Here is a 104,791-nt window from a genome sequence, read left to right on the forward strand (position 1 = left end):
AAATAACAAGCCTAGTGACGATGGCGGAGAGGTCACACCCGTTCCCATCCCGAACACGGAAGTTAAGCTCTCCAGCGCCGATGGTAGTTGGGGCTAACGCCCCTGCAAGAGTAGGACGTTGCTAGGCTTTATATTAAACATATTCCGCAATAGCTCAGCGACGAGCATTTCTCCTCTGAGCAAACAGCGAGTTGCCTCGACGCATTGTGCTTCTTCGAATGTCTTGAAGAGGAAGAGGCAGTAGAAAAATACGAATAATGATTCGTTAGTTTTTGTGTTTATCCACTATTCCGCAATAGCTCAGCGGTAGAGCAACCGGCTGTTAACCGGTAGGTCGTAGGTTCGAATCCTACTTGCGGAGCCATGCTTCCATAGCTCAGTTGGTAGAGCACTTCCATGGTAAGGAAGAGGTCACCGGTTCAAGCCCGGTTGGAAGCTTGTGTTTATTATTTTTGGCCCGTTGGTCAAGTGGTTAAGACACCGCCCTTTCACGGCGGTAACACGGGTTCGAATCCCGTACGGGTCACTTTTAGGAGGATTAGCTCAGCTGGGAGAGCACTTGCCTTACAAGCAAGGGGTCGGCGGTTCGATCCCGTCATCCTCCATCATTATTTCAATGAAAACTAGTATAGGTGACGCCGGCTTAGCTCAATTGGTAGAGACGAGCGAAGCATCGGTGAAATGACTACGAGTTGCCTCGACGCATTGGACATCTTGGAATGTCTTGGAGAGGAAGAGGCACAAAACCTATCCTTTTCTGGTTCGATTTCTATCTATTATGCCGGCTTAGCTCAATTGGTAGAGCAACTGACTTGTAATCAGTAGGTTGCGGGTTCAAGTCCTGCAGCCGGCACCATGATGGTCGTGGAGGGGTAGCGAAGTGGCCAAACGCGGCGGACTGTAAATCCGCTCCCTGTGGGTTCGGCGGTTCGAATCCGTCCCCCTCCACCATTCATACATAATGATGGATTGTGAAGTTATTTCGATTTGATGGAATAGCTTTTTGTATTGTTGAGTGCTCGATCATTTGTTCCAAAAAGCTTTATGAAATTTGACGTTTCATCAACATATTGGGCTATAGCCAAGCGGTAAGGCAACGGACTTTGACTCCGTGATGCGCTGGTTCGAATCCAGCTAGCCCAGCCATTGTTTTCTTAATGAGCCATTAGCTCAGCAGGTAGAGCATCTGACTTTTAATCAGAGGGTCGGAGGTTCGAGTCCTCCATGGCTCATTTTTTTATTGCGGAAGTAGTTCAGTGGTAGAACACCACCTTGCCAAGGTGGGGGTCGCGGGTTCGAGTCCCGTCTTCCGCTTATCAACATGAATCCTTTTAACGTGGGGCCTTAGCTCAGCTGGGAGAGCGCCTGCTTTGCACGCAGGAGGTCATCGGTTCGATCCCGATAGGCTCCATCATAAAAACTCCTTAAATCGACGAGATTTAAGGAGTTTTTATTTTTTTAAAAAGTAAAGGCCCAGCGACGGCAGGTTGAATCACTTTATTGAGCATCCGCGCAAGATCAAGCTTGGTTCGAGCCTTCCTCAACATGGCTTGTGCCATCTTCGCCGATCGGCGGGCGTTTTTCTTATTAATAATCGAATAAATATTCAAAAAAGTGTCAAGTTGAGTCAACGTTCAGTTATTAGATACAATAATAAATAGAATAAGGATGAAGGAGAGAGACAGCATGAAAAAAATCTCAATCATTGGTGTTCCAATGGATTTAGGACAGACTCGGCGCGGAGTAGATATGGGACCCAGCGCGATCCGATATGCTGGCGTTGTAGAAAGACTCGAACGCCTCAGCTATGACATTGAAGACTTGGGGGATATTTCAATCGGCAAACCTGAACGAATAGATGAGGAAGGAATCAAATCAAATTTGCGAAATTTGAAAGCGGTTGCTGAAGCAAATGAAAAGCTTGCTCAAGCCGTTGATGAAGTAATTAAAAAAGGACATTTTCCGCTTGTATTAGGCGGCGATCATAGCATTGCTATTGGCACCTTAGCAGGTGTCGCAAAACATTATAAAAATTTAGGGGTTATTTGGTACGATGCCCATGGTGATTTAAACACAGCTGAAACCTCTCCATCGGGTAACATTCATGGGATGCCGCTTGCGGCCAGCCTTGGATTCGGCCATCAGGCTCTAACCGCCATTGGCGGATATAGCCCGAAGGTAAAGCCAGAAAATATTGTATTGATTGGTGCAAGGGCGCTTGATGAAGGCGAAAAGCAATTTATTCGCGAAAAGGGAATTAGAGTATATACAATGCATGAAGTTGATCGTTTGGGCATGACGAAAGTAATGGAGGAAACGATTGCTTATTTAAAAGAGCGGACAGATGGCGTCCATTTATCGTTAGATTTAGATGGTTTAGATCCACATGATGCTCCGGGAGTAGGTACTCCTGTTATCGGCGGTCTGACGTATCGTGAAAGCCATTTAGCTATGGAAATGCTGGCTGAAGCACAATTGATTACTTCCGCTGAATTTGTAGAAGTAAACCCAATTTTAGATGAGAGAAATAAAACAGCATCTGTCGCCGTTGCGCTCATGGGATCGCTGTTTGGAGAAAAACTAGTGTAGGCAAGACGAGAGATGCAGACGGAAAAATCCGTCTGCTGTTTTTTTTTGTAAATATGTTAAAATAGATAGTGCGTCCAAAAGAGAAACTTTTTTCGTTTTACGAACGTATACAATTAATAGCCGCATGAGCGGGGGTATTATTGATTATGGAGATGTTTGTCAAAAAGCATATTAAAGCGATCCAAAAAGGAGACCAAAATGCCTATGCCGAGATTGTCGAGCTTTACAAAGACAAGGTCTATCGGCTATGCTATCGAATGCTTGGGAATCGTCATGAAGCGGAGGATGCTGCCCAAGAAGCTTTTATTCGGGCGTATGTCAACATCCATACGTATAACCCAGCAATGAAATTTTCTTCATGGCTTTATCGCATTGCGACGAATTTATCCATCGATAAATTGCGCAAAAAAAAGCCGGATATGTATTTGGATGAAGAAGTAAGCGGAACAGACGGTTTAACGCTATATTCTCAACTGCCTTCGAATGATGCTTCTCCGGAAGAAACAGTCGAAAGCCTAGAGCTTCAAGAGACGGTTCAAAGGGCGATTGAAAAGCTACCTGAAAAATACCGAAGCGTTATTGTCTTAAAATATATGAATGATTTATCGTTACAGGAGATTAGTGAAATTCTTGATCTGCCTATAGGAACCGTCAAAACGAGGATTCATCGGGGAAGAGAAGCATTAAGAAAGCATTTAGGCCATTTATGAGAGGTGAACAAACATGAAATGTCCGGATCAAATCATAGAGTGGATGCATGATTATTTAGATGGCGATATTGCTCCGGATGATGAGAAGAGGCTACGAGAACACTTACAACATTGCTCTGCGTGTTCTCAGCATTTCAATAGTCTGAAAAAGACGGTAGCGTTTATTCAATATGCTTCGCCTCTTGCTCCGCCGGCGGATTTTACGGCAAATGTGATGGCAAAGCTGCCGAAAGAAAAACAACGAGTCCGTGCAGGAAGATGGCTGAAAAATCATCCCGTTTTGACAGCTGCTTCTTTATTTGCTGCTTTAACTGTGGGAAGCCTTTTTACAACGTGGAACAAAGAGCAGCAATTTTCCGTTTCTACTAGGGAAAACGTGATTATTCATGATCATACGGTGATTGTTCCAAAAGGAGAAACGGTAGACGGCGATATCGTCGTGCGAAATGGAAGCATCAAGATTGAGGGAAAAGTAAATGGGGACGTGACCGTCATTCATGGTGAAAAATATTTAGCCTCCGCTGGACAAGTAACTGGAGATGTGGAAGAAATTAATGAGATGTTTGATTGGATTTGGTATAATATAAAAAACGCAGTGAAAGCTATGCTTGAGTGAAGGCCATCTCTTTTGATGGCTTTTTTCGTCATGTGATATAATAAAGGAGTTGTTTACATAAAAAAATAAATAGGAATTAGAATGATAAAGGAAGTGTGAGAATGCCTTTTGGAGAGCTCCCGGTGTTAAGTTATCTAAGCAAAATTGTTGATATTCTTCTTGTATGGTACGTTTTTTACAAATTGATCATGATTATTCGCGGAACAAAAGCGGTTCAGCTTTTGAACGGGATTATTTTGATTATACTTGTGCGAATGGCCAGCAACTTTTTAGGCTTTAGCACATTGCAATGGTTGATGGATCAAGCGTTGACATGGGGATTTTTGGCGATCATCATTATTTTCCAGCCAGAGTTAAGACGAGCGCTTGAACAATTAGGGCGTGGAAGGATATTTTCGCGAAGCAGCGTACCAGAAGAAGAAGGGAAAACGAAAGTGGTTGAAGCGATTATTAAGGCAACAGAGTATATGGCAAAACGCCGCATCGGGGCCTTAATATCCGTTGAGCGGGAAACAGGCATGGGCGACTACATTGAAACAGGAATTCCACTGAATGCGCAAATCTCCTCCGAACTGTTAATTAATATTTTTATCCCGAATACACCGCTGCATGATGGAGCTGTCATTGTCCAGAAAAATCAAGTGGCAGCGGCGGGATGCTACTTACCTTTATCAGAAAGCCCTTTTATTTCAAAAGAGTTAGGAACCCGGCACCGCGCTGCCTTGGGCATCAGTGAGGTGACCGATAGCGTGACCATTGTTGTGTCCGAAGAAACGGGGGCTGTATCGGTTACAAAAAACGGGGAACTGCATCGAGATTTGACTCCAGAGCAATTTCGTGAACTGCTCACGAAGGAGTTAGTACGGACAACGAAGACTACTTCCTCATCTCGTTGGCAATGGAGGGGGAAGAAAAGTGGATAAATTAATGAATAATCACTGGTTTATGAAAGCTTTTGCTCTGTTATTGGCGATCATGCTGTATATGTTCGTCAATATCGAGGAAAAGGAGATGAAATCAGGGGCTACGCGCAATTCGGTGGGACAGACGGATATCGAAACGGTTACAAATGTTCCTGTCGTTACGTATTATGATGAAGAAAATTTAGTGGTTTCAGGTGTTCCGAAATTTGTGAACGTGACATTGGAAGGACCGGCAAGTATTTTAAAGCCGACCGTATTGCAGCGGAATTTTGAAGTATATGTGGATTTAACGAATTTGGAGCTTGGCACTTACACCGTTCCGTTTAAATATAAAAATATCTCTGATAAGCTGACGGTCGCTATTCAGCCAGCGACGGCGAAGGTCACCATTCAAGAGAAGGTTTCTAAAGAATTTTCGGTCGATGTCGATTTTATTCATAAAAATAAAATGGCGGATGGGTATACTACCGAGCAGCCTATCGTCAAACCGGATACAGTGACCATTACGGGGGCGAAGGATTTAGTTGATCGAATAGCGCTTGTCAAGGCAAGAGTAGATTTATCCGGAGCTGCAGATATTTTGCGTCAGGAATCTCGAGTGATCGCTTACGACCGTGACGGACGGGTGCTAGATGTCGATATTAATCCTTCGATTGTCGATATCACTGTACCAATTAAGAGTCCAAGCAAGTCGGTTCCGCTCAGAATTAATCAAACAGGAACTTTAAAAAAGGGCCTCAGTATTGTTAAAATTGAAACCGTGCCAAATGAAGTGACGATTTTCGGTCCCAAAGAGGTCATTGATCCCATTGAATTTATTGATGGCCTCACCATTAATTTAGATGAAATTACAAAAAATACAACTTTAGAAGTGAAAGTTCCTTTACCTCAGGGAGTTAAAAATGTAGATCCTCAAAAAGTAAAAGTGAATATACAAGTCCAGCAGGAGGAAGAAAAAACCCTTTCTTTTCTGCCTATTGATATATTGGGATTGAGCGATCAATATACCGCGCAGTTTATTGATCCGGAAAATGGGACGATGGATGTCCAGCTGCAAGGTGCGGCGAGTGTGCTGGATCACATTCAGCCAGATGATATCCAGCTTTATGTCAATGCCAATGAATTAGGAGCCGGTGAACACGACGTAGAGGTAGAGGTTAATGGGCCAGAAAATATTAAATGGAATTTGCCTAAAAATAAAGCAAAGATACGAATCATCCAGCGATCATGAGATAAAGGGGAGATATGCATAATGGGTAAATATTTTGGCACTGATGGTGTACGCGGAGTGGCGAATAGTGAGCTGACACCAGAATTAGCGTTTAAAATAGGACGCTGCGGCGGCTATATCTTAACAAAAGATAAAGAGCGGCCAAAGGTGTTAATTGGCCGTGATACACGCATCTCAGGACATATGCTTGAAGGGGCGCTTGTTGCCGGATTGCTTTCAATCGGTGCAGAAGTTATGCGTCTCGGCGTCATTTCAACACCAGGAGTGGCCTATTTGACAAAAGCATTAGGCGCTCAAGCGGGAATTATGATCTCCGCGTCGCACAATCCAGTTCAAGATAATGGAATTAAGTTTTTTGGGCCCGATGGATTTAAGCTTTCAGATGAGCAGGAACAAGAAATTGAGCAACTGTTGGACAGTGCCGAGGATACACTGCCTAGACCGACAGGAAAAGAGTTAGGTCAAGTTAACGATTATTTTGAAGGTGGACAAAAATACTTGCAGTATTTAAAGCAAACGGTTGATGAGGATTTTTCCGGGCTTCGTATTGCGCTTGACTGCGCGCATGGAGCCACTTCTTCATTAGCAACCCATCTTTTTGCAGATTTGGAGGCAGATGTATTGACGATGGGAGCTTCGCCGAACGGCATTAATATTAATGACGGGGTTGGTTCTACGCATCCAGAGGCGCTGGCTGAATTTGTGAGAGAGAAAGAAGCAGATGTTGGGCTGGCGTTTGATGGAGATGGAGATCGTTTAATTGCGATTGATGAGCATGGGAATGTCGTGGATGGCGATCAAATTATGTACATTTGCGCAAAATTTTTAAAAGAACAAGGACGTTTAAAGCATCAAACAGTCGTATCGACCGTGATGAGCAATCTTGGGTTTTATAAGGCATTAGATGAACATGAAATAAAAAGCGTGCAGACGGCCGTCGGCGACCGCTACGTTGTAGAAGAAATGAAGAAACACGGCTACAACCTTGGCGGTGAACAATCAGGACATATTATTTTTCTTGATTACAATACAACAGGAGACGGATTATTGACGGCATTACAGCTTGTAAACATTATGAAGGCCACGAAAAAATCTCTTTCTGAGCTGGCGAGCGAGATGCTAAAATACCCTCAGCTGCTTGTCAATGTGAAAGTAACGGACAAACATCAAGTGATGGAGAATGAAAAGGTGAAGGCTATCATTCAAGAGGTAGAAAATGAAATGCATGGGAATGGACGAATTCTTGTCCGCCCATCCGGCACAGAACCGCTTGTTCGCGTCATGGCAGAAGCGCCGACGAAAGAAGCGTGTCAAAGCTATGTAGCTCGTATTGTTCAGGTGATTCAAGCTGAAATGGGAGCTGAATAATGGCCCTTTTTGGTAGACATCCTATGCATAAATGGAACGCTTTATTCCATTTATGCATATTTTATGTTGTAAAGGATATTACAGTTGACGTCTTTAGGGCGTTTCCTGTAATATTAATTTTGTTGTCATTCACATATAGAAAGGTGGGTAGAAGAAGCTTTCATGAAGAAGCGCCTGGACTAAGCGATGATCGGATAACCGCTTAGTTGACGAGGAGGAGGTTGATCGAATGCTCGGCGGATGCCTCCCGGCTGGTGCGATTGCAGCCGCAAACTTTTCCTTAAAACAAAGAGGCGACTCTTTGCACAAAGGGAAAAGTCCAATCGTTTAATCAAAGAAAAGGGGCAAGAAAGGCCCCTGCTTGCCCCTTGAAAATAGGGAGGAAAACAAATATGTGTGGAATTGTTGGATATATTGGACAACAGGATTCAAAAGAGATTTTATTGCGCGGACTGGAAAAACTAGAATATCGCGGTTATGATTCAGCTGGAATTGCGGTGTTAAACGAAGATGGCGTGCATGTTTTTAAAGAAAAAGGCCGCATTGCTGATTTGCGGCAAACGGTTGATCTCAATGTACAAGCACCGCTTGGCATTGGCCATACCCGCTGGGCGACACATGGGGTGCCAAGCCGTACGAATGCTCACCCGCATCAAAGCGCTTCTGGACGTTTTACGTTAGTGCATAATGGAGTCATTGAGAACTACGCATTATTACAGCGTGATCATTTGCAGAATGTACAGTTCCAAAGCGAAACGGATACAGAAGTGGTTGTTCAGTTGGTTGAAAAATTTGTGAATGATGGATTCGAAGCGGAAGAAGCATTTCGCAAAACATTAACACTTTTAAAGGGATCGTATGCGATTGCTCTCATCGATGCAGAAGATCCAGAGGTGATTTATGTAGCGAAAAATAAGAGCCCATTGCTTGTCGGCCTTGGGGACGGATTTAATGTCGTAGCCAGCGATGCTATGGCGATGCTGCAAGTGACAAACCAATACGTCGAATTAATGGATCAAGAAATGGTGATTGTCAAGCGGAATGCGGTCACGATTAAAAAATTGGACGGTCAAGAGGTGGCACGCTCTCCATATACTGCGCAATTGGATGCAAGCGATATTGAAAAAGGAACCTATCCGCATTATATGTTAAAGGAAATTGACGAGCAGCCGCTTGTGATGCGCCGTATTATTCAAAAATATCAAGATGCGTCAGGTGCTTTAACCATTGATAAAGACATTGTCAATGCGGTACTCGAAGCGGACCGCCTCTATATTATTGCGTGCGGCACAAGTTATCACGCGGGCTTAGTCGGCAAACAATTGCTTGAAAAATGGGCGAACATTCCGGTTGAAGTGCATATTGCTAGCGAATTTTCATACAATATGCCATTGTTATCGAAAAAGCCTCTATTTATTTACATTTCACAAAGCGGCGAAACAGCAGACAGCCGCGCTGTACTTGTTCAAACGAAAAAACTTGGCTATAAAGCGTTGACGATCACCAATGTACCTGGTTCTACATTATCACGCGAAGCAGACTATACACTATTGCTTCATGCTGGTCCAGAAATTGCGGTTGCCTCGACAAAAGCCTATACGGCTCAAATTGCCGTTCTTGCGATTTTAGCAACAGTCGCAGCAAAAGCTAAAGGCATTGCGCTTGATTTTAGCTTGGTGAAAGAGCTTGGCATCATCGCAAATGTCATGGAAATGCTTTGTGATGCAAAAGAAGAGATGGAGCAAATTGCTCGCGAATATTTAGAGACCACACGCAATTGCTTCTTCATTGGCCGCGCGTCCGATTTCTATGTAGGGCTTGAAGGAGCATTAAAGCTAAAAGAGATTTCCTATATTCAAGCAGAAGGATTCGCTGGCGGTGAGCTAAAGCATGGAACGATTGCTTTGATTGAGGAAGGCACGCCGGTGGTTGCTTTGGCGACACAAGAGCATGTGAATTTAAGCATTCGCGGCAATGTGAAAGAAGTGGTGGCCCGTGGCGCCAACCCATGCATTATTTCCATGAGAGGCTTGGAAACAGACGAGGACCGTTACGTCATTCCGGCTGTTCATCCAATGCTGACGCCGCTTGTGGCCGTTGTGCCGTTGCAGCTGATCGCTTACTACGCTGCTTTACACCGCGGCTGCGACGTCGACAAACCGCGCAACCTCGCCAAAAGCGTAACGGTGGAATAGAGAAGGTTTATATTGCTTTAAAGTTTGATAAAAATAACCTCTTGCGGATATCATATCCGCAAGAGGTTATTTTTTCATTTTTTTAGGAATTCAAAAAGGGGGAGGAAATGAAGGTTTCGAGACTTTTGTTCTTGTAAACGATAGTGGTATTTTAGACAGGCACACTTTAAACAAAATGAACGTGTTGCCCAACGTATATGGATATATAAATGCACATAAACCAATCCACTTTGTTTGTACATTTAATGAAAAACGATCTAGGAAGTTTCGGCATTATCGTTATGTGTCAGTTCTGTATGATGATTTTGGCTATTTGCTCTAGCTTTGCAGCATCATCATTGTTTTTTATATTTTAACAGTTTTTGGTTGACGTTCAAACAATTTTATAATAAAAATAAAAATGAAAACTATTCAAATTATTCAAGATATTTAAATGAGGGGTGGATTGTCACTAAATCCATCTATTTCCTATAAAATAATTTTAAAGGTTCTGGTTTACATGCTCATGATTGTTATCAAAATGGCTAAATTACAGTTATTAAGGGAGAATAGTATGAATAAAATTCTTTTACAATTAGAAGGGGCAGCTATCCTATTGTTGAGTCTTTATTTTTACTCTTATAACCAATTTAGTTGGCTTTTGTTTTTCGTTTTGTTATTCGTTCCAGATATATCAATGATTGGTTATTTATTCAATAATAAAGTTGGTGCCGTGCTTTATAATTTATTTCATACATATAGTTTACCAATTGGAGCTGTTATCTTAGGAGTGCTGTTATCAAGCGAAGTGGTTTTAGAGATAGGCTTAATATGGTCTGCTCATATCGGAATGGATAGGATGATTGGTTATGGATTAAAATATCCAACACATTTTAAGGACACGCATTTAAATCGTGTTTAAATAAACGATTGAACTAAAGGATGTTGTTGGTCTGGATCTGTGTCAAATCTTTGGACACTTTCATTCTATCCTAACTAAATGCCTGTTTCTTTAATAGTGAGAGAGTGAAGCATTTGGCATCGAGCTCCTGTAGTCATGATTCTGTTGCTGAGAATCCAGATGGTTATAAAATAGGTGTATTTTGCAATAGAAAAGTGCAGAAAAATGCGATCAAAAATGCAGAGTGTTGCCACCCTTATAAGCTACTTTCTCTTAGAAAGAGCGTTAGCCAACCCATAACTTTCTCCGTGAAATGAAAGTATATGAGCGTGATGGATTAAGCGGTCAACTAGTGCTGCTGTTAACCTCGAATCTGTAAAGATTCTATTCCATTGGCTAAATTCTAAACATGTAGTTAATAGAAAGTCATCCCCCCAAATTAGCGTAAGAACCAGTTTTATTTAGCGGCCACAGGTTGACCTGAAAACAGGTCAACCTTCTGTTTTTATCTTAATATTTTTAATTTCTGTATCTTTATATCTTTTTACGTTAATTGATACGGCTAAAAAAGAAGATGTGAAATATAATATTGAGGCTAATATGTATACAAGTTTAACTCCTAAAAAATCAGAAATGGTTCCCATTAGGAAAACAGATATAGAAAATACAATATAATATATGTTACTTTGAGTAGAATAAACTTTTGGTAGATAACTTTCCTCTATAGATGACTGAAAGTAGGTATTTTGCGATACATCTCTAAGTTGATTGAAAGGTCCCATAATAAATACTAAAGTAAGCGCTACAATTGGTGATTTAGTAAAGGCATAAATTAAAACAAAAACACTCACTCCGAAGGATCCTAATATTATACTATAAACTAAATTTCGTTGCATCCATTTTGAAATTAAGACAATGAAAATACCACCAATTATACTACCTAAATAGTAACTGGCGTTGATATACCCCCACCAAGTCTCATTTTGTTTTAATATTTCTTTTACGAATACTAATGTGATCCCTCCAATCCAAATTCCCCCTGCAATTCCTTCAATTATCCCCATAATTGTTATTAACCTAAGGTTAGCATTCTTAAATAGTATAGACCAGCCAATTTTTATGGAATTCCAGTTAGGTCTAGATTTACTAGCTCCGCGAAATTTTTCAGATATGAGAAGAGTAGATAGAGCAGACAATATATAGAGACTTAATGCGAAGTACAAAATGTTAATGTCTCCAAAGTGAATTGCTGCTACCCCACCCAAAGACCAACCCAACAAAGCAAGGGATTGGTCCGTCGTACTTATTAAGCTATTGGCTTTTGCTAATTTCTCTTTTTGTACGATTTTAGGTGTTAAAGAGTTTCTTGCAGGATTTGTCCATCCATCTAGGAAACCGATGAAAAAAATGATTAAATAAATAATTAAATTAATCAAAAAATGATTGATATCTTTGAAGTAAAACAAAAGAATAAGTATAAATAGTAAATTACGATTGTCCAAATAAAGAAATTCTTAAGATGAACTTTAAAGGATATCGATCTGTTATTATAGGCATAAAAAAGCTACTTAGAAACTTTGCTATAACATGAATCATGGTAACTAAACCCGCTAAAGTCCCTGAGCTTGTAATATGGTAAATCATCATAGTTACTGTCATCATATATAGGGAATTAGCTAATTTCCCCAGTGAATTTCCCATCCACAAAAAATAAAAAGATTTATTCAATTAATATCCTCCTCTACAAGTTTATTTTGGTTCATATACACACACAAAATCACTGTCACCTTCTCTATCGAATAATTAATCTTTTCTCTTCAAATGCTGAGTATAAATACTCTCTAACTTTGAAATGATCCTCCCTTTAATATAAATTTAATTTTTATTTTTATATTTTTAAAAAAATATTTTATTTTTTAGGAATATTTGAGGAGGGATTAAAATGAAAATGAAGAAAAATTGGCGCAACCGTCTTGCTATTGTAATGCCAGTATTGCAAGAAGAAAAATGGTAAAATTCTAAGGGGCAGGGAGAATATTTTTTCCCTGCCCTTATACTGAAGATTGAGGGGGAAAAAGAGTGAGTACTGAAATTAAACATTTACATATAGAAATATATGAAAACGATATGAACTTACTTTCTCAAATTGAAGAGGTTTTAGAACCAGACTATTTAGATTCACTTACTGTGCCGAAGTTAAAAGATTTATTTAACTCACGTATCATTCCAGAGTTGTTAAAAGTGTCCCATCCTGTTGCTGCTGAATATATATTTGGGATGTCAATTGGACATCCACATACATATGTACGTTATAGGTTGATAGATATCGTAAAAAATTGGTTACCGTATTTTTCTGCGGTAGAAACCATTGTTAGATTAACTCACGATCCTGATGATTTAGTTTCTTTTAAAGCTATTGAAATTTGTGGACAAGAAAAAATTGAGGAAAGCTATAAATTACTAGCACCTATTATCGGTGGTGCTAGCAAAAAAGTTTATTCACCTAATAAACCAGTAGGATTAGGAGCACAGAAAGTTCTAAAATCACTTATTGACCTGCTAGGTACTGATGATCCTGAAGAATTACAATTAATAGAAAATTACTATAAAGAACACGGACATTTGTTTAATAGGTATGACTTTGAAGAACCTATCCCTAACGAACTATTAGAAGAGTTTTGTAAAAAAGAAGAAGAAGGAATGATTTTAATTCCTGGTGTTTTTTTCACTTTTGGGCTTGATCCGCATCAAGTGCCTGATAAAACGTTCGGGTGGCATGATGCAATACCTTCTAGGAAAGTTTGGCTTCCTCCATTTTTTATTGATAAGTATCCAGTAACCAATGAAGAGTATGATGAGTTTGTTGAATATACTAAGAAAAATGGTCATATATTCTGCCATCCTAATGAACCTCAAGAAAAAGATCATACAAGAAACACTTTTTGGGATGAACGTTTTAAACCCGATCATCCTGTAACGGGGATTGACTGGTATGATGCATTTGCGTTTTCAAGGTGGAAAGGCAAGGAGCTACCAACTGAATTTCAATGGGAAAAGGCTGCACGGGGAGAAGATGGTAGAATATGGCCTTGGGGTAATGCTTTTAATAGAAATGCAGCAAATTGGTGTGCTCATTGGTTAAATTATACACCTGAAAGTTTGGATGAATGGCGGGAGGGTATTTACCTCGTTCTCTGAAGAATTTCCGGAAGAACCTATCAAGAGAGCATCCGAATTTGAAAAGGACGAATATGTTAGCCCTTATGGCGTTGTTGGAATGGTGGGTAATCATTGGGAATGGACACGAAGTGATCTATTAACTGGCAGAGAGTTTCACCCTGGTTTCTCGAATAAACAGAGTAAACATCATGCCTTTGCGGTGTTGAAAGGAGGTTCTTTCTTTTCATTACCGGGTCTAATGTATCCTTCTTTCAGGGGGAAGGATATTCCATTTTGCAGGCATAATGAAATGGGTTTTAGGTGTGTGAAAAACATTCCTATTTATACTTTAAGAAAAGCTATAGGTAAACCAATTACAAATACGGCTATTTATTAAAATTACTGGAATGGCTAACGTAAGTTATTATAAATGTTACGTCAGCCTTTATTATTTATATACTTCGTAATAATAGAAATATATAATTTTGACTCTGGACAAATCGTCACTATTTGTGAATCCATGTAATGAAGAGTGATAGTGTTGTAAAAAAATAAAGTAAAAACTCGAAGTTGTGCATAAGAATGCAACATAACACATGCAGTAAATATCGATGAAATCCATACCATCGGGGTTGCTCCACCCCATTACTCTTTAGCTCGTTAAATACCCGCTCCATCTCGAGCGAAGCCCAAACAACCATTGGCCCAATCTCGTTTTCAACAAGACAGGAAGACCCTGACCATAGGCATCTTTTCGTTCCTTGCTATTGCGGCGGTCGGTGGGAGACATGAATAAGATTCCTGCTTGCTCAGAAGTTTGTCGGACCTTTTCGCTGTTATACGCGGCATCCCCTAACACACAAACTCCATATCCCATTGCCCCAAAAGAAGCAAGTAATTCTGGTGTCACTGCCGCATCATTCCTGTTCGCTGTGGTCAATACGTGAGATAAGATGATTCCCTCGGTAGTGGTACAGGGATGGAGTTTATATCCTTTAAACCAGTAGCATCGGATGGCCCCCCACTTTGCCTATGAATGATAAAGCCTGCTTAGAAGGACCGTGCTGTCGATCAGGACGATTTTGAGATACCGTACTTCTAGATCTTTGAGCAGCTGTGCGTGAAAAACAGAAAATCTCTGTTCCCAAAACCACTTTGCCGCACGGGAAAGCGACAGCGATTTTAGATCGCCTATTACATCACGCCATTACCTTTAATATCAAAGGCGATTCTTATCGTCTACGAGAAAAGAAAAAAGCAGGAGTTTATCCTGCCCAGTTGCCTAATTAAACGTTCATAATGGGGAATTTCATTTCGTTGAAATTGGGGTATTTTAAATCGTTATTGACACTATAATAAAGATATTTACAAAATTCCCCTTAAAAAAGGTAATATATTAGAAATTAATAAGTTTTTATTTTTTGAATCTGATGACATTGTGATTAATTTAAAGCCTTTATATTGACTATTTATCCGGAAATATTTGAGGAATACTATTATCAAAAAATATGAAGAGACTAATCGATTATAACCAGTAATTAATACTAAAATGTTGAAGATGTGTTTGGTTAATGGTCAAGTCCGGTGAACTTCTTTGTCATTTGCGTTCCTAACACATTGTCAATGTTAAAAATGTTGATCAAATTTGTAATGGAATCATCGAATCCATCCAACATGATACGGCCATTCAATTCGTGGGAGTTCATAGAACCGCGGCATATGCGATCAAACTAGTAAGTCGTTGCTGTCCGTTTGCCGGTAAAATCTATGGACTCAATTAAAGGTCATTTGATGTTGCATTGAGTATACAATATAAAATCGAATGATGTGAATGGATGAGGGAGAAAACAGCTGTCAAATCCCATTTAACCTAAGGCGGTGTATCGACGAATTTGTTTTTCGAAAAGGGCATGATGATAGAGTGGCGGCGATGGGAGAAGTGTATTTTATCGAAGCAGGAAAGAAGGAGGAAGCCATTCGAAGCGTATTGGCGTGTGTGTCTTCTTCGGTCCAGTGGGTCGTGAGCGATTTGAAAAAGCCATTCAAGGGGTATATCCAGAAGCGATACGTGTAGCCGATTATTTTTATGTCATTTAGTTGTTTACAGAAGCTTTAGATCGGTACCGTAAAGAGTGCCATCGCAAAAGCACTTGTTAAACGAACAGAAGAAATCATTTCGTTCATATTGTTGCCTTATTCGAATGGTAGAATGGAAGGAACGAACAACAAAATCAAGCTGATCAAACGTCGAGGGGATGGATACAGAAATATCCAACAATTGGCATTACGGGTGCGGCTAGAAACGTCTACCATACTTCAATGGTAGATGCAAGTACAGCTTTTGGTGATGAACTATGATTTTGGAGAATAAGGTACAATATTCATTACCAGGCCTTGATTTATAGATTTCTGTTAAAATAGAGAGGAAGCGCTTTTTGAAACCAATAGCGGAATGGAAGCGTGAATGCAGCAAAGTTTTTGGAAAGGGGAAGAGCCATTTTGATCAAAGCGATTATTTTTGATTTTGACGGTTTAATTGTAGATACAGAGACAGCTTGGTTTGAGGCTTATAAAGAAGCGATGAATGTCTATGATGTCGATTTGCCGCTGGAACGTTTTGTTCAAACTGTTGGAACAGATAATGCGGCGCTTTATGAATTTGTTCAACAGCAGCTGGGGGAAAACGTCAGCATTGAAGAAATTGAAGCGAAAGCCGCAAGTTTTTATCAAATCAAGATGAAAACCCCTCAGGCGCGTGAAGGGGTGAAGGACTATTTAGAAGAGGCAAAGCAATTGGGCTACAAAATAGCGATTGCTTCAAGTTCTAACAAGGAATGGGTCATTCATTATTTAAATGGGCTCGGTCTGCTGTCCTATTTTGAAGTGATTATTACAAGTGAAGATGTGGAGGGCATCAAACCAGCTCCCGACTTGTATCTAAAAGCGCTGGCTGCTTTAGCTGTCCGTCCTGATGAAGCAGTCGTTTTTGAGGACTCGTTAAATGGGTTGAAAGCCGCTTTGGCCGCGGGATTAAAATGTGTGGTTGTGCCTAATCCAGTCACAAAATTTCTAAACTTTCAACAGCACAGCTTGCAGCTAAATTCGATGGCGGAAAAGCGTTTAGCGGAGGTGATCGAGCTGATCAAAGGATAATGGAGAGGGGCATTTTACATTTATATAAATGTGAAAATCTACTTAGCCGAAAGAGAAATGCGATCATAGTGGCATGGAGTCTTGTGCGGGCATGATTTCTTTTGAAAAGAAGCCAGCTGTTATTTGGCATCGTCTCAAGCAAGACGATCATGCCCGCCGCTTTATATCAGGCAAAATAGGGACACAAGTGAAAATTGAGCCCTTGGAAAAAGACGGGTTACAGATGGAAAAGCGCCACCGTATCTCGCGTTTTTAGACGTTCGATCATGTCATACCATGCTTGCGGTTTGTTCGGCAAGACCGCATAGTAGCGTGTTAAAAATGTCACGATAAGCTCAGTCGGAAGTTCATTTACATTTTCGTCCATCGGAAGGAAGCAAAGGTCAAGTCCTTCTACCGCTTCTCCGTCATTGTTCCAGGATGGATGAACATAAGGGAAGTCAAGGCGTTTATAGCCGAGGTGGGACAAGACTTCCCGACGGACATATGGGTCCATCGGCTTCACGCCGCCAAATTCATAATGTTCGACACGATACGGGTCATAAATTTCCGCAAACATGCCAAATAATTGGTTTCCACAAGCGGCTGCCCAAGCGTTTAAGTCTTCTAATCTCTTTTTGGCTAAAAATCGGCCGATTCCAAGTCCCGCTTGCCCGATGATGGTGAAATCCGTCATGGCAATATTGACATCTTCATAATAACGGTACTCTGTTGCGCCCACGACCTTTCCTTCATGAACGGCCACGCATACACGGATTCCCGGATCTTCTAGAGGTTCTTTCCAAAAATCGAATGCTAATACTTCCTCAGGTGGAAATACTTCTTGCATCAATTGGTGCATTTTTTTAACATTCTTCAGTCGAGAAGTCTCCCACTTCTAAATCTTGCGAAGCTTGATGAAAGTGGGAGATGAATCGACTTCGGACAAGGACAGGCTTTTGCCTGTTCAATTGTCTGACCCTGTGGTAAAATAAACCTATGTCGTTCTTTCATAACTGGATATAGGAGGTTGCATGGAGAAAATAAAATGCGAAAACCAAGCTGATCCTTCCATGCGTAAAATATCCAAGGTACAAAAGAACTCCGAATTGTCGGACATCTAGGGTTGGAACGACCCGAAGTCACGCTCAGGGAGACGAAAGGCGGCTTTCGTCGTGGAACTGAGAAGCTCCCACTTCAAGCTTTAGCTAAGTGGTGAGTAGTTCACATAAAGGGTCTTCAATACTCGTGATTCTCCGATATTCCATTTCCTCATTCTCCTTGCCGTAATTTTTTCAAAAACGGATTTTTCCATTCCATCAGGACCGCATAGTTACGAGATTCCTCATCCTCCAAATAGTTTTCTACCACTTTCACAGGAGTGCGGCCACAGCGAAGCAGGAATGTAATGACGGGGTCTTTTAATTCGCCTTTGATCACCGCTTCGAGGTATTGCTCCGCTGTCATTTGATCTGCCTTTTGATGATAGCCGGGCATTCTCCCTCCGCCTAACAAACGTTCTAATCCGAGCTGAATGACGACTTCATACATGGAAAGCATCAGCCACTTTCCCAGCCCTAATTTGCGATAGGCGGGGCGTACGCCAATATCGACAACATAAAGCGTATTCCCGTTTGGCTGATGATTGCGAATATAGCCGTGATCGGTAATTTCTTCCCATGTATGTTCCGGATGATTCGGATCAAAATGAACAATGAGCCCGGTCATCGATCCGGCCATTTCGCCATCGACCTCCACACATAAGGCTCCTTCTGGAAAGAGCGTCACGTGGTTTTTTAATTGTTCCGTGTTCCACCATAGTTCAGAAGGAAAGGGAGGTGGGAAGCTTTCCTGTTGAATGCGGATTAAGCCCGGAAAATCTTTTTCTTCATAATTTCGAATCACGGCTCGAACAGGCCGATCGTTCTCAAACACGTAAAGCTCTTTCCAGTACATGATGCTTCCTCCTTATTTCCAATCCGGATATAAATCTGTGCGGCGGTCGCGCCATGTTGTCACCGATCCGCGCTCGCGAACTTGATATAGCAGATCTAAATCAAGATCAGCGGTCACGACCATATCATGATTGATTTCCCCTTCCACTAAAATGCCGCGCGGAGGGAACGGGATGTCATTTGGGGTAATGACAGCCGCTTGGCCGAAGTTCGCGCGCATAAAGTCGACGGTTGGAAGCGAACCGACTGTGCCGGTTGTCACGACATATACTTGATTTTCAATGGCTCTTGCGTGGCTCGTATAGCGAACCCGATGAAATCCATGACGATCATCGGTGCAAGAAGGACAGAAAATCACATCCGCTCCTTTTGCTTTGGCCATGCGAACGATTTCTGGGAACTCAATGTCATAACATGTCAACATCGCAATCGTTCCTTTTTCCGTCTCAAACACTTGCAATCCTTCGCCAGGAGACATGTTCCATTCTTTCACTTCCGTAGGTGTAATGTGCAGCTTTGCTTGTTCGGCGACTCTGCCATCTGGATAAAATAAATGAGCCACGTTGTACAATTTGTCACCTTTGCGAATAACATGGGTTCCCGCAATGATATGCATCTTTGTTTTCTTCGCCCAATCTATAAATAAAGAACGATAGGATTCTGTAAAATCAGGAAATTCTTGGATGGTCAAAGGCCGGCCTTTGCCACTTTCGATGGACATCAGTTGGGTGGTAAAAAATTCTGGGAATAACACGAAATCCGCTTCAAATTCTTGGGCGGTTTTTATATAATGCGCCACTTGCTGGGCAAATTCTTTGAATGAGTGGATCGTATGCAAATGATACTGAACAGCAGAAACTCTAATTTTCATCGTCATACTCCTTTCTTGGCGTTCATGAACGAAAAATTCCCTTGTTCACCCATGAAATGGTGATACTGATATTATTAGATACATGATCCATTTTCACAAGTACACACTTTTATAGCACCTAGTGTAAAAAAGTATACTATAGGAAGCGGATGATAGCGTGAAAAGAGGACGTGCAAACGATGAATAAACATTTCGCAAGGACAACCGGCATCTCTCCATGTCCTTGCGACTGAAAAAGCAATCCATTATCTTGATTGATCGCATGAATTCCCTAAACCATGCGGGAAAGGGAATGTTTATTTCATAGGCTCGTTGCTGGATACGTGGTCCTTTGCGACCGTCTCCATATAGTTTTTCCCCCATTCATACATGGCATCGAGAATCGGCATGAGGCTTTTTCCGAGCTCTGTTAAAGAATACTCCACTTTTGGAGGTACGACAGGATAGACTTTTCGGTGAATAATGAGGTCTTCTTCCAGTTCCCGCAGTTGATTGACAAGCATTCTCTGAGTAATTCCTGGCATAAGAGCCTTAAGTTCGCTAAATCGCTTTGTTCCTTCTTTTCCAAGATGCCACAAAACTAACATTTTCCATTTGCCGCCGATAACGGCGAGTGTCAATTCTTTTTCGCAATTATACGTTTTTCCACAAACACGTCCCAAATTGGCTCACCCCCGTGTCTATTATAACGAAGATTCCAAAAGAAACACCATTTCCGTGCGAGTGGATAAAAGTGTAAAAACCGATCGGGGAACATGTCCTGATTTTGCCTGCTCATGTGAAAAACGGATCAGAAGGTCTTTTTCTACCTTACGACAAGTTGAACGACCGTTTTTACAGGTTTGTTTGATTATAGTATGATAGGAATATGCTTATGAGAGCGGCTGATTTGTGAAAATCCCTACTTTTCTGTTCGAAGAATGGATTATTTTTAGCGTAGATTCAAAAATAATTTTAAATGATGAATGATATAGTTATAAAGGTGTGTCTTTTTTATTCGGGGTGTTTTTTTGAAAAGGGATGATAGCAAAACTTATAAAGCAATCAAACAACATAAGAGCCATTATCCCAATCCAATCAAGCTGCGCAAAGGGGAAACGGTTATCATTGGTGAAAAATATAATGGAAATGAAGACTGGAAAAATGGGATATACTGTTTCACTGTTGATAATCGCTTAGAAGGCTGGGTGCCAGAACAAATCATCAAAAAACAAGGGAAACATGGGGTAATTGTAGAGGATTATACGGCGAAAGAATTAGATGTTGAAATCGGTGAACAATTAATAAAATGCAAAGAACTCAATGGGTGGTATTGGATGAAAAAAATAGAAACACTAGAAGAAGGCTGGGTGCCGATTGAGAATGTAGTAGAATTAAAATGAACGTATTCAATCTGAATATCTAGGAGCCTCTGTCCTTTATACTTATGCATGAATATAGTGAAGGATGAATGTAAAACGCTTCAAAGGATCTGTTTTTGACGATGCAGGTGTCTGAGCGGCATCGTTTTTAGATTCGTCTTTTGGGCGTTTGGTTTACCGTTCGTCCTTTGTTGTGCGCTGAAGGCAAGTCCAAAGACTTGTCTTGCGATTGTGGGTTTTTATGGACGTTATGCATTCCGTTTTAAGTGCATGTATATAAATGAAAACGCTAGTGAATTAGAAGGTGTGACATTTTGAAAACAACGAGACTTCATGACAAGATATTGATTTTTATGATGATCGCAGGAATCGCTCTTAGCCTGTTTTTTTTCATAAAGGGAGATGGGGCTAAGGATCAAGATCATCATATCAAAGGAAAAAACGAGAAGATGGAGCATACAAAATACTCTGGTGTGGATATTATCACCAATACGGACGATGAAGAAACGTACCGCAGTGCGATTCATTACCCGAAATTTCAAGGGGAGCGATTAAATCGTGAAATCGGTCAATATGTCAAAAGCACGGAACAAAAATTCCATGAAGAGTTGGGCAAAGGTGATCAAACCTTTTTAAAGAAACGTCCGGCTGTTTTTTACTTGACCTTTGACATTTATCCTGTGATGGATCATATTTATTCTATTGTTTTTCATGAAGAAAGCTATTATGGAGGAGCAAACGGTAATCAACGCGTAAAAGTTTTCATTGTAGATGTGGAAAATGATCAATTCATTAACCAAACAGAGATGATTCAGAATACCGAACAAGCGAAAGAAAAGCTATACCATCTTTTACTGAATGCCTTTAAGCAGTCCAAGCAATACGGTCCATTTTTGTTTGAAGAAGAATTAGAAAATAAAATGAAACAAGATGGTGCATATGCCAATATGTATTTGACTAACCAGTCATTCGTATTTATTTTTGATAAATATGAAGTAACGGCGGGGGCTGCGGGAACGCCTGAAATCTCACTGTCCTATGATCAAGTCAAAAATATTTTAACAGAGAAATGGGCGGATCGGTTAAGCATTATCCCTGATAAGCCGGAAGATTTAACCGTTCCGAATGGAGATCGTGGAAATGAGTCCCCTTCTAATCCGCCGGCAGAGAAGCCATCATCCCCTCCATCCAAGAGGGTGGCGCTCACCTTTGATGACGGGCCGCACCCGCAGAATACGTTGAAGATATTAAATTTATTAAAAAAGTATGAGGCTAAGGCTACTTTTTTTATGTTGGGAAGCAGGGTTGATTTTTATCCAGACATTGCTAAAAAAATAGCAGAGGAAGGGCACGAGTTAGGAAACCATACTTGGGATCACAAAGATCTGACGACTCTTAATAGCGCAGAAATAAGAAAAGAAATTCGCGATACAAATGAGATGATCAAAAAGACAACCGGTCGAGAGCCTACTGTGTTTCGCCCTCCGTACGGTGCCATAAACGATCAAGTCAAGAGAATGGTGGGCATGCCTGTCGTATTATGGACAGTCGATACGTTGGATTGGCAATCTCACGATCCTCATGCTATGCTGCAAATAGTCAAAAAAAATGTGAAAGATGGATCCATCATTTTGATGCACGATATTCATGAATCAACGGCTGAAGCCGTGGAGCCGGTGTTGAAATATTTAAAAGATGAAGGCTATACCTTTGTGACGGTTTCAGAGTTAGAACAACATTAATTGAAAAAAGAGTGAGAGACTTCTCCGGAAGTATGTTAAACAAGATTCATGGCTGAGCATTAAAAAGGAACTTTGTATGGATTTTATCAACACAACGATAGAAAGCCCCGCGGAGAAAATTCCGAGGGGCTTCGTGTCATTGCAAAGTATGCCAATAAAGCGAAGGATCGCCAACAGTTCTTTTGTTTGCTTCTGCTGTCTCCCTGCGGATGAAAAGGAGTCTCGCTAAAGCCGAATAATCCCCATAATTAAAAATCGTGTCTTGTGACAACGAACTGAATGACAACACCAAATGGATCTCGAATCATGGCATAGCCGGAGCTGAAGGAGTTTGCCTGAAGCGGCATTAATACGGTCACATCTTGCTGCTCCGTAACAGCCTCATAAAGCTTTTGAATGGTTGCTTGATCTTTCGATTGTATGCACAAAGAAAAGCTATTTCCAAGTTGCCACGGTCTCGATGGATCTGTCGCTTCTTCGGCAATCATCATCTTATTTTGTCCGATTTCTAGTACCGAATGTGTAATATACTCATCTTGCCCCTCGCTATATTCAAAAGCGGGATCGATTTCTTTCATTTGCTTATAAGTCACTTTTAAAAGCACCTTGGCCTGTAAATATTTTTCGTAAAATGCGATAGCATTCGCCGCTTGGCCGTTTAAAGATAGAAACGGAATCACTTCAAAATTCATATAGCTCCCTCCTGTTTTTCATTCATGAATGTGTGGATCCATGCATAAATCATGCAAAAAAAATTCATCCTACACACCCCACCTCTTAATCACCATTGCTTTTTTAGTGTATAATAAAAAGGTGACAGAATAAGGCACCAATAGAGGAGATGTTTATGAAAAAAGCCGAACGATTAAATCTGATGCTTAAATTTATCAATCAAAAAAAGCGGTTTACTTTAAGTGACTTAATGGCTGAATTTCACATTTCCAAAAGAACGGCCCTCCGCGACATCGCTTCGTTGGAAGAAATGGGAGCGCCTATATATGTAGAGTATGGACGGAACGGAGGATATTACTTGCTCAATCAAATGAAATTACCGCCCATCTCCTTTAGTAGCCAAGAAGTGTATGCCCTCTATCTTTCGCTTCAAGTATTAGAAGGATTTACCGATCTCCCGTTTAAAGTCACCTACGAATCGATTCATAAAAAGTTCAATGATGCTTTAAGCGATCAGCAAAAGGAGAAGATCGCCAGAATCAAAAACAGGGTAGTGTTTTATCAAACGAAACAGGTAACCAAATGTCCCTGTCTGGAGATGATAATGACCGCGATTATTGAGCATAAAGTGCTAAAAATCCGTTACCGTGATGCGGAGCGATTGATTCAGCCATTAGTTATTTACGCTTTAAAGGGACATTGGTATTGCCAAAGCTTTGATATGGAAAAGAGGGAATATCGCGTTTTTCGCTGTGACCGCATCTTGCATGCAGCGTTGACGGAAACAGAGCCTTTGAACGAATTGGAGCATGTTACGATGTTAAATAGCCACTCTTTATGGAAGCCTTCCGAGAAGGCGATATCGTTTAAGTGTTTACTGGATGACGGCGGGATCGCTATTTTTCAAACCGAGCATTACCCTTCGATGCGGCTTGTTCACGAGGAGAATCACACCTATTTAATAGGCACCTTTGAGCCAAATGAATGGAATTTTATCGTGAGATACTTAAGCAGGTATGGAAAATCGTTAAAAATCATTGAGCCGGAGGAATTGAAAATACATATGAAAGAATATTATATGGATTTCATTCGTCAGTTATAAAAAATAAAAAGACAACTATCCCCAAGCTAAAAACCATGAGGAAAAAGGCTGAATTTGTTATGATCATGATGAACCATTCAGAAATTTTGCATGGCTTGTATAGGAGGGAAATCCAATGAATCCAGTCATTGAAACGATTTTACAGCACCGTTCTATTCGGAATTTTGCGGATCAGCCTTTGTCCGATGAGCAAATTCGCACCATTGTCGAGTGCGCCCAAGCAGCCTCTACGTCCAGCTTTATTCAAGCTTACTCAATCATTGGAGTCAAAAATAAAGAAGTGAAACGAAAGCTTGCCGAGCTGGCTGGGAATCAGTCTTATGTAGAGAATAATGGCCACTTTTTTGTCTTTTGCGCGGATTTATATCGCCATCAAATCATTGGTGAAATGGAACATATGGATGTATCGGCGTCATTAGAAAGCACCGAAAAGTTTATGGTCTCCCTGATCGACACGGCGTTGGCTGCGCAAAATGCTGTAATAGCGGCGGAGTCGATGGGATTGGGAGTCTGTTATATCGGGGGGTTACGGAACCATTTACCTGAAGTATGTGAGCTCTTAAATATCCCGCAACGGGTCATTCCGTTATTCGGAATTGCCGTAGGATATCCGGCGCAAGCCCCAGACAAAAAGCCGCGGTTGCCTTTTCAGCATATTTACCATGAGGATACATACCGGCAGGATCGCACCGAGTTCGAAAAACAATTGGGGCAATATAATGAAGTGATTTCTTCATATTATCAAAAACGCACCAATGGAAAACGGGATGACACATGGACGGAACAAATGGCCAATATGTTAAGTAAGCCAGTCAGAATGTATATGAAGGAATTTGTCGAAAGCCAAGGCTTCAACTTAAAATAGCTTTTATTGCGATATCGGATATGGATGGAAAGCGGGCACAGGAACTATTTTTTACTTTGGAGGCCATATGAAAATTAGTAAGCTTTATTTTCATATTCATTATTGCAATTGGAAGGACCCCCATTCATCGGGAAATCGTGTGCGGAAAGTCGCCAGAACTTTGCAGCATCATGCTTTCCTATTTTTTGATAAAGGGAAGGGCAATTTTACGATCGGAAAAAAGCGATATGCCATTCAAGAAGGCAGGCTGTTTTATGTTGCTCCTCATGTATTCCATTCGCTTGAACTGGATCCAAAGACGCCTTTCTGTTGTCTTACCGTCCATTTTAGCTATGCGAGCGTGCATTTTAATGATCTGCAATGGGAGATCAAACAAGAGACGGATATCCTTCCTTTGCCGTCTGTTCAAGAAGTGAAAGACAATTATCAGGTGGGAGATCTGTTTAAAAAATTAGTGGATAGCTGGAATGCGAAGCTGCCCGGATATGAATTTCTTGCGAAAACGCTGCTGCAGCAATTGCTCATTGCCCTTTATCAAAACAATAAAAGGAAAGATCGCAATGATTCTGTCGCTTTAAAAGTGGAAAAAATGATTCAGTATATGCATCAAAACGTGACGCGAAAGATAACGTTGGCTGAATTGTCGGAAATGACACAGCTATCCCCTTCCTATTTGTCGAGAATGTTTAAAGACATTACCGGATATTCTGTGATTGGTTTTTTTAATAAGATCAAAATGGATAAAGCAAAAGAATTGATGATGGAAGGCAATAAAAAAGTGAAAGAAGTGGCGCAGGCGCTTGGGTTTGTTGATGAGTTTTATTTTAGCCGGCTATTCAAGCGAATGGAAGGGATCAGTCCTTCTGAATTTTATAGCAAAAATGTCCATGGATTATAATATCGTGCATGGTATAAAGCCCATCCGGAAGCTAAAATGAGAATGTGATTGTTCATTGTTCTTGCTGGACAATGGAATGATAAGCAGAAGGAGGGCTTATTTTTTTTGCAAATTTGGAAGAGGAATTTATTGGTCTGCTGGTTTGGAATGTTTGTCACAAGTGTCGGAATGAGCCAGCTTGCGCCCGTATTGCCGCTCTATATTAAGCAGCTTGGCGTTCACAACTCCGCTTCCATTGATCAATTTTCCGGAATGGCTTTTGGGATTACTTATATCATTTCTGCCATTTTTTCGCCGATTTGGGGACGGGCGGCAGACAAATTTGGACGAAAGCCGATGCTTTTGCGGGCGAGTCTTGGCATGGCCATCGTGATAGGTTGGATGGGATTTGCCCGCAATGTGTATGAGCTGATCGGCTTAAGGGCATTGCAAGGAGTGATTACAGGCTATGGTACAGCCTGTACGACCTTGATTGCCACGCAGACGGATCATGAACACGCCGGCTGGGCTCTAGGAACACTTTCAACCGCCAATATCGCTGGTTCTTTGCTCGGACCGTTGATTGGCGGCTTTATCGAAGATCATTTTGGTTTGCAAAATGTCTTTTTGATGACAGGAGCCCTTTTGCTGATCGCCTTTGTGGCCACCGCTTTATTTGTGCAAGAAGTTTTTTCTCGACAAAACCGAGAGGCGCTTAGCAGCAAAGAGGTGTGGAATATTGTTCCTGAAAAAAGCCTGACGATCACGTTGCTTGTCACCTTTTTTATATTGACGCTGGCGATGTATTCGGTTGAACCCGTTATCACTGTATATGTGGCGGAGTTATCTAAAAATGCTGATCATATTGCATTATTAGCTGGAATGATATTTTCGGCTTCGGGGCTGGCAAACATTATTGCTGCTCCAAGGTTGGGACGGCTTTCGGATCAAATTGGTGCGCAGAAGGTCATATTAGGGGCGTTAATCGTCGCTGGACTCATTTTTATCCCGCAAGCTTTTGTGCATCATCCGTGGCAGTTGATGATTCTTCGCTTTTTATTAGGATTGGCAGCAGCAGGCTTGACTCCTTCTGTTAATACGCTAGTAAAAAGAATCACACCGGATTCTTTGACAGGGAGAGTTTTTGGTTTCAGCATGGCCGCAGGGTATTTAGGCGTATTTGGCGGCTCTGTTTTTGGCGGACAAGTGGCCGCTCATTTAGGCGTTCGATATGTCTTTTTGATGACAGGAGCGCTGTTGCTGATCAATGCTTTATGGGTTTATGTGAAGGTGTATAAAAAGCTTAATTTACAACAAGAGACAATCTATATGAAAAGCAAAATATTATAATGAGGAGAGAGCGCGATGAATGAAAACATTAAAGCCGAGAAAACAGCACTTGTCGTCATTGATCTGCAAACAGGAATTGTCAATAGATCACATTCTCCTTACACAGGAGCACAAGTGGTTGAAAATGCCAGTAAATTAGTGCATGCATTCACGCAGAAGGGGGCTTTTGTTGTTCTCGTTAAAGTTTCCTCTCTAGATGGGAAGGATATGTTACAGCCGCCTGCAGACTTGAAAACCCAGTCGATCTCGTTTCCGGAAGGATGGGATCGTTTAGTGCCTGAATTCGATCAGATCCCAAATGTCCATGTAATCACCAAAAGACAATGGGGCGCATTTTATGGTACGGAGCTTGATTTGCAGCTGCGCCGCCGCGGAATTGATACGATTGTGTTATGTGGAATTTCTACTTCCATTGGTGTAGATACGACCGCACGGGAAGCATATCAGCATGGTTATCAGCAAATTTTTGTGGAAGACGCCATGACGGCTGCAACAAAAGAAGAGCATGAGTATGTTTGTCGATATATTTTTCCGAGAATCGGCCGAATTCGAACAAGTCAGGAAGTGCTTGAGCTTCTTGTTTAACATGCCCCGCCGAAAAATCTCCCACCTCTAAACGAAGTGAAGGTTATATGGAAGCAGCCAATCACTTATAAGCCCGATGTGGCGAAAAAGGATAAGTGATTTCAAACGGGCAGACATATGAAACGGGGTGCATCAAAACGAGGTCTATCATTTGTGACTCTTTCAACACACGCAGTGGATTTTGTCATGATCCTAAGCGTGTGTTTTTTGATATACGCTCATCCGCTTATCATCAAAGATGGAACTTATAACCGCCGCAAAAGCACCCTGTTTTTGCGGCGGCGGGAGGCAAGTCACTCGCTTGCCTCGGTTGTGCTCAAGTGTGATTCGACCGCTGAACAACCAGCCGCTTCTAGGCCCATTCATCGGTCCGTACGGGGTGTGGTTTAACTTGTTAAATATTGACGCATTATATTGTATCGATATGGTGTGAACTCCTCATAGCATCACGAGGAAGGAACGTATGAAATAACAAAATGCAAAATCGCCAGCGCTGAAGAGGGATTGATATATTTATGAGGGCGATCTCCTTTAAAGCGGATCGAGTCGAATTCTTCTAAATGATACGTTTGTCCGTCTACCTCCACTGCTAGTTGTCCAGACATAACCGTTACAAATTCAACCACCCCTGGCCGATGGGCTTCTGAAGTATATTCTCCATATGGCTGCAAATATCCGCGATACAGTTCCATAGAACCGTGGGAGTGAAATAACGGTTCAGCAATGAATACCTCATTGGAGCTGCTCAATTTAAGAGCATCCTGCTTCCTTGCGATGGAGACCTCTGCTTCGATCGATAATAGTGCCGTAATGGGAATATGGAGGCCATTGGCGATTCTCCAGATGACGGATAAGGTTGGATTGGCTTCTCCATGTTCAATTTTAAGTAGTGTTAATTTACTGACACCGGTTTGTTTAGCTAGTGCTTCGATACTCATTCCTTTACTGATTCGAAATTGCCGGAGATTGGCGCCGATGCGCTTTCCTACATTTTGTTCTTCAAAGGCTGCTTCCTTGTTCATGTTGACCTCCTTTATCAATAACATTGTATATTTCATTAAATGAAAAAGTATATTTTAATATACAAAATGTAATTTTTTATATTATAATATATTATAAGTATATTTTATTATATCAGCTTTTCCTCTCCTTATATATCTATACCATAAAGTTTTTCTTTGAAGGACAGGCGGGAATGAGCAAGTAGGGTTCATTTCAACATAAGGAGTGGTAAGTAAAATGAGCGATAAAAAGAAATCTTGGAGCGATGGGATAGCTGAAGCACTGCCACTGGCCATTGCGATCGGGGCATACGGATTGTCTTACGGTGTGCTGGCTGTACAAGCGCACTTTAGCTGGATCAGTGCGGTGGCGATGTCTATGTTTGTCTTTTCTGGCTCTGTTCAACTGATAACCGTGGCAATGCTTACTTCGGGAGCTAGTGTCGGCAGTGTTTTCGTTACCGCCACACTACTTAATTTGCGTAACTTATTATACGGAGCTGCTCTTGCTGAAGGCATTGCGCCCGCGAAGAAATGGCGCTGGCTGCTCTCCTTTGGTGTATCTGATGAACCTTTTGTATTAGGAAGCTCGCGGTTTAAGAAGTATGGACCGGATCCGCTTTATTTTGCGGTTGTGGCCGGAATCTTTTATTTTGTTTGGGTGGTCTCCTCATTGGTTGGTTCGCTCATGAGCAATCAAGCCGACCCGCAAAAATGGGGGCTGGATTTGGCCTTTCCGGTGACGTTTGCTGCTTTGCTCATTCCGGGCATTAGAGAAAAACCGGCGGTAGCGACGGCACTGGCTGCTGTCTTCATTGCGCTTGGGCTTGAAGCTTGGCAGCCAGGAAATGAGTGGACCATTATTGTGACTGGAATGGTCGCGCCGTTTGCGGGTCTTTATTGGAGCAGGGGGGCTCAACAACATGCTTAACCATTGGCTTCTGATCGGTTTACTATCTGTTTCTACTTATCTGACGCGGCTGCTCGGTGTGGAAGTAATGGCGGGGCGCCGGATGAGTCCAGTTTTACGCTTGTATTTTAGCTATGTGCCGATTGGCATTATGTCTGCACTCATTATCAAACAAGTTTTTCTTCCCGCAGGCGGGGAGCTAACCTTCTCGCCGCCTGTTTTGCTCGGCTGCTTAGCTGCGGCTATCGTGATGAAAATCAGCAACCTGTTTCTTCCTTCTGTTGTAGTTGGCGTTGTCATAGGTTGGTTTGTTCGCTATTTTGGAGGATAGGAGGACCGTGTTATATATTTGCAACCTATTCAAATTAAATCATTAACATACCTGAAATAGCCGACAAGGGAAACCGTATGCGAACATTCTGCATACGGTTTTTTTATCATATCGTACAATGGATATCTTGTCCTTTTTCAAGAATCAAGCGCCGTCGTCTCGGTTGCGCTTTTCTTATGAACAAAAGAAGTGAATGGGCGTGCCCGTGCTATTCTCCCAATCGCTGGAATATCATGTTATCATGGGCTGAATGAGTTCCATTGATAAGTCCAGTGGTTTTTACATTTTGTATGACAAACGAAGAATAAGAGTTACATAATGTGTAATGAAATATAACATCAGACATCATTATAATAAAACATAATGAATATTTATTGTTTTCGGAATAATAAAAATATAAAAATGCCTGTTTGAAAGGAGCGAACGTTTTATATGGAAACACAAAAACGATTATTAGTCAATGGCGACAGATTGAAGGAAACATTGGAAACATTCGCTGATTTTGGCCGTACAGCTCATAACGGTGTTACACGATTAGCGTTGTCGAAAGAAGATCAGCAGGCGCGAAATTATTTTTGTGAATGCTGCAAACAGCTAGGAATGTCCATAAAAGTAGATGATATGGGAACCATTTATGCGACATTGCCAGGAGTAGAAAACAAGCCGCCCATTGTCATCGGTTCTCATCTCGATACGGTAAAAAAAGGCGGTCGCTTTGATGGGGTACTAGGGGTGGCCGCCGGTTTGGAAGTAGCCCGTACATTAGTAGAAAATCAAATTCAACCAAAAATTCCGCTGACGATTGTCAATTTTACCAATGAAGAAGGAGCTAGATTCGAGCCGTCCATGATGGCGTCAGGAGTTTTATCAGGAAAATTTGCGAAGGAAGTGATGCTGCAAAAGGCAGATGCAGATGGAGTGACGTTTGCGGAAGCCTTGAAAGCAAGCGGATATGCCGGGCAGCCGGAAAATCGTTTAACCGAGGCAACCGCTTTTATTGAACTGCATATTGAACAAGGGCCTATATTGGAACAAGAATCATTAACCATTGGCGTAGTGGAATGCGTCGTAGGCATGGTGTGTTATGAAATCGAGGTAACTGGAGAATCCAATCATGCGGGAACGACACCAATGACGATGAGAAAGGATGCCTTGTTTAAGGCTAACGAACTTATCATGGAAGCGCGCCGTCGGCTTGGATCACTTGATCAGGCGCTTGTCTTTACAATCGGTAGAATGGATGTCTCTCCTAATATTCATACGGTGATTCCAAACAAAGTCGTGTTTTCTCTGGAAGCGAGACATCAAAATCCGGATATCATCAAGCAGGTTGAACGCATCATTCAAGGATTGATGCAGACATCGGAAGCGGATGGCTGCACGGTAACTGTAAAGAAATTGTGGGGACGGGATACGGTTTGGTTTGACAGCGGGCTTTGCCAACAGCTGGAGCAATCGGCTCGGTCGCTAGGATACTCATATAAAAGAATGGTAAGCGGAGCGGGGCATGATGCGCAATTTATCGCCAGTTATATACCGACGGCGATGATTTTTGTGCCGAGTGTTAAAGGAAAGAGTCATTGTGAAGAAGAGTTGACGGCGTGGGAGGATTGCGAAAAAGGCGTGAATGTTTTGCTTGATGCTGTTTGTGCACTGCAATCGATCTAAAACAGCGCTCTTGAAGGAGGAAGGGTTACAGCTGCTCTCGTTATGTAGCAAAAAGGTTGAAACGAGTAGGATCAACGGAGACCGATTTCTTCTTCACAGATTCATGAAGCAAAAGGGGGGCTTTGCTAGTTTCAAAGCTATTGAATGGGGCCGTGAAACGGTTCGTTCTTCCGGCCCTCTAACCGTCGAACAGCTGCAGCACAAGATCCAGCGTTTATACCGGTATACCGCGCGAATGGCCATACGAAACATTCTGGAGAATAGATGGCGAGTTCTGTGGTGAAGCTAGAGTCCGTTGAGAATGTATAAGGAAAAGGGAGGTATACCCATGGCGAAGAAGAGCAATTATTTGAAGTCTCCAGATTTGCTTCCGATTGGGCAGTCGAAAAGAAATATAGGAACGTTTGGCTTTGCTGTGATTTGGGTGGGAATGGCGATTGTGCTGGCTGCATTTGCCATTGGCGGATCGGCGATCCAAAGCTTGCCGCTATGGCTTGTCATCGTGGCTACGCTGCTAGGGTCTATCGGTATCGGGGTCTTTATGGTTATTATTGGGGATATTGGCGTCGAGCACGGGCTTTCCTTTCCTGTTTATATGAGGGCTCCGTTCGGAACCATTGGGACTCATATTCCTTCGATCGTGCGCGGAGTAACAGCCGCCTGCTGGTTTGGAATTAACACCTATTTTGGAGCTTCCGCTATTAATGGGATTTTACATTTATTAGTCGGATTTGATAATTGGTTTCTTTGTTTTCTTTTGTTCGCGGCGGTCCAGCTCCTGAATACGGCACTCGGAATCAAATCAATTGAACGATTTGCGGATTTAGCTGCGCCCATTATTATTTTAATTTCCTGTTGGATGTATATCGCCTTATCGGACCAAGCGGCAGAAGCGGGCAAAGACATTTGGTCATGGGTGGAAAGTCCGGCGACAGGAGGAGCCGCTTTTACAGCATTTATGATTATTGTGATGGCTAATATGGGCTTTTGGGGAACATTGGCGGCGGATATGCCGTCATTATCGCGGTTTTTTAAAGCGCCTGCGTATGAGCGCAACTGGTTTAAGCGCAATAAAACCCAGCTTGTGGGCAGTTTGATTGTTATGCCGATTTTTAATACATTTATGGTGACGATTGGAGCTGTATCTTATATGGCTGTTTCCAGCGCTGATCCTGTTGCGGCGTTGCAACAAACAGCCAGCGGCTTTATTCTTGGAATTTTACTGCTGATGATTGTGCTGGCGCAATGGTCTACGAATACGTCTGCGAATGTCATCCCGGCGGCGACGATTTTTTCCAATGTCGGCGGTCCCAAGGTGCCGTTTTGGGTGGGAGTGATAGTGGCCGGAATCATTGGAATTCTCGCTCAGCCATGGAGTTTGTTTGATGTGCTCAACACCGCATTATTGATTATTGGCGCCATTTTATCTTCCATTGTTGGCATTTTGTTCGCTGATTATTATTTGCTTCGCAAGCGGCGAGTCAATGTAGCAGAGCTTTACGAAATGAATGGGCAATACCGGTATCACAAGGGCTTTAACTGGGCCGGCATGATCGCTTGGATCGGGGGAGGGCTTATTGCGAATCTGTTTCCGGCCTATTCGTCGCTTGTCGGCTTTGTAGCCGGTGCGCTCTTTTATTATGTGCTGGCCAAATATTGGTGGTTTAAAAAATATCCTCAAGCGGAAATGGAAGAGCCGAGGGATGAGAAATATTTGGGGATCACTGTTGGACGCGACTGGCACATCGCGACAGATGAAGAAGCTTATATGGCGCCAGAAATCGCTCATTCACCAGCGATGGAGGCGAAGGAAAATTAAGAGATAAGTTCAGCGGAATCTTGGCGTTTCTTCCTTCATATTTCTATTGTTGGTGTTACATTTGTATGACACGGTGCCATTCGTCGTTGAAAGGGGCAAGCGAAGAGCTTGGCTCTTTTTTTATGGCAGTGGGTCAATCCTGAAGACTGCTGCGTTTTTATATAATATAACAACCATATGCGTGACACATTCATTCGTTCACCGCAAATCATCCATGCATCCATGCCGAATCATTATGGAAAAGCGAAAAAGGTAACGTTTTTTGATAGGCTGTTGTCGCTCGTTTCGTTTATAATATAGTGATAGAAACTTCCTGTTCCCTGCTTTTGGCTGAGTACTGCCGGGGGCTCATGGGAAAGGGATGATAAAAAGATCATTCATATCTATTTTCATTCTGTAGGGTAAAGGGGAATCGGGATATGTTGCAAAAAGCCTTAACGATTGCTGGCTCCGATACAAGCGGCGGTGCCGGCATTCAAGCAGATTTAAAAACGTTTCAAGAGCTTAATGTATATGGAATGACGGCTCTTACGACCATTGTCACAATGGATCCAGAAACCTGGCAGCACCGAGTATTTCCATTAGGAACGGATGTGCTAGAATCTCAATTGCAGACTGCCTTTTCTGCTGGGATCGATGCCTTGAAAACAGGAATGCTCGGTTCGGTGGAGGTCATTGAGTTAGCGGCAGCCTATATTGACAAATACGAAATGGAGCGAGTGGTGATTGATCCAGTTATGGTATGCAAAGGGGAAAATGAAGTGCTACATCCTGAAACAACCGACGCTTTGCGGGATGTTCTTGTCAAGCATGCGCTCATTGTAACTCCGAACCTATTCGAAGCGAGCCAGCTGGCAAAAAGCGAACCCATTCGAACATTGGATGATATGAAACAAGCGGCCACGACTATTTATGAACTGGGCGCAAAGTATGTATTAATTAAAGGCGGCAAGCAATTGCAGCACGAAAAAGCCATTGATTTATTGTATGACGGAAAAGAATATCGCCTATTTGAAGCAGAAAAAGTAGAAACAACGTTTAATCACGGCGCTGGCTGTACGTATGCTGCGGCCATTACGGCAGAGCTTGCGAAGGGCCGGACTGTCGAAGATGCCGTTGGATTGGCCAAGCAATTTATCTCAAAAGCGGTCCGCCATGGCTTCCGTCTCAATGATTTTGTCGGTCCGGTGATGCATGCGGCCCACCGCCGTTTTTAACACATCCACCGAGAGTCTCTCACCTCTAAACGAAGTGAAGGTGGTGGAGGTTCATAAGCACGACTATAATAGGACTCATGGCCCCTTATAGCCTTAGCTGTTTTTCTGGCTAAGGCTATATCCGCTTTTCATGGTATCTCTATTTCCTTCTTTATCGTTCGTATTCAACAAAACCTTCTTTGACATGTAAATCCTTCTCTCTATTTGTCAAACATGATTTATTTTTTGTAGGCGTTTGTACAGTACAGATATTAAAACAGAAATTTAGTCTATATTTTAAAAGTTTTATCGTTCTCTTTCTTGAACTAAGGAGAAAATTAACTAAAAAAGCTAGATTGACTAGGCGGAAACTTGTTTTACTGTTTATTACTTAGTAAATCGCTGTCCTTTTTTTTGTATTCGGAAAATTGTCTATTTATAAATCTGGAATCTATCCATGTGCAGCAAACAGGAAATCACATATAATTCCATTGATAATAATTATCATTTTTATCATTCGTATTTTACGAGGATAGTAGATGAAAAACTAGAAATATAATCTATTGGAACTGGTTGATATGACCAAATTGCCAATTAATACTAAAGTTATTTTCTACAGAATGGGGCCAATGTAGCATTTTTTTGCTAATATCGAAAATGCATTGACGTGGAGATGCTGTTTATGTAGCATAGTTAGTGAAGAATTTTCGATAATGATAATCATTATCAATAATGGTATGTATTTGCAACCATTTGATAATGATGATGACCATTTCTGTTTGTTTGGTTTTATGTAAAAATGCTCGACGCAGTTAGCTGAAATCAGCAAAGATGCTGGGAAGGCATGCTTCGCTAGTTGTCATTCATTGACCCATGGGCGGGAAAGGAGTGAAAAGGATGGATCAATGCGGAATAGCAGGAAAAGTGGCTCTTGTTACCGGCGCTGCCCAAGGAATTGGCGAGGCGGTAATAAGGGCTTTTGTTAAGCAAGGGGTGCTGGTTGCGGCTGTTGACCGAAATGGTGAACGATTAGATGCCCTTGTTTCTGAATTGCAGGGACAAGGTTATCGGGTGCAATCGTTTTTGGCCGACGTAGCGAATCGCACTCAAGTGGATGAAGTAGTGGAGAAAGTGGAGCAGAGTTTAGGTCCGATCGAGATTTTAGTCAATGTTGCCGGCATTTTGCGGACAGGGCCTGTAAGCAGCTTGACGGATCAAGATTGGGAAGAGGTATTCAAGGTCAATGCAACAGGTGTTTTTTATGTGTCTCGTGCTGTGAGCCGGCGTATGATTCCTCGCCGCTCGGGCGCGATTGTAACAGTAAGCTCAAACGCAGCGACGACGCCACGGATGTCAATGGCTGCTTATGCAGCGTCAAAAGCGGCTGCAACGATGTTTACGAAATGCCTTGGTTTAGAGTTGGCTCCTTATCACATTCGCTGCAACGTAGTTTCTCCTGGTTCGACTGAAACCGATATGCAGCGAGCGATGTGGACAGATGACAATGGGGCCAATAAAGTGATCGCTGGCTCATTGGAGGAATACCGCCTTGGCATTCCTTTAAAAAAGCTGGCGCAGCCTTCAGATATTGCTGATGCGGTTCTATTCCTTGCTTCTGAGCAATCACGCCATATTACACTGCATGATCTCAGAGTAGATGGAGGCGCTACGTTAGATTCATAACATTCCATGGAGGGAACGACGGATGCAAACAAAAACAATGAATCATGCTACAGCTGAACAGCTGCTTGCTGAATATAAAGCGGGGGCCTCTTTTTTTCTAGCTTCGCCGCGGCAAACTCTGTTAGCTCAAGGAATGGTTGCGGTTGTGCCAACGAATGGCTATGAAAATGAAAAAGCACAAATAATGAATCATATCAAACAAGTGTTAAAAAGGGTAAAACAGCAGGGAATCAGTCATCATCCTATGGTGGTGGGCGCCATTCCTTTTGACCATCTGTATCCCGCTCAATTGATGGTGCCTTCAGAGGTGGAATGGGCCGGTCCGCTGTCCTTTGGCCAATGGAAGGAGCCGATTGAACAGCAGACAGATCGAGAATATAAGGTAACCCCCATTCCATCACCGGAAGGCTATAAGGATGCAGTGGAACAAGGATTGCAGCGCATCAAAGCAGGGGATCTTCGCAAAATCGTTTTATCAAGATCCCTTCAGCTTACTTCAACCCAAAAGGTTGATATTCCGCGACTTTTGCGGCAGCTGGCTGTACATAATCCAACAGGCTATACATTTGCTGCGGCCTTGCCAGATCGTGTTGTACGTGCTGATGCAGCGCCCCACGAAATCACCGGGAATCGCACGCTTGTTGGAGCGAGTCCGGAACTGCTCGTTGCCAAATCTGGCATGCAGGTGATCGCGAATCCATTAGCAGGTTCAGCGCCGCGCAGCAGCGATCCAGAAGAAGATCGGCGACGCGCTCAGGAGCTTCTGTCTTCAGCGAAAAATCGCCATGAGCATGCAGTTGTCATCGAAGCGGTAGCAAATGCGCTCAGACCGTTTTGCAAGACATTGGATGTGCCGGAAGAGCCTTCGCTGATTCATACAGAAACGATGTGGCATTTATCCACGGTTATTCGCGGCGAACTATCTTCATCGTCGATTACTTCGCTTGATTTGGCGTTTGCGCTTCATCCGACCCCAGCGGTTTGCGGCACGCCGACCCCAGTAGCGAAGCAGGCCATTCAAGAGATTGAACCGTTTGAACGCGGCTTTTTTACCGGAATGGTAGGATGGTGCAACGAAGAGGGAGATGGAGAATGGATCGTAACGATTCGTTGTGCCGAAATTGAAGATCATACGCTTCGCTTGTTTGCCGGTGCTGGTGTTGTAGAAGGGTCAAAGCCGGAGGAAGAATTGGCGGAAACATCGGCTAAGTTTCGCACCATGTTGTTAGCGATGGGATTAAATGACGACATTCTTAAGTAAGTACGGAGGGGAAAGCCATGTTAAGCGGATGCGTTGCCTGGCCAAAAGAATTGGCTGATTTTTATCGTAAGGAAGGATGCTGGGCGGGTGAAACGTTCGGCGATATGTTGCGGCAAAGAGCAATGAAGTATGGTGAACGGATTGCCGTTACCTCTCGAAAAAGACAGCTTACATATCAAGAGCTTGATCGGCGAGCGGACCAGCTTGCGGCGGGACTTTATCAAATGGGGATTCGCCCGAAGGATCGCGTGGTTCTTCAATTGCCTAATCAAGTGGAATTTTTTGAAGTATGCTTTGCCTTATTTCGCTTGGGGGCGCTTCCTGTCTTTGCCTTGCCTTCCCATCGATTCAGTGAAATTCGCTATTTTTGCGAGTTTAGCGAAGCGGCCGCCTATATTATTGCTGATCAGCATGCGGGATTTGATTTTCGATCACTTGCCCGGCAGGTAAAGGCAGCTGTTCCAACATTGAAGCATGTCATCGTCACAGGAGAAGCAGAAGAGTTTCTATCATTAGAAGACTTGTTTATCGAGCCGATTGAGCTCCCTATTGTCCGTTCCAGCGACATTGCGTTCTTTCAATTATCGGGCGGCAGCACAGGGTTATCAAAAATGATTCCGCGCACTCATGATGAGTATATTTACAGCCTGCGCATCAGTGCGGAAATTTGCCAGTTAAATCAAGATAGCATCTACCTTGCTGCTCTGCCGATGGCTCATAACTACCCGCTTAGCTCACCAGGAGTGCTAGGAACGTTGTATGCTGGCGGAAGAGTGGTTTTGTCGGAAAGTCCTAGCCCAGATGAGGCGTTTCCGCTGATCCAGCAGGAAAAGGTGACCATTACGGCGCTTGTGCCGCCGCTCGTTTGGATTTGGCTTGATGCCGCCTCTTCCCGGCAATATGATTTATCGAGCTTGCAAGTTTTGCAGGTCGGCGGTGCTAAATTTAGTGCGGAAGTGGCGAAAAGAGTTCAGCCTGTGTTGGGTTGCAAGCTGCAGCAAGTATACGGTATGGCTGAAGGGCTCGTTAATTATACGAGATTAGACGATCCGGAGGAAATTGTGATTCATACGCAAGGAAGGCCGATGTCACCATACGATGAAATCCGCATTGTTGATAAGGAGGATCGCGAAGTGGAACCGGGAGAAGTGGGTGAGCTGTTAACAAGGGGACCTTATACGATCCGCGGCTATTATAAAGCGGAGGAGCATAATGCAAAAGCGTTTACTTCTGATGGATTTTACCGAACGGGTGATTTAGTGCGAATGACTCCGTCCGGCTACTTGGTGGTGGAGGGGCGCGTAAAGGATCAGATTAACCGGGGCGGTGAAAAAATCGCCGCTGAGGAAATGGAAAATCACCTTCTTGCTCATCCTGCGGTACGCGATGCGGCAATTGTCTCCATGCCTGATGAATTTCTTGGCGAACGGTCATGCGCTTTTATTATTCCGCGTGATGCGTCCTTGAAAGCGACGGAATTGAGAGCATTTTTGCGAGAGCGTGGGGTAGCCGCCTTTAAAATACCGGATCGAATTGAGTTTGTTGATTCATTTCCAAAGACGCCTGTTGGAAAAATCAACAAAAGAGAATTGCGCAAAAGGATTACTGAAAAGCTGCAAGCATCTCAAAAGACAACGGTATAACCATAGAGAAAGGAAGTGGTCAGATGGGTATTCCAGCTATTCCAGCTTATCCGATGCCTTTGTTGTCAGAATTGCCGAAAAATAAAGTGTTATGGACACTTGACCCTAAGCGGGCTGTTTTATTGATCCACGATATGCAAAATTATTTTCTTGACGCTTTTACTCCAAACGCTTCTCCTTTAGTGGAGCTTGTAAGCCATATTCAACAGATTAAACAGGAATGCAAAAAGCTAGGAGTGCCTGTCGTTTACTCGGCACAGCCAGGAGGGCAAGCCCCGGAGGAGCGCGGATTGCTTCAAGATTTTTGGGGAAAAGGCATTGCCGACGATCCTTATCAAAAAGGAATTATTGATGATCTAGCGCCGGATGCCGATGATATCGTTCTGACCAAATGGCGGTATAGCGCATTCAAAAAGACGAATCTTTCTGAAATATTAAAAGAACAAGGGAGAGATCAGTTAATCATTTGCGGAGTTTACGCTCATATTGGCTGCTTATTAACAGCTAGCGATGCTTTTATGCAAGATATCCAAGTCTTTTTTGTCGCCGATGCAGTGGCTGATTTTTCGCGTGAACAGCACCAAATGGCGATCCAATATGCGGCCAGCCGTTGCGCATTTACCATGTCTACGCAGCAGCTTCTTGGGGTGTTAAAAAGAGCGCAAAATCCGCTGCCGCTCAGCTTAGAAGATGTGCGGCGTCAGGTAGCCGAGCTTCTGCAAGAGGAAGCGGCTGATCTTTCCGATCAAGAGAATTTAATCGACAGAGGATTGGACTCCATTCGCATTATGAGTTTAGTAGAAAAATGGAGAAGAGCGGGAGCAGAAGTTACCTTTGCGGATCTTGCTGCGCGGCCGACTCTTTCCGATTGGTGGAATTTATTATATTTTCCACGAGAAAAGGTGCTATCTCACCAAGATTCGTAGTAAAGGAGGCCGAATCCATGTCCATGAATCAGCGTCTGCGTTTGCCTTTATCGGGGGCGCAAGCGGGTATTTGGTTTGCTCAACAGCTCGATCCAGCAAATCCTATTTATAATACAGGAGAATACGTTGAAATTCACGGGCCGGTTGATCCGGCTCGCTTTGAACAAGCATTGCGTCATGTGTTGGTCCAAGCAGAATCATTGCACGCTCAATTTGGCGAAGATGAAAATGGGCCATGGCAGATCATTGATCCTTCGCCGGATTTCCCATTTTATTTCATCGACGTGAGCACAGCCGCAAATCCGGAGTCTGAAGCGCTTTGTTGGATGAAAAAAGATCTATCTAAACCGGTAGATTTAAAATGCGATCCGCTTTTTACGGAAGCGTTATTTAAGCTTTCTGATCAGCGCTTTTTCTGGTATCAGCGCATTCATCATATTGCCATCGATGGCTTTGGATTTTCACTGATTGCCCAAAAAGTAGCGGAGACTTATACGGCGCTTATGAACGATCGAATGATCGCTGCTGATGAAGCCTTTGCTTCATTTCGTGAGGTGATAGAAGAAGAGAAAGTTTATCATGCCTCTGAGCAATATGAGCGTGACCGCCAATTTTGGTTAGAGCGTTTTCGCGATCAGCCTGAAGCCGTAAGCCTTTCTGATCGAGCGGCGCGCGCTTCGCATACGTTTATTCGGAAAACCGTCCATTTATCCGTCGCTCAAACCGAACGGTTGAAACAATCGACTCAATATTGGAAAGCGGGATGGCATGAGCTTTTCCTTGCGGCAACCGCTCTTTATCTTCATCGGTTGACAAGCGCCACCGATGTTATTCTTGGCTTGCCGATGATGAATCGCTTAGGTTCCGTGGCGTTGAATGTGCCGGCTATGGTGATGAATCTAGTTCCGCTTCGTCTGCATCTGCATGCAGATATGAAAATGTCACAGCTATTAAGCACTGTTCGCCAGGAAATCAAAGAAATCAAGCAGCATCATAAATATCGCCATGAGCAGCTGCGCCGCGATTTGAAGCTATTAGGGGAAAATCAACGCCTATTTGGCGTGCAAGTCAATATTATGCCGTTTGACTATGGATTGCGTTTTGACGGATATCAAGGAATTACGCATAACCTTTCAGCTGGGCCTGTGGATGATTTGGCGATTAATGTATACGACCGAACAGATGGAAATGGTCTAAGAATTGATTTTGATGCAAATCCGGAGATTTATCAAGCTGATGACCTTGCCGTTCATCAATCTAGGTTTTTACAGATTTTGGATATGTTCACAGTGTTGCAAGAGGATGTGACAATTGGAAGTGTAGAGCTGCTGCTTGAGCAAGAACGCCGCCAAGTCATCGAAATATGGAACGAGACGGCACGGCATCATTCAGAAGCAAGCTTTTTACAGTTGTTTGAAAAACAAGCACAGCAACATCCAGAAGCGATGGCGGTCATTTGCGAAAATCAAATGCTTCGTTATCAAGAGCTGAATGAACAAGCCAATCGTTTGGCCCATTTGCTTGTAGAAAAGGGAGCAGGCCCCGAACAGTATGTAGCATTGGCTCTGCCGCGTTCCGCTGATATGGTTATCGCGATGCTAGCGGTGCTAAAAGCAGGTGCAGCCTACCTGCCGATTGATCCTGAATATCCAAAAGAGCGCTTAGCCTTTATGCTTGATGATGCGGAACCGCTTTGCATCATTACAAACTCAGCGACACAACCGAAATTATCGGCGATTTCTCCGCTTTCAATGATTGTGCTTGATCATCCAGAAACCGAAGAGGCAATCAAACGCTATCCTAGCACAAATGTTGAAAATGGGCGCTCTGCTCTTCATCCGGCCTATGTTATTTATACGTCTGGCTCAACAGGAAAGCCAAAAGGAGTGGTTGTGCCATTCCAAAACCTAAATAACTTTTTATTTGCCATGCAAGACAAATTTATGCTCAATGAGCGTGACCGTTGGCTGGCAGTGACAACGATTGCCTTTGATATTGCTGCTTTAGAAATCTTTCTCCCATTAATGAGCGGAGCAAGATTAATCGTAGCGAAAAAAGAAGCCATTCATGATCCGCAAACGCTCGCTGCGCTGATTTCTAATGAAGAGATTACGATCATGCAGGCGACGCCGACACTTTGGCATATGCTTGTGACGTATCATCCAGACAGCATCGCCGGGTTGCGGGTGCTTGTTGGAGGAGAAGCGTTGCCAAGCAGCCTTGCATCGGCTTTGGATCAGCTCGGGTGCGAGATCACGAATTTATACGGACCGACGGAGACAACGATATGGTCCACGATGGCGACTTTGCAGCAGGATGATATTCTCGCTCCTGCGATTGGTAAACCTATTTGGAATACACAAGTGTATGTTTTGGATCGTCATCTGCAGCCCGTTCCTCCTGGGGTAGCTGGTGAACTATATATTGCTGGCGAGGGGGTAGCGAGAGGCTACTTGAAACGGCCGGATTTGACCGCCGAGCGTTTTGTCGCTAATCCATATGGCCCACCAGGAAGCCGCATGTACCGGACAGGGGATCTTGTACGTTGGCGCAAGGATGGCTCTTTAGATTATATCGGGCGTGTCGATTATCAAGTGAAGCTGCGCGGCTTCCGCATTGAGATCGGTGAAATTGAAGCCATATTAACCAAATATGATGAGGTAGAGCGGGCGGTAGTCGTGGCTCGTGAAGATCAACCAGGCGATCCGCGATTGGTGGCTTATCTCATTCCTCGCGGTTCAAAAGGCGCGCTTGATCTTGCCGAACTGCGGCTTTATGTCAGCGAAAAGCTGCCAGATTATATGGTCCCATCGGCCTTTATGATTTTAGAGGAATTTCCGCTGACTCCAAACGGAAAAATTGATCGCAAGGCGCTGCCGGTTCCAGATTGGACGGTGACAATGAAGGGACGCAAGCCGCGAACACCGCAAGAAGAAATTTTATGTGAGCTTTTTGCTGAGGTGCTTGATTTGTCGGCAGTGGGCATTGACGATAACTTCTTTGAACTGGGAGGTCATTCGTTGCTGGCCGCGCGCTTAATCAGCCGCATCCGCGATGTGTTGGGCGTGGAGCTGGCGATCGGCAAGCTGTTTGAATCACCGACGGTGGCGAGCCTTGTTCATCATCTAAAGGAAGCGGCGCACGGGAAGCCGCCAGTGAAAGCGTATGCTCATAAAGACGAGATTCCTCTATCATTTGCTCAGCGGCGTTTATGGTTTTTACATCATTTAGAAGGTCCAAGCCCTACGTATAATATACCGGTCGTTGTGCATTTAACAGGCGCGCTTCAAATTGCTGCTTTGCGCCAAGCTTTATATGATGTGGTGGAACGGCATGAAACGTTGCGGACTATTTTCCCGGATCGTTCTGGCACTTCAAGGCAAATCGTTTTGGAACCGCATCAAGCACGTCCGGAGCTGATCGTTCAAGAAATTAGCGAAAATGAGTTATCTCGCGTGCTAAATGAGGCGGTGCGTTATAGCTTTGATTTAACAAAAGAGCCGCCCATTCGAGCGCAACTGTTTGTGCTTGGAGCGAATCGATATGTGCTGCTGCTTTTAATGCACCATATTGCAGCAGACGGCTGGTCGCTCACTCCGCTGACTCGTGACTTGGCTAGCGCTTACCGCGCGCATTGCCAGCAGCAAAAAGTGGATTGGCCACCTTTGCCAGTCACATATGCTGATTATGCTCTTTGGCAGCAGGGATTTTTAGGAAACGAAAACCATCCGGATCATCTCGTTGCTAAACAGCTGGATTACTGGAAGCAGACGCTTGCTGACTTACCTGAAGAGCTGGAGTGGTCGACTGACTATCCGCGCCCTGCAGAGTCCAGCTATGAAGGGGGAGTTGTCGAATTCAAGCTCGATGCGGAGCTCCATCAACGGCTATTAGCTTTGGCGCGTGAGAATAAAACAAGCTTATTTATGGTGCTTCAAGCGGGCTTTGCCGCTCTTCTCACTCGGTTGGGAGCGGGAACAGATATTCCGATCGGCAGTCCAATCGCAGGAAGAAACGACGATGCACTGGAAGACCTTGTGGGAATGTTTATTAATACGCTTGTGCTGCGTATGGATACATCAGGGAATCCAAGCTTCCGCGAGCTGCTTGCTAGAGTGAAGCAAGTGAATCTATCAGCTTATGAAAATCAAGATCTTCCATTTGAACGATTAGTGGAGGTTTTAAATCCGGTTCGTTCGCGGGCCAAGCACCCACTATTCCAAGTCATGTTTGTATTTCAAAATACACCGGAGCCAAAGTTGGAGTTGCAAGGTCTGGAAAGTCGATTAGAGGTTCGCAGCGTCGGTTCTGCCAAATTTGATTTGACGCTGGAGCTTCGCGAAAACCGGATGGGAGATGGCTCGCCAGCTGGATTAATAGGTTTATTTGAGTATAGCCGAGATTTATTCCAGCAGGAGACCGTTGAACGATTTGCCAAGCGGTTATGTCAGCTTCTTAAAGAAGTGGTGACGAATCCAGAATTGCCGATTGGACAAATTCATATGCTGCTGCCAGAAGAACGCAAGCTCCTTCTAAATCAAGCAGAGCATCGACAGCGGCATCTGTCTGCGGAAACTCTGCCAGCTTTATTTGAAAAACAAGTCCAAAGAGTTCCAGATGCGACAGCCGTTGTTTTTGAAGATCAAAAGCTTAGTTATGCCGAGCTAAATAAAAAAGCGAATCAGCTGGCTCATTTTCTCATCAGTAAAGGAGTGGGCCCAGAAAGAGTAGTCGCTCTTGCGTTGCCGCGTTCATTGGAAATGGTGATCGGCATTTTAGCGGTATTGAAGGCGGGAGGCGCTTACTTGCCTTTAGATCCGAATTATCCTGAAGATCGCATTGCCTATATGATGGAAGATGCGCAGCCGATGTATGTGATTGCCAATCAGCAAATGGCCGTTAAGCTTCCGCGTACGCCGAATGTGGAGCATATCGTAGTCGATGCGGAGCATGTTGTGGGGCAAATTGGCCACTATCCGGAAACGAATCCGAATGATGCGGATCGAATCGAAGCTTTATCACCGTATCATATGGCTTATATCATCTATACTTCTGGCTCAACAGGAAAACCAAAAGGCGTGATGATTCCGCATCAAAATGTAGTTCGGCTTTTCCGGTCGACGGAGCATTGGTTCCAATTTTCCGAAAATGATAGTTGGACATTATTCCATTCTTATGCGTTTGACTTTTCCGTTTGGGAGATTTGGGGACCGTTCTTATATGGCGGACGTCTTGTTGTCGTTCCGCACCATGTAAGCCGTTCACCAAAGGAGTTTCTTCAATTGCTCGTGGAGCAAAACGTCACGGTTCTTAATCAAACGCCATCCGCTTTTTATCAGCTGATGCAGGCTGATCGGGAAAACAGCGAATGGTCGAAGCAGCTTTCCTTGCGCTTTGTGATTTTTGGTGGAGAAGCATTGGAGTTGAGCCGTTTAGAAGATTGGTATGAGCGGCACCCTGAGAATCAGCCGAAGCTGATTAATATGTACGGTATTACGGAAACGACGGTGCATGTCAGCTATATTGAATTGGATCGAACGATTCTTTCTCTGAAAGGGAACAGCTTAATTGGTTGCAGCATTCCTGATTTAGAGGTGTATGTATTAGATGATCAGTTGCAGCCGGTTCCGCCGGGAGTGATTGGCGAGATGTATGTGGCTGGAGCTGGATTAGCAAGAGGATACTTAGGGCGCCCTGATTTAACCGCTGAACGCTTTATTGCTAATCCATTTGGACCGTCGGGCTCAAGAATGTATCGCACGGGCGATTTAGCAAAATGGCGCGTAGATGGGACTTTGGATTATATTGGTCGAGCCGATCATCAAGTTAAAATTAGAGGCTATCGAATTGAGTTGGGAGAGATTGAGGCGGTTTTAGCAAAACATCCTCAAATTGCCCAAGTAGCTGTTATTGTTCGGGAAGATCAGCCGGGGGATAAACGGCTTGTAGCCTACATTGTGCCTGCAAAGGATGCCGTGTTTGAATCATCCGAGCTGCGGAAATATGTTGCGGCTAGCCTGCCTGATTATATGATTCCATCCGCTTTTGTCATGATCGAAGCTTTGCCGTTAACTCCGAATGGTAAATTGGATCGCAAAGCGTTACCAATGCCTGATTTAGCGATCGAAGTGAATGGGCGCGGGCCGCGAACACCTCAAGAGGAGATGCTATGTGACCTCTTTATGGAGATTCTCCGCTTACCGCGTGTCGGCATTGACGATGGATTCTTTGAACTTGGAGGCCATTCACTCTTGGCCGTTCAGTTAATGAGCCGTATTCGTGAGACGTTTGGAGTCGAGCTGAGCATAGGTGATTTATTTGAAGCTCCTACCGTTGCGGGTCTTGCTGAGAAATTAGAAATGGGAAGCAGTCATAATGCGTTGGATATATTGTTGCCATTGCGAGCTTCTGGTACAGAGCCTCCGCTATTTTGCGTACATCCAGCGGGAGGTCTTAGCTGGTGCTATGCAGGATTGATGACATCGATCGGAACGGAATATCCAATATACGGATTGCAGGCTCGAGGTATTGCGAAAGCTGAGAGATTGCCAGAGACATTAGATGAGATGGCTGCTGATTATATTGAGCAAATGAAGGCTGTTCAGCCTAAAGGACCATATTACTTATTAGGATGGTCGCTAGGCGGAAATGTCGTGCATGCGATGGCGACACAGCTGCAGCAGCAAGGAGACGAGATTGCACTTCTAGTGATGTTAGACGCATACCCTAGCCACTTTTTACCGATTGCTAAGGCACCGGATGAGCAAGAGGCCTTGATTGCATTGCTTGCTTTAGGAGGATATGATCCGGATAACATGGATGGGAAGCCGTTGAATTTGGAGAATACGATTGAGATGCTTCGGGGTGACGGTAGTGCGCTAGCTAGTTTAGAAGAGTCCACCATCTTAAATCTTAAAAACACGTATGTAAATTCTGTCCGTATTTTAAGTGAATATATGCCACGGCGCTATAAGGGAGATCTCCTATTCTTCCGCTCAACCATTATTCCGGAATGGTTTGATCCAATCGAGCCGGAGGCATGGCTACCATATATCGATGGCCGAATCATTCAATATGATATCGAATGCCGCCATAAGGATATGTGCCAGCCTGGGCCATTGGCTGAAATTGGCCGCGTTCTTGCTGATCAATTAGGAAATAAAGTGATTTCATTCCAATGAATGGAGGGAGAGGTATAAAATGACCAACCCTTTTGAAAATCAAGATGGGACCTATGTTGTCTTAATCAATGAGGAAGGCCAGTACTCGCTCTGGCCGTCCTCCATTGCGGTTCCTTCCGGTTGGAGAATTGTGTTTTCAGAAAATACACGTGCCGCTTGCCACGATTATATTCATACACACTGGACGGACATGAGGCCTAACAGTTTGCGAGAAATCAAAAAATAAAATAGATCATCCGCCTAGACCGTGGATCAAGTTCAGTAGCTTCAACACTTGTCGTAGAGCAGTGGCTTCTGTGGACTCTTCCACCTACACCTGATGAATAGGTTAAATAAAAACTTAACGACTTTAACTTGGCAATGAACGGTGCCAAATCGGAGTTGAGCAGGAAAGGATCAAGCCTTTTAGCGATACAGCCCCCCTGCTCAACTTTTTTTATTGAACAGATTAGGTGAAAAGAAGTGAATCAAAAGTTCTGTAAAAAACCATACTAGCCTCCGTTAAGTATCGTGAGTCCTTGAGAAACATCCATCCAACGTGACAAGGACAAAAAGAAGAATTGTTGCCGCTGTTTTATGGAGTTTGTCCAAAATAAATTCTGGATCCTGTCTATGGATGAGTGAAAAGACCCACTTATAATTATTAATGATAATCATTATCATACAAGTAGGGGGTTCATTTATGAAAAAACGGAAGTGGCTGTATCGTAGCTTCATGGTTCTACTTATTGCGCTCTTAGCCATTGGCGGAGTGCAATCATCAGCCGCGGCAGCGACTAGCAAGACGACCAAAATTAAATATCTTGGGAAGACGTATACCGCTCCTGTGACAGCGAAAAGAATTGTGATCACAGGAAGTTTGGAAACGATGGAAGATGCCCTTGTGCTAGGTGTGAAGCCTGCTGGTGGCATCACGGTTGGCGGTAAGTTTCCAGATATGTTTAAAAAAATTACCGGTTCTACGGTATCTATTGGTGAAAAAGCCCAGCCCAACATGGAGGCCATCGTTAAGCTAAAACCGGATGTCATTTTGGCATCGACCAAATTTCCGCCAGATGTGATTAACAAATTGCAAAAAATCGCTCCAACAATTCCTGTTTCTCACATCTCGACAGATTGGGAAGCCAATTTACGTCTGCTCGCTACATTAACGGGAAAGAAACAACAGGCAGAGAGCATCATCAAAAGCTACAAAACTCAACTGGCAACGGCTAAGAAAAAGCTAGGCACGAAGCTGAAAGGGAAAAAAGTGGTTGTTATCCGAATTAGAAATGGCAACATCATGATTTATCATAAAGATGTGTTTTTCAACTCTACGCTGTATAGAGATTTAGGATTGACGGTGCCGAATGAGATTAAAAAGGCACAAACTCAGGAAATGATCTCTCTTGAAAAATTCAGTGCAATGAATCCAGATTATATCTTTGTTCAATTCGCGAAAGACGAGAACAAGAGTCAGCCTGAGGCATTGAAGCAGTTGCAAAAAAATCCGATTTGGAAAAATATCAAAGCGGTGAAAAATAATAAAGTGTTCGTCAACGTGGTGGATCCGCTTGCACAAGGCGGCACAGCGTGGAGCAAAACGAATTTCTTAAAAGCCGCTGTACCGATGCTTAGCAAATAGTATCGCACTTGCCTTGATTATCCACGATTTCATGATATTATTTACTGTTTCTTCTCTCGAACCATGAACACGCCGTTCAAAGTTTCTTCGTTAGCCCTGATTTGGTCGCTTTTACTGATTGTGACGGTGGCGATTATCAGGGCAATCGGTTTTTTATGGAGAAGAAGATGGATGCCATGGCCAGTTGGCAAGCAGTGGTTCAGTTTGATCTAAATGATGTCAATCGTCAATGGTCAAGTACTGTCGGCTGTCAAGAGTGATCGGTGTCTTTCTTGCAAATTTGGGAATCAATCATGCAGGCGAAGAGAGGATGGCTATGAAGATCTGGGCTCTTTATATTCCTTTTATAGGGATTAGATGAAAGTCTCTTTTTCTGTGATACGATCTCTTGCTTGTCAGCAGGAAAGCTGGATTCAAATCTGACGTTTCATGCGTTTATGAACGTGACCATTGTTTTCAGTTAGAAAAAACATGCCGATCAGAGTTGAGCAGGAAAGGATCAAGCCCTTAGAACACCTGCTTAACTCTTCTTTTATTTTCCACACGATCAAGCAAAACGGAAATGAGAGAGGAGAATGGTTGCCGTGGTGGAATGGGAAATAGCGAATTCAGTTCCTCATTTAACGAAGCATGCGTGCCAGGTTTGGCTCGCTAACATCCGTGATCTACAATCGTGGCATATTCGATTGCTGAATGCGGAGGAAAAGGAAAGAGTACAATCATTTCGGAAAGAGCAAGATCGAGCTCGTTTTATGATCGGTTGTGTATTAAGTCGCTTTGTATTAGCGGCGCAGCTCAATATGGCTCCGCATGAAGTGCCGATTGATCGCACTTGCTCGGCTTGTCGTAAGGCTCATGGCCGTCCGCAGCTGCCTGACCGTTCATTGCAATGGTCGATTTCTCATTCCGGTGAGAGAGTTCTCGTTGCTTTTACAGCCGGCATCCCCGTTGGTGTCGACATTGAGTGGATGGGTGACTCTCACGCTTTAGATGTAAGGAAAATGGCCAATGAAGTGCTAGCAGAGGAAGAAAAATATCATGTGCTTCAAGCATCGCCTCAAGAGCAAAAGAGGGCTTTTTATACATATTGGACAAGGAAAGAAGCGATATTGAAAGCAACGGGCAAGGGATTGCAAATTTCTCCATTGCATGTGATCGTATCTGCGCCTCATCAAACCCCACGGTTACTTTATTTGAAAGATGACCCTGATTGCCTAAACCGTGCAACGATGTATCCGTTAGAGATTGATAACGGTTATGTGGCCTCATTAGCTTTGCTGGATGAAGCGAGCCAAAAAATAGAGCGATATGATGCTGGAAGGTTGCTGAGGGAAGGGTTTGGCTGGAAAGATGATTATAATAAATAAAGGTGTGAATGATCGGGAAGGGATGGATAAGGCTGTTCTCAACAGGAGAACAGCCTTGTTTTTTTGCCGTGTGTCTGCGTGTTCCTGATCCTCGTTTGTTAAAAACACTCCATTCTCCTTCTTTTCAGATGCTATCTATATCAAATAGTTGAACTTGAATGGGAGTATATTGTGAAAAAGGGAATGATTTGATATACTTATTATAATAATGATAATCATTATCAAACACTAAATAACAATGAATGGTCAAAGCTCGAATAAAATCGCTCTTTTTCATGTATAGATGCAGAAGCAAGAAGGAGGGAGAAAGATCATGGTCCAATCTGAAATGATCAAGCAAGAGGCCGATGAGTTTGCTTGGGATCGCTCGTTTTTTAGAATGCGGGAGATGCAGTTTATCAAAGAAGAAGGCGACTGGCGGATCGAACAGCAGCTTACAACTTCTCATGTACTGATGATCGTTAAAGGTGGACAAGGACATTTTATGTTAAATAGTCACAGGTATCGACTGCGGCAGAATACCGCTTATATGTGCTCCCCTGGTGATACATATGGAATTGAAATAGAAGCAAGAAGTAAAATGTTCTTGTTTAAGTTTGACGTGTTTCAACGGAAAGGTTCAGGATATGAGTGCCTATCCGATCACGGGGAATGCTTCTTTCCGTTACAGGGGGAAATCCCTGTGTTTCCTGCGGATCGGCTGATCTCGTTATGTGATGAAATTTATGATCATTGGCGAAGCGAGGATGAGCTGGAACGGTTTCGCTGCCAGCTTGCTTTCCAAGAGCTGTTTTATTATATCATGAAGCATCGTTCGCCTTTTCCTAAAGAATCACGAACATCGCTAGAGGCCGCTAAGAACTATATGGAACGTTATTTTTATGAGAATTTGACGATTGAGCAATTAGCAAGGATATCCAATATTAGTCCTAAATATTTTGTCGATTTGTTCAAAAAAACGTATGGAATGAGCGCAATGGATTATTTAACAGAGCTTCGGCTGAATAAGGCGAAGCGTCTGATGGCGCAATCTGACGCTAAACTGCGTGATATCGCCCATCAGGTTGGTTATCATGATGAATTTTACTTTAGCCGTAAATTTAAAAAGAAGGTAGGGGTTACGCCGACCGCTTATATGAAAAGCCGCCGGCGAAAAATTGCTGCTTATACGTCTCCGATTACCGGCCAATTGCTTGCATTAAAGATTATTCCTTATGCGGCGCCGCTTCATCCGAAATGGACGGCTTATTATTATAAAATGTACCGTGACGATATTTCTGTCCCTCTCAGTGCTTATCGCAAAAACCAAGATTGGGAATCGAAAGTTGAGGCTCTGTCCCATGAGCGGCCGGATGTGATTATTAGCACAGACGATCTCGAAAAGATGGAGAAGGCGAGGCTTGAACAGATTGCTCCTATTTTTTATGTTCCGTGGACTGAGAAAAACTGGCGGGAGCAGCTGATGCTGACGGCTGAATTTTTAAGAGAAGAGAAGGAAGCAGAGAACTGGCTTCAAATGTATGATCGAAAGGTGAAGTTTGCTAGACAACAGCTAAAGCGAGAAGTAGGAGAGGACACATTTTTGGTCGTGCGAATCTCGAAGCAGCATTTATATGCTCATTGCAATCGTGGCATGTCAGAGGTGTTTTATCAGGATTTGCAAATGAATGCCGCGTATCCTAAGAGCGGTGCTTACAACGAGCCGATTGAGCTCGATCAGCTTGCTCAAATAGATGCGGATCGTTTGTTGCTATTAATTAGGCAGGAAGAAGAAACGTTAGCTTTTTGGAATCAATTGCAATATTCACTTCCATGGCAAGAACTGAAAGCGGTTCGCCATCATCAAGTATATGTGCTTCCTTCCGATCCGTGGGTGGAGTACTCGGCATATGCCCATGATCGAATTATTGATGAATCGTTAAAGTTTTTTTCTGGAATTTGTCCAAAATGAATTTCGGATACTGTCCATGTTCAGGGTGGAAGATCTAAATTATAATCATAAATGATAATCATTATCACCTAGAGGATGAGGGGAGGACTTAAGAGAGACATGAAGAGAAACTATCTTTATCTAGGTCTGATAGCTCTACTTATTTTAGTATTAAGCGCTTGCGGCGCGAAAGAATCATCAGCGCCTGAAAAATCGGGGGATCGCTCGAATAAAAAACAAGAAACACAAGCAGATCCAAATGAAAAGCATACGATTCATTATCTTGGAAAAGATTACACAGTTCCAGTCAAAACGGATAAAATCGTTATCACTGGAAGCATGGAAACCATGGAAGATGCGCTTGTGTTAGGAGTAAAGCCGCTTGGGGGCATTACGGTTGGCGGCAAGTTCCCAGAAATGTTTAAGGACATTACAGGCTCTACTGTCTCTATCGGTGAGAAAGCGCAGCCTAATATTGAGGAAATCTTAAAATTAAAACCAGACGTTATTTTCTCGACGACAAAATTCCCGCCAGATGTTGCACAAAAACTGGAAAAAATAACAACAACGATCCCGGTTTCTCACATCTCAACAGATTGGGAAGCGAATTTGCGTGTGTTGGCAGAAGTTACTGGAACACGAGACAAAGCTGATGAAGTATTAAACCAATATAAAAAAGACTTGGAAGAAGCGAAAGCGAAGCTGGGAGACAAGCTAAAAGATAAAAAGGTCGTGGCGGTTCGCATTCGCAGCGGAAATATTATGATCTATCCGCCAGATGTATTTTTCAATCCTTCGCTATATACGGATTTAGGACTGACCGTACCTCAAGAAATTCAAAATGCGAAAGCTCAGGAAATGATTTCTTTAGAGAAATTTAGCGAAATGAATCCGGACTATATTTTTGTGCAATTCTCAGAAGATGAAAATAAAAACAATCCTAAAGCGCTTGAAGAGCTGCAAAACAATCCAATTTGGAAAAGCATCAATGCTGTGAAAAATGATAAAGTGTTCGTCAACGTTGTCGACCCGCTTGCACAAGGCGGCACAGCGTGGAGCAAAATCAATTTCTTGAAAGCAGCTGTGGAGAAGCTCGGCAACGAATAATACAAGGCAGGTAGCGTCAATATGCAATTAAGAATTTCTCCGTCAGCCCTGATTTTATGGCTTTCACCGGTTGCGATGGTGTTTATCATCATCGCATCTATTTTGTATGGGGCCAAAAATATAGATGCGTGGACTGTTTGGAAAGCGATAGTTGATTTTGACCCGAATAATGTGAATCATCAAATTGTCAGGCATTCCAGACTGCCAAGAGTGATCGGTGCTCTTTTGATTGGTGCATTCCTTGCGATTTCAGGAGCGATTATGCAAGGGATGACAAGGAACTATTTAGCGTCTCCCTCCATTATGGGGGTTTCAGATGGTTCGGTTTTTGCGATTACACTTTGCATGATTATTCAGCCGGGCGCCTCTTCGCTTGAGATGATCATGTACTCGTTGGTTGGTTCAGCTGTTGCCGTAGGCTTCGTGTTCTGGATGGCCTCCGTCCTGCCCAATGGAATGTCGCCTGTTCGAATGGCGATTATTGGAACGATTATCGGAACATTTTTGAGCAGCATATCAGCCGCTCTCTCTTCTTATTTTCAAGTTTCACAGGATGTGAGCTTTTGGTACAATGCCCGGCTGCATCAAATGGACCCTCATTTAATTAAATTGGCAGTGCCCTTTGCCATTGTTGGCCTTGCTATTGCCATCATAATCTCTAAATCGATTACTATTTTGTCGTTGGGAGAGGAAATATCGGTCAGCTTAGGTCAGAAAACGATGGTGATCAAGGCCTTGGCGATCGCCAGCGTGGTTATCTTGACAGGCATTTCTGTTGCTTTGGCTGGCAATATCGGTTTCGTTGGTTTAATTATTCCTCATATGACAAGGTTTTTAGTAGGAGTTGATTATCGCCGAATTATTCCTTGTGCCGGTGCTCTTGGGGCGATCTTTTTGGCGCTTTCCGATATTTTAAGCCGATTTTTGAATTATCCGTTTGAAACACCGATCGGGGTCGTTACAGCTTTGATTGGTGTGCCTTTCTTCCTCTATTTAATTTATACGAGAGGGGGAGGAAAGGATGCTTAATCATTCAGCCAAGCGCTATTGGTTGGTGTTATTTAGTAATATTGTAATTATATTGTTGGCCATTTATATTAGTCTAACAAATGGAATATTTGATATAACCGTTCAAGATGTCTTAAAAACACTACTGCGAATTGATCCGGTTCCGGAGCATGATTTGGTGATTTTGGATTTCCGTCTGCCGCGTATTGTCATTGCTGCGTTGGTCGGTTTTGGCTTGGGAATTGCCGGAGCGACCATCCAAGGAATTAGCCGGAATGGTTTGGCTGATCCAGGAATTTTGGGCATTAATGCTGGAGCTGGAGCCATGATCGTCATTTTTATGCTTTTCTTTGGAGGGCGCATGACAGTGGAAAGCGATTGGTTATCAATTTTAGCGATGCCGCTGTTTGGATGGGTTGGCGGATTGGGTGCCGCCCTGCTGATTTATCTATTTGCTCGACAGAATGGCCATTTAGATACGCAGCGCCTCATTCTTGTGGGAATTGCCGCGGGGTCTGGCTTTGGGGCTCTATCCTTATATTTATCGTTAAAGATGAATCCACAGGATTTTGAAATGGCGACGGTATGGCTGGCGGGAAGCATTTGGAACGCCAATTGGCAATATATTGTTGCCATGTTGCCGTGGATCATTCTGCTGGTGCCGATTATTATAAGCAAAGCTTATATTCTCGATTTGTTCCAATTGGGGGAAGATAGTGCAAAAAGCTTAGGGGTTTCTACTGAAAAGGAAAAAAATATATTGCTACTGACGAGTATTGGTATTGTCAGTGCGTGCGTGTCTGTGTCTGGAAACATCGGCTTTGTTGGTTTGATTGCTCCCCATATCGCCAAGCGTCTCGTCGGCATTTATCATCAGCGCGTCATCCCTATTAGCGGAACGATTGGCATGTTGCTAGTAGTGGTTTCAGACTTTATTGCTAAAACGGTTTTTGCACCTGTCGAACTGTCTGTCGGAATTGTCATCGCCATCATTGGCATTCCTTACTTCGTGTACTTGCTATTTAAAACGAAAGTGTAAGCGAACAGGGGACATCTCGAAAACTGAAAAATGGAGGGTTGCTTATGGAGCTGAGCCAATTGCTGCGAGATCGCCGTTCCGTTCATATATTTGAAGATCGTTCTGTATCACCTGAGCTTGTAATGGAGCTGCTTGATACAGCTGTTTGGGCTCCTAATCACCGTCTGACTCAGCCTTGGCGGTTTATTTTAACATATGGAGAAGGCCGTAGAAAAATTGCTGATGCCGTGCGGACAATGAAAGAAAACAAAGAAGCGGACCCATTGAAAAGAAAGGAAATCGGCCAAAAATTTTACGATAAAATCATGTCTATTCCGATGATTTTAACGGTGTTGATGAGGGAGGACCCTAATTTGGTGGTTAGAGAAGAAGATTATGCAGCAACGAGTTGTGTGATCCATAATTTTAGTCTGCTCGCATGGGAAAAGGGGATCGGCATGGTGTGGGAGACATATGGATGGCTGCATGATCCTATTTTTCGGAAAGCGATGGGAATTCAGCCCGGAGAGAAAGCCGTTGGCAATCTCCATATCGGCTATCCTGCAAAGATTCCACCCGCTCGGCCGCGTATTCCAGCTGCGCAATTGACCACTATTTTTAATCAAGCATAAAGCCGAGGTTCGTCGTATGTTAAAGGAAAGTCATATTAGGGGAACATTGACGACGGAGAGTTGGAGAGGGAGAACGCTGTTGATTTATCTTCCTCCCTCCTATGCAAAAGGCGTTAGCCGATATCCAGTTGTCTATGTTCAAGATGGAGGATATTTATTTGATCCCTTTCAAAGTGATGCTCTAGTCCAGCTTGAGCTTATGTTTGCCCACGGGGAGCTTCCGGAGCTTTTATTTGTGGGGATTGAGACAAAGAACCGATTGGATGAATATACACCGTGGCATGCGAAGGCGCTATCTGAACGGTTTGCCGATTTTGGCGGAAAGGGCTCACATTACCTCGCCTTTCTTGCCGAAGACCTTAAACCATATATAGATGCTTCCTATCAAACAGATGGATGTCAGCGGCAAACAGGCCTGGTCGGAGCTTCTCTTGGCGGTCTCATCTCGATGTATGCGGCTTATTTATATCCGCATGTATTTGGCAAAATCGGCTGTCTTTCAGGTTCATTTTGGTATGAAGGTTTTCTTAATTTCATGGAGTCACATATAGTTGCCTCCGATTTAAAGATTTATATGGACGTAGGAAGCATAGAGGGCATTGAAAAACAAAATGTTCAACGAGAAATGGTTTCAAGAACAAAAGCAGCCTATGCGATATTAATGAATCAACAGCTAAGCAACAAGAGACTCAAATTTGTCATAGAGGAGGGGGCTCCTCATGCTCGCCCTTTTTTTATTAAACGATTTCCAAGCGCAGTGAAGTGGTTATATTCAAATACAGAAGGGGAGCAGTAGAAGGCGGCTGATGATTCGATGAGCAAGAAAGGAGGGAGTAGGGTTGGATGCTAAAAAAAGTGAGTTGTTTTCTTCAGCTGTTCATACGGCAGGCGTTAGTGAGTTCACAATTCCGCGAACGAAGCAGCGTGTGATGTATTCTCACTATGGGAATCGTGAATATCGGATTTTTGTCGCTCAACCTTATGCGGATCCGCCTCCTTCGGGATTTCCGGTGATTTATGTACTTGATGCCAATTCGGTATTTGGCACGATGGTGGAAGCGATGCGCGTGCAGGCAGGACGTCCTGATCGCACAGGAGTTGTTCCTGCGGTGATTGTTGGTATTGGTTATCCAACAGAAAAGCCATTTTCTCCTGCCCGTTTTTACGATTTTACCATGTCTGTTCCGGAAAGCGAATTACCTGCTCGTCCAGATGGAACCGCATGGCCGGAAATGGGAGGAGCAGCGGCTTTTTTGGAATTTATTGAAACGGAACTGAAGCCTGAAATAGAGCGAGAATGGCCAATTGATCGGACGAGGCAGGCCATTTTTGGCCATTCTCTCGGTGGCCTCTTTGCTCTGCAGGTGCTTTTTACGAAGCCGACTGCTTTCAGAACGTATATTGCTGGAAGCCCTTCGATTCATTGGAGCAAACAGCTATTGCTTGAAGCGGAACAACGCTTTGTTGCTCGCATCAAACAAGAAGCGCTCAACGTTGACGTACTTCTGGCGGCTGGAGAGTTGGAAAGAAGCCACAAAAGCCGAATTAACGCTCATGCTGAAGAACTGGCGGAACGCCTTTCCGCTTTAGCTGATTTGGGGGTATATGTGGAGTTTCAGGAATTTGCCGGAGAAGGGCATGTTTCGGTATTGCCAGCCCTCATCAGCCGAGCTCTACGGTTTGTATCGAGAAACAGCATATAACGAATCGTTTCGTCCTTAGGTTGCATCAAATGTTCATCTTCACATGTTAGGCAATAAAAATATCAGTGCCATTAGAGATGGCAGACAAAAAGGGCTCGGATCGGAAGATCTGAGCCCTTATTATTATTTGAATCTCAATCGGATACAAGCTGCTTTTCTATGAGAGCCATTCTCTTATTCTTAAGTTAGGAGCGGGGGATATCAAGGTGTTATTATTGGCATCATCAGGTAAATGGTATGGTTCTAACCTTCACCCCATGAATGCCAGATCCCGTCCATTCATAAAGAATGCAAACATTCGAAGGTAAGCTTTATCCATTATCGCTGTTCATTTTTATATCATTTTCTTTAATTGGGGGATTCATTTATTTCTTTAATAGCAAGTAAATAAAATAAGGTGCGCCAATTAAAGAGACCATAATCCCGGCTGGAATGCTATTGGGATCAAAGATATTTCGGCCGATCAAATCAGCGATTAATAAAAACCATCCGCCAAGGAGCAGCGCGATAGGAATAAATAGTTGGTTTCTCGGTCCTACTAACGCTTTTGCCATATGCGGTGCCATCAGCCCGATGAAAGAGATTCCGCCCGTCACTGAAACGGTGGAGGCGGCCAAGGCTACGGCTGCGAGAAGCAAAGAAATTCGTTCTTTTTCAACCGACATGCCGACGCCAACGGCTACCGGTTCACTTAACCCAAGTAAATTCAAGCGATTAGCTTTATATAAAGTAAAAGGAATGAGCGTGATTAACCAAGGAAGCAAGGCCAAAATAAAGGGCCAATCATCGCCCCAAATATTCCCGGCAAGCCATTTAGCGATAAAATCGACTTTTGCCCGTTCAGCGGATGAGATTAAGACAATCATCACTCCAGAAAGCGCCATTGAACATCCGACACCAATGAGCACGAGTTTTACTGGTTGGAGACCTGCCTCCTTTTTATATGACAACCCATAAATGAGAACCGCTGTAAACAAAGCGCCTATAAAAGCAAGGAGCGGAATCAAATACACAAAGGAATCAGCACTGACAGGAAAAAAGAGAAAGAAAATGGCTACAGCAACGCCGGCGCCGGAATTAATTCCTAAAATACCGGGATCCGCTAAATCGTTTCGTGTTACTCCTTGTAAAATCGCCCCAGATAGTGCCAACGCCATCCCCGCTAATAAGGTAATGATGATGCGAGGGAGACGGATCGAAAATAAGATAAATTCTTCTTTAAACGTTCCTTGGCCAAACAAAGTCGGAATAAGCCGATCATAAGAGAGAGAAGCATAGCCCATTCCCATTCCAACCACGATTGTCAAGATAATGAGTGCGAGTAAAATACATATAATAATGCGCTGTTTTTTGATTAAAGCCGATTGAATCATGAGAATGTTTTTCCTCCTTTATGCACGATGAACAGGAAGAAAGGCAATCCCATCATCGCTACAATGGCTGCCACTGGCGTTTCATATGGTGCATTGACCGTGCGCCCAAGCGTATCAGCTAAAAGCATAAGCGTCGCTCCAACAATAGAGGACGTGGGGATAATGTAACGATAATCCGTGCCGACGATCGCCCGAACGATATGAGGAACCATTAAGCCAATAAAAGTCATATTGCCGACAAGGGCGACTGAGGCGCCAGCCAGCAAAATAACAACGATGTACAAAGTCGCTTTAATTTGCGTAATTTTTTGTCCTAACCCAACGGCTACTTCTTCATTTAAACTCAAAATCGTAAGCTGCTTTGAGAGTAAAAGCGAAACAAGGATACCAAGCAAAATAAACGGAGCGATCACTTGAAGCTGCCCCCATGTTGTTCCAATCACACCGCCGGCGGTCCACATCGATACATCTTTTGATATTTTAAAATAAATCCCAATTCCTTCTGCGACCGCATATAGAAAAGTAGAAACAGCGGAACCGGCTAAAACAATGCGCAGTGGGGAAAAACCGCCTTTTTTGATAGTGCCAATGCCGAATACGAGGAATCCTCCGGCGGCAGCACCGATAAAGCAGGCCACCATCATACTAAAATAATTAGCCGAAGGCATAAAAGCAATGGTGATCGCCAATGCGGCATTGGCGCCAGCAGTAAGTCCAAGCAACCCCGGATCGGCTAAGGGATTTCGCGTCATTCCTTGCATAATCGCTCCAGAGGTGGATAAGGCAGCTCCTACGAACATGGCCGCCACCTCGCGGGGAAAGCGAAGCTCGCGAATAATCGAAAAGGGCTCTCCTTTGATATCAGTGGTGAGAGCGAGCCACACCTCTTTTAGCGTAGTATCTGCCGCCCCGAAGACCATGGCAGCTGAAAACATAGCGATCAATACAAATAAGGCGATTATAAGCTTGTATATAAATGGAATCGAACGATTTAAGTTCGCTTTCATGTAGTTCCCTCTTTTCGTGTGTATGTACATAAAGGACGAGGAATTCTTGCTTTAAGAATTCCTCGTCTGTGCTTTACCATATACTAATGGAGTGCTCGTGATATAGAAACGGATAACGCTCTTTTTATTTGCCTAAAAAATGCTTAATAAAGAAATCGAGCTGATAATCCAATGTAAGTGGATCGTTAAAGTAAAATTCTCTAGCATCTGCTTCAAATACATGATTGTTTTTGACTGCTGGAATGTTTTTATAGGTTTCTGTTTCTTGGAATGAGTTATCAGTATCTGGGTTTTTGCTAATAATTAGATAGTCGCCAGCAAATTGAGGTAATGCCTCTAGCGATAATGCATAGTAGCCTGGCTTTAACGCTGTTTCTTCTACTTTTTTCGGCATTTTTAGTTTCATTTCTTGATACAGTATCTCAGTTCCTCTTCCCCAATTATTACCAAATACATAAATTTGTTTGTCAAAATTTTCGATGACAGAAACAGTAGCATTCTCGCCAATTTTAGCCCGAATTTCTTCTCCGGCTTTTTGTGCGCGTTTCTTAAAGTCGTCGATCCAAGCTTTAGCTTCTTTTTCTTTATTTAAAAGCTTTCCGATTTCCAAAAATTGTGTGAGGTAATCTACTTTTCCGTATGTATACGTGACAGTAGGAGCGATTTTGCTTAGTTTATCAATATTTTTAATATTGGATAACCCAATAATCAGATCTGGCTTTAATTCTATGATTTTCTCGATGTCTTCATCCGATACTTCCGCTACGTCTTTTAGTTTGTCTTGGAAGCGAGGATTCATTTTAGACCATGAGTCAACACCAACTAAATTTACTCCTAAAGCCATGACATGGCCCGCAAAAGAAGAGAGCACTACTACGCGCTTTGGATGTGCAGGAACTTCGATTGGACCATTTTCAGATTGGTACGTAATCGTTTCCGCTTCTTTTTCTTTGGAAGCCGAACTGTTTTTCGTTTCGGTTGTCTTGCCACTGCAAGCGCTCATAATAAGCAAAAATAGGAGCATGATCGGGATTAAGATTTTTTTCATTGGATGTATTCCTCCTTAAGTAGACTATATGTGAGACACATTGGTTTCTGCGTGCGAGGATCCTGCCCGATTTCGGCATCAATATGAAAGACCTGCTTGAGCACGTCACGCGTAATGACTTCTTCGCAGCTTCCCGCCTTGACAATTTCCCCGTCCTTAAGGGCAATAATATAATCTGCGAAACGAGCTGCTTGATTTAAATCATGAAGAACCATGACAATCGTTCGTTTTTGTTCTTCGTTTAATTTTTGCAGAAGCTCTAAAACTTCCAATTGATGTGCCATATCGAGATAAGTAGTCGGCTCATCAAGGAAAATGATATCGGTTTCCTGTGCAAGCGCCATGGCAATCCACACGCGTTGGCGCTGTCCCCCAGACAAAGCGTCAACAGATCGGAATTTGAAATCTTTTGTTCCGGTCACTTCAAGCGCCCAGTCAATGACTTCGTAATCTTTTTTGGTCAAGCGCCCGAAACCTTTTTGATATGGAAAGCGGCCATAAGAAACCAATTCCCCGACCGTCAGGCCCCCCGGACTTTCCGGAGTTTGCGGAAGAATGGCCATTTTTCTTGCGAGAATCTTCGTGTTTTCGCTTGTGATTTGCTTGCCGTCTAATATCACGGTTCCAGCTTGTGGTGCGATAATACGAGTCAGCGCTTTTAATAGTGTGGATTTTCCGCATCCATTTGGTCCAATAATGGTTGTGATTTTTTGATCGGGAATTTGTATGCTTAAATTTTTAACAATTAAGCGCTCATTGTAGCCAATACTTAATTCATTTGTATATAAGCGAACCATGCTCCTACCCCCCTTTATACATATCCGCAAAAGGATAAAAACGATAATCATTATCAATTCAATATATAATTTAAAGCTATTTTTTTTCAATTGTCAATCACTATTTGTTGTAAAATAGGTCAAAAGGATGTATATTTAATTGAGAATGATAATCAGTGTTTGAGTTCTGGGAGAGGTGGAATATAGATGAATCATGATGAATTATATGATGTGACGATTATTGGCGGCGGACCGGCGGGTTTGTATGCTGCATTTTATAGCGGATTGCGAGAAATGAAAACAAAGCTGATTGAGTATCAGCCACAATTGGGAGGCAAGCTCCATGTCTACCCGGAGAAAATGATTTGGGATGTGGGAGGACATGCACCGATCACAGGGGAGCAATTAATTGAACAGCTTGTCAAGCAAGGATTAACCTTTAATCCTACCGTGGTTCTCAATGAAAAGATTGAAGCGATGAAACGAATGGAAGATGGCACGTTTATATTGCAGGCCACTTCTGGGCGTCAGCATTTTTCGAAAACGGTCATTGTCGCAGTGGGGAGCGGGATATTAAAGCCGCAAAAATTGGAGATCGAGGGCGCAGAAAAGTTTGAAGTAGCTAATCTGCACTATACAGTGAAGTCGTTAAAGCGCTTCAAAAATAAAACGGTCATTATTTCAGGAGGAGGCAATGCGGCTATTGACTGGGCGAACGAATTAGTGCCGATTGCTAAAAAAGTGTATTTGACGTATCGGGGGGAGATGCTAAAAGGCCATGAATCGCAGGTGACGCAGCTTCTGAACAGCTCGGCCACTTGTTATTTTCATACCTCGATTACGAAATTGATTGCCAGTGAGGATCATGAACGGATTGAACGAGTCGAGCTAACCAACCAAGAAACAGGAGAGGTCATCTATTTGGCAATTGATGAAGTCATTGTGAACCATGGCTATGAGCGCGATTCCTCCTTGTTGGAAAAAAGTGAACTGAATATTCAAATGCTGGATCATTACTACATCGCGGGCAATGCCAATAGTGAATCTTCTGTACCAGGGCTTTATGCGGCGGGGGATATTTTAAAATACGATGGGAAATTGCATTTGATTGCGGGAGCCTTTCAAGATGCCGCCAATGCAGTCAATAGCGCGAAACAATTTATCGAACCTAAGGCTGATAAATTTGGCATGGTATCATCCCATAACGAAATCTTTAAAGAGCGTAACCGAGAATTGATAAAACAAATGATGAAATAAACGTTTTTAGCTGCAAGCCCAAGATGGCGCTTTGGAAATGTAGCTGGAAGGTATCACATATGACTTGATGAATGGGAGCTTTTGTATTACAGTAATAAATAAAGATTTGTAAGAAAAGGAGTTTTTTCCGTTGGCAGCATTTATGAGACTTCGATTTCCAGTTCTTTGAACCATCAATTGAATATCGTTCAAAGACTCTGCCTATGTGCAGGGAATGGGATTGGTCTGCCTATTTGCGGGAAAACGAGATCCATATAGATGTTATATGGTGTTCCATTGGCTAAGACGCCGATGGATGCTGCTTAATCATGCAATCATAAAAAAGGGGGAGACAAGTGCCCCCTTTTTATTGTTAGATCGATGCAAGCAATCTAAATACCGATGGCTTTTTTATGGCAGTTATCAAGCAGCCAAACAGCAAAAAGATCAACATGCTCTTCAGATTCCGCCACTGAAATGTGAGGGGGAAATTTGATGTGAACATCGATTGTCGAGCGAAAAGGGGGCTTACACACAGTGAAAGCTCATTTCACATGGCCCCCATCGTTGAATCGTGCTTCATCGCTTTCCTTTTATTTTGGAAGAGACTGTCTTATATTGAAAGGCTAGATCCATACTTCCATCCTCTGGATAGAAAGCATTTTTTCTATGCAGCAAAATGCACAGATGGGTCAGGTCTTGACAAGACAGTCTCTTTTATTTTGCATCATGCTGGAATGATAATGGTTATTTTTCATGCTGGAATGATAATGGTTATTTTTAATGATGGCGATCACTGGAGAACACTATGTGAAGGAAAAACGATGGAGGAATTGAGATGTCAAATAAAAAAAGGTTAGCAGCTCAGCTGATGGCTGCGTCTTCTGCGATCTTTCGTTGTCCGGTCTGCTCTGCAGCTATGGAGCTTCAGCATGTGAAAAGCTTGGAATGCATAAATCGTCATACATTTGATTTATCAAAGGTAGGATATGTCAATTTATTTACTCACTCTCCTAAAGTGAAATATGAAAAGCAAATGTTTGAAGCAAGGCATCTCTTATGCCAAGCTGGCCTTTTCGCGCCGATGAACCAGGTGATTAGCGACTACATGATTCATGAGTTAGTTGATACAGATCAAGTGATTAAGCTATTGGATGCAGGCTGCGGAGAAGGCTCTCATTTATTTCATCTCAAGAAATATGTAGAGAGAAAAACGGCCAGTCGCTTGCTCGGCGTTGGAATCGATCTTGCTAAAGAAGGGGTTTATATAGCCGCAAGAGAATACCCGAATTTGATTTGGTGCGTTGCGGATATTGCTAACTGTCCATTTAGGGATCGACAATTTCATTTTATTATGAATATTTTATCGCCGGCTAATTATGCAGAATTTCAGAGAGTGTTAATGAATGGTGGAACGATGATAAAGGTGGTTCCCGGCAAGCAGCATTTGCAAGAGATAAGAGAATATTTTTATGGACAGACAGCTAGAAAAGCCTATACAAATGATCGCACGATTCAACGATTTCAAGACGACTTTCGAATAACAGCTATCGAACGTGTCACATATAAAGCAGCCATCGCTCAAGAATGGATGGCTGCGGTCATTCAAATGACCCCTTTATCTTGGGGAATTGCAGCCGAAAAGCAGCAGCAAGCGTTGCGGATGGAAGTGAATGAAATCACGATGGATTTGACCATTTTATTTGGAAAAAAATAAATAAAATTGTTTCAGGAATTTATCATTTTTAACACACCATGCACCGAGAAGTCTCCCACCTCTACACGAAGGCAAGATAGGAGAGGGTCATCATTCATTGGTGCTTGTAATGGAGTTGATTGGATATGTTCGAGATGGTTTGGCGTGGTCTGGTGCTGAATAGCACGGCTTCGATGCGTGAAAGCGGCATTGTTTACGACTTCGTTACGAAAATACCTTCAACTGTGTGGGTGTTTATGACATCATTTTTTAGGATGGAAAAAATTTTTATCAATCGCCTATTTACATTTACGCTACGTAAAGGATTATAGTGAAGATGTCAGGAGGTGAAAGCGTGGAATATACGGTGCATCAGCTGGCGAAGCTGGCCGGAGTGACGGGACGAACATTGCGGTATTATGATGAAATTGGGCTTCTCAAGCCCGCTAGAATCAGCTCATCTGGCTACCGCATCTATGGGCAAAAGGAAGTCGATATGCTCCAGCAGATTTTATTTTATCGCGAGCTTGAAGTGGACTTAGAGACGATTAAGCAGATGATTTATTCTCCCAGCTTCGATGAAGTGAAGGCACTGAAAGAACACCGTACACAGCTTCTGGCAAAACGCAGGCAATTAGATTTATTAATTGCCAATGTAGAGAAAACATTAGATGCGAAGGAAGGGAGAAGAATTATGAGTGATCAAGAAAAATTTGCGGCGTTTAAGCAAAAATTGATCGACGAAAATGAGCAAAAATACGGAAAAGAAATTAGAGAAAAATATGGAGATCAAACGATTGACCGTGCCAATCAGAAGGTGCTGAACATGACAGAGGAACAGTATGCCGAGGTGAAGAAGCTGGAACAGGAAGTGCTTGATACGTTGAATGAGGCTTTTTTGACGGGAGATCCAGCAAGCGATTTAGCGCAAAAAGCCGCTGATCTGCATCGGCAATGGCTCAGTCATTTTTGGGAAAGCTATACGAAAGAAGCTCATGTGGGAGTTACGCAAATGTATGTGGATGATGAACGGTTTGCTGCTTATTATAACCGCAAACACGCTGGAGCAGCCGAGTTTCTTCGAGATGCGGTGCTGATTTATACCGGAATGAAAAAGCAATAGTCAAAAAACAAAGAAGAAGGGAGTCGGCTTGGTCCACTCTCTTCTTTTTGTGCTTGGCCAGCATCTGATGACAAACAAAGGAGTTGAACAGATTTTGGATGATTCGCTACAATAGACAATACAGATTGAATGTGGAGGAGATCCAATGAAAATTGAAGTATGGTCAGATTTTGTCTGTCCGTTTTGCTATATTGGAAAACGGAGATTAGAGCAAGCACTTGAGCAACTTTCGTATAAAGACCAAATTGAAGTTATTTTTCGCAGCTTTGAGCTAGATCCGAATGCAAAAACACAAGATGATATGACGATTGTGGAGCATCTGGCTGAGAAGTATGGCATTTCCACCGAAGAAGCAAAACGAATGACTGACAATGTGGCCAAGCAGGCAGAATCTGTTGGTTTAGTGTTTCGTTTTGAGAAAATGAAGCCATTGAACACATTCGATGCTCATCGCCTCGCTCAATATGCGAAAAAGCAGGGGAAGATGAGCGAAATGGCTGAAAAGCTGTTTTATGCCTACTTTACTGATTCTCGAGAGATCAGTGATCATCATGTGCTAGCAGAGCTTGCTGAAGCCATTGGCTTGAAGGGGGAAGAAGTAAAGCAGATGCTTAAAACAGAACAGCATGCCGAAGAGGTAAGAAGTGATGAGGCAGAAGCGCAACGCTTCGGTGTAAGAGCCGTTCCTTTTTTTGTTGTGAATCGCCAGTATGCGATTTCAGGAGCTCAGCCGACAGAGATATTTGTGCAAGTTTTGCAAAAAGCATGGGGGGAGCAGCAGTCTTCATCTCGAAAAGAGATCGCGCCAAATGACGGCGCAGCTTGTGAAAATGGCAGCTGTTCGCCGCGTTCATGAAAAAATTCATGCTGAAAGCGCTGATTCAAGGCTATATGGCCGTCCTCCTACAGTTTATTTATCGATCGTGAAAAAACGGGGCTCGGTTTTGACAGAACCGTCTGTTTTCAGCAAGGCCGTGTTCATTGTTTCTATAAAACATCATGGAAAAAAGGGAGCTTTACACAGCTCCCTTTTTATTTTTGCTCTATTTTTTCTTCTTTTTTGTCTTCGTAATTATTGTAGTCGTATTTTGTTCGATCGACTGGCTTAAATCCTTTCGGTGTATAAAAGCGCAATAGATCTTCATAGACGACTTTATCAGAAAGGCTTAATTTTGTTCGTACAATTTGTTCGTCACGTTCGATCTCTTTATTTTTCTCAATTGGTTCGCCTGTTGGCGTTTCGTAATATTTTCCATTGATTGCTGTAACGGTCGGAGTGACGAAATCACCATTACGGAATGGCACAATTTGTTGATGATCTGGCGACAATAGATCCGTACCGAATTGAATATAATTTTTCGTGTCAATTCCTAATAAATGAAGCACTGTTGGCAATAAATCGATTTGTCCGCCATATTGGTGCATCACGCCGCCTTTTACTCCCGGAACACGGATAAATAACGGTACTCGTTGCAATTGTGCATGTTCAAAAGGAGTAATTTCTTTACCAATCACTTGCGACATGGCTTCATTGTGATTTTCAGAAATGCCGTAATGGTCTCCATACAAGATGATGACCGAGCGATCATACAAACCAGACTGCTTCAAATAATCGAAGAACTCTTTGATCGCTTCATCTAAATATCGAGCCGTTTGGAAATAACGGTCTACTGAACCATCACCTGTTGTCGCAGGCTGAATCGTTGCTTCCTTATCATTAATCAAATAAGGGAAGTGGTTGGACAACGTAATAAATTTAACATAGAACGGTTCTTTTAATGTTTGCAACAACGGTATGGACTCTCTAAAGAACGGCTTGTCTTTTAAACCATAGTTTAACACGTCTTCGTCATTCATATCATAGTAGCTTGCATCAAAGAAATGGCTAAATCCGAACGATTTATAAATTTCGTTGCGGTTCCAAAATGTTTTATAGTTGCCGTGGAATACCGCAGATGTATAGCCAAGCTGGCCTAAAATCGCAGGCGCTGCTTGGTACGTATTTTGTCCTTTTGTTGTAAATACCGATCCTTGTGGCAAGCCAAATAAGGAGTTCTCTAGCATAAATTCAGCATCAGACGTTTTCCCTTGTCCAGTCTGATGGAAAAAGTTATCAAAATACATGGTGTTAGGGTCGCGTGTTAACGAATTTAAAAACGGCGTAACTTCCTGTCCATTTAATTTGTAGTTAATGAGGAAGTTTTGGAATGACTCTAAATGAATATAGATGACGTTCATTCCTTTTGCTTTACCAAAATATTCAGGATTAGGCTTTGCATAAGTCGCTTGCACATGGTTCAGTACGGTCGTGACATCGCTCTTATTCGCAAATGCGCGTTGTGTCGATGACTTCATGCTTTGAATCGCATCATAAATCACATAGTTATACATACCCAAATATTTGACAATATAGTTACGGTCAAACGTTCTTGTTAGCAGCTGCGGACGGTCAATTTCCGCTAGCGCCAAGTTGGTAACAAACGTAAAAATGGCGGTAGCAAACAGCAAGTTCTTTTTATAGCGCTCTAAGAAAATAGGCTGTAATTTTGCGCGCTGTTTAATAATAACAGCAGCGATAATGATGGTATCTAAGAAATAAATAAAATCGTACCATTTTAACAGCTCTAATACACTTCCGCCTAAGCTGCTGAAATTGTTCGTCTGCGTTAGAGTCGGAAATGTGATAAAGTCGCTGAAAAAGCGATAATATACAATGTTAGCATATAAAATAAACGACAAAACAAAATCAATCAAAATCAGCCAAATATATGAACGCTTTCCTTTAGCCAGCAAAGACAGACCTAAGAAGAAAAGCGCCGAACTGACGGGATTTATAAACAGCAACCACTGTTGCATAGAGTTGCTGATGCCTAGATTGAATTCCATTCGATAGGCAGTATATGTTTTCATCCAAAACAATAAAACCGCTAATGCAAAAAAGCGGAGGTGTGAGTCGGATATGCGCTGGAACCATCGTATAACACTACTACTGATCCCCTTCATCTTTTTATTCACCTCTATTTTCTCTTATTCTCTCATTCTAGATTTTTAATATATGGAGCACGAATTGCATTTATGACCAATTGCTGAGATTTATATATAAATGTCTAACTACTATATTATACAGGAAAACGCTCATGTCAACTAGCATAAAGTTGTGAATATTCTTTAAAACAACGAAGCACATGGCCATTAAGCAGCAAGTATTCTTTGTTTTTAGAGCATTTAAACGTTCAGCATAAAAAGTTGGGTCGTTCCCTTGTGGAATAATTTACCTCAAACAAAATGAAAAAGCAACTATTATACATGTGAACATTTACATCAATATGAAATTTGCCTGTTTTTTTGCGATCAATGGATTAGACAACATGGCTTATAGACAAATCAATGTGTCTGGGAGCGTCTGGTTGTTCGATTTTGGGTCGCGCTGGAGCGTAACCGAGACAAGTCACGGATTTGTCTCCAACTATCGAGAATATGGAATTCGGTTTTTGAGTATATGTCCCATCTTTTAGTTGTATCTAAACATAGGAATTCGCGGGAGATCGTGATGCTTAAAAATGAGGATTGCCAATCTTGCATTTATCACAGTTTGGCAAGCAAAAGCTCGTCGCGAATGGGAATATCATCCTATCTATTCAATGGGCTGCTTGGTTTTAAGCTCCTTGCCTTCTCTACAGCATTGGGACATACTTGAATAATCGGATCTCCTCTGTTTTGATAAAACCGCAAGTTGTGATCAGTTCCATACGGCGACAGCCTTGTTTTTGAGCAAACATTTCCAATGTCGTCAATAAAGCAGTGCCTATTCCTTTTCCCTCTTCGCGTCTGTTTAATAAACCATTTCACAAACGGCTTCTTTCATAAATATATGCGAGAAGTCCTGCGATGTCTCCGCAATAATTAAGTGCAGCAAATCCATTCAGTGTGCTCTATTCGTATATTCCTATGGAAATGACCATGGTTGAGCTGCCCGGTGTTCGCTGAAAAAACGTTGGACGGATTTAGGATCAAGCTGATGAATCGAAACGATCTTCATCTTTCCACTCGTTGTTATTCTTTGCTAAAATCATGGTACAAGACAGATGCATTTTTTGGTATATTTTTGACATGTATGATGAAGGGTAAGGAGTATCAGCCGTGTGACTAAGGGAGGAAGGCATAACATGATGAATATGAGGAGATATATATTTGACCCTCCGAAAGTGCTAGTGGCGGGTTTTGCACTCATTATTTTGCTAGGTGCAACGCTATTAACGCTTCCGGTTGCTACAAACGATGGCAAGGGGCTTCCGTGGATTGATGCTTTATTTACAGCGACATCAGCAACCTGCGTGACAGGGCTTGTCGTAGTGGATACAGGAACGACGTTTACGTTATTTGGACAGCTGGTGATTTTAGCTTTAATTCAGGTTGGCGGTTTAGGGTTTATGACCTTTGCCACATTTTTTGCTTTTTTAATCGGCAAACGCATCTCATTAAAAGAGCGGCTTCTGCTTCAAGAAGCATTAAATAACTTGTCAATTGAGGGAATCGTCCGGCTTGTCAAACGGATATTGGTGTTTACAGTAGTCATCGAATTGATCGGGGGGCTGCTGTTGACGATTCGCTTTGCCTTCGATATGCCTCTAGCAAAGGCGTTTTATTTTGGAATGTTTCATGCCATTTCCAACTTTAATAATGCTGGATTTGATTTAATGGGCGAATTTCGCAGCCTGACAGGATACGTGGAGGACCCTGTTGTCACTCTTGTCGTATGTGCATTAATTACGCTTGGCGGAATCGGGTTTATCGTTATGAACGAAATATATGAATACCGGCAAACGCGCCGCTTTTCGTTGCATACCAAATTAGTTTTGATAACGAGCGGCCTGCTTGTTGTGTTCGGTACGCTGTTTATTTTTTTATTGGAGTTTCATAACTCCAAAACATTGCAACCGTTGTCCCCGTTGGGGAAATTTTTGGCATCCCTTTTTCAAGCCGTAACGCCGCGAACTGCTGGAGCGAACACATTAAACATTCCGGATTTAACGCAGCCTACGCTGTTCCTCATTATTTTCCTTATGTTTGTCGGGGCATCGCCAGGGTCGACAGGTGGAGGAATTAAGACCACAACTTTTGTAACCCTTTTAGGGGCGGTTTGGTCGCAAATTAAGGGAAAAGAAGATGTTACTTTCTTTAAGAAACGGATTGTTTATGACACGATTTATAAGGCATTGACCGTGACATTAAGCGGTTTATTTATCGTCATAGTAATTACAATGCTGTTAACGATTACAGAGCCCGGCCAAGATTTTTTAATGATTTTATTTGAGGCCACATCAGCGTTTGGTACGGTTGGTTTGTCGATGGGATTGACCCCGCAGCTGTCTCCGATCGGAAAGGTGTTGATTATGTTAACGATGTTTGCCGGCCGTGTAGGTCCGTTGACGATTGCTTATGCTGTTACGTTGCATCGCAAGCCCGATCCGTTTCGTTATCCAAAGGGGAGAATTATGATTGGATAAAAAACGTTAAAAATCAAAGCAAGCGTGAGAAAACAGCAAAAATAAAAGTAAAACGACAATAAAATACGGTTATTCCTTCCAAATCTCTTCTTTCTGCTTCTTTACAATAAAAATCGAAGAGAGTAAGATAACACCTATAATTCATAGATACATGAATCGCTGAATCCGTTATGGAGCGGGGGAACCAATATTGTAACCATTTTGTTACTTGGGGTGAATCCTTAAATAGGAGGGGCTACTCTCATAGTCCCAACCCGACAGCTAACCTCGTAAGCGTTTTGGGAGGGATGTGGAGCGCGCTGTGCAACCGTTAAGGACATCCTTGACGGTTTTTTGTGCTTTTGGGAATTCTATGTGTAAGCATAAAAAGTTCATGAGAAACCGATCGTTAAAAGGAGTAGAAATAATGGCGTCATTAAAACGTTTATTAATTGGTTCGCCGATGGAGACGAAGCGGCTGAAGCATGAGAAATTGCCGAAATGGAAAGCGTTGGCTGTATTCTCATCTGATGCTCTATCATCGGTTGCGTATGCAACAGAGGAAATTTTGCTTGTGCTGATGTTGTTAGGAACGAGCGTGTTTTTCTATTCGTTGCCGATTGCGTTAGCGATTATAGTACTGCTTTTGGTTGTCACACTATCTTATCGGCAAATTATTTATGCCTTCCCTTCAGGCGGGGGCGCCTATGTGGTGGCGCGGGATCATTTGGGCACGACGACAAGCTTGGTCGCTGGTGCAGCGCTCATGATTGATTACGTTCTTACGGTGGCTGTTAGCATTAGCTCTGGTGTTGCGGCGCTTACATCGGCTTTTCCCGCTTTGCTTTCTTGGAAAGTCGAAATCGCCGTACTTCTTGTGCTATTGCTTATGATTTTAAATCTTCGCGGCATTACAGAATCCGCCACTGTCTTTGCGTATCCGACGTATTTGTTTATTATTTCTGTACTTGTGTTAATAGCTGTTGGCGGATGGCAGCTTTGGCATGAAGGGTGGAACGGATTTAATCATAAAGAGCATGCTTCTTTTGAACATTTCTTTACATCTGGATATAGCATGTTTATTTTGTTTCGAGCGTTTGCATCCGGATGTTCAGCTATGACAGGAGTAGAGGCCATTAGTAACGGCGTTCCCTCCTTTAAGCCGGATTGCTCCAAAAATGCGGCGCTTACGATGGGATGGATGTCTGTTTTATTGGGGACGATGTTTTTAGGGATAACGATTTTAGCTACAGGCTTTGGGGTAACACCTGTAGAGCATAAAACCGTTATTTCACAGATCGGCCATCATGTGTTTGGCAACAGCCTACTCTTTTATTTATTTCAGCTGATTACGATGCTTATTTTAGTTTTGGCGGCGAATACAAGCTTTGCTGGGTTTCCGCAGCTGGCATCCATTATTGCAAATGATCGATTTTTGCCAAGAAGTTTAGCGGCACGAGGAGATCGTCTAGTGTTTTCAAACGGTATTATTTTGCTTAGCGTATTAGCGATTCTTTTAATCATCTTGTTCCAGGGAGAAACTCATTCACTCATTCCACTTTACGCTGTTGGGGTTTTCCTCTCCTTTACGATAGGCCAGGGAGGAATGGTGAAAAAATTATGGAAGGATAAGAAGCGTGCTACTACATTAGCTATGACGATGGCGGGTATGATCGCAACAGGATTGGTAACGATTATTACGATTGTGGCTAAGTTCACGCAAGGAGCATGGCTTGTGATCTTGTCTATTCCGCTTCTCGTCATGATGTTTTACCGAATTCGTTCTCACTACGATAATCTGGGCGAACAGTTAAAGCTTGATGAGCAAGAATGGGAGAGCCGAGAAAAGGTGATGAAACCAAAAGTGGTCATTCCGATTTCAGGAGTGAGTAAACTGGTAGCCCAGTCAATTCAATATGCGAGAAGTATTTCTGGGGATATTACCGCTATCTCCATTGTCTTTCATGAGGAAGAGGAGCAAAAGCTGCGCGCGAAATGGGAGAGATTTTATCCAAATATTGAATTAAAGGTCATTTATTCACCATATCGGACGATTCTTTCACCGATGCTCGACTATATTAGCCAACTGGAAAAAGAGACAATGGGAGCTCCTATTACAATTTTAATGCCGCAATTCATTGTGAAAAAATGGTGGCATACGCTGTTGCATAACCAGACAGCCATTTTCTTGCGTTTCTTTTTGATTTTGAAAAAGGATATTGTCATTGCTACATTGCCATATCACTTAAAAGAATAGCTGCAGGAAATGTCGAGGCAGGGAAAAATATTTCCCCGGAAATCGAACAGTGTCGAATATGGTATATAGAGTATGAACGAGTTTCCCTTGCGATTGGTGATGCATATAGTATCGCAGGGGGAACGAACAATGCTAAAATATGTATCTATGGTGATGTTGGCTTTAGCGGTAAGCCTAGATAGCTTGAGTGTTGGCGTGACATATGGGCTGCGGAAGATGAAGTTCCCGCTCTCATCCATGATTGTCATTGCTCTGTTTTCTGGCGCCATGTTGCTAGTATCCATGTACGTCGGAACATTTCTTATACCATGGCTGCCTGTTCGGGTCGAGCAATCGTTGGCTGCATTCATTTTAATTGCGCTAGGTGTATGGGCGATTTACAATGTATTAAAAAAGCGTGAAGATGAGCTTGAAGAGGCGATGTCTGAATCACCTGCCACTTCAAAAACAGTGAGAATATGGCGTGTTCATTTGAAGCGATTTGGGATTGTCATCCAAGTACTGAAGCGCCCTTCATTAGCCGATCTTGATGGATCAGGCAGCATCAGTGCAAAAGAAGCGATGCTCATCGGTTTCGCGTTATCAATGGATGCGTTCGGTGCCGGCCTAAGCGCTTCATTTCTTGGATATCAGCCGCTTGTTCTTGCTTTGCTCGTATCTGTCATGAACGTAGTCTTTATTCGTTTTGGCCTGAGAGCAGGCTACAAATTTTCGAATGTGAAAATCATGAAAAAAGCGACAATGGTCCCGGGAATGATTTTAATTTTTCTCGGGTTGATGAAAATGTTTGTGTAGCCTAAAAAATCCTAAAGGCCTTGCTTGCCTTTAGGATTTTTTGAATCTTGCTTTTGGAGAGCATAAGTGTTCCGTTATATTTATCCATCGTAGAAATCGGATGGAGCGAATAGTTTTCGGAAAAGAAAGTCATGGATTTTTTCGGCACCCGAAAGCAAACGTTACCGTGTTTTTGCTAACCAAATATGTAAAAGAGCCATAGGCAACGCGCTTTTTCATAATGAACGCGGTATTGCCCGAACATTCGCTTGCTTAAAATCAGCCTGAATTTTACATGTTTAAAAGCTAAGTTTCGTTTGACTAACCTGCGGCTTATTGAACATCATCCACCGAGAAGTCTCCCGTCTCTTAATGGAGTGGAGGAGTTTTTATTCGTTTGCTTGAATCCTTCTTTTGCCTTCGTTCGTAAACAAAATAGCATAATCATGAGGAGAGTAAAGCATGTTTAAGAAACTATTGTCGAAGCTCGGTGTGGGCTCTGCAAAAGTGAATCTTATTTTACAGCAGCCCCATGTGCGACTTGGCGAAAAGATAGAAGGAGAGTTTATCATTGAAGGAGGAACGGTAGAACAGCATATCCGCAAACTCGATGTGGAACTGCATCTTATTGTACGTCATAACGGCCAAGAATATCGCCGCGCAGTAGCAGTCATTCCGGTTGCTCCGTCATTTACTGTGCATGCAGGAGAGAGAAAAGTATGGCCGTTTTCTTATATCGTTCCGCTTCATTTACCGATTACACGCTACAGCGTTGGTTATATATTTGTTACACGTCTTGATATTGCTGATGGAGTCGATGCGATGGATAAAGATGCTGTGCGGATTTTGCCGCCAGCTCCATTGGAAAAGCTGTTTGCCGCATTGGACAAGCTCGGTTTTCGGGAAAAAGCGGATTCTGGAAAAATCACTACGTATGGCCAGGAGTTTGCGTTTTTCCCAGTAGGAGAGTTTCGCGGCATCATTCAAGAAGTGGAATGTTTCGTTTTCTTTGAAGAACAGGGACTGCGCTTGCGGCTGGAAGTAGATGTGTTAAGCGGATCTTATGGCTATGGGGAGATAGAATTAAAACGGGATATCTTTTTCACATATGATGAAATGAATGAGGAAGAAGCCGTTATGCAAAAGCTTCGTTTATTATTGCAGGAAATGGTGCAACAGCCTCGTGTTCATCCCAGTGTCCATTCCGCTCCTTTTTATCCGCAGGCTGCTCCATACAGCTCTCATTCTGCACGTCATTCTCACGGAATGATGGGGGCGATTGGCGGATTTGCGGCCGGAATGCTTGCGGGCATGGTGGCGGAAGAACTGCTTGATGATGTCATAGACAATGCCTTTGATCTGGATGATGGAGTAGAAGATATCGTGGATGATTGGTTGGACGGAGATGATGATGGCGGCGATTGGCTGTGATGAACGGAACGGTACCGGTTCATTTTATGCTTTTCGCTTATTGATTGAAATGTGAACGCAAGTGGTGAGTGATTCATTAGCCCTTTGTCGTGTGGCTAGTGAATGGCGTATAATCTAGCCAAATGCACGTTCACCATGAATCAGAGAAGCGCTTGGCAGGAAAAGGAGACGGACGGCCAAGCGCTTTAACATCTAGAGAAATAAGCAAGCACGGTTATTTATGAACGGTGCCGCATTTTTTAGTGACGTTTTTCTCCATTTTTATATATAGTAAATGGCGATGGGCCGATTGTTATGAGGTGGAGAAAAACATGAATACCGACATCCGCCATTTGGCATGGCATAAGACACTAGAGCTGCATGAATGAATGAGTGAATAAAAAAGCCATTTTGTTCAGTCTTCTGTTTCATAAATAACGTGGCAGGAGGGCAAGTCTATAGACTTGCCCTCTGTTACGGTTTTACAAAGATAGCTTATGATGATAGGAATGCCAACCATGTTTTCGCTCAAACCATTCTTGGCTAACCACGTTTAATGAAGAATGGAAGCGTTTCGTGCCCCATTTCGCGCACATAGACAAACAGTTGGCCTTTATGGTGGATTTCGTGGTCCATGGCTGTTTGCAGAAATTGGGCAACAGAAAAAGGCGCGCCAAAAATTTTGGTTAGATCAAGCGTACGCTCAAAATCCTCATCTGTTAAAGATTCTAACAAGTTTTTTGTTTTTTCTGTGTACACTTCCGCTAGCTTACGAAGGTCGGTTTCATTTTCTTCGATTTTTTCAGTCAATACCCTCGGATTTCCTTCTTTCGCTGTTTGAGCGAACTGATAGAAGGTAAACAGCATATGGGTAGCCAGTTCCTTTGCCGACATAGAAGTTGGCGCCGGCTTGTAATCGTAACGTTCAGGCTCAATTTTTTGAATGAGTTCGACCGTTACGTGGCGATGTGATAAAAAGTATTGGACAAATTGCTGAGCGCGGCTCATAAACAGTCTCTCCTTTGATCATCAAATTTTTCCTAGCCTTATGTTAAAATGAAAATCAGTTTTTTGCAAAAAATAGGTTTTCGATTGGGCTCATTTGGCTTGGAAATAAGGGGATGCTCTTTGTTTCGTTGACCGGCTATGTGTTTTGGTTAGGGGAATTTTGCCTTTGTTCGTTCGTAACACGCAAGGATTGATCATGGAATCTGCAGCTTTTTCACAAAAGCGGTTTTACACGGTGTTCATCCTTCTGATTGTATGGATCTGGGATTGGATGTGCAAGGTTTGCCTGCTTAGGAAAAGGCTCAGACAAAAGGTTAGTTTTTAAAAAACACATGGCGATCGTTTGCTGAGTTTTGCCATCTAAATGGAGGAGGATGCGGAATGAAGATACATATCGTTTTTAGCAAGCAACGGCAGGAGGACTAGAAGTGGCGAGATTGAAATAACGGGAGTATATTTAAGAGGAGTGAAATATAAGCAGGGCGCTGCGGGGATTTACAGAGGAATCCTTGATCCCCGCAACATTTCTGCTTATCATCGAGACAGCAGCTGCTTTTTCAAAGGAATGCGGCATTCTGCAATCGGTTTGACGATACGAATGACGGGTCTGCTTCCCAGTAAAAATATCAGGGCTATTGAAATAATGATTAGTAACGGATAGCCGTTAATTTTAGCAATGATATCCGGAAAAGGCGTCGCGTCGTGCAAATATTTTAAAATAAACCCATGCAAAATATACACATAGAACGTTCTCGTCCCAAGCGTAGAAATGGTCAACTTTCTTTCCGGAATCAGTGCCAGAAAACAAAACGTCATGAAAAAGCTAGCCATATACAGAAGCAGCTTAAAGAGAACGCCTGTTTCCTCGCTGACGCCTAAGGTCGTGTAGGATTTGGAACCGTACAACCATTCTGCAGATGAGCTAGGAGCCATCCAGTAAATGACCAGAAAAGCGCATAATAAAGCGACTCCTGCTGCGAGGCGAAAGCGCTTTTCCAACAGAATCGAAAAATGCTTCTTTTTCAGCAAAAAGCCAAATAAGAAAAACGGAAAAAACGTAAATGTACGAGACAAGCTTAAAAACTTTTCCACATCGGTAAATCCGATAAGAATCCCTAGCAATATGGTTAAACCAATCGAATAGATTTTCGGCAGCTTCGCGAAAAGATACAGCATCACATTCCACGTAAACAAGCTTAATAAAAACCATAGTCCCCAATGCGGAACAAGAAAATCTAAAGAAAGATCGTCTTGTTCATACAAGAAGGCATAGTAAAGGGAATAAATCAGCTGGAAAACAAAATACGGAAGCAGAATTTTCTTGGCCATCTTTTTTAAATAGCCTTTTTTATGGAAGTTTTTTGAGAAATATCCTGAAATCAAAACAAACGCCGGCATATGAAATAAGAAAATCCAAACATACACACTATGGACCAATTCGTTTTTTTCGATATACGGACGCAGAAAATGTCCTAAAACCACCAAAAAAATCAGAAAGAGTTTCGCATTATCAAAATAATAATCTCGCTCTTTCATTTTTTCCTCCCAATCCATATTTTTATTGAAGATGTACGGCATAGGTTCATCATATAAAACCTATTCTAACATAAATTTTTACAAAGAAACTGTGCATTTGCTTCTAGGAAGAATGTGCTAAATGATTCATGCAACTTGGAAAATAGACAAAATTTCGGAATAATGCGGTACTTCTGTACTGTAAAAGCAGGATATCTTTTGCTTGATGGCTACCCGTCATTTTCATGGCAGTGAGAGGTTGGATGATTTCGAGCTTTGTCACGCGAATACATAATGAAGGCAAGTCTACAGAAAGATTTTTGATTGTCAAGTTTCCAGCGCAACGATCTTCTAGCGACAGATGTGTTGATGATCCAATAAGAATCAATGGCCATCGCTTTTGTTAAGTCCGATCAGTCTCTATTTTTTAGTACAATAAAGTGCAATCCACCCTTGTGATATGCATATTCGATCAAGTGCTCAACTGTTCTAGGCATGTATTCTCTTTTGCAAAGCCCTGTTTGGCTGCTTTCATGACTCTTCTTTAACGCTCCATTAAGTTTCAATTTTTAATGTTCTTTATATAAATGTTTTCACAATCAAGTTTGTGGGAAATATAGTTTTTTTGGGATGATTTTGATATAGTAAAAAAAGATAAGTTTATGGTAATAAATGTAAGATTGGAAGAGTACAAAATTTAACGTTTTAACATACTTACGAAAGCGATGTAAAGTGGGCAGTGGAGTTATTGGCTTTGTCGTTACATTATATCTAGCGCCAGAACCTACGTGGTCCAAAATATTAGCGGGTTTATTAACTGAAGACTCAGCTTCAATTGCTTATGCAGAAGGTAAAGTCATATAGAATGCGTCTATAATTCCAAATATTACTTGGCAAGAGTGAAGGTTTAGCATATATACAGGAGTAAGGGGGGATTTGGTATGTGGATAGAAATAACAATACTTCCTATATTGTTCCCCCTTATTCGATCATAGCGGTACAGAAAGTCTGAGCCGGAAGCTTCTCTCTTTTACTTACCGTTTGGATGTTTTTAGCTTTTGGCGGAATCATTGTTTACCTTATAATCTGGCATCTCTATTTAACAGGAGACATAAATCGGCTTCCTGCTCATAAATGACCATTCCGATGATGTCGGGGGGCGAAAGAAGTGTCACTGCTGCAAAAACAGCCATACGTCATCGCTGCTGATCCTCCATTTTTCTCGACACCTTCGCTTTGGCCCTATTTGCGATCCGCTTTTTTTCTGTGACTCATTCGCCATATTCCCCTTATTCCGTTTGCCATTACTGGATCGTGTTGATGGTTGTTATTGATTTAAGCATATGCCGCCTAGCGGAGTCTTTCCGTTGGGCGGTTTTGAATTGGGACGAATGAAAATATAGGTATTTTCCGCAATCGAAATTGTGGAAAATACGGATTTTTTTTCTTGATTAGTTTGATATAGTTAAGATAAAGTCGGCCGACCTAGTACACCATTATTTCTAGAGGGGGGCATCATTGAGGTATAACCTTTTACTATCCAGGATCGTTTCGTACAAGATTTATTTTTAATAATTCTGTGTATCATATGCACAACCTAAGACAATCATTTCTCGATTACACTGTGTGATTGATAAAAGCTGAATTATAGAAAGGAGATGTTTAAATTGGTGAGAAATAAGAGATTAAGAAATTCTATAATTTTAGTTATGTTTTTCGCTATGATTTTAGCTCTGTTAACACCAATTGTGTCATTTGCAAAATCCTCCTCAGAGGAACAGTCGATCGAAGGTTTAATTTCTAAGGCTGATCCATTTGTTTATTTAGACTATAAATCGGAAAAATTTAAAATCAAGAAAGAAGCGAATAACGTTTTGACTAAGGTGGAAATTGGAAAAGTGGAAGAGATTATCAAAGATACAAATATGCAAATAAGTAAATATCGATCTGATTTGATTATAGATGGAAATAAATTTGTTGCTAAAATCGAGTCTAATGGGGATCTTCAAACATATTCTATCGATAAAAGTAAAAATTTTGATTGGGAATTTACTTGGTGGGGGCTCAGAGTGTATTGGTCGCATAAGTTTGTTGAGAAATTAAAAGAGAATATAGCATTATATGGTGCGGGGGTAGCTGCATTAAATGCAACGATTTCATATTTTATTAGTCCACCTGGATGGGTAACTAGCTTTGTTTCAGCAGTTGCAGGGATTGGATTATGGGGATTTATAAAACAAGATAAGGGATGTGGCGTATATTTAGATTGTTATCTTTATGTACCAACTGTATGGTATTCAGCTTGTTAATAAATTGATTTGTAAATGTTAAGAAAAGAAAACATATGTGGATTCATATCAAATTTTTTGGAACAAAAAAGTTAATTCTTTAGTGTTTACCTGTTTAAATATAGGAAAGTAATGACACTTGATATGGATCTATTGCGGACATGTTTTTAGCGAAAGGGGTGAGCAAGAACCCTTATTTTGCTAGGCAACAAATCTAACATGTCCGCCACTCCATATAAAGCCCGTACGGCTAATTTTGTAACTATGTTCCAATATGAAATAATGAGCTAATGTGCAAAACAAATAATTTGCAAATTTACAGTTGGAGCTTGATTATTTGAAGCAAGCAGGCTAATAATTGAGGTAACAAACTTGTCTCCTTTGTTTTGGATGTTGAGTGCGGTTATCTGAATGATGGCCAAAAACAATGGAGGTAGCATCCTTTTTTCTTCCAACTGTTGAAACGCAACGAAAAACGGTGATTGCTGAGGTTACACTTTTGATAATATCCAATAATACAAAGGTGGTTCTATATGAATAAATATAAACAATCAGCAATTTGGTTAGGAATCGCTATTATATTGTTAGTTATTTGGTTTATTACAAGATAGTTTTTTTGTTTATTGCAAAATACACATGATATTAAATAAATTTTTTAATGATTATAATAAATTGAGCACGTAGGTTATATGTAAATTTATTTGTATTCAATGATATAGAGATCAATCTCACGAATATGGAGAATGTGGGATGATGAGAAGGAAATTTTTATAAGTTTGTTGTTTATGGCTGATTTTATTAACAGCCTGCAGCTATCACAAGGAGAGCAAACCATTAAGCAAACCGGCGGATGCGACGGAAGTCCCTGCTCAAGCAAAGAAACAAAAGAGGTGAATGGAGCACTCGAATCAGCTGATTCGTCTCATTCTCGTTTATCTTTGGGGCAGGAATTCCTTCCCCCTCATTTTTTAGTAAAAAATTTACGGTTGAGGCCCATGATAAGTCGATCAAGCTGACGATTGACTATACTGTAATCAGAAAGTTTGTATAAAGCTCTTGAGCAGTACAACGATTATTATTTTATGATTTAATATCCAGAAGAGCTCTCCCGTTACACGTATGTAAAGCAGTCCCAGCCTGTAAAGGGCCCTCTTCATGAAAATGGGCAGCTTTCCAATAGCCTTGTGATCGAATCTTCATGGAGCGCTGCGATCTCAGAAGCGTTGATTCAGAAATTACATAAAGGGGAATCTAGGTATAATCTGGTAATATTGGATCAAGAACGGTCGCCTATTCACATATTCAATGATGTTCAGTGGTATCAAACCTTTAGTAAAGATTTGAGTGGTACGGCGGACGAGGAGGGCATAGAATAAGATACATGATGGAAAATGCTCTATTTTGCGCCGCATCGGCTTCCATTTTACCGAATGAATCATGTATAATATATATAAAAGATCTGTATAAATAAAATAAGGCCAAGGATGCTGCAACACCCTTGGCCCTGCAATAACACGGTTCCCTGCAAGGGGGATCAGCCATATGGGGAAATAGTCCACCGATGGGCTGCTAACTCAAGGGTGGGCTATTTCTTTTGGTGAAAGGATAGAATAGAAACGATTAAGCTTGCGAAAGCGATCGCAAACATTAACGCTTCAAACACCGTCATCGGCATCACCCCCTTTCTGAGGATAAAGGGGTTACATGCCGATCCACCCTTGAGTTCTCCCGTATTATTGCCTTTCTATTATACAATATATTTACAACTGTTGGAAACGGAAGATCGAGAAGATTGATGTTTTGTTTTGTAGAAATGTAGACAAGGGCCGTTTGATTTTTCGACATGGTTTACAGCAGTCCAACGACATGTGAAAGTACACGGCTGACCGTTGCCCTTTTGCCTCATGCTATGGGCAAAAACGCCAGCGAACATATGACATGTGTCTGATGAACATTCGCTGTTGGTTGGAAGTATGTCGGCGACCGCGGAAAAGCGGCGAATCAGATCGTTTTTACGGAGAGGTACGGAGGAATCCATGTCTATTTTCAAGTTCTATTTATATAGATAATATTCTGCCCCTTGTTGATTTTTACGAAGTATACACAGAAGGGGCTTTGCGGCAAACGAAAAAAGATAGAATACTTGGTTAGCTAGAAAAAGAGGAAAAAATGGCCGAAGGGGCCTGTATCCCTTCGATAGATTGAATTAAATTAATCCTAGCTTGATCGCCTTGACAACGGCCCCTACTCTTGAATCGACATCAAGCTTTCGGATAATGGAAGATATGTGGTGTTCGACCGTCCGGCGGCTTATCTTTAGCTGCTCGCTAATTTCTGCATTGGTATGGTCTTCAGCAATCAGCCGAAGAATGGTTAATTCCATCTGAGTAAGAGGAGGGCTATAATGAGTTAATCGGTCGGTTGGAAACACTTTGATCCCTAGATAGCTTTGTTTAATAGCGTTAGCCAGTTCCAATGAGGAGTTCTCTTTTGTTACAAACGCATATGCTCCAGCCTCATAAGCAGCGTGAATGTATTCGTCATAATCGTATCCGGATAAAATGACGATTTTGCATGCTGGGTATGATCGGGTAATTTTCTTTGTCCACTCAATTCCGCTTTCTTCTTTCATTTTTATATCCATGACAATAACATCAGGATGATGCTTGCGTATTTCCTCTAGCAAGCCGGCAGGATTACAAATGGTGCCGACGATTTCGAAATCTGTTTTGTCCTCTAGCAATTTGCGAATTCCCTGCATCATGAGCAAGTGATCATCTACTAATAATACTCTGATTTTCATTTGACTCCTCCCCGTCTATTTCGATTGGCAGAGAAATGGATACACATGTTCCGGCTCCAGGTTCCGATTGGATGTTGAGAGTGCCTTTTAGCTGATTCACCCGTTTTTGGATCGTCACTAAGCCTAAATGGCGGTTTTGCAATAATGCTGATAAATGGTTGGGCATCTTAAATCCAACACCGTGATCTTTTACTTTAATATGAAGATCATGCTGTGTTTCCACAACGGAGACAAGAATGTCTTTTGATGACGAGTGTTTTATCGCATTGTAAACCAATTCCTTGATGATTCGAAATACTTGGGCAGAAAGAGCGACTGGGATGTTTTTTAGCTGTGAGCGATAGTCGATTTGTAAAATAACATTATAGTTCATTTCACATTTTCTTTTTAATAAAAAGAGGCTGTGCTTTAACCCTAAGTCTTCTATGACGGCAGGGTATAGCTCATGGCACATTTCTCTTATCTCAAAGATGCTGTTGCGAATCCCTTCTTCGATCTCTTTCAAAATATCTTTGTTGATGTTTTGACTTTTGTTGAGCCATTCAAGCTTATGAAGAAGCAGGATTAAATTTTGCAATATTTCATCATGAAGAAAATCAGACGGCTTCCTTTTTTCTTCTTCTTGTTCATTGAGCAACAGCCAATGAGACTGTTCGTGAATAAGCGACTCTTTCATAGCTTCCTTTAATTCGTTTTCAATTTGTTGCAATGTTGCGGAGCTAGCGAATAACTCCGTTGCATCGAGGCGAATTTTTTCAATCAGCTCTTGTTCTTCCTTTTCAAAAATGGTAGCCGTCGTTTTTTCGCTGATGATAATCCATCCTCGTATCGCATTTTCTATCTTCATAGGATAGAAGAAGATGCTTTTTCCATGGATATGCGCTTTGTTCGTGTGGTCTCTCTGATAGAGATATGACAGCAGCTGTGCATCGTCAAAAGGCAGGAAAATTCCTGTTCGGTGCAAAACAACGGGAGCGCTATCATTTTTCCATATTAGGCATACGCCGCTAACATGCAGGGTTTGATGAATTAAATCAGCAACCAGCTTGGCGCAATGCCCCAAATGCTGCCCATTCAGCAATTGCTGGAGAATCAGCAATTTTTCCTGTTGAATTTTTTGATGCTTAAGCTGCCATTTTTTCATTTTTAAAGGCTCCAACCATCTATTCATCAGACTATAAACAACGAAAGCACAGATGAGCAAAGTATTTAGTAAAAGCGCTGACGGTAAGCTGAAATCAATCAGTATCCATGACAATAAATTAAATACAAGCAAGCCCGAAAGAATAGCTAATAACTGAAAGCTGATTTTGCGCAAATGCTCTTGAAAGTCAATGATTTCTTGCTTGGTTAGTAAATAGGATATTGTGATTGGAAAAACGATGATGCTGCTTAAACTATAATGAAAAGGGATCCCAGGAAGCATAGGGAGCACATCAGGAATCAAGCTAAAAATGATAACAGGAACAAATGATAAAATAAGGCCAAAAATTAAAAGATACATTTGATTTTTCACCTTATCGGAATTCGAGCGAATATGTAAGAAACATAGAACGATGCAAGCGAGCAGCGAGATAATAATGTTGGCGACAATACATGGCCGCACCATCATTTGAATAATAGTGTCATGCTGTGCCCCAGCTAAAAAATAAAGAAATATGCTAAAAACCGCAATAAATAGTGTGGACGTTCGTACTTTCCGGAAAAACGCCGGTTTTGTAGACAAAGGGAAGTGTTCAAAAAATTTTAATAGATAGTAAGGTGCTAATGAAATGGAAAGAACCTCTACATCCTTTGCCAGTTTTATATTCCAACTGGAAGGAGTTGCTAAAGCAATGGCTAGCCCGCTAATCAGCATAAGGACTAGGAAATGCTGTACGACAACTGAATTTGGTTTTTGGGTATAGCTGTAAATTCCGATGAATAAAAAAGACATTCCTATAAATTCCATAAAATAACACCATTGCTCAACATATTGATCATCCGCTATTAGCAATATATAGCAAAATATGATCACAGACATAAATATCATAACAAACTGTAGAGATCTTTGAGTCATACTATCCCTAATTTTCTAAGTGAGTTTGGAGAGAATAAAGCATTTGGACATGCTGAGCTATTGCTAGCTTAGACTTTCTCTTTCGAAAGTAAACTCAGATGCTATGATGGAATATTTTTCTATTAATGTTTGAGTTATTCCCCATAAATTTTGGTTCATAATACCTACCTCCAATTGAATTTTATACTAAAATTTTACACTATATTACATGATTTGTCATTGTTTTTGGAGAAAATAGAGATTCTCTATAGGTTAATTTGTGGAAAAATAGGGGTTTTTGATCATATATAAAATGCGGCTTGAAGATTTAATAAATAATGATCTCTGGAAAGTGGAGGATTGAAAAACAAAGCGAGTTATATAAATTCGGATGGAAAAGTCACAATAAACGGATGGGGTCCAAAATAAATGGTAGACAAAGTAAAAATGACTTTGTCTACCATATGATAACGGCTGTTGCTTTGTGTTCGCTTTTATTGTTTACTCGTTTCTTCAATCAGCGACAGCAGTGTATGTAGAGCGTCCGTGGCTTGGGAGCGGGTCATGTTTTCGATATAGTTGGCTTTGTTGCGATAGAGCTGGTAGATGGCTTCGCGCAGGGAGTCATTTGTTAATTCTTCCTCCATTAACACATCGGCATATCCTGATTTTTTAAATGAACGTGCGTTTAAAATTTGGTCGCCGCGGCTCGCTCCTTTAGAAAGCGGGATAAGCAGCATCGGCTTTTTTAATGTTAAAAATTCAAAAATGGAATTTGAGCCGGCTCTTGATAAGACAATATCCGCCATCGCCATGATATGCGGCAGCTCCTCGTGGACGTATTCAAATTGTTTATAACCCTTTTCAGCGGCGAACTTTGGATCGATGTTCCCTTTTCCGCAAATATGGACGATTTGAAAATCAGCGAGCAAGGTTTGTAAATTGGCGCGTAATGCGTCGTTGATGCGTTTAGATCCAAGACTTCCGCCCATGACGAGCAGAACGGGTTTGCCTTTTTCAAATTGGCAATGCTTCCGTCCTTTGTCGGCACTTCCTTGCTTGAGCTCTTCCCGAACGACCGCTCCGACATAAATTCCCTTTTGCTCGTTTACGTGCGGTAGTGTTTCGGGAAAGGTGACGCAAATTTTGGTGGCAAATGGCATCGCGATTTTATTGGCCAACCCTGGAGTGATATCTGATTCGTGGATAATCGTCGGTACGCCATTCAACCAAGCCGCGACAATGACAGGGACGGAAACGAATCCGCCTTTGGAAAAGACGATACTTGGCTTTTCTTTTTTGATCAGGTGGTATGCTTCGAATGTTCCCTTCAATACCTTGAAAGGATCTTTAAAATTGTTCCAGTCAAAGTAGCGGCGCAGTTTTCCTGTGGAAATGGGGAAATAGGGAACATTTTCTACTTGGGAAAGCAGCTCCCGCTCGATGCCGTTATGTGAACCGATATAGCCAATGCTCCAGCCGCGTTCCTTTAATTTTGGAATTAACGCAATATTAACCGTTACATGGCCCGCTGAACCGCCGCCGGTAAGCATAATTTTTTTATTCAATGTTCATCACCTGTCTTTTATTCATGATTAGAAAATCTTCTCCATATTCTTATCCTTTGAATCTTTTTTTTCATCGTTCCGTATTGTATTATAGCAAAGAACTGTGTACAAATCTTTGAAAATAACAGGGATAAGAAAATGCGGAATCATCAGAGGCTTAGTCTTCCTGCATTTCGCAAGCCAGAACAGCCATAGGCAGAGAAAAGCACCTGAACGGAGTCGGAAAAAGGAGCACTAAGCGATCAGAAACGGCTGTTCATGAATCATCATGGAATGGATCGCCAGTCTGTATTTTGAAGAGGTGAATGTATGCGTGGCTTGCTGATTTTGTTATGCGTTCTGTTGATCTATGGAATGATTCCAACGATATGGATCCGACGAAACGCATGGCGGATTTACAAAAAGGGAATGAGAAAGGGAGCCGTTGCATTAACATTTGATGACGGTCCCGACCCATATTATACGCCGCAGCTGCTTGACTTATTAAAAAAGCACGATATTAAAGCAACTTTTTTTGTTGTGGGAACAAGAGCAGCAAAATATCCCGATCTGATTCGCCGGATGGATCGGGAAGGACATGAAATCGGCCTCCACAATTACCGCCATATTAGCAATTGGATCTTGTTTCCTCCGTTTTTGCAACGAGGATTGCGCAAATCGGCGTTGATCATTGAGAGAATTACGGGAAAACGGCCCGTTTATTATCGGCCTCCTTGGGGTCATTTCAATTTATTTACATGGACGCTGCAAGCGAAGTATCCCACGATTATGTGGACGCACATACTCGGGGATTGGAAAGAAAGCATTGGTGTCGATGAATTGCTGCGCCGTTTAAAAAACGGGTTGCAGGATGGAGCGATTATCGTGCTTCATGATAGCGGAGATACTTTGGGAGCGGACAAAAAAGCACCTGCTCATATGTTGAAAGCACTAGAGCTGCTATTTGCCGAAGAGGAGGCAAAAAAAATGGAATGGTTGACGATTAGCGAAGCGATCAATGCACACACTAACAAACAGACTTTACGGATGTAGTGAGGAACTATATGGATACCAATATGATGTTTTCGTATATACAATCGTATGGATATATCATGATTTTCCTTTTTATCTTTTGTGGAATTGTGGGAATTCCAGCTCCTGAAGAAAGTCTGCTTTTTTTTCTAGGCGTCTTAGTTTCCCAAAAGCAATTAGAATGGTCCTATTGCTTTCTCATTAGCTGGTTCGGTGCTACAATGGGGATGATAACGGGTTATGGAATTGGCCGATACTTTGGTCATCCGTTTATGAAGAAGTACGGAAAATATGTAGGAATCAAAGCAGAGAAATGGGAGCGAGCCAATGAGCTGTTTAGAAAATATGGAAAGTGGTTGGTTTTGTTTGGGTTCTATTTACCTGGCGTGAGACAAATTGTTCCGTATATGTCCGGCATGATTCACTTTCCTTTCCTGTTGTTTTCGCTGCTGGCATGTATAGGGGCGCTGCTTTGGACGGTTCCCATTATGTTATTGGGGATGCTTTTAGGCCGCCATATGCATATTCCGCTTGCGTCGATTCCTTTAATTGGACTGGCTCTTTTTCTACTCTTTCTTGCCGTCATGTGGATTAAGCATGTTTTAAGCAAAAAACAATTTGAAAATTAAAGGGAGCTATCGTCATGATGAGAGTTCTTGTATTGCCGTTATTTCAAATGAGTTCTGGACATCACAAAGTGGCCGATGCGCTCATGGATTTTTTAGAGCAGCAGTTTTCATTCGTTAGTTGTAAAAAGGTGGATTTTTTAAGCTATTGCAATGAATACATTGAAAAGTTGGTTTCCGAAGTGTATCTTCGCTGGATACGTTCACATCCTTCTTCCTATCATCATATTTATAAGATGCTGATGTATCGCGATGTTCAAAAGATGGAATGGATCCATTTGGAGCCATGGATGCCTTATTTCGAACATAAAATGAAGCGGATGCTTGAAAAAGAGAAGCCGCATTTTATTATTTGCACACATTCATTTCCATCGAGGATCTTGCATCGTTTAAAAAGAAGGCATTTAATTGATATTCCTGTTGTTAATGTATATACAGATTTTTTTATCAACGGTATTTGGGGGAAAAAAGCAATCGACTACCACTTTGTCCCGCATCAAGAAGCGAAGAAGGAGTTAATCACAAAATATAAAATTCCGAAGGAGCGCATTGTTGTTACCGGGATTCCTGTTCATGAGACGTTTATGACACGGAAAAATGGATACAGGGGCACCTCCTATCGCCCGCATTTATTGGTCGCTGGCGGCAACCAAGGGCTAGGCAACATTCTTGATTTTTTTCGAAAAATGAACGGTACGAATCGATTTCGTTATTCTGTTTTATGTGGAAATAATAACGAACTGTATGAAGAAATTTTGCGCTGGAAGCAGCCTCATATCCAGCCATTCTCTTATATTTCCAATTGTGAAGAAATGAACCGTTTATACGATGAGGTGGATGCTGTTATCACCAAGCCTGGAGGGGTCACGGTGAGTGAAGTGCTGCACAAACGCATCCCTCTATTTACCATTGGCTATTTGCCGGGGCAAGAGCAAATCAACTTGCGCTATTTAGAATCAAAAGGGCTGATTTACAATTTAAGTAGATTGGAGCATTATGAGCAAAAAATTTGGCGTGTGCTGCATGACCATATGGAAAAAAGCCGTTTCCATCGCCGGGTTGCCGAATATTTTTCGCAAATTGAGCAAACAGCGCAGGACTCATTGAAAGAACTGATATTAATGCATGAAAAGAACCAAAAAGTGCTCTCGAAATGATCAAAAAAGCACCGTTTACCAACTTAGGAAACGGTGTTTTTCTTTAGGAGTGGCAAAACAACCTGCCTTTCTCATATATATAGGCAGATGGATAGATATAGATCGTTATTTTGCGTCTGAGCATGGTTGGAGGAAGATTTTTTGGCAGTCTAAGCGGAAGTGTTTAAAAGGGAAAATAATGGTTATAAATGATTGCTCCAGTAAAAAGAATCATACGAAGGAGATTGAAACATGGTACAATAAAAATTGTGAAAAAAGAAGAGGGGGATTGTAGATGAAGACAACCATTGGCGTCTTATACGGCGGAAAATCGCCTGAACATAAAGTATCACTGCAAACAGCTATGGCGGTGATGAATGCTATTGATCAAACAAAATTCGATGTCATTCCCATTTATATCACCAAAGAGGGACAATGGGCCAAAGGAGAAAAACTGACAAGTCCTGTTCAAGATATAAAGCAGTTGGAAATGAAGCCAGAGGCAAAAGAAATTTTGCCTGTCGCTTTAAATCAAGCGCCAGTTTCGGCGATCAGCAGCGAGCGTCAGGAGGAAGAAACCATTGATGTGATTTTTCCTCTGCTGCATGGACCAAATGGCGAGGACGGAACGGTGCAAGGCTTGCTTGAACTATTAAATCTTCCTTATGTAGGGAATGGTGTGCTAGCGTCAGCAGTGGGAATGGATAAAGTCATTATGAAGAACTTATTTGCGCAAGCTGGATTACGTCAAGTGAAGTATGTGGCGTTTTTGAGAAAAGAGTGGACGCAAGATGAAAAAAAGGCTTATGATAAAGTAGAAAGAGAGCTTGGTTACCCTTGCTTTGTCAAGCCAGCTAACGCCGGATCGAGCGTAGGCATCACGAAATGCAAAAAACGCGAAGATCTCGAAGCAGCTTTTGCTGAAGCGTTTCAGTATGATCGCAAAATTATTGTAGAGGAAGCCATTATCGGTCGTGAAGTAGAAATCGGAGTTATTGGAAATGATAACCCAATATGCTCTGTAGTCGGCGAAATTGTTCCGAAAAAGGAATTTTACGATTATCAAGCTAAATATGAGGACGGAAATACGGAACTTATTATTCCTGCTGATATTACAGAAGAACAATATCAAACCATTCAACAAATGGCGATTGCCGCTTTCAAAGCGCTTGATCTTTCGGGACTTGTAAGGGCTGATTTCTTTTTAGCGGCAGACGGAACGGTGTATATTAACGAGATTAATACGATGCCGGGATTTACTCCATTTAGCATGTTCCCGCTTCTTTGGAAGCACACCGGCGTTTCTTATTCGGAGCTGATTGAAAAGCTCGTTCAGCTGGCGATTGAGCGGCATGAAGAAAAGCAAACGATCACATATACGTTTTAAATGATACAATGAAGGAATGAAGGGGATTTACAATGATTGTTCGCACATTGCGCGCTGTTGAAGAAATGGTAGATGGAAACGGCCTTGCCGAGTCTTTTTATGATACAGCGATCAAAGGTGTTTCGACAGATACGAGAACGATTCAGCCGGGAAATTTATATATTCCACTGAAAGGTGCGAATTTTAACGGCCATGCTTTTGTAGCAGACGCGTTTGCGAAAGGAGCAAGCGCAGCGCTTTGGGAAAAAAATGAAGCGAATCCGCCGACCAATGTTCCGCTTATTTTTGTCGATGACACATTGCAAGCCTTGCAGCAGCTGGCCAACCGTTACCGGAAACAACTGGCTGTAAAAGTAGTCGGTATCACAGGCAGCAATGGAAAGACAACAACAAAGGATATGGTCTATGGTCTATTGGCTTCGACCTATAAAGTGCAAAAAACAGAAGGAAATCTTAACAATCATATCGGAGTGCCACTGACGCTTCTTCGTTTAAAAGAAGATACCGAAATAGCGGTTGTCGAAATGGGCATGAGCAATTTTGGCGAGATTGAGCTTTTGTCCAAGATCTCTGAGCCTAGTGTGGCCATTATTACAAATATCGGAGAATCTCATTTACAAGAGCTAGGCTCACGTGACGGCATTGCTCGCGCAAAACTGGAAATCGTTTCTGGTTTACAGTCTGATGGTGTGTTTGTCTATTACGGAGATGAGCCGCTTCTGCAAACAAGAGTGAAAAATATAAAGCGGCCTTTGCGTATGGTCACATTTGGACAAAAAATAGCGAATGACTACTATCCAACCGACATTTCATTGGAGGTGAACGGCACCTCATTTACCGTGAATCAGGCACCAGATTATCGTTTATTCCTTCCAATTTTAGGGCGTCACCACGTATATAATGCGCTGGCGGCGATTTCGGTGGCGCGTCTGTTTCATGTCAGCTGGGAAGCCATTCAAGCGAGTTTGGCTGAGCTGCAAATGACAAAAATGCGTATGGAAATCATCAAAGCCGTCAATGGGGCTACGATGATTAATGATGCGTATAACGCTAGCCCAACTTCTATGAAAGCAGCATTAGAGCTGCTGTTCGAATTGACGGGATATGAGAAAAAAATCGCCGTGTTAGGCGATATGCTGGAGCTTGGTGATCAAGAAATTGAGTTTCATCAACAAATTGGCCGGATGCTTCAGTCTGAAAAGCTTGATTACGTATTGACGTATGGCAAGCGCGCTGGACATATTGCGCTCGCCGCTCAACACTCGTTTCCAAGCGGCCGTGTTCAAGCGTATGACGATAAGCAAGCGTTGGCCAGGGATCTGCGTTCCATTGTTTCGGCCCGCGATCTCATTTTGTTTAAAGCGTCAAGAGGAATGAGATTAGAAGATATCATCCGTGACTTACAAGCGTAAGGTGTTGGAGGATACGAAATGCGTATGCCTCCCCCTTTCTTTTTGTTGGGGGTGATGGCGGTTGATTGGCTGCTTGTGTATTCACGGCTTTACGGGAGGACCCTATGAGGTTGAGCCGCTTGCTCGTTATGTGCAAGAACAGACCAATTGGCTTGTCGAATTAACGATCTTGCCTGGGCATGGTGAAACGCTTCAGCTAAAAGGAATAATGTACGACCAATGGCTTGCGGCCGCAGAAGCAGATTTGCAGCGTGTAATGAAAAAGTGTGAGATCGTTTATCTGGTCGGCTTTTCAATGGGAGGGGTAATTGCTGCTTATTTAGCAGCGAAATATCCAGTGGGCAAAGTTGTCCTGCTAAGCCCTGCTTTTTATTATATCAATCCTAAGCAGATGCTTCAGGAGATCAGTGGAATGATTCATGCTGGTTTACAGCGGCAATTGCAAGAACATCCGGTATTTGTCCGTTATAAAAAGAAAATCGTTGCAACACCGCTAACTGCGGCGATGGAGTTTCGCAAATTAGTCAGCAAAGTTCGCCCGCAGCTTGCCGATATACGCGTTCCAATCTTGATTGTCCAAGGAAGCCTAGATGAGATTGTGCCCGTAAAAAGCGCTCAGTATGTATATACAATGGTAGGATCCACGAAAAAGAAATTATTATTTTTGCCTTCATCGCGTCATCAAGTTTGTTACGAACCTGATCGCCATGCGCTGTTTGAAGCGGTCGTGCATTTTTTACAGGAAGATCTTTGAAAATGGTATTTATTGCACAAGAGGTATAGAAATGGTATGATAAATTCCATAATGTCCAAGGCCCATCTTTCCCTTGGAAAGAACGGTTTTGAATAGTTTAAGGAAGTAAAAGGAGAATGAATAGAATTGACAACATTTCAAGAGTTAGGATTAAGTAATGAATTAATGAGAGCCATAAGTCGAATGGGGTTTGAAGAAACCACTCCGATTCAAGCAGAGACCATTCCATTAAGCCTGCAAAATAAAGATGTGATTGGGCAGGCACAAACCGGGACAGGAAAAACGGCCGCGTTCGGTATTCCGTTAATTGAAAAAATAAATCCAAAAACGGACGTGATTCAAGGGCTTGTTGTTGCTCCGACTCGCGAGCTTGCCATTCAAGTATCTGAAGAGCTCTATAAAATTGGAGCGGTCAAACGTGCCCGTATTCTTCCAATTTATGGAGGGCAGGATATCGAACGACAAATTCGCGCATTGAAGAAACGCCCGCATATTATTGTTGGAACACCAGGAAGAATCATCGATCATATCAATCGCAAAACGATTCGTTTAGATCATGTGCATACCGTTGTGTTAGATGAAGCAGATGAAATGCTGAACATGGGATTTGTTGATGATATTGAAGCGATTTTAAGCCATGTGCCGACGAAAAGGCAGACGCTTCTTTTTTCAGCAACGATGCCTGAGCCTATTCGCCGCATTGCGGAGCGCTTCATGGACAATCCGCAGCTTGTCAAAGTTAAAGCTAAAGAAATGACGGTTCCCAATATTGAGCAATACTATCTAGAAGTTCAAGAAAAAAGAAAATTTGATATTTTAACAAGGCTGCTGGATATTCAAGCGCCGGAGCTGGCGATTGTATTTGGCCGTACGAAACGGCGAGTGGATGAGCTGGCCGAAGCGTTGAATTTGCGCGGTTATGCTGCTGAAGGAATCCATGGAGATTTAAGCCAAGCGAAGCGGCTGTCCGTGCTGCGCAAATTTAAAGAAGGAGCAATTGAAATTTTAGTAGCGACTGATGTAGCAGCACGCGGGCTAGATATTTCCGGCGTTACACACGTGTATAACTTTGACATTCCGCAGGATCCAGAAAGCTATGTTCATCGCATCGGCCGTACAGGCCGTGCCGGAAAAACAGGAATGGCCATGACATTTGTGACGCCTCGCGAAACAGGACAGCTGCACAATATTGAAAAAACAACAAAACGCAAAATGGAACGGATGCGGCCGCCGACGCTCGACGAAGCGCTAGAAGGGCAGCAGCGAATTGCAATTGAGAAGCTCTTGGCTGTTGTGGAAAGCGAGAATTTATCGTTTTACAAGCGAGCTGCCGAGGAGCTTTTAGAAGAGCATGATTCCGTTTCTCTTGTAGCCGCTTGTATCAAAATGTTGACAAAGGAGCCAGATACAACACCGGTAATGCTGACGGAAGAGCCGCCGCTGCCAGCCAAAAAAGAGAAAAAGCGGATCAATCGCAAAGGCGGACAGCCAAAAGGGGCTGCGCGAAGCCCGCAATCGAAAAAGCGGCGCGTGGCGCGATAAAAAAAACGATGCGAAAGGCATCGTTTTTTTGTTCCCGTAAGCCCGGAAGTTGTGCTAAGGATGATAGGGGTTGGGATGAGAAGCGATGAAAGGGGCGATGATGGCTCCGCTTAGAAATCCGAAAAAATGCGCAATAATGTTTAGGTTGGCTCCTGTCAGCGTGACGACAAACCCAATCAGCAATATAGCGAAAATGATATGAGCGTGCGGTCTTTGAATAATGTGTTGATGAAAAAAAGCAAGGTAGCTGTAAATGCCAAATAGACTAAAAACGGCTCCTGAAGCCCCAAGGTGAGTGTACATGGGAGGTGCAAGGAAGAGAGTGGCGATATTGGCCAATATTCCGCCGCCGATGTAAGCTAAGAAAAATCTCCATTTGCCAAGAATTTTTTCCAAGGCAGGTCCAAATAGGATCAGCGAGACGGAGTTCACCAGCATGTGTACAAGGTGAACGTGTAAGAAAAGAGGGGTTATGAGCCGCCAGTATTCCCCTTTAAAAATAACGAGATTGAAGCCAATAAGTGCCTTTAACAAATTGTTAGAGAAAGAGCCAGGAATTAAAAAAATCAGAAAGAAAACGATGTGGATGAGAACAAGGAATGAAACGATTGGGTAAAGCCGGAAAAATGTAGATGGATTTTCCGTGCGAACAAACATAAAACCGCCCCTCTTTTTAAGCTGTTGGTTTAAACGTAGCGACGATCGATTGAAAAACCAAATATGCTGATCATGGTTGATGCAACGATGAATATAAAAAATAAATAACGTTTGCATGGAAGTCATGTTATAGATAAGATTTACGCGCTCGTATGATGCAGTCCAATAACAGACTTGAAAAATCCAGCCCCTTCCTTTCTAAAGCGGATTCGTTTAATCTTTAAGCTATATGGATCAGGAATATTCGAATGGTTGTTTATTAAAAATGTATGTATGGAACAGAAAGGATAGAAGAAAATGATTGCAGGAATCGGGATTGATATTGTCGAGCTGGATCGAATTCAAAAGCTAATAGAGCAAAATGAAAAATTTGTGCAGCGTATTTTAACGAAAAAAGAGAAAGCGATTTTTGATTCGTTGTCAAACGAACGAAAAGTCGAGTTTTTGGCCGGAAGATTTGCCGCAAAGGAAGCATATGCAAAAGCGATGGGAACAGGGATTGGAAAAAACGTTTCGTTCCAAGATGTGGCTTTTATTAATAATGAAAAGGGCAAGCCAGAAGCCGTTGTGACACTGGAAGGGCACTATATCCATGTCTCCATTTCCCATAGTCGTGATTATGCAGTGGCCCAAGTAATTATCGAGCGCTTGTCATGCTAGTCTGCATATTTGCCCGTATGGTCTCATATATTGGTAATGCAAAAAGGAGTCATGCTCCTAATGTTGATATGAGACAAAGGGGTTGAAAAAATGAGGAAACATTTGGTTAGCGCATTGCTTGGCATTGTTCTGCTTTTGGGGCTAGCAGGATGCGGTGCGAAATCACAAGAAGATGTTGTTAAAGCGCTTGATGAAAAAATGGACGAAGTCTCCAGCTACCAAGCCACAGCCAAGTTAACGCTCAAGACGGGAGCGGAGCCGCAAGTGTATGATGTAGAAATTTGGTATAAGCAACCACATTATTACCGCGTGAGTTTAAAAAATGACGAGAAAAACCAAAATCAGATGATTTTACGCAACGACGAAGGGGTTTTTGTGATTACTCCAGCGTTGAACAAAAGCTTTCGCTTCCAAAGCGATTGGCCGAAAAACACAAGCCAAGCCTATTTGTATGAATCGTTAGTGAAGGATATTTTAAGCGACAAAAAAGCAAGCTTTAAAGCGAAAGGCGATCACTATGTGTTTGAAACGAAAACGAATTATCCAAACAGTCAAGTGATTCCGAAGCAAGAAATTACTTTAAACAAAAAGGACTTAGCTCCTGTGTCAGTCAAAGTGATGGATACGGATATGAAAGCATTGCTTACTGTACAATTTTCCAAAATTGAATTTAATAAGAAATTTGACAAAAACGCATTTGATACAACGAAAAATATGACAGGAGCACGTTTAGAAGTACCGACGATGGCCAAAGGGGAAAATGAAGCTGCGGAAGTAATGTACCCGATTAACATGCCGACAGGTGTTGAACAAATCGACGAAAAGGAAATCGCAACGAAGGACGGAAAACGGGTGATTATGACGTTTGGCGGCAAAAAATCATTTACTCTTATCCAAGAGGCAGCTCAAGCCTTACCGACATTCGGTTCATCCGCACTTGTCAATGGTGAGCCAGTGGACTTAGGATTTGCTATCGGGGCACTCACAGATCATTCACTCACATGGACATATAAAGGAATTGAATTTATGATCGCTTCCGAAGACTTAACAAAGGACGAAATGGTGATGATTGCTCAGTCTGTCCAAGGAAAAGAAGCGAAATAGAAAAAATGCACAGGCTCAAAAATTCAAGAGAGCCTGTTTTTTTATTATTTTTGTTCCATCATGCGGTGTTTTGCTAGATTACAAGGCCAACAAAGTCAGTCGATTTTATCTGACCCCATGGTTAAAAATATCTTTAGTTGACATCATAAAAATAAAAGACAATAATTTTTTATATAACTGGAAATAGAGGAAGTGGACTACACGATGATACATTCGTTTCATAGAGACACTTGGGCGGAAGTCGATTTGGATGCTATTTTCCATAACGTTACGTCATTGCGCGCCTTTTTAGGAGAGCAGACAGAAATTATGGCTGTTGTGAAAGCGAATGCGTATGGGCATGGCGATGTCCAAGTGGCCAGAACCGCGTTGGAAGCGGGGGCTTCGTATTTGGCCGTAGCTTTTTTAGATGAAGCGCTTGCGCTGCGAAAAAAAGGAGTGGGCGCCCCGATCCTTGTATTAGGCGCGGTTCGCCCTGAAGACATTAACTTAGCCGCTCGCGAACAAATTACGCTCACCGTATTTCAGAAAGAATGGCTGGAAAAAGCCAAAAATTTGTTTACAGAGAAACAGCCGGTTTCTTTCCATTTAAAAATGGATACCGGAATGGGCAGAATTGGCGTGAAAGAGGAAGAAGAAACAAAACAAATTGTTGCGATGATTGAAGAGCATCCGTTTTTTTTATTAGAAGGAGTATACACCCATTTTGCCACTGCCGATGAATTAGATACACAATACTTTTCATTTCAATACGAGAAATTTTTACGCATGCTTGAATGGCTCCCTTATTTGCCAAAGCGGGTCCATTGTGGAAACAGCGCGACAAGCTTGCGCTTCCCTGATAAAGTATTCAATATGGTTCGTTTCGGGATTGCGATGTATGGTTTGTCTCCTTCGATAGACATGAAGCCGCTCTTGCCTTTTTCATTAAAGGAAGCGTTTTCGCTCCATAGCCGCATTGTTCATGTAAAATGCTTGCGCCCAGGGGAAAAAGTGAGCTACGGCGCCACCTATACAGCGGAAGAGGAAGAATGGATTGGAACGGTGCCGATTGGATATGCAGACGGATGGATCAGAAAATTGCAAAACTTCCATGTGCTCGTAAATGGAAGAACGGTGCCGATTGTAGGGCGGATTTGCATGGATCAAATGATGATTCGTCTGCCGGAACAAGTACCGGTTGGCACGAAAGTCACATTGATCGGCAAGCAAGAAGCTGCTCAGGTAACAATAGATGATGTGGCCAAGTATGTAGGAACGATCAGCTACGAGATCCCTTGTACAATAAGTTATCGCGTTCCCCGTATTTTTTTAAAAAAGAAGAGTATAATGGAAGTGAGAAATGTTGTTTTAGATGGCAACGGCTGCTCATAAATAAAAATTTCTCTGTCATCGCCAGAGAAAACCGAATTTGGCTTTGCATCTCCCTTGTTTAATGATATTATAAAGTGGGAGTAAGTATTATAAATGGGAGCGGACTATTTGGCTATAGTTTCCTGGAGGTGTATGTTCATGTCTGAATCGAGCGCAACAACAGAAATCGTCGTTCGCTTACCCCAAGCATTGTTGACTGAGTTAGATGGTCTTGTCAAGCAAGAAAACGGTAATCGAAACGACCTCATTTACCAAGCGACTAAAATGTACATTCGTGAACGAAAAAAGCGGCACATTCGCGAGGCGATGAGACGCGGTTACATGGAAATGGCGAAAATCAACTTGTCGATTGCATCGGAAGCGTTTCTTGCGGAATATGAAGCCGACCATACCGTTGAACGTTTAGTTAGCGGGGGGTAATGCTTTGATTGTTAAGCGTGGCGACGTTTATTTCGCGGACCTTTCCCCGGTAGTTGGTTCGGAGCAAGGAGGCGTGCGTCCGGTATTAGTTATTCAAAACGACATCGGAAATCGGTTTAGTCCAACAGTTATTGTGGCAGCTATAACAGCGCAGATCCAGAAAGCCAAATTGCCCACCCACGTGGAAATTGATGCGAAACGGTATGGATTTGAACGAGATTCCGTCATTCTTTTAGAGCAAATTCGTACGATTGACAAACAAAGGCTCACGGACAAGATTACGCACTTAGATGACGAAATGATGGATAAAGTAGATGAGGCGCTCCAAATCAGTCTAGGGCTCATTGATTTTTAAAGGGGAATACGGTCTGTCTATCTAAATAGCTCGAATATGGAGAATCCGTAGAAAATAGCTGCATCATTTGTAGCTATTTTTATTTTTTGGTAAAATGACCATTATTACATAGTTGGGGGTTAGGAACTTTGGTGACTACAGAAACGCTTATCGGAATCATTGCTGAAGAGCTGCGCTTATCTGTTCAGCAGGTGCGCAATGTGATTTCTCTTTCAGAGGAAGGCAATACGGTTCCGTTTATTGCTCGCTATCGAAAAGAAATGACAGGTGCGTTAGACGAGGTGCAAATTCGCGAAGTGCTCGAGAAATGGAGCTACCTGCAAAACCTTGAAAAGCGGAAGGAAGAAGTGTTGCGCCTGATTGATGAGCAAGGAAAATTAACAGAAGAGCTTAAAGGCGCGATTCAAAAAGCGGTAAAGCTGCAAGAAGTAGAAGATTTGTACCGGCCGTACAGACAAAAAAGAAGAACGAAAGCGACCATCGCAAAGGAAAAAGGTCTTGAACCTCTAGCAGAATGGCTGTTTACATGCCCCATGAGCCCGCTTCCAGAAGAAAAAGCAGCAGCATTCATGGATCCTGAAAAAGAAGTGTACACAGTGGATGACGCACTTCAAGGAGCAAAGGATATTATCGCTGAACAGATTTCTGATAACGCTGCTATTCGCCAATGGATTCGTACACAGACTTGGAACAAAGGTATCATTGTATCGACTGCAAAAGAGGTCGAGAAAGATGAAAAAAATGTATACGAAATGTATTATCAGTACGAAGAACCGGTACATAAAATTGTTCCTCATCGAATTTTAGCGTTAAATCGCGGTGAAAAAGAAAATGTGCTTCGCATTTCTATTCAGGCGCCTGTTGCGGATATTATAGAGTATATGAAAGCCCAAACAATAGTGAATGCACAGTCTAAAGCAGCTTTTTATATAATTGAAGCGATCGAAGATGGATATAAACGTTTGATTGAACCGTCCATTGAACGGGATATACGAAATGAACTCACAGAGCGAGCGGAGGAAAGAGCCATCCACATTTTCGCAGAAAATTTGCGCAATCTTTTGCTTCAACCTCCATTAAAAGGAAAAATAGTACTGGGAGTGGATCCTGCCTATCGGACAGGTTGCAAGCTGGCCGTGGTAGATGAAACAGGTAAGCTATTAAAGATTGATGTGATCTATCCTCATCCTCCACAATCGAAAATGGATGAAGCACGTGAAAAAATGTTGCGTATTATTCAGGAATATGGTGTACAAATGGTTGCGGTTGGAAATGGGACGGCCTCGAGGGAAACAGAACAATTTGTAGCTGATACGTTGAAACAGCTCCCACAAGAGATTTTTTATTTAATTGTTAATGAAGCAGGAGCAAGCGTATACTCTGCTTCGGATTTAGCGCGGAGAGAATTTCCTGATTTGCAAGTAGAGGAAAGAAGCGCGGTTTCCATTGCCCGGCGTGTTCAGGATCCTCTTGCCGAACTTGTAAAGATTGACCCAAAATCGGTCGGAGTCGGCCAATATCAGCACGATGTTTCGCAAAAAAAACTAGAAGAATCGTTGCGCTTTGTGGTAGAGACTGTTGTTAACCAAGTTGGAGTAAATGTCAATACCGCTTCTGTTTCTCTTTTGCAATATGTATCAGGCCTATCTAAGTCTGTTTCTGAGAATATTGTCAAAAGAAGAGAAGAACAAGGTAAGTTCAAAAACCGCAATGAGCTAAAAACGATTCCACGGCTTGGCGCCAAAACGTATGAGCAGTGTATCGGTTTTCTGCGAATCGTAGATGGGAATGAGCCATTAGACAGAACGCCTATTCATCCTGAACGATATGCTGAGGTAAAAAAATTGCTTCAAGGAATTGGATTTACGGCAGATGATATCGGCAGTGATGCTCTTCGCCGGGCTTTACAGTCCATTCCGATAAAGGAAACAGCAGAAACACTTGGTATCGGAGAGCTTACACTAAAGGATATTGTCGATGCCTTAATCCGTCCTGAGCGAGATCCACGTGATGAATTGCCTAAGCCGTTACTGCGAAAAGATATTTTAAAAATGGAAGATCTGCAAAAAGGAATGGAGCTGGAGGGAACCGTCCGCAATGTTGTCGATTTTGGGGCATTCGTTGATATTGGAGTAAAGCAAGACGGGCTTGTCCATATTTCTAAGCTAAGCAAGCGATATGTAAAGCATCCGCTTGACGTAGTGGCGGTAGGTGAAGTGGTCAAGGTTTGGGTGGAAAGTGTCGATGTTTCCAAAGGGAGGATTTCGTTATCGATGCTTCCATTGGAGCAATAGAAAAGCTTTCATTATGTTTTTGTCGCAAAATAAGGGAAGCTTGAAATCCAGCTTCCAACGGGGGAGAACTCCACCATTAGAAAGCCAGTCCATATATTTAGCTTTTCGTCATGCATCCGCTTGACGAAGTCTGAACAACGCCGCTTTCAGTTCCGTTGATAGTTCTGGGAAGCGGCGTTGTCTGGACACCGTTCAAAATAAGCTCTATATTGATACAAATGTTACCATCTCCAGTTTATCAATAAGTGGTATTAACGCTTTTTTGAAATAGCCTCTTTCTTTTGGTAGAAAAACCAGCACTGGTTTAATAATTTTATTTGATAGCGATTTTTCTCATAATAAGCTCGGCGCATTTGATTTTTTAACCATGTCGGCATAGGAAATACCTCCATTTTGAAAAAAGGTAGTATATAATCTATGTATTAAGAAGTCGTCCTGTGCTAAAGAAGGTGAAAAGAAAATGGAGCAAAATGAATTACAGAAGCTGGTTGAAAATATATCTTTGCAATGTTTTAACAAACCATTTCAGCATCAAGCTTTGTTTAACCCGCGCTTACGAACGACAGGCGGCCGATATTTATTGCATTCCCACAATATTGAGCTGAATCCTAAATATTATGAAGCGTTTGGTGAAGAAGAGCTCATTTTGATTATTAAGCATGAATTATGCCATTATCATCTTCATTTAGAGGGAAAAGGATACCGGCATCGGGATCGAGACTTTCGAGAATTGCTTCTTCAAGTAGGAGCGCCCCGCTATTGTCGGCATCTGCCTCATCAAAAGCATCAAGCACAGCGGAAGTTTTATATGTATGCTTGCTTGCAATGTGGCTTGACATATCAGAGAAAAAAAAGAATGAACCTGCAACGATATGTTTGCGGAAAATGTACCGGCCGATTAAAAATGATCGAAAATATTTTGGAAAAATGGTGTTGACATCTATAATATTTGTATGTTAAATTATAAAAGCCGTCGCTGATAAGCGATGAAGCTAAACGAATCCGAAAAAGTCATTGACAATAGAGAAAACCATCGCTATAATAAAAGACGTTACATGAGATGCGCTATGTTTATTCCGCAATAGCTCAGCGGTAGAGCAACCGGCTGTTAACCGGTAGGTCGTAGGTTCGAATCCTACTTGCGGAGCCATTGGAGAAGTACCCAAGTGGCTGAAGGGGACGGTTTGCTAAACCGTTAGGTCGCGTTTTTGCGGCGCGCGGGTTCAAATCCCGCCTTCTCCGCCACTTTGATATATGGTGCTGGCCCGTTGGTCAAGTGGTTAAGACACCGCCCTTTCACGGCGGTAACACGGGTTCGAATCCCGTACGGGTCATCGTTTATTATATGTCGGGAGGCGATGGGGATTGTTTAAAGACATCACCTCCCTTTTTGCTCGCTTTAGGAGGATTAGTTCAGCTGGGAGAGCGCTTGCCTTACAAGCAAGGGGTCGGCGGTTCGATCCCGTCATCCTCCATTTTGGTCGACGAATAAATTAAGGTCCCGTAGTGTAGTGGTTAACATGCCTGCCTGTCACGCAGGAGATCGCGGGTTCGAGTCCCGTCGGGACCGCCATGACTGAAAGTTATTAGTAATTGATGGGCTATAGCCAAGCGGTAAGGCAACGGACTTTGACTCCGTGATGCGCTGGTTCGAATCCAGCTAGCCCAGCCATTTGGTTTATAGATTTACATATGAGCCATTAGCTCAGCAGGTAGAGCATCTGACTTTTAATCAGAGGGTCGGAGGTTCGAGTCCTCCATGGCTCACTTTTTGCGGGTGTGGCGGAATTGGCAGACGCACCAGACTTAGGATCTGGCGCCTCACGGCGTGGGGGTTCAAGTCCCTCCACCCGCACCATATAAAGTTTTGCGCGGTCGTGGCGGAATGGCAGACGCGCTAGGTTGAGGGCCTAGTGGGGGCAACCCCGTGGAGGTTCAAGTCCTCTCGGCCGCATAAAAATCATGCTTGATTTTAAAAAGATAATTTGGTATAATTAAAAAGCTATATTTTGCGCTCGTAGCTCAATTGGATAGAGCATCTGACTACGGATCAGAAGGTTAGGGGTTCGAATCCTCTCGAGCGCGCCATGCGGGAAGTAGCTCAGCTTGGTAGAGCACATGGTTTGGGACCATGGGGTCGCAGGTTCGAATCCTGTCTTCCCGACCATCTGAATCGAATATGCGGGTGTAGTTTAGTGGTAAAACCTCAGCCTTCCAAGCTGATGTCGTGGGTTCGATTCCCATCACCCGCTCCATTCCAAATAATGTTCTTTGAAAACTGAACAAAACGAAGCGTTAACGAAAAATTTCGGTATAGTTAGTCAACCGAAATAAGATAATAGCCAATCAACTTTCTTTTGGAGAGTTTGATCCTGGCTCAGGACGAACGCTGGCGGCGTGCCTAATACATGCAAGTCGAGCGGACCGAATAGAAGCTTGCTTCTGTTTGGTTAGCGGCGGAC

General features: G+C 42.5%; 81 protein-coding genes, 22 tRNA genes, 2 rRNA genes, 4 pseudogenes and 1 riboswitch. Of the genes and pseudogenes, 86 read left to right on the plus strand and 23 right to left on the minus strand.

From position 1 onward, the window contains the following. Positions 1–10: 10 nt before the first annotated feature. The 19 genes from rrf (at position 11) to AT864_RS10760 (ending at position 10,533) form a co-directional block, all read left to right on the plus strand. Positions 11–127: ribosomal RNA gene (gene rrf, locus AT864_RS10665) — 5S ribosomal RNA — on the plus strand. A gap of 162 nt (positions 128–289) precedes the next feature. After that, positions 290–364 (plus strand) — tRNA-Asn (locus AT864_RS10670). Between the two features lies 1 nt (position 365). Then, positions 366–438, plus strand: a tRNA-Thr gene (locus tag AT864_RS10675). Between the two features lie 16 nt (positions 439–454). After that, positions 455–526: transfer RNA gene (locus AT864_RS10680), tRNA-Glu, on the plus strand. Between the two features lie 6 nt (positions 527–532). Next, positions 533–605, plus strand: a tRNA-Val gene (locus tag AT864_RS10685). A gap of 175 nt (positions 606–780) precedes the next feature. Beyond that, positions 781–856: transfer RNA gene (locus tag AT864_RS10690), tRNA-Thr, on the plus strand. Between the two features lie 10 nt (positions 857–866). Further along, a tRNA-Tyr gene (locus tag AT864_RS10695) sits at positions 867–951 on the plus strand. A 120-nt stretch (positions 952–1,071) separates the two neighbouring features. Further along, positions 1,072–1,146 (plus strand) — tRNA-Gln (locus AT864_RS10700). 13 nt (positions 1,147–1,159) lie between these two features. After that, positions 1,160–1,232: transfer RNA gene (locus tag AT864_RS10705), tRNA-Lys, on the plus strand. A 10-nt stretch (positions 1,233–1,242) separates the two neighbouring features. Then, positions 1,243–1,314, plus strand: a tRNA-Gly gene (locus tag AT864_RS10710). Positions 1,315–1,338: 24 nt separating this feature from the next. After that, a tRNA-Ala gene (locus AT864_RS10715) sits at positions 1,339–1,411 on the plus strand. A gap of 275 nt (positions 1,412–1,686) precedes the next feature. Beyond that, a complete protein-coding gene (gene rocF / locus AT864_RS10720) occupies positions 1,687–2,589 on the plus strand; it encodes an arginase (RefSeq protein WP_066148937.1) in 903 nt (300 codons plus the stop codon). 146 nt (positions 2,590–2,735) lie between these two features. After that, on the plus strand, positions 2,736–3,299 hold the full coding sequence (sigW, locus tag AT864_RS10725; protein WP_066148939.1) for an RNA polymerase sigma factor SigW: 564 nt from the start codon (positions 2,736–2,738) through the stop codon (positions 3,297–3,299). Between the two features lie 13 nt (positions 3,300–3,312). After that, entirely contained in the window at positions 3,313–3,915 is a 603-nt protein-coding gene (gene rsiW / locus AT864_RS10730) for an anti-sigma-W factor RsiW (protein WP_066148942.1), read from the plus strand. A gap of 101 nt (positions 3,916–4,016) precedes the next feature. Further along, on the plus strand, positions 4,017–4,838 hold the full coding sequence (cdaA, locus tag AT864_RS10735) for a diadenylate cyclase CdaA (protein ID WP_066148944.1): 822 nt from the start codon (positions 4,017–4,019) through the stop codon (positions 4,836–4,838). Further along, positions 4,831–6,069, plus strand: coding sequence for a YbbR-like domain-containing protein (locus AT864_RS10740; protein ID WP_066148946.1), 1,239 nt, complete (start codon positions 4,831–4,833; stop codon positions 6,067–6,069). The genes cdaA and AT864_RS10740 overlap by 8 nt, the downstream gene beginning before the upstream one ends. Before the next feature lie 21 nt (positions 6,070–6,090). Next, positions 6,091–7,437 (plus strand): phosphoglucosamine mutase, encoded by a 1,347-nt coding sequence (glmM, locus tag AT864_RS10745; RefSeq protein ID WP_066148948.1) that lies wholly within the window; start codon positions 6,091–6,093, stop codon positions 7,435–7,437. A 392-nt stretch (positions 7,438–7,829) separates the two neighbouring features. Further along, positions 7,830–9,632, plus strand: a complete 1,803-nt coding sequence (glmS, locus tag AT864_RS10755; protein ID WP_066148950.1) for a glutamine--fructose-6-phosphate transaminase (isomerizing) — start codon at positions 7,830–7,832, stop codon at positions 9,630–9,632. A 553-nt stretch (positions 9,633–10,185) separates the two neighbouring features. Continuing rightward, positions 10,186–10,533: a DUF4260 domain-containing protein gene (locus tag AT864_RS10760; RefSeq protein WP_066148951.1), complete on the plus strand. Its 348-nt coding sequence runs from the start codon at positions 10,186–10,188 to the stop codon at positions 10,531–10,533. Between the two features lie 242 nt (positions 10,534–10,775). On the opposite strand, the pseudogene AT864_RS17585 reads toward AT864_RS10760, so the two are convergent. After that, a pseudogene (locus tag AT864_RS17585) lies at positions 10,776–10,934 on the minus strand (ATP-binding protein); the annotation flags it as partial. A gap of 69 nt (positions 10,935–11,003) precedes the next feature. Next, a complete protein-coding gene (locus AT864_RS10765; protein WP_066148952.1) occupies positions 11,004–12,014 on the minus strand; it encodes an MFS transporter in 1,011 nt (336 codons plus the stop codon). A gap of 625 nt (positions 12,015–12,639) precedes the next feature. Between AT864_RS10765 and AT864_RS18510 the strand changes: the two are divergent. Beyond that, a pseudogene (locus AT864_RS18510) lies at positions 12,640–14,068 on the plus strand (formylglycine-generating enzyme family protein). A gap of 255 nt (positions 14,069–14,323) precedes the next feature. On the opposite strand, the gene AT864_RS18335 reads toward AT864_RS18510, so the two are convergent. Beyond that, positions 14,324–14,686, minus strand: coding sequence for a transposase (locus AT864_RS18335; RefSeq protein ID WP_231734635.1), 363 nt, complete (start codon positions 14,684–14,686; stop codon positions 14,324–14,326). A gap of 155 nt (positions 14,687–14,841) precedes the next feature. Between AT864_RS18335 and AT864_RS18175 the strand changes: the two are divergent. The 3 genes and pseudogenes from AT864_RS18175 to AT864_RS10785 all read left to right on the plus strand — a co-directional run. Continuing rightward, positions 14,842–14,961: pseudogene (locus AT864_RS18175) on the plus strand (ATP-binding protein); the annotation flags it as partial. A 589-nt stretch (positions 14,962–15,550) separates the two neighbouring features. Beyond that, a pseudogene (locus AT864_RS17590) lies at positions 15,551–15,997 on the plus strand (transposase); the annotation flags it as partial. Between the two features lie 173 nt (positions 15,998–16,170). Then, a complete protein-coding gene (locus AT864_RS10785) occupies positions 16,171–16,824 on the plus strand; it encodes an HAD family hydrolase (RefSeq protein ID WP_066149002.1) in 654 nt (217 codons plus the stop codon). Between the two features lie 217 nt (positions 16,825–17,041). Here the strand turns inward: AT864_RS10785 and AT864_RS10790 are convergent, their stop codons facing one another. From AT864_RS10790 to AT864_RS10805, 4 genes are all read right to left on the minus strand, one after another. After that, positions 17,042–17,665: a GNAT family acetyltransferase gene (locus AT864_RS10790; protein WP_066148954.1), complete on the minus strand. Its 624-nt coding sequence runs from the start codon at positions 17,663–17,665 to the stop codon at positions 17,042–17,044. Between the two features lie 410 nt (positions 17,666–18,075). Beyond that, positions 18,076–18,759 carry a GNAT family N-acetyltransferase gene (locus AT864_RS10795; RefSeq protein WP_044742608.1) on the minus strand — a complete coding sequence of 228 codons (684 nt, stop codon included), beginning with the start codon at positions 18,757–18,759 and terminating at the stop codon, positions 18,076–18,078. 12 nt (positions 18,760–18,771) lie between these two features. Continuing rightward, positions 18,772–19,629: a carbon-nitrogen hydrolase family protein gene (locus AT864_RS10800; RefSeq protein ID WP_066148955.1), complete on the minus strand. Its 858-nt coding sequence runs from the start codon at positions 19,627–19,629 to the stop codon at positions 18,772–18,774. 296 nt (positions 19,630–19,925) lie between these two features. Next, a complete protein-coding gene (locus AT864_RS10805) occupies positions 19,926–20,291 on the minus strand; it encodes a helix-turn-helix domain-containing protein (RefSeq protein WP_044742606.1) in 366 nt (121 codons plus the stop codon). Between the two features lie 348 nt (positions 20,292–20,639). Between AT864_RS10805 and AT864_RS10810 the strand changes: the two genes are divergently transcribed. Together AT864_RS10810 and AT864_RS10815 are read left to right on the plus strand one after the other, a co-directional pair. Then, positions 20,640–21,011 (plus strand): SH3 domain-containing protein, encoded by a 372-nt coding sequence (locus AT864_RS10810; protein ID WP_066148956.1) that lies wholly within the window; start codon positions 20,640–20,642, stop codon positions 21,009–21,011. Positions 21,012–21,304: 293 nt separating this feature from the next. Continuing rightward, positions 21,305–22,732, plus strand: coding sequence for a polysaccharide deacetylase family protein (locus AT864_RS10815; RefSeq protein ID WP_052660941.1), 1,428 nt, complete (start codon positions 21,305–21,307; stop codon positions 22,730–22,732). Between the two features lie 248 nt (positions 22,733–22,980). Here AT864_RS10815 and AT864_RS10820 read toward each other — a convergent pair whose 3' ends face one another. Next, entirely contained in the window at positions 22,981–23,424 is a 444-nt protein-coding gene (locus AT864_RS10820) for a VOC family protein (protein ID WP_044742605.1), read from the minus strand. Between the two features lie 155 nt (positions 23,425–23,579). Between AT864_RS10820 and AT864_RS10825 the strand changes: the two genes are divergently transcribed. The 5 genes from AT864_RS10825 to AT864_RS10845 all read left to right on the plus strand — a co-directional run bounded on the left by AT864_RS10825 (position 23,580) and on the right by AT864_RS10845 (position 28,183). Further along, the gene (locus AT864_RS10825) at positions 23,580–24,506 is read left to right on the plus strand and encodes a YafY family protein (RefSeq protein ID WP_066148957.1); all 927 of its coding nucleotides are present in this window, start codon (positions 23,580–23,582) and stop codon (positions 24,504–24,506) included. Between the two features lie 115 nt (positions 24,507–24,621). Then, positions 24,622–25,371 (plus strand): oxygen-insensitive NADPH nitroreductase, encoded by a 750-nt coding sequence (gene nfsA / locus AT864_RS10830; protein ID WP_066148958.1) that lies wholly within the window; start codon positions 24,622–24,624, stop codon positions 25,369–25,371. Between the two features lie 67 nt (positions 25,372–25,438). Next, positions 25,439–26,269 (plus strand): AraC family transcriptional regulator, encoded by an 831-nt coding sequence (locus tag AT864_RS10835; protein ID WP_044742602.1) that lies wholly within the window; start codon positions 25,439–25,441, stop codon positions 26,267–26,269. A gap of 105 nt (positions 26,270–26,374) precedes the next feature. Further along, a complete protein-coding gene (locus tag AT864_RS10840) occupies positions 26,375–27,598 on the plus strand; it encodes a multidrug efflux MFS transporter (protein ID WP_044742613.1) in 1,224 nt (407 codons plus the stop codon). A 15-nt stretch (positions 27,599–27,613) separates the two neighbouring features. Next, the gene (locus tag AT864_RS10845) at positions 27,614–28,183 is read left to right on the plus strand and encodes a hydrolase (protein ID WP_044742601.1); all 570 of its coding nucleotides are present in this window, start codon (positions 27,614–27,616) and stop codon (positions 28,181–28,183) included. Positions 28,184–28,629: 446 nt separating this feature from the next. On the opposite strand, the gene AT864_RS17595 is transcribed toward AT864_RS10845, so the two are convergent. Beyond that, positions 28,630–29,205 carry a helix-turn-helix domain-containing protein gene (locus AT864_RS17595; protein ID WP_044742600.1) on the minus strand — a complete coding sequence of 192 codons (576 nt, stop codon included), beginning with the start codon at positions 29,203–29,205 and terminating at the stop codon, positions 28,630–28,632. A gap of 217 nt (positions 29,206–29,422) precedes the next feature. On the opposite strand from AT864_RS17595, the gene AT864_RS10855 reads away from it, so the two are divergent. From AT864_RS10855 to AT864_RS10955, 20 genes are all read left to right on the plus strand, one after another. Beyond that, positions 29,423–30,115, plus strand: a complete 693-nt coding sequence (locus AT864_RS10855; RefSeq protein WP_066148959.1) for an AzlC family ABC transporter permease — start codon at positions 29,423–29,425, stop codon at positions 30,113–30,115. After that, positions 30,108–30,425, plus strand: a complete 318-nt coding sequence (locus tag AT864_RS10860; RefSeq protein ID WP_066148960.1) for an AzlD domain-containing protein — start codon at positions 30,108–30,110, stop codon at positions 30,423–30,425. Before AT864_RS10855 ends, AT864_RS10860 begins: the two co-directional genes overlap by 8 nt. Before the next feature lie 432 nt (positions 30,426–30,857). Then, on the plus strand, positions 30,858–32,093 hold the full coding sequence (locus tag AT864_RS10865) for a Zn-dependent hydrolase (RefSeq protein WP_066148961.1): 1,236 nt from the start codon (positions 30,858–30,860) through the stop codon (positions 32,091–32,093). 328 nt (positions 32,094–32,421) lie between these two features. Then, the gene (locus AT864_RS10875; RefSeq protein WP_066148963.1) at positions 32,422–33,912 is read left to right on the plus strand and encodes an NCS1 family transporter; all 1,491 of its coding nucleotides are present in this window, start codon (positions 32,422–32,424) and stop codon (positions 33,910–33,912) included. 419 nt (positions 33,913–34,331) lie between these two features. Continuing rightward, positions 34,332–35,129 (plus strand): pyridoxine/pyridoxal/pyridoxamine kinase, encoded by a 798-nt coding sequence (gene pdxK / locus AT864_RS10880; RefSeq protein WP_066148964.1) that lies wholly within the window; start codon positions 34,332–34,334, stop codon positions 35,127–35,129. 876 nt (positions 35,130–36,005) lie between these two features. Further along, positions 36,006–36,791 (plus strand): 2,3-dihydro-2,3-dihydroxybenzoate dehydrogenase, encoded by a 786-nt coding sequence (locus tag AT864_RS10885; protein WP_066148965.1) that lies wholly within the window; start codon positions 36,006–36,008, stop codon positions 36,789–36,791. A gap of 22 nt (positions 36,792–36,813) precedes the next feature. After that, positions 36,814–38,052, plus strand: coding sequence for an isochorismate synthase DhbC (gene dhbC / locus AT864_RS10890; RefSeq protein WP_044742593.1), 1,239 nt, complete (start codon positions 36,814–36,816; stop codon positions 38,050–38,052). Between the two features lie 17 nt (positions 38,053–38,069). Next, positions 38,070–39,695 (plus strand): (2,3-dihydroxybenzoyl)adenylate synthase, encoded by a 1,626-nt coding sequence (locus AT864_RS10895; protein WP_066148966.1) that lies wholly within the window; start codon positions 38,070–38,072, stop codon positions 39,693–39,695. Positions 39,696–39,718: 23 nt separating this feature from the next. Next, positions 39,719–40,621 carry an isochorismatase family protein gene (locus AT864_RS10900; protein WP_066148967.1) on the plus strand — a complete coding sequence of 301 codons (903 nt, stop codon included), beginning with the start codon at positions 39,719–39,721 and terminating at the stop codon, positions 40,619–40,621. Positions 40,622–40,638: 17 nt separating this feature from the next. Further along, positions 40,639–47,802: a non-ribosomal peptide synthetase gene (locus tag AT864_RS10905; protein WP_066148968.1), complete on the plus strand. Its 7,164-nt coding sequence runs from the start codon at positions 40,639–40,641 to the stop codon at positions 47,800–47,802. A gap of 19 nt (positions 47,803–47,821) precedes the next feature. After that, a complete protein-coding gene (locus AT864_RS10910; RefSeq protein WP_066148969.1) occupies positions 47,822–48,028 on the plus strand; it encodes an MbtH family protein in 207 nt (68 codons plus the stop codon). 456 nt (positions 48,029–48,484) lie between these two features. Continuing rightward, positions 48,485–49,426 carry an ABC transporter substrate-binding protein gene (locus AT864_RS10915; RefSeq protein ID WP_066148970.1) on the plus strand — a complete coding sequence of 314 codons (942 nt, stop codon included), beginning with the start codon at positions 48,485–48,487 and terminating at the stop codon, positions 49,424–49,426. A gap of 575 nt (positions 49,427–50,001) precedes the next feature. Next, on the plus strand, positions 50,002–50,793 hold the full coding sequence (locus AT864_RS10920) for a 4'-phosphopantetheinyl transferase superfamily protein (protein WP_231734631.1): 792 nt from the start codon (positions 50,002–50,004) through the stop codon (positions 50,791–50,793). Between the two features lie 313 nt (positions 50,794–51,106). Continuing rightward, positions 51,107–52,744 (plus strand): AraC family transcriptional regulator, encoded by a 1,638-nt coding sequence (locus AT864_RS10925; RefSeq protein WP_066148972.1) that lies wholly within the window; start codon positions 51,107–51,109, stop codon positions 52,742–52,744. A 99-nt stretch (positions 52,745–52,843) separates the two neighbouring features. Continuing rightward, positions 52,844–53,830, plus strand: a complete 987-nt coding sequence (locus tag AT864_RS10930) for an ABC transporter substrate-binding protein (protein ID WP_066148973.1) — start codon at positions 52,844–52,846, stop codon at positions 53,828–53,830. A 21-nt stretch (positions 53,831–53,851) separates the two neighbouring features. After that, a complete protein-coding gene (locus tag AT864_RS10935; protein ID WP_044742586.1) occupies positions 53,852–54,859 on the plus strand; it encodes an iron ABC transporter permease in 1,008 nt (335 codons plus the stop codon). Beyond that, complete coding sequence (locus AT864_RS10940) at positions 54,852–55,877, plus strand: iron ABC transporter permease (protein ID WP_044742585.1); 1,026 nt, start codon at positions 54,852–54,854, stop codon at positions 55,875–55,877. The genes AT864_RS10935 and AT864_RS10940 overlap by 8 nt, the downstream gene beginning before the upstream one ends. Positions 55,878–55,921: 44 nt before the next feature. After that, the gene (locus tag AT864_RS10945) at positions 55,922–56,488 is read left to right on the plus strand and encodes a nitroreductase (protein WP_066148974.1); all 567 of its coding nucleotides are present in this window, start codon (positions 55,922–55,924) and stop codon (positions 56,486–56,488) included. Between the two features lie 34 nt (positions 56,489–56,522). Continuing rightward, entirely contained in the window at positions 56,523–57,284 is a 762-nt protein-coding gene (locus AT864_RS10950) for an alpha/beta hydrolase (protein WP_044742612.1), read from the plus strand. A 43-nt stretch (positions 57,285–57,327) separates the two neighbouring features. Further along, positions 57,328–58,191, plus strand: a complete 864-nt coding sequence (locus AT864_RS10955) for an alpha/beta hydrolase (RefSeq protein WP_066148975.1) — start codon at positions 57,328–57,330, stop codon at positions 58,189–58,191. Between the two features lie 365 nt (positions 58,192–58,556). Here AT864_RS10955 and AT864_RS10960 read toward each other — a convergent pair whose 3' ends face one another. The 4 genes from AT864_RS10960 to AT864_RS10975 all read right to left on the minus strand — a co-directional run bounded on the left by AT864_RS10960 (position 58,557) and on the right by AT864_RS10975 (position 62,416). Further along, positions 58,557–59,564 carry an iron ABC transporter permease gene (locus AT864_RS10960; protein ID WP_044742582.1) on the minus strand — a complete coding sequence of 336 codons (1,008 nt, stop codon included), beginning with the start codon at positions 59,562–59,564 and terminating at the stop codon, positions 58,557–58,559. Next, the gene (locus tag AT864_RS10965) at positions 59,561–60,571 is read right to left on the minus strand and encodes an iron ABC transporter permease (RefSeq protein WP_044742581.1); all 1,011 of its coding nucleotides are present in this window, start codon (positions 60,569–60,571) and stop codon (positions 59,561–59,563) included. The genes AT864_RS10960 and AT864_RS10965 overlap by 4 nt, the downstream gene beginning before the upstream one ends. Before the next feature lie 124 nt (positions 60,572–60,695). Further along, positions 60,696–61,619, minus strand: a complete 924-nt coding sequence (locus tag AT864_RS10970; RefSeq protein WP_044742580.1) for an iron-hydroxamate ABC transporter substrate-binding protein — start codon at positions 61,617–61,619, stop codon at positions 60,696–60,698. Then, positions 61,616–62,416: an ABC transporter ATP-binding protein gene (locus tag AT864_RS10975; protein WP_044742579.1), complete on the minus strand. Its 801-nt coding sequence runs from the start codon at positions 62,414–62,416 to the stop codon at positions 61,616–61,618. The genes AT864_RS10970 and AT864_RS10975 overlap by 4 nt, the downstream gene beginning before the upstream one ends. A gap of 186 nt (positions 62,417–62,602) precedes the next feature. Between AT864_RS10975 and AT864_RS10980 the strand changes: the two genes are divergently transcribed. From AT864_RS10980 to AT864_RS11005, 4 genes are all read left to right on the plus strand, one after another. Beyond that, positions 62,603–63,652 (plus strand): NAD(P)/FAD-dependent oxidoreductase, encoded by a 1,050-nt coding sequence (locus AT864_RS10980; RefSeq protein WP_066148976.1) that lies wholly within the window; start codon positions 62,603–62,605, stop codon positions 63,650–63,652. Between the two features lie 817 nt (positions 63,653–64,469). Then, positions 64,470–65,348 (plus strand): putative RNA methyltransferase, encoded by an 879-nt coding sequence (locus AT864_RS10990; protein WP_231734632.1) that lies wholly within the window; start codon positions 64,470–64,472, stop codon positions 65,346–65,348. Between the two features lie 334 nt (positions 65,349–65,682). After that, complete coding sequence (locus AT864_RS11000; RefSeq protein ID WP_231734633.1) at positions 65,683–66,450, plus strand: MerR family transcriptional regulator; 768 nt, start codon at positions 65,683–65,685, stop codon at positions 66,448–66,450. Between the two features lie 145 nt (positions 66,451–66,595). Beyond that, a complete protein-coding gene (locus AT864_RS11005) occupies positions 66,596–67,306 on the plus strand; it encodes a DsbA family oxidoreductase (RefSeq protein WP_066148980.1) in 711 nt (236 codons plus the stop codon). A 176-nt stretch (positions 67,307–67,482) separates the two neighbouring features. On the opposite strand, the gene AT864_RS11010 is transcribed toward AT864_RS11005, so the two are convergent. Further along, positions 67,483–69,453, minus strand: coding sequence for an LTA synthase family protein (locus AT864_RS11010; RefSeq protein ID WP_066148981.1), 1,971 nt, complete (start codon positions 69,451–69,453; stop codon positions 67,483–67,485). A 671-nt stretch (positions 69,454–70,124) separates the two neighbouring features. Further along, entirely contained in the window at positions 70,125–70,244 is a 120-nt protein-coding gene (locus AT864_RS18700) for a hypothetical protein (protein ID WP_369815533.1), read from the minus strand. 375 nt (positions 70,245–70,619) lie between these two features. On the opposite strand from AT864_RS18700, the gene AT864_RS11015 reads away from it, so the two are divergent. From AT864_RS11015 to AT864_RS11030, 4 genes are all read left to right on the plus strand, one after another. After that, the gene (locus tag AT864_RS11015; RefSeq protein WP_369815535.1) at positions 70,620–71,957 is read left to right on the plus strand and encodes a TrkH family potassium uptake protein; all 1,338 of its coding nucleotides are present in this window, start codon (positions 70,620–70,622) and stop codon (positions 71,955–71,957) included. Between the two features lie 147 nt (positions 71,958–72,104). Then, positions 72,105–72,248, plus strand: a riboswitch (cyclic di-AMP (ydaO/yuaA leader). A 115-nt stretch (positions 72,249–72,363) separates the two neighbouring features. Continuing rightward, positions 72,364–74,193: an APC family permease gene (locus AT864_RS11020; RefSeq protein WP_066148983.1), complete on the plus strand. Its 1,830-nt coding sequence runs from the start codon at positions 72,364–72,366 to the stop codon at positions 74,191–74,193. A 129-nt stretch (positions 74,194–74,322) separates the two neighbouring features. Further along, positions 74,323–74,988, plus strand: a complete 666-nt coding sequence (gene ytaF, locus AT864_RS11025) for a sporulation membrane protein YtaF (protein WP_066148984.1) — start codon at positions 74,323–74,325, stop codon at positions 74,986–74,988. A gap of 441 nt (positions 74,989–75,429) precedes the next feature. Then, positions 75,430–76,398, plus strand: coding sequence for a sporulation protein (locus tag AT864_RS11030; RefSeq protein ID WP_066148985.1), 969 nt, complete (start codon positions 75,430–75,432; stop codon positions 76,396–76,398). Between the two features lie 522 nt (positions 76,399–76,920). Here the strand turns inward: AT864_RS11030 and AT864_RS11035 are convergent. Then, a complete protein-coding gene (locus AT864_RS11035; RefSeq protein ID WP_066148986.1) occupies positions 76,921–77,385 on the minus strand; it encodes a DinB family protein in 465 nt (154 codons plus the stop codon). 534 nt (positions 77,386–77,919) lie between these two features. Further along, positions 77,920–78,921 carry an acyltransferase family protein gene (locus AT864_RS11040; protein ID WP_044742564.1) on the minus strand — a complete coding sequence of 334 codons (1,002 nt, stop codon included), beginning with the start codon at positions 78,919–78,921 and terminating at the stop codon, positions 77,920–77,922. 1,646 nt (positions 78,922–80,567) lie between these two features. Between AT864_RS11040 and AT864_RS11045 the strand changes: the two genes are divergently transcribed. Beyond that, positions 80,568–81,209, plus strand: coding sequence for a hypothetical protein (locus AT864_RS11045; protein WP_044742013.1), 642 nt, complete (start codon positions 80,568–80,570; stop codon positions 81,207–81,209). Positions 81,210–82,773: 1,564 nt separating this feature from the next. Here the strand turns inward: AT864_RS11045 and AT864_RS18705 are convergent. The 4 genes from AT864_RS18705 to AT864_RS11065 form a co-directional block, all read right to left on the minus strand. Next, positions 82,774–82,863, minus strand: coding sequence for a putative holin-like toxin (locus tag AT864_RS18705; protein WP_221212134.1), 90 nt, complete (start codon positions 82,861–82,863; stop codon positions 82,774–82,776). Positions 82,864–83,394: 531 nt separating this feature from the next. Then, complete coding sequence (locus tag AT864_RS11055) at positions 83,395–83,991, minus strand: response regulator (RefSeq protein WP_082063503.1); 597 nt, start codon at positions 83,989–83,991, stop codon at positions 83,395–83,397. Then, complete coding sequence (locus AT864_RS11060) at positions 83,963–85,942, minus strand: sensor histidine kinase (protein WP_231734634.1); 1,980 nt, start codon at positions 85,940–85,942, stop codon at positions 83,963–83,965. Before AT864_RS11060 ends, AT864_RS11055 begins: the two co-directional genes overlap by 29 nt. A 581-nt stretch (positions 85,943–86,523) precedes the next feature. After that, on the minus strand, positions 86,524–87,597 hold the full coding sequence (locus AT864_RS11065; protein ID WP_066148989.1) for an undecaprenyldiphospho-muramoylpentapeptide beta-N-acetylglucosaminyltransferase: 1,074 nt from the start codon (positions 87,595–87,597) through the stop codon (positions 86,524–86,526). Positions 87,598–87,906: 309 nt separating this feature from the next. On the opposite strand from AT864_RS11065, the gene AT864_RS11070 reads away from it, so the two are divergent. The 7 genes from AT864_RS11070 (at position 87,907) to AT864_RS11105 (ending at position 95,465) form a co-directional block, all read left to right on the plus strand. After that, a complete protein-coding gene (locus AT864_RS11070; RefSeq protein ID WP_066148990.1) occupies positions 87,907–88,629 on the plus strand; it encodes a polysaccharide deacetylase family protein in 723 nt (240 codons plus the stop codon). An 11-nt stretch (positions 88,630–88,640) separates the two neighbouring features. Further along, positions 88,641–89,237, plus strand: a complete 597-nt coding sequence (locus tag AT864_RS11075; protein WP_066148991.1) for a DedA family protein — start codon at positions 88,641–88,643, stop codon at positions 89,235–89,237. 14 nt (positions 89,238–89,251) lie between these two features. Continuing rightward, entirely contained in the window at positions 89,252–90,391 is a 1,140-nt protein-coding gene (locus AT864_RS11080) for a galactosyldiacylglycerol synthase (protein WP_066148992.1), read from the plus strand. A gap of 274 nt (positions 90,392–90,665) precedes the next feature. Further along, a complete protein-coding gene (locus AT864_RS11090) occupies positions 90,666–91,757 on the plus strand; it encodes a D-alanine--D-alanine ligase (RefSeq protein WP_066148994.1) in 1,092 nt (363 codons plus the stop codon). Positions 91,758–91,789: 32 nt separating this feature from the next. Further along, on the plus strand, positions 91,790–93,169 hold the full coding sequence (gene murF, locus AT864_RS11095) for a UDP-N-acetylmuramoyl-tripeptide--D-alanyl-D-alanine ligase (RefSeq protein ID WP_066148995.1): 1,380 nt from the start codon (positions 91,790–91,792) through the stop codon (positions 93,167–93,169). A gap of 61 nt (positions 93,170–93,230) precedes the next feature. Next, a complete protein-coding gene (locus tag AT864_RS11100; RefSeq protein WP_066148996.1) occupies positions 93,231–93,923 on the plus strand; it encodes a carboxylesterase in 693 nt (230 codons plus the stop codon). A 126-nt stretch (positions 93,924–94,049) separates the two neighbouring features. Continuing rightward, entirely contained in the window at positions 94,050–95,465 is a 1,416-nt protein-coding gene (locus AT864_RS11105; RefSeq protein WP_066148997.1) for a DEAD/DEAH box helicase, read from the plus strand. A gap of 54 nt (positions 95,466–95,519) precedes the next feature. Here the strand turns inward: AT864_RS11105 and AT864_RS11110 are convergent, their stop codons facing one another. Beyond that, positions 95,520–96,122 (minus strand): rhomboid family intramembrane serine protease, encoded by a 603-nt coding sequence (locus AT864_RS11110; protein WP_066148998.1) that lies wholly within the window; start codon positions 96,120–96,122, stop codon positions 95,520–95,522. 297 nt (positions 96,123–96,419) lie between these two features. On the opposite strand from AT864_RS11110, the gene acpS reads away from it, so the two are divergent. From acpS to AT864_RS11140, 6 genes are all read left to right on the plus strand, one after another. Further along, on the plus strand, positions 96,420–96,782 hold the full coding sequence (acpS, locus tag AT864_RS11115) for a holo-ACP synthase (RefSeq protein WP_044742002.1): 363 nt from the start codon (positions 96,420–96,422) through the stop codon (positions 96,780–96,782). A 90-nt stretch (positions 96,783–96,872) separates the two neighbouring features. After that, positions 96,873–97,886, plus strand: coding sequence for an outer membrane lipoprotein carrier protein LolA (locus tag AT864_RS11120; RefSeq protein ID WP_044742001.1), 1,014 nt, complete (start codon positions 96,873–96,875; stop codon positions 97,884–97,886). Positions 97,887–98,090: 204 nt separating this feature from the next. After that, complete coding sequence (alr, locus tag AT864_RS11125) at positions 98,091–99,260, plus strand: alanine racemase (RefSeq protein ID WP_066148999.1); 1,170 nt, start codon at positions 98,091–98,093, stop codon at positions 99,258–99,260. 138 nt (positions 99,261–99,398) lie between these two features. Continuing rightward, positions 99,399–99,680 carry a CopG family ribbon-helix-helix protein gene (locus AT864_RS11130; RefSeq protein WP_044741999.1) on the plus strand — a complete coding sequence of 94 codons (282 nt, stop codon included), beginning with the start codon at positions 99,399–99,401 and terminating at the stop codon, positions 99,678–99,680. 4 nt (positions 99,681–99,684) lie between these two features. Beyond that, complete coding sequence (ndoA, locus tag AT864_RS11135) at positions 99,685–100,035, plus strand: type II toxin-antitoxin system endoribonuclease NdoA (protein WP_003253417.1); 351 nt, start codon at positions 99,685–99,687, stop codon at positions 100,033–100,035. Positions 100,036–100,163: 128 nt separating this feature from the next. Beyond that, positions 100,164–102,329, plus strand: coding sequence for a Tex family protein (locus AT864_RS11140; protein WP_066149000.1), 2,166 nt, complete (start codon positions 100,164–100,166; stop codon positions 102,327–102,329). A gap of 251 nt (positions 102,330–102,580) precedes the next feature. Here the strand turns inward: AT864_RS11140 and cmpA are convergent, their stop codons facing one another. Continuing rightward, entirely contained in the window at positions 102,581–102,706 is a 126-nt protein-coding gene (gene cmpA / locus AT864_RS17930) for a cortex morphogenetic protein CmpA (RefSeq protein WP_139788175.1), read from the minus strand. Positions 102,707–102,789: 83 nt separating this feature from the next. Between cmpA and AT864_RS11145 the strand changes: the two genes are divergently transcribed. From AT864_RS11145 to AT864_RS11210, 14 genes are all read left to right on the plus strand, one after another. Continuing rightward, complete coding sequence (locus AT864_RS11145) at positions 102,790–103,266, plus strand: SprT family protein (protein WP_066149001.1); 477 nt, start codon at positions 102,790–102,792, stop codon at positions 103,264–103,266. A 138-nt stretch (positions 103,267–103,404) separates the two neighbouring features. Then, positions 103,405–103,479, plus strand: a tRNA-Asn gene (locus AT864_RS11150). Positions 103,480–103,481: 2 nt separating this feature from the next. Further along, positions 103,482–103,574, plus strand: a tRNA-Ser gene (locus AT864_RS11155). 17 nt (positions 103,575–103,591) lie between these two features. After that, positions 103,592–103,663: transfer RNA gene (locus tag AT864_RS11160), tRNA-Glu, on the plus strand. A gap of 68 nt (positions 103,664–103,731) precedes the next feature. Further along, positions 103,732–103,804: transfer RNA gene (locus tag AT864_RS11165), tRNA-Val, on the plus strand. A gap of 22 nt (positions 103,805–103,826) precedes the next feature. Then, positions 103,827–103,902, plus strand: a tRNA-Asp gene (locus AT864_RS11170). 24 nt (positions 103,903–103,926) lie between these two features. Next, positions 103,927–104,001 (plus strand) — tRNA-Gln (locus tag AT864_RS11175). Positions 104,002–104,023: 22 nt separating this feature from the next. Next, positions 104,024–104,096: transfer RNA gene (locus AT864_RS11180), tRNA-Lys, on the plus strand. Positions 104,097–104,102: 6 nt separating this feature from the next. After that, positions 104,103–104,187 (plus strand) — tRNA-Leu (locus AT864_RS11185). A gap of 13 nt (positions 104,188–104,200) precedes the next feature. Further along, positions 104,201–104,283: transfer RNA gene (locus AT864_RS11190), tRNA-Leu, on the plus strand. 57 nt (positions 104,284–104,340) lie between these two features. After that, positions 104,341–104,417 (plus strand) — tRNA-Arg (locus AT864_RS11195). A gap of 2 nt (positions 104,418–104,419) precedes the next feature. Further along, a tRNA-Pro gene (locus AT864_RS11200) sits at positions 104,420–104,496 on the plus strand. A gap of 14 nt (positions 104,497–104,510) precedes the next feature. Continuing rightward, positions 104,511–104,584 (plus strand) — tRNA-Gly (locus AT864_RS11205). 99 nt (positions 104,585–104,683) lie between these two features. Continuing rightward, a 16S ribosomal RNA gene (locus tag AT864_RS11210) occupies positions 104,684–104,791 on the plus strand; the annotation flags it as partial.

It is taken from the genome of Anoxybacillus sp. P3H1B, from assembly GCF_001560855.1.
Taxonomy (GTDB): domain Bacteria; phylum Bacillota; class Bacilli; order Bacillales; family Anoxybacillaceae; genus Anoxybacteroides; species Anoxybacteroides rupiense.

Bases quoted from the DNA above. Each gene is read 5' to 3' on its own strand.
- rocF (WP_066148937.1), top strand. From the start codon at position 1,687: ATGAAAAAAATCTCAATCATTGGTGTTCCAATGGATTTAGGACAGACT.
- sigW (WP_066148939.1), top strand. From the start codon at position 2,736: ATGGAGATGTTTGTCAAAAAGCATATTAAAGCGATCCAAAAAGGAGAC.
- rsiW (WP_066148942.1), top strand. From the start codon at position 3,313: ATGAAATGTCCGGATCAAATCATAGAGTGGATGCATGATTATTTAGAT.
- cdaA (WP_066148944.1), top strand. From the start codon at position 4,017: ATGCCTTTTGGAGAGCTCCCGGTGTTAAGTTATCTAAGCAAAATTGTT.
- glmM (WP_066148948.1), top strand. From the start codon at position 6,091: ATGGGTAAATATTTTGGCACTGATGGTGTACGCGGAGTGGCGAATAGT.
- glmS (WP_066148950.1), top strand. From the start codon at position 7,830: ATGTGTGGAATTGTTGGATATATTGGACAACAGGATTCAAAAGAGATT.
- AT864_RS10760 (WP_066148951.1), top strand. From the start codon at position 10,186: ATGAATAAAATTCTTTTACAATTAGAAGGGGCAGCTATCCTATTGTTG.
- AT864_RS10790 (WP_066148954.1), bottom strand. From the start codon at position 17,665: ATGCACCAATTGATGCAAGAAGTATTTCCACCTGAGGAAGTATTAGCA.
- AT864_RS10795 (WP_044742608.1), bottom strand. From the start codon at position 18,759: ATGTACTGGAAAGAGCTTTACGTGTTTGAGAACGATCGGCCTGTTCGA.
- AT864_RS10800 (WP_066148955.1), bottom strand. From the start codon at position 19,629: ATGAAAATTAGAGTTTCTGCTGTTCAGTATCATTTGCATACGATCCAC.
- AT864_RS10820 (WP_044742605.1), bottom strand. From the start codon at position 23,424: ATGAATTTTGAAGTGATTCCGTTTCTATCTTTAAACGGCCAAGCGGCG.
- AT864_RS10825 (WP_066148957.1), top strand. From the start codon at position 23,580: ATGAAAAAAGCCGAACGATTAAATCTGATGCTTAAATTTATCAATCAA.
- nfsA (WP_066148958.1), top strand. From the start codon at position 24,622: ATGAATCCAGTCATTGAAACGATTTTACAGCACCGTTCTATTCGGAAT.
- AT864_RS10835 (WP_044742602.1), top strand. From the start codon at position 25,439: ATGAAAATTAGTAAGCTTTATTTTCATATTCATTATTGCAATTGGAAG.
- AT864_RS10845 (WP_044742601.1), top strand. From the start codon at position 27,614: ATGAATGAAAACATTAAAGCCGAGAAAACAGCACTTGTCGTCATTGAT.
- AT864_RS17595 (WP_044742600.1), bottom strand. From the start codon at position 29,205: ATGAACAAGGAAGCAGCCTTTGAAGAACAAAATGTAGGAAAGCGCATC.
- AT864_RS10855 (WP_066148959.1), top strand. From the start codon at position 29,423: ATGAGCGATAAAAAGAAATCTTGGAGCGATGGGATAGCTGAAGCACTG.
- AT864_RS10860 (WP_066148960.1), top strand. From the start codon at position 30,108: ATGCTTAACCATTGGCTTCTGATCGGTTTACTATCTGTTTCTACTTAT.
- AT864_RS10865 (WP_066148961.1), top strand. From the start codon at position 30,858: ATGGAAACACAAAAACGATTATTAGTCAATGGCGACAGATTGAAGGAA.
- AT864_RS10875 (WP_066148963.1), top strand. From the start codon at position 32,422: ATGGCGAAGAAGAGCAATTATTTGAAGTCTCCAGATTTGCTTCCGATT.
- pdxK (WP_066148964.1), top strand. From the start codon at position 34,332: ATGTTGCAAAAAGCCTTAACGATTGCTGGCTCCGATACAAGCGGCGGT.
- AT864_RS10885 (WP_066148965.1), top strand. From the start codon at position 36,006: ATGGATCAATGCGGAATAGCAGGAAAAGTGGCTCTTGTTACCGGCGCT.
- dhbC (WP_044742593.1), top strand. From the start codon at position 36,814: ATGCAAACAAAAACAATGAATCATGCTACAGCTGAACAGCTGCTTGCT.
- AT864_RS10895 (WP_066148966.1), top strand. From the start codon at position 38,070: ATGTTAAGCGGATGCGTTGCCTGGCCAAAAGAATTGGCTGATTTTTAT.
- AT864_RS10900 (WP_066148967.1), top strand. From the start codon at position 39,719: ATGGGTATTCCAGCTATTCCAGCTTATCCGATGCCTTTGTTGTCAGAA.
- AT864_RS10905 (WP_066148968.1), top strand. From the start codon at position 40,639: ATGTCCATGAATCAGCGTCTGCGTTTGCCTTTATCGGGGGCGCAAGCG.
- AT864_RS10910 (WP_066148969.1), top strand. From the start codon at position 47,822: ATGACCAACCCTTTTGAAAATCAAGATGGGACCTATGTTGTCTTAATC.
- AT864_RS10915 (WP_066148970.1), top strand. From the start codon at position 48,485: ATGAAAAAACGGAAGTGGCTGTATCGTAGCTTCATGGTTCTACTTATT.
- AT864_RS10920 (WP_231734631.1), top strand. From the start codon at position 50,002: ATGGTTGCCGTGGTGGAATGGGAAATAGCGAATTCAGTTCCTCATTTA.
- AT864_RS10925 (WP_066148972.1), top strand. From the start codon at position 51,107: ATGGTCCAATCTGAAATGATCAAGCAAGAGGCCGATGAGTTTGCTTGG.
- AT864_RS10930 (WP_066148973.1), top strand. From the start codon at position 52,844: ATGAAGAGAAACTATCTTTATCTAGGTCTGATAGCTCTACTTATTTTA.
- AT864_RS10935 (WP_044742586.1), top strand. From the start codon at position 53,852: ATGCAATTAAGAATTTCTCCGTCAGCCCTGATTTTATGGCTTTCACCG.
- AT864_RS10940 (WP_044742585.1), top strand. From the start codon at position 54,852: ATGCTTAATCATTCAGCCAAGCGCTATTGGTTGGTGTTATTTAGTAAT.
- AT864_RS10945 (WP_066148974.1), top strand. From the start codon at position 55,922: ATGGAGCTGAGCCAATTGCTGCGAGATCGCCGTTCCGTTCATATATTT.
- AT864_RS10960 (WP_044742582.1), bottom strand. From the start codon at position 59,564: ATGATTCAATCGGCTTTAATCAAAAAACAGCGCATTATTATATGTATT.
- AT864_RS10965 (WP_044742581.1), bottom strand. From the start codon at position 60,571: ATGAAAGCGAACTTAAATCGTTCGATTCCATTTATATACAAGCTTATA.
- AT864_RS10970 (WP_044742580.1), bottom strand. From the start codon at position 61,619: ATGAAAAAAATCTTAATCCCGATCATGCTCCTATTTTTGCTTATTATG.
- AT864_RS10975 (WP_044742579.1), bottom strand. From the start codon at position 62,416: ATGGTTCGCTTATATACAAATGAATTAAGTATTGGCTACAATGAGCGC.
- AT864_RS10980 (WP_066148976.1), top strand. From the start codon at position 62,603: ATGAATCATGATGAATTATATGATGTGACGATTATTGGCGGCGGACCG.
- AT864_RS10990 (WP_231734632.1), top strand. From the start codon at position 64,470: ATGTCAAATAAAAAAAGGTTAGCAGCTCAGCTGATGGCTGCGTCTTCT.
- AT864_RS11005 (WP_066148980.1), top strand. From the start codon at position 66,596: ATGAAAATTGAAGTATGGTCAGATTTTGTCTGTCCGTTTTGCTATATT.
- AT864_RS11010 (WP_066148981.1), bottom strand. From the start codon at position 69,453: ATGAAGGGGATCAGTAGTAGTGTTATACGATGGTTCCAGCGCATATCC.
- AT864_RS11015 (WP_369815535.1), top strand. From the start codon at position 70,620: ATGAATATGAGGAGATATATATTTGACCCTCCGAAAGTGCTAGTGGCG.
- AT864_RS11020 (WP_066148983.1), top strand. From the start codon at position 72,364: ATGGCGTCATTAAAACGTTTATTAATTGGTTCGCCGATGGAGACGAAG.
- ytaF (WP_066148984.1), top strand. From the start codon at position 74,323: ATGCTAAAATATGTATCTATGGTGATGTTGGCTTTAGCGGTAAGCCTA.
- AT864_RS11030 (WP_066148985.1), top strand. From the start codon at position 75,430: ATGTTTAAGAAACTATTGTCGAAGCTCGGTGTGGGCTCTGCAAAAGTG.
- AT864_RS11035 (WP_066148986.1), bottom strand. From the start codon at position 77,385: ATGAGCCGCGCTCAGCAATTTGTCCAATACTTTTTATCACATCGCCAC.
- AT864_RS11040 (WP_044742564.1), bottom strand. From the start codon at position 78,921: ATGAAAGAGCGAGATTATTATTTTGATAATGCGAAACTCTTTCTGATT.
- AT864_RS18705 (WP_221212134.1), bottom strand. From the start codon at position 82,863: ATGCCGATGACGGTGTTTGAAGCGTTAATGTTTGCGATCGCTTTCGCA.
- AT864_RS11055 (WP_082063503.1), bottom strand. From the start codon at position 83,991: ATGAAAATCAGAGTATTATTAGTAGATGATCACTTGCTCATGATGCAG.
- AT864_RS11060 (WP_231734634.1), bottom strand. From the start codon at position 85,942: ATGGAATTTATAGGAATGTCTTTTTTATTCATCGGAATTTACAGCTAT.
- AT864_RS11070 (WP_066148990.1), top strand. From the start codon at position 87,907: ATGCGTGGCTTGCTGATTTTGTTATGCGTTCTGTTGATCTATGGAATG.
- AT864_RS11075 (WP_066148991.1), top strand. From the start codon at position 88,641: ATGGATACCAATATGATGTTTTCGTATATACAATCGTATGGATATATC.
- AT864_RS11080 (WP_066148992.1), top strand. From the start codon at position 89,252: ATGATGAGAGTTCTTGTATTGCCGTTATTTCAAATGAGTTCTGGACAT.
- AT864_RS11090 (WP_066148994.1), top strand. From the start codon at position 90,666: ATGAAGACAACCATTGGCGTCTTATACGGCGGAAAATCGCCTGAACAT.
- murF (WP_066148995.1), top strand. From the start codon at position 91,790: ATGATTGTTCGCACATTGCGCGCTGTTGAAGAAATGGTAGATGGAAAC.
- AT864_RS11110 (WP_066148998.1), bottom strand. From the start codon at position 96,122: ATGTTTGTTCGCACGGAAAATCCATCTACATTTTTCCGGCTTTACCCA.
- acpS (WP_044742002.1), top strand. From the start codon at position 96,420: ATGATTGCAGGAATCGGGATTGATATTGTCGAGCTGGATCGAATTCAA.
- AT864_RS11120 (WP_044742001.1), top strand. From the start codon at position 96,873: ATGAGGAAACATTTGGTTAGCGCATTGCTTGGCATTGTTCTGCTTTTG.
- alr (WP_066148999.1), top strand. From the start codon at position 98,091: ATGATACATTCGTTTCATAGAGACACTTGGGCGGAAGTCGATTTGGAT.
- AT864_RS11130 (WP_044741999.1), top strand. From the start codon at position 99,399: ATGTCTGAATCGAGCGCAACAACAGAAATCGTCGTTCGCTTACCCCAA.
- cmpA (WP_139788175.1), bottom strand. From the start codon at position 102,706: ATGCCGACATGGTTAAAAAATCAAATGCGCCGAGCTTATTATGAGAAA.
- AT864_RS11145 (WP_066149001.1), top strand. From the start codon at position 102,790: ATGGAGCAAAATGAATTACAGAAGCTGGTTGAAAATATATCTTTGCAA.